The sequence below is a fragment of the Nostoc sp. genome (genome assembly GCF_036917575.1).
GTDB lineage: Bacteria > Cyanobacteriota > Cyanobacteriia > Cyanobacteriales > Nostocaceae > Nostoc.
Map to the genome: position 1 here is coordinate 1 of NZ_JBALDC010000057.1, position 90,773 is coordinate 90,773.

83 protein-coding genes and 6 pseudogenes are annotated in these 90,773 nt (G+C 40.4%); 40 read left to right on the top strand and 49 right to left on the bottom strand.

What is annotated here, in order from left to right; translation table 11 throughout:
- Positions 1-379: 379 nt before the first annotated feature.
- The 4 genes from V7K79_RS17190 to V7K79_RS17205 form a co-directional block, all read right to left on the bottom strand.
- Positions 380-2,644, bottom strand: a complete 2,265-nt coding sequence (locus V7K79_RS17190) for a TolC family protein (RefSeq protein ID WP_335049216.1) — start codon at positions 2,642-2,644, stop codon at positions 380-382.
- Positions 2,645-2,747: 103 nt separating this feature from the next.
- Complete coding sequence (kaiC, locus tag V7K79_RS17195; protein ID WP_335049217.1) at positions 2,748-4,310, bottom strand: circadian clock protein KaiC; 1,563 nt, start codon at positions 4,308-4,310, stop codon at positions 2,748-2,750.
- Positions 4,311-4,386: 76 nt separating this feature from the next.
- Positions 4,387-4,701, bottom strand: coding sequence for a circadian clock protein KaiB (kaiB, locus tag V7K79_RS17200; protein ID WP_335049218.1), 315 nt, complete (start codon positions 4,699-4,701; stop codon positions 4,387-4,389).
- Positions 4,702-4,834: 133 nt separating this feature from the next.
- Positions 4,835-5,416 (bottom strand): KaiA family protein, encoded by a 582-nt coding sequence (locus V7K79_RS17205; RefSeq protein ID WP_335049219.1) that lies wholly within the window; start codon positions 5,414-5,416, stop codon positions 4,835-4,837.
- A gap of 655 nt (positions 5,417-6,071) precedes the next feature.
- On the opposite strand from V7K79_RS17205, the gene V7K79_RS17210 reads away from it, so the two are divergent.
- The gene (locus V7K79_RS17210) at positions 6,072-9,308 is read left to right on the top strand and encodes a hybrid sensor histidine kinase/response regulator (RefSeq protein WP_335049293.1); all 3,237 of its coding nucleotides are present in this window, start codon (positions 6,072-6,074) and stop codon (positions 9,306-9,308) included.
- Positions 9,309-9,367: 59 nt separating this feature from the next.
- Here V7K79_RS17210 and V7K79_RS17215 read toward each other — a convergent pair whose 3' ends face one another.
- Together V7K79_RS17215 and V7K79_RS17220 are read right to left on the bottom strand one after the other, a co-directional pair.
- Positions 9,368-11,281, bottom strand: coding sequence for an ArnT family glycosyltransferase (locus V7K79_RS17215; RefSeq protein ID WP_335049220.1), 1,914 nt, complete (start codon positions 11,279-11,281; stop codon positions 9,368-9,370).
- A 198-nt stretch (positions 11,282-11,479) separates the two neighbouring features.
- Entirely contained in the window at positions 11,480-12,118 is a 639-nt protein-coding gene (locus V7K79_RS17220) for a hypothetical protein (protein WP_335049221.1), read from the bottom strand.
- A gap of 408 nt (positions 12,119-12,526) precedes the next feature.
- Here V7K79_RS17220 and V7K79_RS17225 point away from each other — a divergent pair, with 408 nt between their 5' ends.
- The 3 genes from V7K79_RS17225 to V7K79_RS17235 all read left to right on the top strand — a co-directional run bounded on the left by V7K79_RS17225 (position 12,527) and on the right by V7K79_RS17235 (position 14,252).
- Complete coding sequence (locus tag V7K79_RS17225) at positions 12,527-12,859, top strand: DUF565 domain-containing protein (RefSeq protein WP_335049222.1); 333 nt, start codon at positions 12,527-12,529, stop codon at positions 12,857-12,859.
- Between the two features lie 15 nt (positions 12,860-12,874).
- Positions 12,875-13,918 (top strand): glycerate kinase, encoded by a 1,044-nt coding sequence (locus tag V7K79_RS17230; RefSeq protein WP_335049223.1) that lies wholly within the window; start codon positions 12,875-12,877, stop codon positions 13,916-13,918.
- Positions 13,919-14,111: 193 nt separating this feature from the next.
- Positions 14,112-14,252: a hypothetical protein gene (locus V7K79_RS17235; RefSeq protein ID WP_335049224.1), complete on the top strand. Its 141-nt coding sequence runs from the start codon at positions 14,112-14,114 to the stop codon at positions 14,250-14,252.
- Between the two features lie 163 nt (positions 14,253-14,415).
- Here V7K79_RS17235 and V7K79_RS17240 read toward each other — a convergent pair whose 3' ends face one another.
- The 4 genes from V7K79_RS17240 to V7K79_RS17255 all read right to left on the bottom strand — a co-directional run bounded on the left by V7K79_RS17240 (position 14,416) and on the right by V7K79_RS17255 (position 17,520).
- Positions 14,416-15,051 carry a restriction endonuclease subunit R gene (locus V7K79_RS17240; protein WP_335049225.1) on the bottom strand — a complete coding sequence of 212 codons (636 nt, stop codon included), beginning with the start codon at positions 15,049-15,051 and terminating at the stop codon, positions 14,416-14,418.
- Between the two features lie 52 nt (positions 15,052-15,103).
- A complete protein-coding gene (locus V7K79_RS17245) occupies positions 15,104-15,439 on the bottom strand; it encodes a XisI protein (protein WP_335049226.1) in 336 nt (111 codons plus the stop codon).
- The gene (locus V7K79_RS17250; protein ID WP_335049227.1) at positions 15,427-15,843 is read right to left on the bottom strand and encodes a XisH family protein; all 417 of its coding nucleotides are present in this window, start codon (positions 15,841-15,843) and stop codon (positions 15,427-15,429) included. Before V7K79_RS17250 ends, V7K79_RS17245 begins: the two co-directional genes overlap by 13 nt.
- A 159-nt stretch (positions 15,844-16,002) precedes the next feature.
- Positions 16,003-17,520 (bottom strand): ABC transporter permease subunit, encoded by a 1,518-nt coding sequence (locus V7K79_RS17255; RefSeq protein WP_335049228.1) that lies wholly within the window; start codon positions 17,518-17,520, stop codon positions 16,003-16,005.
- A gap of 87 nt (positions 17,521-17,607) precedes the next feature.
- Between V7K79_RS17255 and V7K79_RS17260 the strand changes: the two genes are divergently transcribed.
- On the top strand, positions 17,608-18,369 hold the full coding sequence (locus V7K79_RS17260) for an amino acid ABC transporter ATP-binding protein (RefSeq protein WP_335049229.1): 762 nt from the start codon (positions 17,608-17,610) through the stop codon (positions 18,367-18,369).
- Between the two features lie 32 nt (positions 18,370-18,401).
- Here the strand turns inward: V7K79_RS17260 and V7K79_RS17265 are convergent, their stop codons facing one another.
- Together V7K79_RS17265 and lipB are read right to left on the bottom strand one after the other, a co-directional pair.
- Positions 18,402-18,602, bottom strand: coding sequence for a hypothetical protein (locus V7K79_RS17265; protein WP_335049230.1), 201 nt, complete (start codon positions 18,600-18,602; stop codon positions 18,402-18,404).
- A 265-nt stretch (positions 18,603-18,867) separates the two neighbouring features.
- Positions 18,868-19,554, bottom strand: coding sequence for a lipoyl(octanoyl) transferase LipB (lipB, locus tag V7K79_RS17270; RefSeq protein WP_335049231.1), 687 nt, complete (start codon positions 19,552-19,554; stop codon positions 18,868-18,870).
- A gap of 548 nt (positions 19,555-20,102) precedes the next feature.
- Here lipB and hpf point away from each other — a divergent pair.
- Complete coding sequence (gene hpf, locus V7K79_RS17275; RefSeq protein ID WP_335049232.1) at positions 20,103-20,750, top strand: ribosome hibernation-promoting factor, HPF/YfiA family; 648 nt, start codon at positions 20,103-20,105, stop codon at positions 20,748-20,750.
- A 112-nt stretch (positions 20,751-20,862) separates the two neighbouring features.
- Here the strand turns inward: hpf and V7K79_RS17280 are convergent.
- A pseudogene (locus tag V7K79_RS17280) lies at positions 20,863-21,080 on the bottom strand (hypothetical protein); the annotation flags it as partial.
- A 334-nt stretch (positions 21,081-21,414) separates the two neighbouring features.
- Here V7K79_RS17280 and V7K79_RS17285 point away from each other — a divergent pair.
- Complete coding sequence (locus tag V7K79_RS17285) at positions 21,415-21,606, top strand: hypothetical protein (protein WP_292860261.1); 192 nt, start codon at positions 21,415-21,417, stop codon at positions 21,604-21,606.
- 41 nt (positions 21,607-21,647) lie between these two features.
- Here the strand turns inward: V7K79_RS17285 and V7K79_RS17290 are convergent, their stop codons facing one another.
- Complete coding sequence (locus V7K79_RS17290) at positions 21,648-22,505, bottom strand: sulfurtransferase (protein ID WP_335049233.1); 858 nt, start codon at positions 22,503-22,505, stop codon at positions 21,648-21,650.
- Positions 22,506-22,731: 226 nt separating this feature from the next.
- A complete protein-coding gene (locus V7K79_RS17295; protein ID WP_335049234.1) occupies positions 22,732-22,887 on the bottom strand; it encodes a biliverdin-producing heme oxygenase in 156 nt (51 codons plus the stop codon).
- Between the two features lie 220 nt (positions 22,888-23,107).
- Between V7K79_RS17295 and V7K79_RS17300 the strand changes: the two genes are divergently transcribed.
- Complete coding sequence (locus V7K79_RS17300) at positions 23,108-23,803, top strand: DUF305 domain-containing protein (RefSeq protein ID WP_335049235.1); 696 nt, start codon at positions 23,108-23,110, stop codon at positions 23,801-23,803.
- A gap of 410 nt (positions 23,804-24,213) precedes the next feature.
- On the opposite strand, the gene V7K79_RS17310 is transcribed toward V7K79_RS17300, so the two are convergent.
- The 7 genes and pseudogenes from V7K79_RS17310 to V7K79_RS17340 form a co-directional block, all read right to left on the bottom strand.
- The gene (locus V7K79_RS17310) at positions 24,214-24,582 is read right to left on the bottom strand and encodes a type II toxin-antitoxin system PemK/MazF family toxin (RefSeq protein ID WP_335049236.1); all 369 of its coding nucleotides are present in this window, start codon (positions 24,580-24,582) and stop codon (positions 24,214-24,216) included.
- On the bottom strand, positions 24,548-24,799 hold the full coding sequence (locus V7K79_RS17315; RefSeq protein WP_335049237.1) for a hypothetical protein: 252 nt from the start codon (positions 24,797-24,799) through the stop codon (positions 24,548-24,550). The genes V7K79_RS17310 and V7K79_RS17315 overlap by 35 nt, the downstream gene beginning before the upstream one ends.
- 76 nt (positions 24,800-24,875) lie before the next feature.
- Positions 24,876-25,784, bottom strand: coding sequence for a reverse transcriptase family protein (locus tag V7K79_RS17320; protein WP_335049238.1), 909 nt, complete (start codon positions 25,782-25,784; stop codon positions 24,876-24,878).
- Entirely contained in the window at positions 25,771-26,079 is a 309-nt protein-coding gene (locus V7K79_RS17325; RefSeq protein WP_335049239.1) for a helix-turn-helix transcriptional regulator, read from the bottom strand. The genes V7K79_RS17320 and V7K79_RS17325 overlap by 14 nt, the downstream gene beginning before the upstream one ends.
- A gap of 56 nt (positions 26,080-26,135) precedes the next feature.
- Entirely contained in the window at positions 26,136-26,300 is a 165-nt protein-coding gene (locus V7K79_RS17330; RefSeq protein WP_335049240.1) for a hypothetical protein, read from the bottom strand.
- 702 nt (positions 26,301-27,002) lie between these two features.
- A pseudogene (locus tag V7K79_RS17335) lies at positions 27,003-27,587 on the bottom strand (Uma2 family endonuclease).
- 115 nt (positions 27,588-27,702) lie between these two features.
- A complete protein-coding gene (locus tag V7K79_RS17340) occupies positions 27,703-28,341 on the bottom strand; it encodes a peroxiredoxin (RefSeq protein WP_334914041.1) in 639 nt (212 codons plus the stop codon).
- Positions 28,342-28,570: 229 nt separating this feature from the next.
- On the opposite strand from V7K79_RS17340, the gene V7K79_RS17345 reads away from it, so the two are divergent.
- Positions 28,571-29,284, top strand: a complete 714-nt coding sequence (locus V7K79_RS17345) for a hypothetical protein (RefSeq protein ID WP_335049241.1) — start codon at positions 28,571-28,573, stop codon at positions 29,282-29,284.
- Positions 29,285-29,286: 2 nt separating this feature from the next.
- Here V7K79_RS17345 and hpsP read toward each other — a convergent pair whose 3' ends face one another.
- The 6 genes from hpsP to glmM all read right to left on the bottom strand — a co-directional run bounded on the left by hpsP (position 29,287) and on the right by glmM (position 37,431).
- A complete protein-coding gene (gene hpsP / locus V7K79_RS17350) occupies positions 29,287-30,459 on the bottom strand; it encodes a hormogonium polysaccharide biosynthesis glycosyltransferase HpsP (protein WP_335049242.1) in 1,173 nt (390 codons plus the stop codon).
- A 42-nt stretch (positions 30,460-30,501) separates the two neighbouring features.
- Entirely contained in the window at positions 30,502-31,677 is a 1,176-nt protein-coding gene (gene hpsO, locus V7K79_RS17355) for a hormogonium polysaccharide biosynthesis glycosyltransferase HpsO (RefSeq protein WP_335049243.1), read from the bottom strand.
- Positions 31,678-31,711: 34 nt separating this feature from the next.
- Entirely contained in the window at positions 31,712-32,692 is a 981-nt protein-coding gene (gene hpsN, locus V7K79_RS17360) for a hormogonium polysaccharide biosynthesis glycosyltransferase HpsN (RefSeq protein ID WP_335049244.1), read from the bottom strand.
- A 271-nt stretch (positions 32,693-32,963) separates the two neighbouring features.
- Positions 32,964-34,619: a hormogonium polysaccharide biosynthesis protein HpsL gene (gene hpsL, locus V7K79_RS17365; RefSeq protein WP_335049245.1), complete on the bottom strand. Its 1,656-nt coding sequence runs from the start codon at positions 34,617-34,619 to the stop codon at positions 32,964-32,966.
- A 164-nt stretch (positions 34,620-34,783) separates the two neighbouring features.
- The gene (locus V7K79_RS17370; RefSeq protein ID WP_335049246.1) at positions 34,784-35,560 is read right to left on the bottom strand and encodes a glycosyltransferase family 2 protein; all 777 of its coding nucleotides are present in this window, start codon (positions 35,558-35,560) and stop codon (positions 34,784-34,786) included.
- A 398-nt stretch (positions 35,561-35,958) separates the two neighbouring features.
- Positions 35,959-37,431, bottom strand: a complete 1,473-nt coding sequence (gene glmM / locus V7K79_RS17375) for a phosphoglucosamine mutase (RefSeq protein WP_335049247.1) — start codon at positions 37,429-37,431, stop codon at positions 35,959-35,961.
- A gap of 561 nt (positions 37,432-37,992) precedes the next feature.
- Between glmM and V7K79_RS17380 the strand changes: the two genes are divergently transcribed.
- Positions 37,993-38,709: a biliverdin-producing heme oxygenase gene (locus tag V7K79_RS17380; RefSeq protein ID WP_335049248.1), complete on the top strand. Its 717-nt coding sequence runs from the start codon at positions 37,993-37,995 to the stop codon at positions 38,707-38,709.
- 275 nt (positions 38,710-38,984) lie between these two features.
- Here V7K79_RS17380 and V7K79_RS17385 read toward each other — a convergent pair whose 3' ends face one another.
- The gene (locus tag V7K79_RS17385; RefSeq protein ID WP_335049249.1) at positions 38,985-41,003 is read right to left on the bottom strand and encodes a LysR family transcriptional regulator; all 2,019 of its coding nucleotides are present in this window, start codon (positions 41,001-41,003) and stop codon (positions 38,985-38,987) included.
- Positions 41,004-41,026: 23 nt separating this feature from the next.
- Positions 41,027-42,076, bottom strand: coding sequence for an LLM class flavin-dependent oxidoreductase (locus V7K79_RS17390; protein ID WP_335049250.1), 1,050 nt, complete (start codon positions 42,074-42,076; stop codon positions 41,027-41,029).
- Positions 42,077-42,648: 572 nt separating this feature from the next.
- On the opposite strand from V7K79_RS17390, the gene sfnG reads away from it, so the two are divergent.
- The 3 genes from sfnG (at position 42,649) to V7K79_RS17405 (ending at position 46,224) form a co-directional block, all read left to right on the top strand.
- Positions 42,649-43,746, top strand: coding sequence for a dimethylsulfone monooxygenase SfnG (sfnG, locus tag V7K79_RS17395; protein WP_335049251.1), 1,098 nt, complete (start codon positions 42,649-42,651; stop codon positions 43,744-43,746).
- A 131-nt stretch (positions 43,747-43,877) separates the two neighbouring features.
- On the top strand, positions 43,878-45,146 hold the full coding sequence (locus V7K79_RS17400; RefSeq protein WP_335049252.1) for an SfnB family sulfur acquisition oxidoreductase: 1,269 nt from the start codon (positions 43,878-43,880) through the stop codon (positions 45,144-45,146).
- Between the two features lie 28 nt (positions 45,147-45,174).
- Complete coding sequence (locus V7K79_RS17405) at positions 45,175-46,224, top strand: hypothetical protein (protein WP_335049253.1); 1,050 nt, start codon at positions 45,175-45,177, stop codon at positions 46,222-46,224.
- 295 nt (positions 46,225-46,519) lie between these two features.
- Here the strand turns inward: V7K79_RS17405 and V7K79_RS17410 are convergent, their stop codons facing one another.
- Positions 46,520-48,205, bottom strand: coding sequence for an iron uptake porin (locus V7K79_RS17410; protein ID WP_335049254.1), 1,686 nt, complete (start codon positions 48,203-48,205; stop codon positions 46,520-46,522).
- 651 nt (positions 48,206-48,856) lie between these two features.
- On the opposite strand from V7K79_RS17410, the gene V7K79_RS17415 reads away from it, so the two are divergent.
- Both V7K79_RS17415 and V7K79_RS17420 read left to right on the top strand, forming a co-directional pair.
- The gene (locus V7K79_RS17415; protein ID WP_335049255.1) at positions 48,857-50,041 is read left to right on the top strand and encodes an acyl-CoA dehydrogenase family protein; all 1,185 of its coding nucleotides are present in this window, start codon (positions 48,857-48,859) and stop codon (positions 50,039-50,041) included.
- A gap of 315 nt (positions 50,042-50,356) precedes the next feature.
- Positions 50,357-50,830, top strand: a complete 474-nt coding sequence (locus tag V7K79_RS17420) for an ABA4-like family protein (protein ID WP_335049256.1) — start codon at positions 50,357-50,359, stop codon at positions 50,828-50,830.
- A 28-nt stretch (positions 50,831-50,858) separates the two neighbouring features.
- Here the strand turns inward: V7K79_RS17420 and V7K79_RS17425 are convergent.
- From V7K79_RS17425 to V7K79_RS17440, 4 genes and pseudogenes are all read right to left on the bottom strand, one after another.
- A pseudogene (locus V7K79_RS17425) lies at positions 50,859-51,128 on the bottom strand (ATP-binding cassette domain-containing protein); the annotation flags it as partial.
- Entirely contained in the window at positions 51,125-52,213 is a 1,089-nt protein-coding gene (locus V7K79_RS17430) for an iron ABC transporter permease (RefSeq protein WP_335049257.1), read from the bottom strand. The pseudogene V7K79_RS17425 and the gene V7K79_RS17430, both read right to left, overlap by 4 nt.
- A 246-nt stretch (positions 52,214-52,459) precedes the next feature.
- Positions 52,460-52,696 (bottom strand): MbtH family protein, encoded by a 237-nt coding sequence (locus V7K79_RS17435; RefSeq protein ID WP_335049258.1) that lies wholly within the window; start codon positions 52,694-52,696, stop codon positions 52,460-52,462.
- A gap of 317 nt (positions 52,697-53,013) precedes the next feature.
- Positions 53,014-53,274 carry an MbtH domain protein gene (locus tag V7K79_RS17440; protein WP_335049259.1) on the bottom strand — a complete coding sequence of 87 codons (261 nt, stop codon included), beginning with the start codon at positions 53,272-53,274 and terminating at the stop codon, positions 53,014-53,016.
- Positions 53,275-54,315: 1,041 nt separating this feature from the next.
- Here V7K79_RS17440 and V7K79_RS17445 point away from each other — a divergent pair.
- Positions 54,316-55,218: a M23 family metallopeptidase gene (locus V7K79_RS17445; RefSeq protein ID WP_335049260.1), complete on the top strand. Its 903-nt coding sequence runs from the start codon at positions 54,316-54,318 to the stop codon at positions 55,216-55,218.
- A 311-nt stretch (positions 55,219-55,529) separates the two neighbouring features.
- Here V7K79_RS17445 and V7K79_RS17450 read toward each other — a convergent pair whose 3' ends face one another.
- The gene (locus V7K79_RS17450; RefSeq protein ID WP_335049261.1) at positions 55,530-56,384 is read right to left on the bottom strand and encodes a cyanophycinase; all 855 of its coding nucleotides are present in this window, start codon (positions 56,382-56,384) and stop codon (positions 55,530-55,532) included.
- Positions 56,385-56,724: 340 nt separating this feature from the next.
- Positions 56,725-56,928 carry a hypothetical protein gene (locus V7K79_RS17455; RefSeq protein ID WP_104906291.1) on the bottom strand — a complete coding sequence of 68 codons (204 nt, stop codon included), beginning with the start codon at positions 56,926-56,928 and terminating at the stop codon, positions 56,725-56,727.
- 330 nt (positions 56,929-57,258) lie between these two features.
- Here V7K79_RS17455 and V7K79_RS17460 point away from each other — a divergent pair, with 330 nt between their 5' ends.
- Together V7K79_RS17460 and V7K79_RS17465 are read left to right on the top strand one after the other, a co-directional pair.
- Complete coding sequence (locus V7K79_RS17460) at positions 57,259-59,169, top strand: ATP-binding protein (protein ID WP_335049262.1); 1,911 nt, start codon at positions 57,259-57,261, stop codon at positions 59,167-59,169.
- Positions 59,170-59,472: 303 nt separating this feature from the next.
- Complete coding sequence (locus V7K79_RS17465; RefSeq protein WP_335049263.1) at positions 59,473-60,063, top strand: thioredoxin family protein; 591 nt, start codon at positions 59,473-59,475, stop codon at positions 60,061-60,063.
- A gap of 31 nt (positions 60,064-60,094) precedes the next feature.
- Here the strand turns inward: V7K79_RS17465 and V7K79_RS17470 are convergent, their stop codons facing one another.
- From V7K79_RS17470 to V7K79_RS17480, 3 genes are all read right to left on the bottom strand, one after another.
- A complete protein-coding gene (locus V7K79_RS17470; RefSeq protein ID WP_335049264.1) occupies positions 60,095-61,306 on the bottom strand; it encodes a sensor domain-containing diguanylate cyclase in 1,212 nt (403 codons plus the stop codon).
- Positions 61,307-61,861: 555 nt separating this feature from the next.
- Complete coding sequence (locus V7K79_RS17475) at positions 61,862-62,092, bottom strand: DUF6737 family protein (RefSeq protein ID WP_335049265.1); 231 nt, start codon at positions 62,090-62,092, stop codon at positions 61,862-61,864.
- Between the two features lie 59 nt (positions 62,093-62,151).
- Complete coding sequence (locus V7K79_RS17480) at positions 62,152-63,771, bottom strand: cyclic peptide export ABC transporter (RefSeq protein ID WP_335049266.1); 1,620 nt, start codon at positions 63,769-63,771, stop codon at positions 62,152-62,154.
- Between the two features lie 336 nt (positions 63,772-64,107).
- Here V7K79_RS17480 and V7K79_RS17485 point away from each other — a divergent pair, with 336 nt between their 5' ends.
- The 14 genes from V7K79_RS17485 to V7K79_RS17550 all read left to right on the top strand — a co-directional run bounded on the left by V7K79_RS17485 (position 64,108) and on the right by V7K79_RS17550 (position 77,238).
- Entirely contained in the window at positions 64,108-65,763 is a 1,656-nt protein-coding gene (locus V7K79_RS17485) for a B12-binding domain-containing radical SAM protein (RefSeq protein ID WP_335049267.1), read from the top strand.
- 139 nt (positions 65,764-65,902) lie between these two features.
- Positions 65,903-66,049, top strand: coding sequence for a hypothetical protein (locus V7K79_RS17490; RefSeq protein WP_335049268.1), 147 nt, complete (start codon positions 65,903-65,905; stop codon positions 66,047-66,049).
- A gap of 171 nt (positions 66,050-66,220) precedes the next feature.
- Positions 66,221-66,538, top strand: a complete 318-nt coding sequence (locus tag V7K79_RS17495) for a hypothetical protein (RefSeq protein ID WP_335049269.1) — start codon at positions 66,221-66,223, stop codon at positions 66,536-66,538.
- 347 nt (positions 66,539-66,885) lie between these two features.
- A complete protein-coding gene (locus tag V7K79_RS17500; protein ID WP_335049294.1) occupies positions 66,886-67,656 on the top strand; it encodes an SDR family NAD(P)-dependent oxidoreductase in 771 nt (256 codons plus the stop codon).
- Positions 67,657-67,769: 113 nt separating this feature from the next.
- A complete protein-coding gene (locus V7K79_RS17505) occupies positions 67,770-67,928 on the top strand; it encodes a hypothetical protein (RefSeq protein ID WP_335049270.1) in 159 nt (52 codons plus the stop codon).
- A gap of 328 nt (positions 67,929-68,256) precedes the next feature.
- Positions 68,257-69,435, top strand: coding sequence for a zinc-dependent alcohol dehydrogenase (locus V7K79_RS17510; RefSeq protein ID WP_335049271.1), 1,179 nt, complete (start codon positions 68,257-68,259; stop codon positions 69,433-69,435).
- 214 nt (positions 69,436-69,649) lie between these two features.
- Positions 69,650-70,255, top strand: a complete 606-nt coding sequence (locus V7K79_RS17515; protein WP_335049272.1) for a CDP-alcohol phosphatidyltransferase family protein — start codon at positions 69,650-69,652, stop codon at positions 70,253-70,255.
- A gap of 364 nt (positions 70,256-70,619) precedes the next feature.
- Positions 70,620-70,922, top strand: coding sequence for a type II toxin-antitoxin system HigB family toxin (locus tag V7K79_RS17520; RefSeq protein WP_335049273.1), 303 nt, complete (start codon positions 70,620-70,622; stop codon positions 70,920-70,922).
- The gene (locus tag V7K79_RS17525) at positions 70,903-71,319 is read left to right on the top strand and encodes a helix-turn-helix domain-containing protein (protein WP_335049274.1); all 417 of its coding nucleotides are present in this window, start codon (positions 70,903-70,905) and stop codon (positions 71,317-71,319) included. The genes V7K79_RS17520 and V7K79_RS17525 overlap by 20 nt, the downstream gene beginning before the upstream one ends.
- 106 nt (positions 71,320-71,425) lie before the next feature.
- Complete coding sequence (locus tag V7K79_RS17530; RefSeq protein WP_335049275.1) at positions 71,426-72,139, top strand: 2OG-Fe(II) oxygenase; 714 nt, start codon at positions 71,426-71,428, stop codon at positions 72,137-72,139.
- 138 nt (positions 72,140-72,277) lie between these two features.
- Positions 72,278-73,033: a phosphocholine cytidylyltransferase family protein gene (locus V7K79_RS17535; protein WP_335049276.1), complete on the top strand. Its 756-nt coding sequence runs from the start codon at positions 72,278-72,280 to the stop codon at positions 73,031-73,033.
- Between the two features lie 42 nt (positions 73,034-73,075).
- The gene (gene aepX / locus V7K79_RS17540) at positions 73,076-74,731 is read left to right on the top strand and encodes a phosphoenolpyruvate mutase (RefSeq protein ID WP_335049277.1); all 1,656 of its coding nucleotides are present in this window, start codon (positions 73,076-73,078) and stop codon (positions 74,729-74,731) included.
- 187 nt (positions 74,732-74,918) lie between these two features.
- Positions 74,919-76,079: a phosphonopyruvate decarboxylase gene (gene aepY, locus V7K79_RS17545; RefSeq protein ID WP_335049278.1), complete on the top strand. Its 1,161-nt coding sequence runs from the start codon at positions 74,919-74,921 to the stop codon at positions 76,077-76,079.
- Between the two features lie 49 nt (positions 76,080-76,128).
- Entirely contained in the window at positions 76,129-77,238 is a 1,110-nt protein-coding gene (locus V7K79_RS17550) for a 2-aminoethylphosphonate aminotransferase (protein ID WP_335049279.1), read from the top strand.
- 30 nt (positions 77,239-77,268) lie between these two features.
- Here V7K79_RS17550 and V7K79_RS17555 read toward each other — a convergent pair whose 3' ends face one another.
- A complete protein-coding gene (locus tag V7K79_RS17555; protein WP_335049295.1) occupies positions 77,269-77,472 on the bottom strand; it encodes a hypothetical protein in 204 nt (67 codons plus the stop codon).
- Positions 77,473-77,487: 15 nt separating this feature from the next.
- On the opposite strand from V7K79_RS17555, the pseudogene V7K79_RS17560 reads away from it, so the two are divergent.
- Positions 77,488-78,927, top strand: a pseudogene (locus tag V7K79_RS17560) (NACHT domain-containing protein); the annotation flags it as partial.
- 366 nt (positions 78,928-79,293) lie between these two features.
- Here the strand turns inward: V7K79_RS17560 and V7K79_RS17565 are convergent.
- Both V7K79_RS17565 and V7K79_RS17570 read right to left on the bottom strand, forming a co-directional pair.
- Positions 79,294-79,749: a cupin domain-containing protein gene (locus V7K79_RS17565; protein WP_335049280.1), complete on the bottom strand. Its 456-nt coding sequence runs from the start codon at positions 79,747-79,749 to the stop codon at positions 79,294-79,296.
- 129 nt (positions 79,750-79,878) lie between these two features.
- On the bottom strand, positions 79,879-80,658 hold the full coding sequence (locus V7K79_RS17570; protein WP_335049281.1) for a cysteine hydrolase family protein: 780 nt from the start codon (positions 80,656-80,658) through the stop codon (positions 79,879-79,881).
- Between the two features lie 95 nt (positions 80,659-80,753).
- Between V7K79_RS17570 and V7K79_RS17575 the strand changes: the two are divergent.
- Together V7K79_RS17575 and V7K79_RS17580 are read left to right on the top strand one after the other, a co-directional pair.
- Positions 80,754-81,097, top strand: a pseudogene (locus tag V7K79_RS17575) (amidohydrolase); the annotation flags it as partial.
- A gap of 90 nt (positions 81,098-81,187) precedes the next feature.
- The gene (locus tag V7K79_RS17580) at positions 81,188-81,322 is read left to right on the top strand and encodes a hypothetical protein (protein ID WP_335049282.1); all 135 of its coding nucleotides are present in this window, start codon (positions 81,188-81,190) and stop codon (positions 81,320-81,322) included.
- Positions 81,323-81,433: 111 nt separating this feature from the next.
- On the opposite strand, the gene V7K79_RS17585 is transcribed toward V7K79_RS17580, so the two are convergent.
- The 4 genes from V7K79_RS17585 to V7K79_RS17600 all read right to left on the bottom strand — a co-directional run bounded on the left by V7K79_RS17585 (position 81,434) and on the right by V7K79_RS17600 (position 83,187).
- On the bottom strand, positions 81,434-82,213 hold the full coding sequence (locus V7K79_RS17585; RefSeq protein WP_335049283.1) for an MBL fold metallo-hydrolase: 780 nt from the start codon (positions 82,211-82,213) through the stop codon (positions 81,434-81,436).
- Between the two features lie 141 nt (positions 82,214-82,354).
- Positions 82,355-82,588 (bottom strand): hypothetical protein, encoded by a 234-nt coding sequence (locus V7K79_RS17590; protein ID WP_335049284.1) that lies wholly within the window; start codon positions 82,586-82,588, stop codon positions 82,355-82,357.
- A gap of 66 nt (positions 82,589-82,654) precedes the next feature.
- The gene (locus V7K79_RS17595; protein WP_335049285.1) at positions 82,655-82,843 is read right to left on the bottom strand and encodes a hypothetical protein; all 189 of its coding nucleotides are present in this window, start codon (positions 82,841-82,843) and stop codon (positions 82,655-82,657) included.
- Between the two features lie 215 nt (positions 82,844-83,058).
- Positions 83,059-83,187 carry a hypothetical protein gene (locus V7K79_RS17600; protein ID WP_335049286.1) on the bottom strand — a complete coding sequence of 43 codons (129 nt, stop codon included), beginning with the start codon at positions 83,185-83,187 and terminating at the stop codon, positions 83,059-83,061.
- A 187-nt stretch (positions 83,188-83,374) separates the two neighbouring features.
- Between V7K79_RS17600 and V7K79_RS17605 the strand changes: the two genes are divergently transcribed.
- Positions 83,375-84,268 (top strand): alpha/beta fold hydrolase, encoded by an 894-nt coding sequence (locus V7K79_RS17605; RefSeq protein WP_335049287.1) that lies wholly within the window; start codon positions 83,375-83,377, stop codon positions 84,266-84,268.
- 383 nt (positions 84,269-84,651) lie between these two features.
- Here the strand turns inward: V7K79_RS17605 and V7K79_RS17615 are convergent, their stop codons facing one another.
- A complete protein-coding gene (locus tag V7K79_RS17615; RefSeq protein WP_335049288.1) occupies positions 84,652-84,945 on the bottom strand; it encodes a hypothetical protein in 294 nt (97 codons plus the stop codon).
- A 182-nt stretch (positions 84,946-85,127) separates the two neighbouring features.
- Here V7K79_RS17615 and uvrA point away from each other — a divergent pair, with 182 nt between their 5' ends.
- The 4 genes from uvrA (at position 85,128) to V7K79_RS17635 (ending at position 90,433) form a co-directional block, all read left to right on the top strand.
- A complete protein-coding gene (gene uvrA, locus V7K79_RS17620; RefSeq protein ID WP_335049289.1) occupies positions 85,128-88,040 on the top strand; it encodes an excinuclease ABC subunit UvrA in 2,913 nt (970 codons plus the stop codon).
- Positions 88,041-88,193: 153 nt separating this feature from the next.
- On the top strand, positions 88,194-89,429 hold the full coding sequence (locus tag V7K79_RS17625) for an RNA-directed DNA polymerase (RefSeq protein ID WP_335049290.1): 1,236 nt from the start codon (positions 88,194-88,196) through the stop codon (positions 89,427-89,429).
- 106 nt (positions 89,430-89,535) lie between these two features.
- On the top strand, positions 89,536-90,072 hold the full coding sequence (locus V7K79_RS17630; protein ID WP_335049291.1) for a hypothetical protein: 537 nt from the start codon (positions 89,536-89,538) through the stop codon (positions 90,070-90,072).
- A gap of 124 nt (positions 90,073-90,196) precedes the next feature.
- Positions 90,197-90,433 (top strand): hypothetical protein, encoded by a 237-nt coding sequence (locus tag V7K79_RS17635; RefSeq protein WP_335049292.1) that lies wholly within the window; start codon positions 90,197-90,199, stop codon positions 90,431-90,433.
- 127 nt (positions 90,434-90,560) lie between these two features.
- Here the strand turns inward: V7K79_RS17635 and V7K79_RS17640 are convergent.
- Positions 90,561-90,650, bottom strand: a pseudogene (locus V7K79_RS17640) (carboxylating nicotinate-nucleotide diphosphorylase); the annotation flags it as partial.
- Positions 90,651-90,773: the final 123 nt, after the last annotated feature.

Here is a 90,773-nt window from a genome sequence, read left to right on the forward strand (position 1 = left end):
GCTGCAATGAATCAATTTAAACCCTCTTATGCTTCTGGATGATTTAGCTCCTAAACTACTTGCTTATTCCGGAAAGTGACAGAAGAGGGTTATAGGCGTAGTCACATAGGTTAGGACATAAGGATGGGGTGAAAGAAGAGAGTTAACAATAGTTTTACCTCCTGCCTCCTGCCTCCTGCCCTCTGTCTCCTGCTATACATACTGTCTTTTGGACTAAAAAGCCTCATCTGTCCAGTAAATACACTGAATAAATGAGGCTTTTAGCTAGCTTTGTTATTAGAAACGCTACTGGACTCTGTGATGCTCTAATAGCAGGTGCAAAATGCATTACAAAATACAACAGCAGTCAAAAATACTGATTCAGTTGAGTTTTAGCTCATTAACGGAATGCTCTGAGGCTAACAGAGCGTTGTAACTGAGCTAAAGCGCGGTTGTAATTTAATATTGCTGTGACTCGATTACCTTCAGCTCTTGTGAGGTCGTTTTCAGAGTTAATTACATCAGTTTGAGTACCTACACCAGCTTGGAATCGCAAACGCGCTAAACGTAGAGCTTCCCTAGCTTGTTCTAAAGCGGTATTAGAGGTTTGAACATTCTCCAAACTAGATTGCTGGGTAGAATAGGCTTGTTCTACCTGAAAGCGAATTTGGTTACGCTGTTCAGCAAATTGAGTTTCTGCGATCGCAATATTAGCTCTCTGCTGAGCTGCTCTTGCTCTTGCTGCTCCTCCATCAAACAAATTTAGGGTTGCTCTAACTCCGAATGAATAACCATCAGTAGCACTGACATTATCACTGAACTGGTCTAGCAGATTGTAGCTCGCAACCAAACTAACTTGAGGACCTAGCTCGGCAAGGGCCTGCCTACGCTGTTGCTCATTGGTATTGCGTTGTGCTAACTGCTGTTGCAGTTCCGGGCGATTTTGATAAGCCAACACAATACTTTGTTCTAAGGTTGGGTTCCAAAGACCAGCTAATTGTACAGGGTCAGCAGCACTGATATTTATCCCCTGCGGCAAACTTATCCGAGTTGCTAATTGACGACGGGAAATTGTCTGCTGGGATCTAGCATTAGTCAAATCTTGTTGGGCATTTGCTAAATTCACCTGCGATCGCAACACATCGAACCGCGTACCAACCCCAGCTCGCTCTAAAGCTTCTGCATCACGTAAACTTGCCTCAGAATTCACTACAGCCGACTGACTAATGCGTACTTGTTCATCCGCTTGTTGCAGATTGTAGTAGTCAGTGGCAACATTCAGACGGATTGTCTCAAACTGAGTTTCTACAGCCAATTCATAGAAACGTACCTGTTCTTCAGCCGCTCTGATGGTAGCTTGCACTCTCCCAGAAGTATAAAGGTTATATGAAAGTTGTGCTTGACCAGTAAAAGCTGTACTGGGTTGATCTTGTTTAGGGGCCAACGGCCCACTTAATTTGTCCGTCAGCTGACCATTAGCAGACTGACTACGAGTCAAATCCGTGGTAATTCCCAGAGTAGGCAATAAAGCAGCTTGCGCCTCACGTAGAGCTGCTTTATTGCGTTCTAGCTCTAATAAAGACACCTGTAAATCCCGATTATTGCGCCGTGCTAGCTCTAGAGCCTGTGCCAAAGTAATTGGTTGATTTTCCTGAAGTCTCACTTCCTCCGGTTTGGTGGGAAATTGTAGGGGATTTGAGTTAGGAATCAGGTTCTCTGGAATTTGTACCCGCCCTGACGGCACAGGAGTTACGGTTGTTGGTACAGTAGCAGGTTGCACCGAACCCCCTGGCGCAGGAGTTATAGTTCCCGGTAAAGTACTAGGTTGCACCGAACCCCCTGGCGCAGGAGTTATAGTTCCCGGTAAAGTACTAGGTTGCACCGAACCCCCTGGCGCAGGAGTTATGGTTGTTGGTTCAGTGAGAGTTGGCGTCGAATCTGCCGGAATCGTGGTATTATTACTCTGAGCCAAGCGACCAATAGCATTTTGTTGTAAGCAAGTGCTTGAGGTTATTAGCGAATCAGCCAAGGAGTCAGTTTTGCTTTTGCTCAACTTTTGTGGACACCTCTGCGCTGACAAAAGTTTTGTTGCTCCTGCACCTGTGGCTGAAGTTTGTAAAAATGTTTGTAACTGAGTAACAGTATTTATCTTTTGAACCACTGGCTGCTGTGTAGAAGACAGGGACAAAATTCCTTTTTGGACAGAAGGGGGTTTTGAAGTGTAGTTGGGAACTACTATCTTCTTTAATTTCTGCCCATAAGCGCTTGAATCACTCTGTTTTTGGTTCTTTTGAGGTTGGGAAGGATTAGAGGTAGGTGTCAAACTGAAAAATCTACCTTTATCTTTCTTAAGTAGTTGTTTTATTGGCACAACAGTATTTTCAGTCGTAAGTACTGGAATACTGTTATTGCTTAAAGGTTTCATACTAAGTTTAGTAAAACCGTCTTCAGGTACTAGGGTTGGAACACTAACATTTGTACTATTAGGCAGTTGCCTATTTATGGTGTCCACAACCAAGCCTTGACTATAAGAAGTCAAAACGCTAGGAGAAGACGCCAGTTGTACCACAGTTAGTTTCGCAGTACCAGCCCAAGCAGGCTGAGTTGTTAAGACCGCTGCCGTTACACCAGGTAAGAAGCTATAAAATAATTGCTGTCCTTTCACCGCATCCCTCACACGAAAATCAATCTAGCGGCAGAAAACCTTTCTTCACCACAGAATATAGCACGATACTAAACTTAGGAAAGAATATACTACGATACTAAATTTAGGGTTCGGAACTCTGTTTGTCTTCAAAACGTCTAACAATGCGAGAAAGTTCCGCCTTTTCATCGATACTAACGCGAGTAGGAGCACCGCTGATAATCCGTTCGTAGTTTCGGAAAGAATCTTTAATTTCTGGCCCATCAGCAGTAATATTATACTCACGAATGCCCTTATCATGCCAAGATCCGCGCATTTTAAATACGTTAATCGCCCGCGACATTTCTCCACGAATTTCTACGTACTGTAACATCAGAATTGTATCGGTAATCGTGGAAATATGAGAGTCAGTAATCGAATGCGCTCCTAAAAATTGCTCGGTTGTGTTGGTGAAGAAACCAGTAATTTCTTCTTGTTTAGCATAACCTGTTACACCAATAACAAACTGCCGAAATGCATTATTTGTAACTCCTCTAGCTAGTGCTGATAGAGAATCAATAGCAATCCGAGTGGGTTTGAAAATAGCAATTTCTGATTTAATAATTTGTAAGTGGTCTTCTAAACCAGTTGATTCTGGATAGGTACAGATTATTTTAAGCAAACCTTGATGTTCTAATTCTTCAAAATCAATTCCCCAAGAATAAGCATTACGAGATAGTTGGGCGCGTGATTCTTCATAAGCAAATAATATTGCCTTTTCTCCATTCAGGCAGCCATCTTGAATAAACTTACTGACTAACAGAGTTTTGCCAGTACCTGTGGCTCCTGTTGCCAAAATAATTGAATCTTTAAAGAAACCACCACCGCACATTTCATCTAAGGTTTTGACACCAGAAGATACCCTGACATTAGAAGAACGTTGAGTCAAGCGCATTGCTCCGAGTGGAAAGATGTTAACTCCTTCATTAGTAATCGTGAAGGGATATTCACCTTTCATGTGAGTTGTACCGCGCAACTTGAGAATTTCAATTGTGCGACGGCGGCGTTCTCCTTCTAAAGCGTTGCGAACAATTACTACATTATCGGAAACAAATTCTTCTACTCCAAAAGAGGCAACAGGCCCATATTCTTCACTACGTTCAGTGGTAATTAAAGTGGTGACACTCAATAACTTGAGACGTGCTAACAGACGAAAAATCTCGCGTCGCACTATTCCCATCGCTTCATACTGCTGAAATACTGCTGTTATTGAGTCGATTGAAACTCGTTTAGCTTTGTATTTGCGGATGGCATATTGCAAGCGCTCAATGAGTGCAGAAAGATCAAAATTTCCCACGATATCTTGACCTTCTGGATCGGGAGATGCGTCAAGAATAAATAACTTGCCTTCTTCAATTAAGCGGGGCAAGTTCCAACCAAAAACATGAGCATTTTTAATAATATCACTAGGTGATTCTTCAAAGGTAACAAATACTCCTGGTTCATCAAAATAAGTAATACCATTATAGAGAAACTGAAGAGAGAATAAAGTTTTGCCTGTGCCGGATGTGCCACTGATTAAGGTAGTTCTATCAGTTGGTAAACCACCATGACTAATATCGTCAAACCCTTCGATCATTGTCCGAATTTTTTCTATACCCGCAATCTTTGGAGGTTGCTTTGGTTCTAGTTGCTCGTTTTCATTCATCGCTTGATAAGAAAAGGGTATTAAAACCTGTTTTTTTATTACTATAGTTTGTATTCAATATTTTATAATTCAATTTTTACCCTTCAAAATCTTCTTCACTCAGCTCTTCATAGAGCAAATCTAATCCAATTAACACTCTTTCTCTATCTGAAAGATCCCCAATAATTTTGCAAACGGGTGGAGGCAAAATTTTAGATAATGTAGGCGTTGCCAATATTTTATCTTCTTCTGCCAGTTGCGGACTTTTCAATACATCAATCACTTTTAAAGCATAAATACCTTTAAACTCTTGCTCTAAAATATCTTTGAGTGTTTTTAATGCCCGGACTGAATTTGGAGTATTTCCTGCTACATAAAGCTTAAAAACGTATGTTTTTCTGGCTTTAATCATATACTTAATAGCTCTCATGAGCATAAAAATAACAAGATGCATTCGCCCTTGGTGTTGGTACAGCTATCGTGCATTGATTAGGAGTAACTAGCAGCAGCTTATTCCAAGTGGAATATACAGCGAGCAACTTAATTTATTTAAAAATCGAACTCCTATATGTTTCGCACAATTGAGCCAGGATATCTATTAAAGTTAGACGGTAATCAAGTAACGTTTCATTGCTCCTTCCTTCTAATTTTAGCTGGTGAGAAAATTCTTCAATTATTTCCATGTGAATTTCGATTATTTGAGGCACAGGAATATTAGCATAAAATATAGTATTGATATATTTATCAATTTTATCTTTGAGTGTTTTCTCTGTAGTAAAATAATTTATAAGAATCAAGCTATAATCTGATTTAAGCTGTCTTAATAATCCTTGTCTTTCTTCTGGAGTCATCCCCTGAAAATGCTTTTGAATTTTTTGCATCTGACTGGCAAATACATAAACGTATTTGCTAGTGTATGCCCAACTTGGATTTAGTTGCGACCAATTTGGTAAATAGTTGATTTTTGCAGATGTGGTTGCAGCAACAGGTAGGTAGCCAAATCGAGTAATAATTGCGTCTATCAATTTCCCTACCCACGTACTTAAACCTTTTAAGTTGGCTAAGTCAACTGGATTATTTAAGCATTTGTTAACATTAAATGGCAGAATCAATATCAGTAATAACATCTATTCTTGAATATATCTCGTTGATCGCTCTGACCAAGAAATGCAGGCTGATAAGTTTGGTTAAGGTTTGTAGGGGAATAGTGAGTGTGAAGTAAACTGGTAATTTCACCTCAAATAACGCTCTATATGAGCAGATAGTGCTACGCACTTAGCCCTGTTGTGGAGCAACCAACTGGTAGAACTTAGTAAATCTTTGATGATCAGGTATTCGTCGGCATAGCAAGACACAATGATTAACTCATGATTTACATATCTATGTATATAAATAGATAGATTTGTTGATTTTGCTCCTTGATAAGATACTTAAACGAACTTAAAGGATTATCGCATTCCAAATCATTATAATTCCTCAAGGTTCTAAAGCGAATCTTTGGGGTCATAATTGTTTTAGCCGTCGCTATCGATGAGGAGTTTAAATACCAGTAAGACGCTGAGGAGGCTGGCTAGTTACTAGAAATTAAAAACGTCGTTGGAAAATGCACACGTTCGCAATTCCTGTGTCCGTTAGAGAAAATCCCGTTGTTTTAATGGCGTTGAAATAACCAGAGTTGCTTATATGAGTCTTCTTAAAGGATATGACTTCAGGCGAAAAGACCATCAACTGGCAGATGGAAATGCCGGAGGGTTCCACAGGAAGAATGACCCCCAAATCCCTATGTTAATGCTAGATTACCCGCTTTATGACTTTCAGGCAACCGTACCAAGCTGCCCCCAAACAAGTTCTCTGGCAGTGGTGTTGGAGATTTTTGAGCAAGAGCAGTGCGATCGCTTGGTAGTAGTAAATCAACAGCAATGCCCTATCGGATTGCTGTATTCTGCCCGTTTAATCCCAAAATTATTAGCCCAAAGTGAAGATAAAAATCTAAATTTACAGCAATCGCTTTCTACCTGGGGTCAAGGTCTAATTGAGCCAATACAGACAATATCAGCTTATGAGCGTGTAGAGCAATTAAGCTTGCGCTGGTACGATTCACAAGTCGAAAAATCCCAAAATTTAGATTGGGCACTGATTGACTTGGATGGTCGATATTTGGGGCTATTGGATAGTTCGCGCCTGTTGCGATCGCTAGCTCAAGAACGTATGGCTGGCTTACAAAGGTCTAGTGAGCATCGTCATGAGTATGATGGTGCGCTAAATGAACCCAAGTCGTTAGGACACCAGCCACTGGTACACTTGTTAGAAAGACTGCCTTGGCCTTTAATGTTGCAAACGGGTACTGGCGAGGTGGTAGCGCGAAATCCTGCCTGGTGGCAGCAATTAGGAACTTTAAAAGATCCAGAAGGAGTTAGGCAACAGGTAGAAGCAATACTTGTTCCAAAACGCTCCGAAATAGCAGAATATGTCACGCAACCAGCAATCAAGGTTCATCCCAATGGTAGGGAAAATGAGTATGGTGGTGAAGAAGAACTGATTGGGCAAGAAGTATCAGGAGATGCTGTATACAGCCGATGCCATTTGGATAGTCAAGTGGGTACTTGTACCTGCGTTGTCGAAGTGCAAAATGGTCAAGAGCAAATTTGGCAGTTTGCCAAAATTCCCCTAGATAGTCCTGAGTTTAAAGTTATCAGTGCTGAAGAGGAGATTGCACTCAGTACTGATTTGTGGTTGATTTTAGCTACTGATGTCACTGAACAGCAGCAACTTTGTAAAGAACTAGCAGCAAAGAATGCCGATTTAATTCAACTAAATCGGTTAAAAGACGAGTTTTTAGCTTGTATTAGTCATGAACTCAAAACTCCCCTAACTGCCGTTTTGGGATTATCGCGCTTGTTAGTGGATCAGCAGTTGGGAGAACTTAACGAGCGTCAAGCCCGTTATGCGGGACTGATTCATCAAAGCGGACGCCACCTGATGAGTGTAGTAAATGACATTTTAGATTTGACCCGGATGGAAACGGGACAAATGGATTTGACACTGACTCAGGTGAAAATCAGTACTGTGTGCGATCGCGCCCTATCGGAAGCCAAAGCTATCCACACTCAAACCACCAAAGCAACATCTACCCCGCCACCTGTAAATGCTCGTTCATCTGCTCCCCAATTCTGTCTTTCCATTGAACTAGGTTTAGATCAGATGGTGGCAGACGAATTGCGCTTACGCCAGATGCTAGTACACCTACTTTCCAACGCCTTTAAATTCACCGAAATATCTGGCGAAATTGGGCTGCGGGTAAGTCGTTGGGAAGGATGGATTGCCTTTACAGTTTGGGATACAGGTATTGGCATTCCTGAACACCAGCAACACTTAATCTTTCAAAAATTCCAACAACTAGAAAATCCCCTCACCCGCCAATTTGAAGGTACTGGTTTAGGGCTAGTATTAACTCGCGCCTTGGCTCGCCTCCACGGAGGAGATGTCAGCTTCTTATCGCGTGAAGGTAAAGGTAGCCATTTTACACTGCTTCTGCCGCCCAGTCCTCCGAAAACAAACTTTTCGGAACCAGATATGGGAATTAGAGAAGACGAGAAGACACAATACCAACCGACACGGGAAAATCTCGCCGCCACTCGTCAGCATCCTAGTACGCCCACACAGCATCATCCTGCTAGTTCGCAACGGTTAGTTTTAGTAGTCGAGGCAGTAGCCCGATATATTGAAGACTTGACCGAACAACTCAAAAGTTTAGGATATCGGGTAGTGATTGCGCGATCAGGGACGGAAGCAGTCGAAAAAGCGCGGCGCTTGCAACCAATAGCGATATTTTTAAATCCGTTGCTACCCCTGCTATCAGGCTGGGATGTACTGACTTTACTAAAATCTGACACCGCAACTCGTCATATATCTGTAATTGTGACAGCGACGGCAGCCGAAAAGGAGCAAGCATTTGCTAACCGAGCGGATGGTTTTTTGAGCTTGCCAGTAGAACATCAGGTCTTAGCACCAGTTCTAGAAAAATTATGTACTGCACAAGCAGTTTTGCCGCAAGGGTCAGACAAGGGTGCAATTACCCCAACTAAAACCCCACTGCGAATTCTCAGGTTGATAAATCCCCAATTAGAATCGGTCAATCCTCACACCTCACTTCGAGAACATCGAGTGATTGAAGTAGATGACCTAGATCAGGCAGAACTTTTGGCGCGGGTATGGCAGTTTGATGTGATTTTGCTAGATGTTGAAAGTACCACCGCCCAAATTTATTTGCAACAATTAATTAGACATCCGCGTTTAGCGGCTATACCACTGGTTACTTGCGATGTTGCAACTACCTTAATTGCTTCTAAAATACCAGAGCTATCGGTATTTCCTTACTTAACACCATTTGCTAAAGATACCAGCAGTCGCACCGAGAAAACAGATGCTTTACTATCAGTACTAGAAATTGCTTCTGGTATTTGCTGCCCTCCTAATATCTTAGTAGTGGATTTAACAATGCTACGGGATTTACCCCAGGTAAGACGTAAGCCAGCTAAGGGTTATCGCACAGAAAAAAATTGCTCAATTAGTAGTGAAACTGCTGAACGGGGATCTGAGTGGTTTCAAGCTTTAATTCAATACCTCCAAACAGCAGGCTTCAAAGCGGCGATGAGTCCTTGTTGGGCAGAAGTGTTGCAACAAATTCGCCACGAAAGCGTTGACTTACTGCTAATTTGTTTAGGAGAAACTTCTATCCACAAAGATGTACTCAAAGCACTGAAAAAATTAGGAGATTCGCCTTTTAAGTTGCCACCAATTTTGGTATTAAATCAGCGATTTAATCGCTCAGAAACCAGTTTACCAGATGGAGTAGCTGCTCAAGAAATTAACCAGCAGAAGAAGAATGGTTTGGAATCGATAGAAACTGTTGTTAATGCGATCGCTACCCAAATATTACCGCGTTCAATATCAATGGAAGACCTCTTAAACCAGATAAATCAAGCTTTAGCTGTCAATGGTTACAATGACAAATGTTAATGAAGTAATTAAGTCATTGGTCATTAGTTATTCTCAAAGGACAAATGACTAATGACAATTTATGATATGTCTATTTTTTGATTTTTCATTTTCTTAAAAGGAACTCGAACCAAGTTATAAGCACCTTTGGTTGATAAATTCTTATAGTCATCTGGCTGTAAGTCCATTTGTAAAAACTTTTTCTGTTCAGCCAACAGCAGTACTGAGGAAGGTTTTAGTCCTTTAGTAGCCTGGTTTTTAATATGCTCTACAGCCTCTCTGGGAAATTTTAAATAATTTACGTGGATGTGGCTGTAAAATACTACACTAGGTTTTTTGAAGCCAAGCATGATCAATTCTTCGTTTGGTTGTTTTGCTTCTAAAATGACCGCAGACAACTCCCTTAAAGGTAATTGACGTTCTCGATCGATAAAGAACGAAGCAGGCGTTAAAACAAAAATTATAAACGCTACAAGCCCGATTAAATTAATACTGATAATGTAGTTCCATCGGCGACTCAATAATAAACCCGCAACCAAAACAGCACAAACTAGCCAAATTATACCCGCGATTACTGGTAAACCAGATTGTTGAATTAGTTCGTGGAAGTTACTGATCGCTGGATCGGTACCCAATATGTGGGTTATATTGAGCAGTGCTGTTGCCAGAACTGATAAAAATACTACATTCATCCAACCACTCATTCGCAGCAAAGACGTAGAGATGGACAAAGTAGAAGAGGGGGAAACAGGAATTGTTTGCTGTGTCTTTGCATCTGAAAAAAGGTCGCTCCACAACAGGGCTACCAGGATTGCTGCTGCTGGCATTAAAGGCAATACATAGCTAGGGAGTTTAGTAACGGCAATGCTAAAAAAGACAAAAACGCTAGCAAACCAGAACCAGGCAAATAAACCAAATTGCTGAAAACGTTCAAGGGATCGCCAATGCGATCGCTGCCAAAACCTTAGTCTGATTATAGAAGCTGGTAAATACACTGAATATGGTGCAAAACCCAGTAGCACAACTATAAAGTAAAAATACCAAGGTGCTGAGTGACCATTAACTACTTCTGTAAAGCGTTCTAGGTTGTGATAACCAAAAAAGGAGTTAATGTAATTCCAGCCATTGCGCCAAATTACTAAAGCATACCAGGGCACTGACAAAGCGAGAATTATCAGTATACCTACGATAAGGTGCATTTCTCGCAACACCTCTCGCACTTTACCCACGTAAAGCAAAAAAGCAGCAACAATTAGCCCCGGCAAAACAATTCCCACTGGACCTTTGGTCAAAATTGCACCAGCAATCAGCACATAAAAAGCTAAGTACCACTTATTAGGGAATAGGGATTGGGGATTAGAGATTGGGGATTGGGAAAGTTTTTCTCCAGATCCCAGTCCCCAGTCCCCAGTCCCTCCCTTCCCTGCATACCCTAGAAAGAAACATAACAAAGCCGATGCCATGCATCCGGTAAGCAGCATATCAGAGACACCCGTTCTCGCCCAAATAATAGTTTCGGGATTAAGTGCCATGAGCGCTGCTGCTGTAAAAGATATTAAGTAGCGGCGAGTCGGACGTGAAACTTGTTCTAATTCGTCTTGTTTAGCCAAATACCACTGGATGGTGTAGAAAGCTAAACAAACTAAGCCGAATGCTGCGATCGCAGAAGGAAGGCGTACTGCCCACTCATTCACGCCAATTATGTGATATGCGATCGCCTGACACCAGTAAATTAAAGCAGGTTTATCGAAACGAGTGTCACCATTGAAAAATGGGGTAATCCAATCACCTGTGACGAACATCTGGCGGGAAGCTTCGGCAAAGAGCGGCTCTGTCTCATCAATCAAGCCAGTGTTACCCAAATTCCACCCAAAAGCCACCCAGGCAACTACCATCAACCACAAAATCGACACAGTTACACTCAGGGCTGGATTTTTTGCTATTTTGTTGAACCACCGATCAACAGTGTGCTTAACACTCAATTTCATTCTCATTTAGTCAATAGCCAACAATCACTAATCAATAGTCGTTAGTTATCTATCTTTTGTTCTTGAAAGTTTTGAATTCAACGATTTTCCTCTATCCATTACTTAACGCTTACCAACTGTCGGGTAAGAATGTAAAAATAAAGCTTTGAGCAAACGCTAAACAACGCCCACCGACAACATTTGCTTGCGTACTTAATGCAATGTTTATTGACTCAGCACAAGTTGCCATTCTCTGTTTTGGGAATTCCACTTAGGTAATTGAGTTTCGCCAATAATATAAGGGCCCCAGTAACGACGGGAACCATCTTGTGCAAAAGCAACCAAAACATCTCCCTTCTCTAGCTTTAAATTATTCTGAGGTAGGGATAGAACCAGTCCCTTCTCACTACCTTCTTCGGGAGCAAAATCCCAATGTGCCGGTACATCGTAGTGAGTTTGTTTTTTACTAGATCCTTTTGCTACTGATTGTCGTGCGAGTAAAACCAGCCGCACAGGCTGATTTGTTTGATTGCTCATTCGCAAAGTCCCTTGATCTTTGGCAATGCTTGCTGATTTATCACGCTCCGCCAAGACAGGATAAGTATTCTCTTTGCTGCTATGTTCTACTTGATTGGTTGGGGTAGGTGCTGGAGTAGATAGATTAGCAGAAATACTTTTTTCAGGTACAACCGAGGTTGTCTGCCACTCTTGAGTTTCTGTTGGCAGTTGTGAAGATGTATCTGGGTTTGTATCTGGATTGGTGGACTCCAAAGATACACTCACTCCAAAACATCCCATCAGAGCAACAAGCAGTCCCAAGCATAAAGCTGTAATACCGACGTTACGATACACTGAGGATTTCATATTGATAGTTATTAGAAATAAATATTTTGTCTAGGCTTGACCAAATAGTAGCCTATTATCCCAAAAAGTAATCTTGGGAGACGCTACGAGTAGCTTACTTCCATACATGAATACAAGTCAGCAAATCCGTATAACGGACTAATTCCTTTAAAAAGGGGAATTTTGAATCATTTTCCCATTTTTTAAGGCTGGAACGTGGGGATCGAACTAAATATTTATAGTTTCCAAACACCTTCTAAAAAACTGTACTTCTGAAGAAGATGATAGAATAGTTAAATTTGAATAAATACTGGAATTCCAGTAGATATCTCTAATATTAACAAACAAGCCGATACTAAAACCAATATCCTCTTTACCCTAGTATAGATATATTTCAAGATATCTTGACTTTTCCCAAAAGTCCCTTTAATGCAAAACACTCGTCTCAATAACTTGTTCGATGCCATTGCTACAGGCTTTGGGCAATGGTTTTTAAATCCTTGGCGACGACTATCGTTGCTGATAATTAGTTTGTTGTTAGGTTTTTTTCTGGGAAACGCAGTTTCTACTACAGCAGGACAAGAAGGTGTATTCGATATTGTGGTAGCTGGTTTTTTGGTACTGTTGACAGAAATTACTAGCAGAATATTTTATAGTCGCAGCTTTTTGGAAAGGCGATCGCTCTTGGTAGACTCACTAAATCTCCTCAAAGTTGGTTTCATCTACAGCCTGTTTCTCGAAGCTTTTAAGCTGGGATCGTAGTCAGATGGAGAATTTATGAATTTGTGGCTGAGTGTTTTGGCAACCAATGAGGTGGGGGAAAATTGGAAGCAGGAAGCTAGAGTTGCTGCGCTGGCAGATCGCTTAAAGGCAAAAACTTTTGGCATCACACCAGAAAATGTTGATGAAACGATCGAAAGGCGATCGCATTTACTAAAATCTGTCTTTCCAGCTTTTAGGGAATTCTGTCAAGCTACTCTCCAAGTACAACCCCAGGAAATGTTACAAGTATTGTGGGACTTGTGGCTGCCTCTGGGGATCAAATTAGCATCGCAGCGCCAACAGTTGGGACGCCCTTTGATTCAAGGAATATTAGGAGGACAAGGCACTGGTAAAACCACAATGTCAAAGGTTCTGATTTTGATTCTCGACCATTTGGGATACAGAACTGTGAGTTTATCTTTGGATGACTTATATAAAACTTACAGCGATCGCTTGCTTTTGACACAGCAAGATCCCCGCTTAATTTGGCGCGGCCCACCAGGAACTCACGACGTAAACTTAGGCTTAAATGTACTAGACCAAATTCGCCAGTTGCAAAGCCCAGTGATGCTTCCCCGCTTTGATAAATCAACTTTTGGAGGTGCTGGCGATCGCACTACTTCCGAAATGGTGACGGATGTAGATATTGTACTATTTGAAGGCTGGTTTGTGGGTGTGCGACCAATCGAACCAGATGTATTTGATACTGCGCCATCACCAATTATCACAGATGAAGATAGAGCATTTGCCCGTGATATGAATGTTCGCCTTTATGATTATTTACCACTGTGGGAGCGATTGGACAGCTTAATTGTGCTTTATCCCACCGATTATCGCTGTTCTTTGGAGTGGCGCAAACAAGCAGAACAGCAGATGATTGCTGCGGGGAAGTCGGGAATGAGTAATACAGAAATAGAGCAATTTGTCAATTATTTTTGGCGATCGCTGCACCCGGAATTATTTATCACGCCGTTGGTAAGAAATGCGACATCGGTTGATTTAGTGATTGAGATTAATCCCGATCATAGCTTTGGTCAAGTGTATTGCGATCGCACTTAGGGCGTTAGTTCTCAAGCAAATTCTATTTCTTGGTTACTTGCTTCCCATTCATTCCAAGGTAGTCTCATACTAATTCGTAATTCGTAATTAAACAAGTTGTAAAAAGCTTTCTAGATAGTTTTAACTACTGGGGAAACCTCCAGCTTAAAAAATCTGTTCTGCGGTTAAATTCAATTCTGGAAAAGTAGGCAAAATGATCCGATATGATCATCGGTTGGTTGGGGCATTTCAACAATCACACCATCATATAATTAGTATCTTCCATTTTCGAGCCGCCAAGCTGCAAAATCTTCAAAGCTTACTAGTAGTTCGCTTTCGTGACTTGGCGGGGTAAAGGGTAAGGGGGAAGGGGGAAAGGTTTTAAATCCCTTACCCTTTTCCCTTTACCCTTTCCCCAGCCCGAAAAAGCACATCTTTGGGTTGGCAGACTACTAGTTTGGGTATGGCTTGAGTCATAAATTGTTGCCTTCGCTTGTATGTTGCCTTAATAATTGCTTTTAAAGCTGACAAATTGCTTTTAAAACTTGTAGCAACTGACTTGAGCGCTCTCTTTCCATTAAGTTTAATTCTGGTAACAGATAATAAATCGGGGGATTTCCTTGTTCAATATAGACAAACTGATAACTTCTACCATTAGTTATTAATCCCCAAACTGATTTTTGATTATCTAAATTTTTAGAAGAGTATGTGAGTAGCTGAGGCAAACCTGTTGATATATCAATCTGACTATTTTTAGATTCAATTAACAATACCCAAAAATATATTTGAGGTTTTGTCTGTTTAACTTTACTAATAGCTAAAATATCAAATCTGCCTTTAATTTTGATATCTTCATCTTCAACTTCAATATCAGCAATATTCTCCTCCAAAACAATCTCGATAGGATAGCGATAAAAACCAGCTAATCTTAATAAAGGGGCAACTGCAAGAAACTTTACCTGACCTTCAGAAACTTTACCTATTGTAAGGTATCTATCAAAGTCATTTCTAATTTGCAGAAGTTCTTGCTGTTCTGCTTCCGTGAGAGGTTCCAGAGATAAGTAGTTAGAAAATGAGTCACTGTACTGTCTTTGAAAGCCAAACAGACGATTAACTTCTTCTAAAGATAAATTACTAGCGTTGAGAATTGTCATATATTTTTGCTTGATTCAAACGAAAAAAATTAAATTGTCAGTAAACCAGATATTAACCCACAGCGAAATCTGTAAACTGTCTTTTATAAGGTGAGTGAAATCCTAAGACAATATCTTGTTTAGGAACACCTAAAGCGACTAATTCATCACCAATGTTAGCTTCTGTCCCATTATGTTGAATCCAAATTTTCTCATTTTTAATATCTAAATGTAATACACAACCATATACACGTCGCTTGTTTTTCCAACCCACATATACTAATTGATAGTGGTCATGTTCGATATCAAAGATAGTCTGTGCTTCCACTTGACTATCTGATTTTTCATATTGACTATATACTATTAATAGCTGCTTAATGTGCTTTCTATATTTCTCTAAGTTAGCCATCTGACAATCACCTCATTTTCGATATCATAAATTAGCAAATATAATTTATTTTGTTGAATTATCATCTGAGGAAATGGCAGCTTAAAAAAAGTTTCGTAGGTATCTGAAGGAACTGCTAAATATAAAATGCGTTCTGGTTGTTCTTGGGAAAGTGCAAACCGATAGTTAATAAATTGTCCAAGTGCAGTGTGAAATTCGGAAATAGTTGATTGTCCAAGAAAACTTTTAACTTCTACAGCTATTTTTTGCCCTTCTCTCTCAGCTGCAATAATCTTTTCTGCTCCTAAATCAATATATAACTCAACTAAACCCCACTCTATACGTAAAGGATCATCTGTAATAGTCCAGCTATCTTTTTGTAAGCCTAATTTTACAATGTTGTGAAATTTATCTTTTGCTGACATAATATAATTTGCTTGCTCTGTTGAGCATTCTATCTATATATTACCTACCTTCTCAAGTCGTGGAACTTGAGATGCCAAATTAGTTAACAAAATAATGCACCAACTTCATCTCATCTGTTAAGGTGTGTTAGCCTACGCATAACAGACCTTACTGAATTATTAGGTGTCGTATTTTCTCTGTCCTTTAACTGGATTCATCCACATTTCTAAGCGACTAAACGCTTGAGAAGAAAGTAGCGTCAGACATAAATAAACCACTGCTACACCCGCGTAAATCTCAAAAGCGCGATAGTTATCAGCAACAATTAACTGTCCTTTACGTAGTAATTCTTCAAACCCAATCACAGAAACTAAGCTAGTATCTTTCAACAAACTGATAAACTCATTACCCAAAGGTGGAATCATCCGCCGGAAAGCTTGAGGAAAAATGACAAAACTCATAGTTTGCACAGAACTCAAACCTAATGATTTTGCTGCTTCTGCTTGTCCTGGTTCAATTGATTGAATTCCAGCACGAACAACTTCGGCAATGTATGCAGCGCTATTCAAACTTAAGGCAATTACCCCAGCACTAAGACGATCAAAAGAAAATGTCAAACCAAATTCTTGTAAAATTGCTGGCAAACCAAAATAAATCATAAAAATTTGCACCAGCAAAGGTGTTCCCCGAAAAAAATCTACATACGCCCTCGCCAACCAACGCACAGGTGCAATATACGAAAGGCGAACAATACCAATTAAGGAACCGCCAATTAAACCAAACACTACAGAAAGTATCGTCAATTTCAACGTTATCAATGCACCCTGTAATAGACTTGGGAAAGCCTGCAAAATTATGCCAATTGAAGTTAAGATTTTAGGCGCACCAGCGTTAGTTTGATTCTCAAATGGTGATTTAGCTAGTAGTGATGGTGGTTCAGCTTTAAACCATTTTTGATAAATTTGGGAATAAGTGCCATTCTTCAACACTCTCTCAAAACCATTATTTATTAATGCCAAATTAGGCGATTTTTTAGCCGTAGCAATGCCGTAAAATTCCTCAGTCAGCAATTGCTGTACTATTTTAATTCCCTGAAGATTACCTGTATTAATAGCATATAAAGTAACAGGTGCATCATTAATTACCGCATCCACATTACTATTGAGTAATTCTTGCAAAGCCAAAGGTGCTGAATCAAAGCTGCGAATTTGTACCCCAGGAATACTTTTAGCCTTTGCAGCCCCAGTTGTACCAATTTGTACAGCAATTTTTTTATTTTTGAGACTGTCAAAACCAGTGATATCTTGATTGTCTGCACGAATGGCGATCGCTAACCCAGCCTTAAAATAAGGACGGGAAAAAGAAATCGTCTTTGCCCTCTCTTGAGTAATTGTGATCGAACTAATGGCCGCATCTACCGTTTTGGCTTGCAAAGCGGGGATAATGCCATCAAAAGGCAGACTTTGAAAATTCACTTTAAAGTTAGCAGAAGAAGCGATCGCATTCATCAAATCAATGGAAAAACCCTGCAACTCGCCACCTTTTCCTTGAAACTCAAAAGGTGGAAACGCCGGTTCTGTCGCAACCCGCAAAGTTTTCCCGGCGCTAGAGTTCACAGCACAGCTAATCAGTAATAGACAGCTAAAACCTACGAAGACACATAAATACAGCCAACGCCCAAAACCAAATTTAACCATATTATTTTTTTCCCTCTCTGCGCTCTCTGCGCCTCTGCGGTTCGTTAAAAACCTTACAATCAACTCTAGAGCAGCTTGACATAAGTAATGAACAATACCATCCCTGCGATTATTTTTGACAATATCGAAAAAAACTTTGGTTCCCTAAAAGTTCTTAAAGGAATTACCGGCGAAATCAACCGGGGGGAAGTCGTTGCAGTTATCGGTTCCTCCGGCTGTGGTAAAAGTACCTTACTACGTTGCTTCAACCGCCTAGAAACCATTGACAAAGGACGTTTAATCATCAACGGAATTAACTTATCCCGACCCACTGTCAACTATAGCCAACTGCGGCAACTACGAACACAAGTAGGCATGGTTTTTCAGCAATTCAACCTGTTTCCCCATCTCAGCGTCTTAGAAAATATGACACTCGCACCGCGTAAAGTCTTGGCTAAAACACCAAAAGAAAGCGCCCAACTAGCGAGATTATATTTAGAAAAAGTCGGTTTATCTGACAAAGCCTCTGCTTATCCCGAACAACTTTCTGGCGGAGAAAAGCAACGAGTAGCGATCGCTCGTAGTTTATGTATGAATCCCCAAATCATGCTATTTGATGAACCCACCAGCGCCCTAGATCCCGAACTCGTTGGCGAAGTTCTGCAAGTGATGCAACAATTAGCCACAGAAGGCATGACAATGGTAGTTGTCACCCATGAAATGCAATTTGCACGGGAAGTAGCCCATCAAGTGATATTTTTAGACAAAGGTATTGTAACAGAACAAGGTCCAGCCTATGAAGTGCTGACCAATCCTCAAAGCGATCGCCTACGTATTTTCCTAAGTCGCCTTCAAATAATTCGTAATTAAAGATTTTCTTTAAACTCGTCACTCAGCACTACTTAAAGGTACTCGCGTAAGAAATCAAAGGGATCATCTTCCCAACAAGGTTCAGGTATTAGCCAAAATAAACTACTATGGATATCAGCTTCGATTTCATCACCGTCGTCTCTATCAAATAGTTCTGTCAAAGCTGTCCAATCACGTTCTCTGAGAGATGTTATCGATGGGGCATATACCTGGAGATCATTTAAGTAATTCACGCGCAAAGTTGTGCTTGACAGCCGTAAAAAGTTAGTATAAAAATTTAAAAATAATCAGATTATAGCTTTGACAACCGCAGTTATAACAATTCACAAAGTCTGATTTCATCTGGCTTTTCGGGTTTATATCGATCGCATTATTTTTTAAAGTTGCATTAATAGTTATTTTGATACTATTAAATATGGACTACTCTCATAAGTGTCTCACAATTTAAATAGGACTGCTATAGTATTTATTACGTATTACAAGCTAAATTTACTCAAGCTAGAAAAATCTTTGAGGCTGAGATTCTACTAATTCCACGCCAAAGACTTCCGCAAAAGATTGTGCTACGTTAAAACGCACTTCTTGGCAAGTGATACTTGGAATCCATTCGGCTAAACTCCCTACAGGTTTGTCAGAAATGCCGCAGGGTACAATGCGCTCAAAGCCTGTCATGTCTGGACAAACATTTAACGCAAAGCCGTGCATAGTTATCCAACGGCTGACTTTAATACCAATAGCTGCAACTTTTCGCCCTTGCAACCAAACGCCAGTAAAAGCCGGAATTCTTTCTCCTTGCAATCCATAAATTGCCAATACGCGAATTATTACTTCTTCGATTTGCCGTAAGTACCAATGGAGGTCTTTACGATAACGTTGCAGATTTAAAATTGGATACCCCACCAGTTGGCCGGGACAATGGTAAGTAACTTCGCCGCCTCGTTCAACTCGATGCACATCGTATTCACCTTTGTCAATCTCAAATTTGAGAAAGTCTAAGTTGCTTCCTTGTCCCAGAGTGTAGACAGGTGGATGTTCTAGCAAAATTAATACGTCATCTAGACTGGGGTCGTGGATGCGCTCAGTCAAAAGCGATCGCTGCCATCCATGAGCTTCCAAGTAAGGCATTAATCCTTGGTTATATAGCAAACAATTGTTTTTATGTGGTTCATTATTACTATGGATCATGCCAAAATTCAACCGTATAAAGAACTAAATATATTTCAAGTTACAGGACTAGAATCAACAATTGTCAAGCTTTGCAAAGGATTTTAAAGGAAAGTCAAGGGAAGATGCATTAGAAAATACAAAGTGCTAGCTTGAATAGATAACCTCAATAGGTTTTAGGAGGAATTCTCTGCAATAAGCATTATGCCAAGACAATAAGGAAAATGTTGAATGTGCTGGCTGATGACTAATCGAACACAGAAGGAGCAAATATCAACAGTTCTGTAAGCATTCCTTTAAAAGAAAAGGTAGTCATAGGAGCTACAATTAGATTTCCTCAACTCTTGAGTGCTAATTGGATATACAATTAGACATCAGCGCAGAGATGAGGAGGTAAATCAAGGGTATACTTGACAACTCCTCAGATGCAGTAAGCTGAGAGACAGCTTAACAGCAGTAGATACAATATAGTTCACAATTTGTTTTGGCGGGAGTAATAAACCTTACCGCAATTTCTTTTCATACAAAGCAAATTCACACATCCAAAATATTCAGTGGGAGAGTATTACATGAAGCTTGTCATCCACGGCAAAAATATTGAAATCACCGATGCGATTCGTGAATATGTACATCAAAAAATTGAAAAAGCAGTTAGTCACTTTCAAAGCATTACAAATGAAGTGGATGTGCATCTTAGTGTCGCTCGGAATCCCCGAATTAATCCAAGACAAGCGGCTGAAGTAACTATTTATGCTAATGGTAGCGTGATTCGGGCCGAGGAAAGCAGCGAAAGTCTATATGCCAGCATTGACTTAGTTGCAGATAAAATTGCCCGTCAACTGCGAAAATATAAAGAACGGCGTCAAGACCACAAAACTCATCCTCAACCAACAGAAGTAGTTATTCCAGAGTCGATAGTAACAGATTTAATTGGCGATCGCACCGCCGAATTACCTAACGAAGTCGTCCGTACCAAATATTTTTCCATGCCGCCGATGACCGTTGCAGAAGCCCTAGAACAACTGCAACTCGTGGGACACGACTTTTTTATGTTCCACAATTCTGAAACTGGAGAGATTAATGTAATTTACGAACGTAACCACGGCGGTTATGGTGTTATCCATCCCCGCAATGGTAATGGACATACTAACGGCAAAAATGGCAAGGCAAGCCACACTAATATAGTCATGCCGGAAAAGTCGCATTCGAGTAAATAGGGAGATGAGAGGAGCAGGGGAGAAGTTGCAGTAAGTCTTTCCCCTCTCCACCTCTGCTTTTTCCAATCCCCATTACCTCTGTCTCCAGAAATTAGCTAATACGCGAACGTTGAAGTAATGTGAAAATTCGCAGTTCGGCTGCTAAATCGCCGTGGTATTCAAATAGTTGATATTGTCGCCCAGTAATCACAGCAAATTCATCCATAACTTTCTGGGTGATGTCTGCACAAGCAAGCCAGAGAGTAAAAGATTGACAGTTTCTCTAGCTTGGAAGTAAACATCAGAGTTTTGTGTTGTACCGCGCAAAATAGGTTTATCGGGGGATACAGAGGGCTTGTGCGGCTAGTATAGCCGTAGTCACACAAGTTAGGACATAAGGATGGGATGAATGCTAAAGTTAGCAATAGTTTTACCTCCTGCCTCCTGCCTCCTGCCTCCTGCCCTCTGCCTCCTGCTATATTTGCCAACGCTTCAGCAAGTTGAGGGAAAGTTAGTGGACAGCAATAGATTTCACTTTTGATAGCTGCAATGCCATCATCACTACGCAACTGATTACTGTAATCAATTGCGATCGCCTCCAGTAAAATATAGCCCATTGCATTTTTAAGAATAAGTGGGTTTTGTCAACAACATATAGTCAGATGACATTAAGGAGGTAATTATCATGCAAAAAGAATATATGGAAATTTTAGAATCATTAATTAATCAATTGACATTATCTGCAATATTGGAAATGTTAGAGCGAATATGTCATAAAAAAGCGGAAAATCTAAGAACTCATTGGCAAGATGAGACTTCAGCAAAGCTATGGGATAAAGCTGCTAGACAGATAGAACAGATAAATGTTGATGTTTGAATCTACTATTATTCTTAATCCAAGCGTATTGCTTTATCCGCTCATTGCATGAATCTGCTATCAATTGGTAGCGCAAAATCACGAGACCATTCATTCCAAGAGCCAAAATAATTTTTAGCAGAAATTCCCGCCTCTTCAAGAGCTATTAATGTATTCGCAGCCCTTGAACCTTTAAAGCAGTAAATATATACAAGAGACTCAGAAGTAATACCTACTGACTGACAAATTTCTCGGATTTCATCCGGCGATCGGAACATGGGAATTTCCGATTCAGAATTCATTAGATGATGCCATTCTAACCATACTGCATTAGGGATTCTACCTTTGCGAGGACAAAAATCAGGATGGTAAGGAGAAGAACTCAACCCAAGCCATTCGTTGCGATCGCGCACATCTAATTTAATAATTGCTGGATTGTCAATTGCTTGCAACATCTCGGTGGTAGTCACCATCATGTCAGCGTTGGGATGCAATCTAAATATGCTGCTTTCACGCTGCGGTACTTTATCAGTAGTAAGTAATCCTGCCTTGAGCCATGCTCTATATCCTCCGTGTAAAATAGATACCTGAGCGCAACCCAAATATTTTAGTAAAAAAGCTGCTCGACAAGATTGACCATAACCTTTATTTAAAGCATCTTCATAAACAATTAATTGTTCTGTACCAGATATTCCTACCCTGCTCATGATTTCTGCAAAATACTCTTGCAATTTCTTTAATCCTGCTGGAGAGGAATTTTCTAAAAGATAGGTAAAAAAATCTCTAATATTTATGGATTCAGAAATATGAGAAATAGCATAATCTTCTTGACTTCGCGTATCGATAATTACAGTTCTTGATGAGTTTTCTGCTAACAGTAACGTGACTTCTTGAGGAGAAATGAGGAGTTTTTTATTCACGCTTTCATGCTTCTGTTATTGTACTATTAGGCATTATCACCTTTGGGAGATTTGCTTTTTGAAATGCAAGTTACAGAAAAATAAACGTTAAATGTTATAAAATAACTTTTATGGCTGTGTTATTTTAAGTAAAAATTTATAATTTTAAATAAATTACTTTCGCTAAAGTTGATTAACAACACTTCCATCTACCTCAATTAGTTTAAGGTTTTTGACACTAACTGAACTATATTGGCATTTGCAGAAGATGCAAAAATACAGAGATATAATGAAGCGGCCAGGCGAAGAATCTCTCAATCTGCGATCGCCAGTTTTCATCGTAATAGAAAGCTAAATCTTTCTCAAAATTTTTCTGGCGATGCAGTTCAGGAAAGTGCATCATTTCAGTGACAGAGTAATATTTAGTGTATCAATAATTACAATTATTTATATAAAATTTAGGTATTGTGTAGATAGATGATACCGATGTAAGTATTGGTGACAACATAGAAATGAGAAACAAGATCCTTTACTTCGTAAAAGTTGTTGGGAATTTTTAGATTTGATCCTAATTTCATTAGATCATTAGATCGTTAAAATTAGAAAACTGTTAGGTAAGATTTATGCAACTGCTATTTTTAAGGAATGGCTTTTTGGCGTTAACTTTTAGTGCGATCGCTTCAGGCGGTGGGTTAATTACAGGCTGTAGTACTGCTTCCCAGAATCAAAGCCAAGCGCCACAGGAAACCGCCACTAATGCAAGTGACAAGCAGATGATGAATCACGGTGGTGGCATGATGAATCACAGCATGGGAATGGATTTAGGCCCAGCCGATGCTAATTTTGATTTACGATTTATCGACGCTATGATACCGCACCATCAAGGGGCTGTGGAAATGGCGAATGTTGCGCAGGTGAAATCAAAACGTCCTGAAATCAAAAAACTAGCAGACAATATTATCAAATCGCAAAACCAAGAAATTACTCAGATGAAGCAGTGGCGACAAGCTTGGTATCCCAAGGCGGGAGATAAACCAATAGCTTATAACAGTCAAATGGGTCATACGATGGAAATGTCGTCTGACCAAATGCAAACTATGATGATGAGTCAAGACTTAGGTGCAGCCGATGCTGAATTTGATTTGCGCTTTATCAATGCGATGATTCCTCACCACGAAGGGGCTGTAACAATGGCAAAAGATGCCTCAACTAAGTCTAAGCGCCCTGAAATCAAGAAATTAGCCCAAGAAATTGTTAAAGCCCAAGATGTAGAGATTAAACAAATGCAACAGTGGCGAAAAGCCTGGTACAACAAATAATTTGTAATTCGTAATATGGTTTGACAAGTAACAGAGAAGACAGTGTATTGGGCGGGTTCCCTGACTTGTAGTAACTGACGTGACACAGAGAAATGAGAGGTTGAGAGATATTTTGCGTAAGTTCTAATACAAATTAGGTGATTTCCAGAATAAAATTACCATATAACATAATTCCAGCGTTAGGGAGAACGGCTGTTCGCCCTCTTAATCGGTAAAATTATTTTGAGAAATCACCTTAATTGTTTGCGGATAAATTATATGAGAATACTGCTAGTCAAAGATGAGCCGGATTTTGGTTCAGCAATTAAGCGTACCTTGAATCTGGAAAAGTATGTATTTGACTGGGTTTTAGATGGTAATGAGGGATAAGATTATTTAGAAAATCAGTGGTTATGCTGCATTATTTCTCACTACAATCCAAGTGTATCTTTCAATGCTTGGTCAATATTTGCTGTTGTTAGTGACCCAATTACTTGATAAATTGCGAAGAGTGTAATTGTTGCCAAATTATCAGTCATCACTACTGAATCTGTTAACAGCCCTGATTGTTGTCCTTCTGGAGAACTTAGCAGTATAGTGACACGGCTAGGATGTCCTGCTCGAAACATCTGGCTAGTAATCATAGCAACGATAACTTGGGGTAAACCTGTCTGCAAATTATCTGCTTGCACAATCAGAGCAGGTCGTGTTTTGGCAGTAGTTAGGTTAGAATTTGGAAATAGTATCAGAACAACATCACCTCGCTTAAAGGTTTGTTTTGGCTGCGTCATAGTTGTCATAAATACTCATTTCCGGGCTATCCCAATCCTCTACAAAGGTTGCTAGATGCGAACGCAAAATTTCAGCCTGCGCTTTGTTAATTCCCTGAGAAGCTAGGTCAATCTCATTCGACCTCATAAAAGTCACAATTACTCGCGTTCCTTCATCTATATCAGTGGGTTGTTCAGTGAATTCCACTCGACCATTACGATATGTTCCTTCAACACTAGCCAACATTTTTAACCTCGCTCCTTGTGAATAGTCAAATAGTGCGGCTTATAACAACAATTTCCTTCTGATTAAAAATATTTAGTTATGTTTCTATAGAATCGTTATTTGCTTTTATGATTTGTTGCTTTTGTGCTTCTAAACCTTTTAACCTTTTTAAGATATCTTTTCCTCTTTCATATTTAATACCTAATTTAAGCAATTGACGACATCGATACATCTTTAAATGCTGTCGGTTAGGAATTTTTAACTCACCTTCCTTTGTAGCAATAATTCCAGTAACTTCGTACGACTTTTTACCAATATAATGCTTTTCCTTTTTCTTATTACTACGTAATCCGTAACGATGAAATTGCTTTTTGACCTGCAAAATCAACTCATCTGGAACATGATCACCTGAGATTGTGACATCATCTATGTAGACAGTCAAAGTACAATTTGCCAAATCAACAATTTCGTTGATTGCTTCCCACATATCTATATGTGCAAAGTAGGAAAGTATAGGACTTGATGGGCTTCCAGTTGGCAGATGATTTTTGAAAGTTGAGAGCTTGGTTAAAATGTCAGCGACATCTGAAGAGCATTTCATCTGTTTACGGAAGAACCAGTTAATACGCTTGGCTGGTGTACAAGGAAAATATTTTTCAATGTCAAGGCTCCTTACTTCTGTAGCATTAACATGAGCTTTAGCATTACTGATATAGGAACGCCCTTTTGCAGGAGCATGTATGTAGTTTGGAACCTTAATTCGCTTCAGAAGCTCTTCAATCCGCGTTTGTACACGTTTTAGGTCTTGTCTTGGCTTTTCAAAACGACGGCTTTTTCGCCTCTCTGGAGAGAAGATGTCCCACTCTACATACAAATGCTCTGTATTACTAAGCAATTTAAGCTTAATTTGACTAACATGCAAGAGCTTTGCAAGTTTTGCTTTAGATTTCAAGCAGTAAAAAGGCGACTGGTCTAATTCGTATCTTGCATATTTACTCTTTTGCATAAGAATGACCAGACCTTTCAGCAATGAACTTAAGGATGGCAAGAATCTTAGAGGACACGAATGTCCTTAACTTCTCTGTTTTAATATCCTTATTTAAGCTTTCCGAAAAAAACATGATTGAGGATACTGGTATATCAAAAAACTCTGAGTATCGGTTCAGCAACTCAAGTGTTGGAGTTTTTTTTCCTGACTCAATTTCCGAGATATATGACTTGGATATACCTAGTTTCTCTGCAAGCTCTTTCTGTGTTAGGTCATGGAATACTCTTATTAGTCTTAGAGCTTCACTTAGCATGTCTAACCTCCTTTGGCTAGAGGTTTTTTAAGGGGTTCTATAGAAGATTTAGCAGTCTAGTTCTGCAAAAGCTCAATCAGCCATTTCAATAACTTGAAGATGACTGGACCGAGTTGAAATAGCAGACGGAGCGTTTGAGGTTTGCGGAGCCATTTTAGCCACTGCTTATGTTTACGCTTTTTAGACTGCTTCTGCCGTTTGTCAGATTCTGGGTTCTCCATCGGAGACATCTCCTTGTAATAGGGTGTTTGCACTTACTCACAGTGACGTGAATAAGTGTTGCCACAAACAAACCCGGAGAACGGCAGTTTTAATCCTCCCCTATAATTGCCACAGCTAAATAACTTAGACTGCGCTTGTGTGCTGGATTACATCAGTGGTGTTTCTTCTTTAGTTGTTTACCTACATGGGCTTATATAGATAGATACTTACAATTACTTGTTTTATCGTATGCTTTCTAAAGTGTTTTTCCACTGTTTTTATCATCAAACACGGTAGAAGATGTTTTATGATCTCCCTCGGATCGAAATAACGATCCAATGAATAGCAACTGTCTCCTTTAACCTGACTAAACCCAGTGTAGCACAGTTTTATAAAATTTTGTTCGCTGATAGCGAACTTAATAAAATTAGTATGCGCTTTGCAATATAGGATACAGGTATTGGTATTCCACCAGGAATTGACTCGGATTTTTGATCGCTTTTACTGAGTAAATAGCGATCACTGTTGTAAAACTGGTGGTTTTGGATTATGATTAGTGATCGCTAAGGCAATTATTCAGGCATACTAAAGTAGTTTAAATGTGCAGAGTCAATTAGGCAAAGGTAGCAGTTTTACTATTCAATTACCCTTTAATGTTAAGTCAATTTCCCAATTTAAACTGCTGTATCGTCGTCGCCAAGCTAAATTTAAATAAAATTTTCTTACCAAACTTTACTCATATTCAAAATAAACCCAGGCAATATCAACTCGCCGCTAACACTAGTAGGATTATCCAAACATTCCTCTGGCAATCCAGGACGATAAATATAAACTTTACGCTGCTTACGGTCAATCAACCAGCCTAACTGTATTCCTGGCTCATTCATATATTCCTCCATTTTTTCTTTCAAAGTTTGGAGGTTGTCGCTAGCAGATTTGAGTTCGACTACAAAATCTGGACAAATGGGAGCAAACTTTCGCTGCTGTTTTGGAGACAGAGAGTTTCACCATTCTAATTTAATCCAGGAAGCATCTGGAGAGCGTTCTGCACCTGTTGATAATTTAAATCCGGTACTAGAGCTAAAAGTTATACCTGTACCATCTTGTTCTGACCACACCCATAACTGCCCAAATATATTAACTTCTCGATTTCCTGTCTCTGAAACAGTAGGAGGCATTATTACCAATTCTCCACTCTTTTTTCGCTCAATGCGTAAATCACGATTTACCTGACAGAATTCAAAAAATTGTTCATCTGTCATTTGCATTGATGACGGAATTTGCAAAACCAAAGGGGATGAAAACATCTGGATTTTCTCTAGGTTCGGATGCTAGCCTACTGACTATATTCTCACCCAAAAAACAAAGACGCTAAGTTATATCTTGGCGTCTTTGCTTTTTTATCCAAAATCATTTTCAGATTTACTTGTTAGGCTGAGGAGTTACCCGCAGATAGGGTTTGACTTCCTCATAACCTTTGGGAAATTTCTGTTTGAGTACTTCTGGATCTTTGAGTGAGGGGACAATTACAACATCCTCTCCATCTTTCCAGTCAGCTGGTGTCGCCACGCTGTAATTATCAGTCAATTGCAGAGAATCAATCACCCGCAAAAGTTCATCAAAGTTGCGTCCTGTGCTGGGAGGATAGGTGAAAGAGAGACGGAGTTTTTTATTAGGGTCAATCACGAAGACCGATCGCACTGTCACAGCTGCATTAGCATTGGGGTGGATCATATCGTAAAGGTCAGCAACCTTGCGATCTGCATCTGCCAAAATTGGGTAGTTAAGAGTGGTGCTTTGAGTTTCTTCAATGTCTCCCACCCAGCCTTTATGGGATTCTACATCATCAACGCTGAGTGCGATCGCTTTGACATTGCGCTTGTCAAATTCTGGTTTGAGCTTGGCAACTGTGCCGAGTTCTGTTGTACAAACAGGTGTAAAATCAGCAGGGTGAGAGAACAGCACAACCCAGCTGTCACCTGCCCATTGGTAAAAATCGATGTCGCCGTGTGTTGAGGCTTGCGTAAAGTTGGGTACTGTGTCACCTAGACGGAGAGCCATAAGAGATTCCCTGTAGTTAGAAAGGCATATATATTCTAGTATGCCATCATGACATAAAACCCCCATTCCCCAATCGGGCTTTAGCAGTTTGAAACAAAATTTTAGGTTGTCAACACTCTCGGATATAAGGATAAGGCAGGTAAAAATTAATAAAAAAGACTAAAGATTGGGTATTAGAAATCGCATATTTAGATATTTTTCCTTCCCTACTCCCCAACTCTTTTTAGTAATGATGATAGTAATCTTTTTAGTTATTGGTGTTATCCTCAGCACAACTGCAAGTTTTGTTTTTAGAGTTCCCTGGTTGATGCCGATTTTAGGTGCTGCTATTCCCTATCCCATTTTCTTTTCACAAGTGCGTCGTCAACAATATAAAAGTGCTTTTTGGTGGATGTTATTGTGGGGAGTTTTGCAGAGTATTGCTGTAATTATAGCAACAGCGATATTACCAGAAACAGCAGCAAAAGTCATCCTCCGTGGACAGTCATACACTACAGAGATGTTGCACTGGATTCGCACGGGAGAAGGTTCAGAAGGAACACTGAGTTCATTTTTACCAGGTCATTTATTGTATTACGGGATTTTTTGTATTCTCTGCGTTGTTACCTTAAGTAGCGTGGCATTGATATTTGGCACTTGGATGCTGAACTACATGAATTTCTATGTTACGGAATTAGTGAAAATTAGCACTAAACCTTGGTTAGCAGCTATTTTAGGATGGTATCCTTGGTCAATTTTGCGGATAATCGGGTTTATTGCCACTGGGGTAGCTTTAGCAGCTTTAGGATTAAATTTAGTAATGCGCATCAGAGGCAAAGTTCCGAAGTCTCCCTTTCCAAAAACTTATATGTTGATTGGTGTTGGTTTTGTGATTGCGGATATCGTTGTCAAAGCAGTTTTAGCGCCTATTTGGGAAAAACTGCTATTGTCTGCGTTGGGTTAAATTCATTTGTTTGTCAAAATTTTTTGGTAAGCTTGGATTGTTTGCCTTGCGATCGCATCCCAGCTAAAATTTTCCAATGCATATTTTTGGGCGTTTAATCCCCTGCGTTGGCGTTCTGCGGGATTTTGCAAAGCTTCTTGTAGTAACTCTACCAGTGCTTGGACATCTGTTGTACCTACCCAACCCGACTCACTATCACGTATCTGTTGACAAATATGCACTTGGTCAGAAATGACTACGGGTACACCTGCAACCATCGCTTCAGCTACAGCAATCCCAAAGTTTTCGTAGTAGGAAGGCAAGACAAATAAATCAGCAGCTTGTAGTAAACTAACTTTGAGTTCACCAGTGACAAAGCCTGTAATTGTAGCGTGCGATCGCAATGGTGAATTTTGAATTTGGGATATTATCTTTTGTTCATAATCTGGTTCTTGGGGATTAGTACCAGCTAAGACAAAATGAAACTTATAACCAACCGCTAACAGCTTCTCTAGCGCTGGAATCAACAAATTCAACCCCTTTTTCGGGTCAATTCGTGACATAAACAGAACCAATGGTATATCTTTTGGTATTTCTAACTGACTACATACATTTTTAATAGAAGATTGACGGGGAATCACACCCAAAGGAATCACCAAATCTGGCGTAGATACTCCAAAACGTTCTGATATTTTAGCTTCTTGGTCGCTGGTAAAATGAATTGCTGCCGCACTAGCTAAATTTTGACGTTCTATAATTGCGGCATAAAGCTGTTTTAATTGCTTTTTTTTCTGTAAATCAGCCGGATCGAGAGTACCTAAAGGACGGAAAATATAAGGTAGCTTTTGCTGACGACAGACAATAGCAGCAGCACTAATTATTGGCGAGAATAAAGCATGAATATGTGCTATGTCAAACTCATGAGCGTGACGTTTTAGCCAGTTTAATAAATCTAAAGAAAATTTGTAGCGACGAAACGGCGCGCAACGAAAGTAAATTATTTCATAGCCATCTTGTTTAATTGGGCGATTTAAAGGAACATCTAGAGGTGTTTGACCATTATCACCATTACTATCAGTTGTGAGAATTGTAACTTCTACTCCCTCTTTTACTAGCGCTGGAGCTAATCCCAGTACCATTTGACTAGGCCCACCGTAAATTAGAGAAATTGAGGGGACAATTTGTAATATTTTCATTTTTTTGTCATTTATCCTTTGTTATTCACTAATGACCAATGACTAATGACCAATGACTAACTCTTGATAAAACTTTAATTGCTGTTTAGCCAAAGCTTTATTTGTATATTGAATCATTGCTTTTTGATAACCTATTTCACTTAAATTATGAGCAAAATCTGGTTTATCTATTAATTGAATTAAGCAATTAGCAAGAGCTTGAACATCACCTTCAGGAAATACTAAACCAGCGTCACCAATTACATAGGGAATTTCCCCAGAATCAGAACCAATAACAGGAACTTGGCAAGCCATCGCTTCAATTAGCACATGACCAAATTGCTCTTTCCAGCCAGCAGAAGTTAAGGTTTTAAACTTGTAAGTTGTTTCTGAAGGTAATACTAAAGTACTCATTAAATTGATATAACTTGCAACCTCATCATGGGGAACACTTTCTATCAAAATTAATCGTTCTTTAATATTGTTTTCTGCTGCAATTCTCATTAATTCACTTTGTAACTCTCCTCGTCCCAATAATAGTAATTTCCAAGGTTTATTTTTCAAAGTAGCTAAAGCTTGCAAAAGCGTTAATAAACCCTTTTCTTGGACAAATCGCCCTACAAAACCTACTACGAAATCCTCTTTTGCAATGCCCAACTTAGCTGCTAAATCTGGTTGAGCTTTGGGAGTAAATAAACTTTCATCTACACCCAGTTGTGGCATGACTTTAATTGCACCTGTATATCCCCGTTGTCGCAAAACTTCTGCTCCATCTTGATTGCCAGAAATAATACCGTGGCTGTGGTTAAGGTTATATTTTTCTAATAAAGAAATTGGTAATTTCAATTCATAAGGAAGATTCCACCAGGTAAAAAATACATTTTTTGCCTTGAGTCCTAATAGCTGATTTAAGGCAATCATTTGAGTATAAGCTAAGGCTCTAGACCCTTGTTCTACTTGGATGATTTGCGGGCGAAATTGTTTGAATAAAGATATCAAATCAGCGCCAAAGGTAAGGAGTCCCTGATGATTTTGACTAAAATTAGAAACTGGAACTATTTTAAATCTACCTTCATCACGGTATTCAGTTTCAATAATTTTGTTTTGTACACCGCCTGGTTTCCAGCGTTTTGGGACTACAACTGTAACTTCAATGTCAGGTTCTAATTGAGATAAAGCACGTAGTTTTTCACAGTTGAGGTCTACGATATAAGTGTGACTAGCAACTAAGATTTTCATTGTTATTTGTCATTTGTCCTTCACTAACTCCTAACTAAACTTGTTCATCTAATCGACTGTAAATTTGACCATCATTCCAGAGTGATTGGATGATAGTACCCAAGGCTTTGAAAAAACCCAAAGTGTAGAAAATAGCGCGAGTGGCAATTTTAATGGGGGAACCGCTTTTATGACAAGGTGGGCGTCCGAGAACGTGACAGTCAAATAAACGACCATATAAGCGCAAAGCTTGAGTCACAGTCAGGTTTTTCAGCCCCAGTAAAAAATGGTTGTGGTAGAAAGTGAGTTGATATTTTAGCGATCGCATACTAATATCATGACAACCCCCTGTTTCTTCGCCTAAATGCACCAGATGGGCTTCTGGGTCGTACCAAATTTTATACCCAGTTTGTCGCAACCGCAAACAAAAATCTGACTCTTCACGTACTGCACTCCCAGCAAATCTCTCATCAAACCTCAATCCATACTTAGTAAAAATTTCACGGCGAAATGACATATTGCAACCCCTTGCTGTCAGTACTTGTTGGGGTTTTATGGTATGTACTAAATCAATATGATACCAAGCAATTCCTGGGTCCATAGCTTCGGGAGGCAGATATTCAATCTCTAAATCTCCTCTAGAATCACCTAATTTCATTCTGTCAAAAACCCGACCGGCTACAGCCCCTACCTCTGGGTTTTGCACATAATTTTTCGCATGGGCTGCTAACAATCCAGGAGTTAACTGAACATCATCATCAATAAACAATATTATTTCACCAGATGACCGCCGGACGGCGTAATTCCGCGCCCCTGGTAAACTTGCCCAATCTAAGCGCAACCATTTAATTTTGCCTGCCTTTGCCATCTCTTCTAGGTAGGCTTGAATTTCTGGTTGGTGTTTTGCAGTTTGGTCTACAATTAAAACTTCAAAATTTGGATAGTCTTGTTTTAAGACATCCACAATGCTATCACGTAGCGCTTCTTCTCGTCCGTAGGTTGCGATTACTACAGTAACTAATGGCCAATTATTCATAGAATTTATTAAGTAATTTTATTACTCCTATAATAGCCTTGTAAAAATTAATTTTCATGAAATTCAGTAAGTGACTATTACTTTAATTTACATACTGTATTTTCACGTATTCTGGAAAACCTCACTTTTATTTTTTTCCCTGACTACGAAATTGCTTATCCATTAATAAGTATCATCAACAAGTAAGTGTATAGTGATAATTTCGAGCAAGGTTTGAAATACTGAGGTATTTTTGACCTCCAATCATAATCTTTGGCCATTTTTATTTCATTTAAATTGTTTTTAGACGTTTTTTCTTGTTTTTCTGCTGAGGGTTGGCATCTTCCTTATCTTGTTTCTCCAATTCTGGTAATTTAAAAAGAACTCCCGCAAAAAACCAATAATAGGCAGCAACAGGGTCGACATCCAGAGGATAGTAGTAAGTGTTGTAACTAATAAACAATATAAACACCCACAAAGCTGCTCCGGAACTGCGGAAATTACGGTTTTTTATCGAGCGATAGGTTTTAAAGCCAAGAACTGTTAAAGTTGATACCAAACCCAAAAACGCTAATAATCCAAAAATTCCCACTTCATAAAGTACTTTCGGGTAGTAGGTTTCTACAAGCTTAGTTTCACCCATCACACGGGCAGAGTTTGTTGCTCGTCCTAAGCCGCTTCCCAATGGCCCGTCTACATTTTTCCAATTTTCTTCAAATTGCTGGATGATAAAATCTTGAGGTGGTGAAGCGTTCCAACGACTGGTAAAACTCTCGGTTCTCTCTTGTACGACAGCAGGGTTAGCCACCATCGCAATTCCCAGAATGAAGGCAAGTCCCACGCCTATGGGGATAAATCGTTTTAGGTTGCCAAGTTGTCCGGTGAGCAACAGCAAAATCCCGAAGCAGATTGGTACTAAAGCTAAGGCGATTCTTTGTCCAGAAATTACAGCATCAATAAAGACTCCCACCAAAGAAGCTAAACCGATTATCCGCCATATTGGGGAGGGATCGTTGAAGCCGGTGGCAAAGGTAAAAAAGGTGCTAGAAATTAAGAACCATGCCCACTGCCAAGGAGCGACAAATGTCCCTGGTAGGCGAATAATCCCTTCTTCGGGACTATATACTAACGCTCCACCAAAATAACATCGGGCTTCGAGTGTTGCTCTAAATAAGGCATCTCCTTCCAGACCTCTAGTGCCTTGACATACACCAGTTAGTAATAAGAAATATTGAATAAATCCCAGCGCGCAGCAAATCAATGTGAGGACAATCTGGAGGCGCAATAAAAATAGAAAATCCCGCTTATCACGAATTAGATAGTAGGCACAACCAATCAAGGGGACATAGCCTAAAAATACTTTTAGTCCCAGAATTCCCATACCTAATGGTATTTCTTGGCGTGCTTTTTCTAATAGTCCTGCACTAGGCGGGTTAAATTGCTGTCCACCATTGACAAACAACAGTGTTAGCACACTGCAAGCTAAAACAATATAAAGTGGGATTTTAATACCTTTAGGAATAATTAAGGGTAGCCCCTGTCTACGGCAAGTCTGCCAAAGTCCAATTAGCGCTGGAACGTAAAAGGCATCTTTAGCTAATTGCAGTATGGGACTATTGCCCAAGTAGTAGGTGACAGTACCTCCCACAGGTATGTAAATGATGAAGGCATATAAAGCTTGGCGCGGATATTTGTAGGAAAGGGACATGACTATTATCCCCAACACGCCAGGGACTGCTGCTTTAATTCCAGCTACGAAAAAAAGTACAATGCCAACGAAGACACCACCAAAAGTGGCGGTGGTGAGTAAGCTAATGACTTCTTTACGTACTTGGGCAGATTTGCGCTTTTGGGCTAACTGTTCTTTGAGGCTAAGGGTAGAAGTTTCCTTTTTAGCCTGCTTTTTCGATTTTTTAGATTGCTGAGATTTTGATTTGAATTTTGCCATAGTGGCACTGTAGCCTATCAGCCTCGCAAAGTACTCCATTATATAGGACTAACGTTTGCTTTAGGGTGTGTTAGCACCGAAACTATGGTATAATTCCAAGCTTTGGGTGTGTTACGCTTTACTAATACACCCTACAAGACTACTTAGACTTTTTCAAAAACAATTTACAATTCTGATAGTTGATAAATTTCTTTGGATTGCTGTAATTTGTATAATCCGAATTCATCTCTCAATGATTGATTTAACAATTTACGATTAAAAATGTTAAATCTTAATCTTTTTGAATTGTTAAAAAGATTTTCTCCTGTTGCCAAAATATAAACCGCACCTGGAAATGGTAATGATTTAATTGATTTTCCTTTGTTCTTTAAAATATCTCTAACTTCAGCGTGGTCTATATAATATTTATAGTATCCGTAGCCTCGATTATATTCTGCGGTTTCTGGCAAATTATTCAAATCATATCGAAGAATATTACAAGTACCGCACATTTTATAAAAATTGTTTCTCTTGATATATATGTAATTACTGCCTTCCTGATATTTATAACCTTTATTTATAAACCATCCATTAGAATCAGGATGTTGTTGAACAAATTCGGCTAACTTTTCACTCACACAATCATCAGCATCAACTGTCATAGTATGAGTAGGAGAAAATTGACGTGCATAAGTCAATCCTTTTAAGATTTTACGCCCTTTATCTGTGTCTCCTTTGGCTTCAAGGGTAGGCTCGTTCGGAGGGGAAAAATCAACTGAAATGTATGTAATTTGAGGATGAGTGAATTTTATTCTGGGCTTTTCGTGACAAACAACAATAACGTGAAAGTTAGGTGAGGTTTGATTGCAAACTGATTTAATGCATCTTTCAAATAATTGTGTAACACGCTCCCAGGAATTGGAAACTTGTGCGCTTTTTAGTGGGATAATAAAAACAAGCACTGTATTTTATGAGAATAAATAGTTAGGAATCTCGAAGTAAATAATACCACGTTCCGATTGACGCTAAGACTGAATTCATATCATGTTCGGATAATTTAGTTATGATTCCCACAGTCATTGTACCCCACACGCCAAGGAAGAAGACCCTTACGGGTTCAGCATTTTGCTATCGACGGAAACCGCCAAGACGGCAAGTGCTTCACCGCGCTGGCTCCTCTTAATCCTCTCTCGGCAAACGGTGAAGGGAGATAAAGCATAGCTTTGGCTCTTTGGGATTCTTTGGGTTTAATGAATAATCAAAATGTCACAACTTCTACACATAATCAAGGGTAGTTAATTCGTAGAAGCTGTGATTAAACCTGGCGTTTTTTTGAAGCACAGATGAGATATTAACTAATTTAGTCCATCAGATGCTGCTGAACTTGCGAAACTAATTCATTTGTCCAGTAGTTAGCGAGTTCGGCATTGGCGGCTTCCACCATTACTCTGATGACTGGTTCTGTGCCAGAGGCGCGAACCAAAATTCTGCCAGAATCACCCATTGCAGTTTCAGCAAGAGCGATCGCTTGTTGCACAGGTTGGCAATCTTGCCATCCCAAACGGCGATCGCGATCGACAACTCGCACGTTCCGCAACAATTGCGGATAAGTTTGGAAGCTTTGATCTACTAATTCGCTCAAGGGAACACCCGCCTCTTTTACCAAAGATGCTATGTGCAATGCTGTTAACAAGCCATCTCCAGTCACGGCATAATGACAGCAAAGAATATGACCTGATTGTTCGCCACCTAACATTGCTCCAGTACGCTGCATTTCGGCTTGCACGTATTGGTCGCCAACTGCGGTACGAATTAAGTTACCACCAATTTGCTGCCAAGCTTTCTCAAAGCCTAAGTTGGCCATGACTGTAGATACAATCAGGTTGTCTGGCAATTGTTGGTTTTGTTGTAAGTGCCGTCCCCACAGGTAAAGAATGTAATCGCCGTTAACTTGCCTGCCTGTATTGTCTACTGCTAAGACGCGATCGGCATCGCCATCGAAGCCAAAGCCGATATCGGCGTTGTGTTCTTGTACCGTTGCTGCCAGAATGTCTAGGTGGGTGGAACCGCAGTTAACATTAATGCGATCGCCATCTGCTTCGTTATGCAAGCAGATTACCTCCGCCCCCATTTGTGTAAATATTGATGGTGCTAATCCAACTGCTGCTCCCCACGCCAAGTCTAAAACAATTTTCATTCCCTGAAGATTTAAGGCACTGTTCAAGGGTTTTTTCAACGCCGAACTATAATCTTCCACTAACTCGAAACGTGAGTAATGCCGTCCGTAATTACTGACTCTAGTTATTGGTGATATTTTGCCACGCAGTCCCGCTTCAATTTCTGCCTGCAATATTTGCGGTAACTTCCCACCATTGCCACCAAAAATCTTAATCCCATTGTCTTCTGGGGGATTGTGGCTAGCAGAAATCATCACTCCGCCGATGGCATTAGTGACGCTAGTGAGATAGGCAACCCCAGGAGTGGGGCATAATCCCAAATACCAGACTTCTAACCCTGCTGCTGTTAACCCTGCACTCAAAGCCATTGCCAGCATATCGCTAGAGTTTCTAGAGTCCTGTCCAAGAATGACTGGCCCTACTTGAGTCGCATGGTTACGTAAAACAATCCCCGTCCAAAAACCAACTTGCAATGCTAGAGGCGCACTCAGCAATTCTCCCACTCGCCCGCGAATCCCATCTGTGCCAAATAAAGGATTTGCTGGTAATGAGATTGAATTCAGTCCAAAACTGCTCTCAATCCCTTTGCCCAATCCCTCAACTTCAGAAGTAGAACCCCCAGAAATGCCCGATGTCCGAGTTATAGATGAAACCATATTTTTAAACACTCCACACAATCACACTGAAAAATAAATAGCACTTAAGACTTTATTCAGCAATTTTGACATGCTTTTTCTCTTTAAGAAATTCATTTTAGATCAAGCTATATTTACGTAATAATACTGAATTTCTCACTTTTATGTTGTAAATCTTTGATAAAGTTAGTATTGGTTTTTACGTTATTAATAAAGTCTCCACATCTTAGCCAATTATTCCCTTTATGCCTGCAATTTTCAATCTGTATTAGTTCACGCATTACAATGCTACCAACTAGGAAGTGTGTAATAAACATTACTCTGGTTTTATCACAAAAATTTTCACCAAAGCTGAGGATAATAGCAAGATTCAGCTAAGAATACAAAAAATCAAAATATTGAAATCTAAAATTCTGTTCTCTTAGCCTCGTTGCTGTGTAAAAAACTACAAAATCATCACAGCTTAAAAAATTTTAATATAAATTCTCATCAAATAGTTTTAAGGTAACGTTTTAATGGCCTTTTTAGCCGTTAGTGAATTAAAACTCCGGCAGTTAACTTTTTAAAGTTGAGAAATTTAGCATGAGCAGCAATTTAGCAACCAAATTACGTGTAGGCACTAAGAAAGCCCACACGATGGCAGAAAATGTAGGTTTTGTCAAGTGCTTTTTAAAAGGAGTAGTGGAAAAAAACTCTTACCGGAAACTTGTTGCTAACTTCTACTTCGTCTACTCAGCGATGGAAGAAGAGATGGAAAAGCACCGCCAGCACCCAATAGTTTCTAAAATTAATTTTCCTCAGTTAAATCGCAAGCATAGCCTAGAGGAAGACTTAAGTTATTACTTTGGTGCAAACTGGAAAGAGCAAATCAAACTATCTCCGGCGGGTGAAGCTTATGTACAGCGCATCCGAGAAATATCTGCTACAGAACCGGAATTGTTAATCGCCCATTCATACACTCGTTACTTAGGTGACTTATCTGGGGGACAAATTCTCAAAAATATTGCTGTAACAGCGATGAATTTGTCTGATGGACAAGGAACAGCTTTTTATGAATTTCCAGAAATTACTGATGAGAAGGCATTTAAAGCCAAATATCGGCAAATTTTGGATGAATTACCCCTTGACGAGGCGGCAAGCGATCGCATCGTTGATGAAGCTAACGCCGCCTTTGGCACGAACATGAAGCTATTCCAAGAATTGGAAGGTAATTTAATTAAGGCGATCGGTGTAATGCTGTATAATACCCTCACACGGCGTCGTACACGCGGTAGTACTGAACTCATCACTGCTGAGTAATTGTGTTGAGATTGCGGAGTATGGTGTGTGGAGTCATAAGTTCAGATAGCCGGATCGAGGATAATTCATAAGTGTTTGTGGGGAAAGAGCGATCGCCGCTCAAAATATTTAGGGGCAATAGCCTTGTGACTGCTTTTGATTCGTGAAAGTAAGCATGGGGAGATTGCCCCTCAATTATGATTAAAGCAGTTAGTGCCAATTTAAAAAAAGAATATGATAGATAAAATTTAGTTTTCTGAATTTTTAATTAGTATAACTACCTCTAACTTAAAGCATTACAGAACTTTTATATGTCGGCTAAACTGTTCTTCAACAAAATAGCTGCTAGAAAATTCACTTGCAAAAGAAACTTGATGAAAGTGATAATCTAGATTCAGCAAGTTATAGACAAGTCTTAAAAAATAATCATCTATCCAGAAATCTACATCAAATAGCGAAATACCATATTTTCCTTCCAACCTGCGATTTAAAGTTTTTAGCAACCAAGACCATTGAGGTTTAAGAGTTGGATCGATGCGGTTCCCAAATACAGGATTAAAAAACTGATTTACTTGAGTTGTTCTTACATCAATCATTTTAGTTAATAAATCTGCTGCTTTGATTGGAGATGAATTAAACCAATAGTTAGCAACCACTAAATCATGTAAATAAGCAACTACAATTTTCGGGTTTTCTTTAATGAACTGCGAACGACAAACAATTCCTCTGATTGATGGAATTCTTAAATTAATTGTTTGAGATAGAGGCAGCTTTCTGACAAAAGCATAAGCTTCTAAAATTGAGGCAAAAGTCTGACAACATACGTAAGCATCGATAGTTTTATTTGCCAAACTCTTACTTGCTCTACGAGGATCTTCATTCACTAATCTGCAATCTTTACTGACATCCATATCATAGAGGTCAAAAAGAGTAATGATGAACCTATGGGCATTTGAACCAAATAAAGTAGAAATTCGTTTACCTTTTAGATCCTGGATAGTGTTTATAAAAGAATCTTTATGCAAAACAATATTTATATCTTGACCCAAAAGATTATATGAAGCAATCCCAATTAATTTAGAACCAAAACTTAAATCATCAAAGAATTGGCTACCATTATTCAACAGAGAAATATCATCTAAAATACAAATATCTACTTCTCCCCGTTTCATCTGTCGGTTCATTTGTTCCCCAGAAGCAAACGGCAGAATTTGTAGCTCGAAATCTCGATTAATTTCAATATTTTTGAAAATAGTCTGTTCAAGTGATGATGCTCTCTGTAAATCAGAAATATATTTAGTTCCATATCCAGCAATCAACTGTCCTATAGAATCTCTCTGAATACCTATCCTCAAAACATTTTCTTCTTTGGGAGAACAGCTACCTAAAAATAAATTTACGTTGGGCAAACTTCCTAAGTTATCTGCATCTAGTCTAAAACTTCTTACCAAGCTCTCTGCGGATATTAACAATTCACTAAAGCGAGGAACATGAAGATAAATTCCATATTCATTGATATCTTGAATCGGAAAAGTTAAAACTTGGTATTGAGATATTATATCAGCTTGGCAAAAGTCAGGTAAGATAGTTAGCTTTTTATTTTTTTCAGCGTAGTTTAGTACATCTTGATAACTGTGTAGCACCTGTACACCGCTTAATTTGTTCATCAAAAATTCATTTTTAGATAGTTCTTGATGAACCTCTTCTAAAAGTACAACATCAGCCAGATTGATATCATTTATCTTAACTGGGCTATGCTCATTGAGATATTTACTTGCCCCAAAAGATACCAACAGCATTTTATGAGTTTTTAATCTAGTGCAGTGGTGTTCTTCTTTGTATCCAGCGCAACTGTTGAGCAAAAGATCCATTTCTAGAAGTTGAGAATTGGAAAAAAATCTACTATTTTTAATCGCAATCTCTTTAATATTTCTACCTGGGAAACAAAGCTGAAATCGCTGCAAATATTGTTTGAGCCAGACTTCTAAAATTAAACTAGTAGCTCCCAATATCAAATCTTCGCCCTCAGCGCTAAATGTTGCCTGAAATTCTTCTTGGAGATTTTCTACAGTTTCTACAACATTAAGTGTCTGGGAAATCAATTTCCTGCCTTTATTAGTCAAACATATAGAGCCAGGAGAGCGATTTAGGAGAACTACTCCAAAGTAATCCTCTATTTGTTTGACTTTTTTACTAATTAATGCTTGACTATAACCTAGTTTTTGTGCTGCTTTAGAGAAGCTACCACAGTCATCTACTGCTTTTAAAATTTTGAGGTGATTTAGGGTAATGTCTTCGAGTTTAATCTTATTCATGCTAAGTAAGGCAAGATTTTTAATTACAAGGTAATTAAGCTACTCTGCTGTCTATATTCGGAAATAACTAGTTTGTGGAAGCGAATAGTGTCTTCCAACATAGATTCAAATTTCAGTACTATTAAGTCAACGCCAACGGCTTCGTATTCTTTCAGGCGGTTAATAATAGTATAGCGATCGCCAACCAGTTGAGCAGATAAACCGAGATTGGCTTCAATGGTTTGACTGATATCTAGTTTGTTATGGGCAACTACGTTAGGATCGATTTGCTCTTGGAAGTACTCGATTTGCTGCCAATCAGCAGAACGATAAATCGCTTCTAATCTGGCTTGGGCTTGAGCTGTATCTTCACAAACGATCGCAAACGCACTCATTGCTACTTTTATCTGACGACCGTAGCGATCGCTAGCCAATCTTTTCACTTTCTGCACCAATGCTGCCGTTTTTTCTGGATCATCAGCATTGATAAATAAATAATCTCCTAGACGAGCCGCTAGGTTAATCGCCCTGTCTGATTCCCCAGCAATGAAAATGGGTGGTATTGGTGTCGGCTGATCTGCAAGAATACCACCCTTAATGGTGTAGTATTTGCCAACATAATTAAACCCTTCAACTGTCCACAGACCCTTGATTACATCAATGTACTCTGATAGTCGTGCGTAGCGATCGCTATGAGGTAGCCAGATATCTCCATAGCTTTCTACTTCTAATTTCCACCAACCTGCAATACCACTGAGAGCAAATCTGCCGTTACTAAACTGATTTTGAATGTTTGCACTCAAATTGGCAACTACCGCAGGCAGTTTAAAACCAGGTTGTACAGCCGCAACAATCTTGATATTCTTGGTGTTCAAACTTGCTAAAGCTGCCGTAATCCAAGCGTCAGCGACATTATAGTTAGGCCCGTGAACTGCATTTAAGTAATGTTCGGGAATGTAATAGAAGTCATAACCTAACTCGTCTGCCTGAACTGCCAGCTTTACCAAATCTTGTGTAGACAAATTAGCTTCATGGTTGACAACTCGCAACCATCCACCACAGACCGGCGACCAAATTCCAAACTGAAGTGGCATAAATGTTTTTCCTATGCTTTTTTTTACGAGACATTCAGTAAACTACGGTAGCTAGATATTTCTACCGTAATTTAGTAGTTCACACTACCACATTTATTTCTGCTGTGTATAGTTGCAGATACTAGATGAGAAGCATTTACTTATCACGATCTGGAATAGTATCGATACTCTGTCGATGTCCCGATTCCTGATTACTCTGACTGAATCAGGATGGTAGCCAGTAGGTATAAAAAATCATTAAATACTCAGAAAAATTGGGCAGTATTCCAAAATGGAATATGAAAATGGAATTTAAGTATATTGAGTCACGCCGTTAGAAAAATTGTTGTGATAAAGTCTGATTCATTAAAAACTACGGTAGCACAGTCGAGTTATGGTATATTATTGCCATCAAAGAATTGTCTACTTGTAAACTCAAAGTAGTTTGCAACCACTCTCAAGCTTTCAATTTTGACTAAAATTTTCTCCGATCGAGTTTTAGCTAATTTGTTAGTGATCACAAATTAGATTTTGTTGCTTGACTTGCAAACTTAGACAAATAACCAAGCAATTTCAACTACAAACGCCCAATTATGGTAGATATTAAATTCGCGTACTGGATTCCCAACGTTAGCGGTGGGTTAGTTGTTAGTAAAATTCCCCAACGCACAGATTGGACTTACGAATATAATGCTCAACTAGCTCAGACAGCTGAAGAAGTTGGATTTGAATATGCTCTAGCACAAGCCAGATTTATCGCTAGCTATGGCGCTGAGTACCAACTAGAGGCACTTACAACTGTGTCGGCTCTAGCTCCTGTCACCAAGAAATTGAAATTGATTGCAGCAGTTCACCCTGGATTGTGGCATCCGGGAGTAGTTGCCAAAATGGGTGCCAGCATTGATTTTCTCTCTAACGGACGGTTTGCTTTGAATGTAGTTAGCGGTTGGTTCAAAGATGAATTCACTATATATGGTGAACATTGGTTAGACCATGACGAACGCTATCGTCGTTCAGAAGAATTTATCCGCGTTCTCAAAGGTTTGTGGACTGAAGATGAGTTTCACTTCAAAGGCGACTTTTATCGTATTAACGGCGGTTGGGTGAAGCCTAGACCAATTAATCAGAATCCCCACCCGGAGATATTCCAAGGTGGTAACTCCAAAGCTGCACGGCGGATGGCTGGCCGCGTCTCTGATTGGTATTTCATGAATGGCAACACCATAGAAGGGGTGAAAGAGCAGATTGCAGAAGTATCTGAATTAGCTCGTCAAGCAGGACGCAAAATTAAGTTTGGTTTGAATTCCTTTATCATCGTGCGAGATACGGAAGCAGAAGCGCATGAAGTATTGCGCGATATTATTGCCCAAGCTGATGTGGAAGCGGTGAAAGGATTTGGCGAAGCGGTGAAACAGGCGGGAGCTTCGACTCGTGAACGTCAGGGAATGTGGGCGAATTCCAATTTTGAAGATTTGGTGCAGTATAACGATGGCTTCCGATCGGGCTTGATTGGCACGGCTGAACAAGTTGCTGAAAAGATTCGCCAGTTCCATGAAGTAGGAGTCGATCTAATTCTTAGTGGCTTCTTACACTACACAGATGATTTACCAGCATTTGGTAAGACAGTAATCCCAATTGTGCGCGAACTGAAAGCTAATCCTCGGACAGCTGATGAGTTGGTTGGAGTGTAGATTAACAAGCAACATACTCTGTAGGAGCGGGTTTTGTGGATTAAAGCTAAATGGCATCAAGAAAAACCCAAAGGCTGTCTTCATAGTAGTGGAGATTATGAGTGACTTAATCACAATCAAGGAGTTTTACTATGACATCAGTAATTGATACTGACCAGAAGGCGCATATTATTCGGGATGATAAAGAAGCGATCGCGATCGCTCACGAACTAGCAGCTGAGTTTGCCAAGGGAGACTCAGAGCGCGATCAAAATCGGCGTTTACCTGCTGAGGAGGTAGAAAAGTTTTCCCAGAGTGGATTGTGGGGAATTACAGTCCCGAAAGAGTATGGCGGTGCTTTTGTATCAAGTGCCACTTTAGCAGAAGTAGTTAAAATCATCTCCGAAGCTGATTCTAGCCTCGGTCAAATTCCCCAAAACCACCTCTACATGGTGGAAGCAGTCCGGTTGGATGGTACAGATGAGCAGAAGAAATTCTTCTTTGATTTGGTTCTACAAGGTAAGCGCTTTGGTAACGCCTTCTCAGAAATTGGCACTAAGTCTGTCAACGATGTGCAGACAAAATTAACACCAGATGGCTCTGACTTCGCACTCAACGGACGCAAATACTACTCTGCTGGGGCACTATTGGCACATTGGGTTCCAGTGATTGCCAGTAATCCAGATGGTAAGACAGTGGTGGCATTTGTCGAAAGAGATGCTGAAGGATTAACCCTACTTGATGATTGGACAAGCTTCGGACAGCGTACCACTGCTAGCGGCACTACGATTATTGAAAATGTGAAAGTTAAGGCAGAACACGTGATTCCGCACTACTTAGCCTTTGAGAGGGCTACACCAATGGGTGCGATCGCCCAAATCATCCAAGCCGCCGTAGACGTGGGAATTGCTAAAGCCGCAGTCCGTGACACCATCCACTTCGTTCGTAAGCATACCCGCCCTTGGGTTGACAGCAATTTAGAAAAAGGTTACGAAGATCCGCTAACGCTCTATAACTTAGGCAATGTCCAAATTCAGGTTCACGCTTCTGAAGCATTGCTACGTCGTGCAGGCGAATTTCTTGACATCGCCAACGAGTCAGGCTTAGAAGAACCCAAGGTAGTTGAAGCATCCATTGCAGTTGCTGAAGCCAAAGCCTTAGCCACCGAAGCAGCATTACTAGCTACCAACAAATTATTTGAACTAGCAGGTACTAAGTCCACATTAGAGGAATTCAACTACAATCGCCACTGGCGAAATGCCCGCGCTCACACACTCCACGATCCCGTGCGTTGGAAGTACTACGCTGTTGGTAACTACTTCCTCAATGGTGTTTACGCGCCATCCTTGGTTGTAATTGCAGCATTCTTTACTGGGGTGAAGCTTTCAGAATTAACATTTGCCAGAATGCTTTACCCCTGATAAATCCAACATTATTTAAGTTGATACTATGAGCGTTGCGAACCCAACCGAAAGGCGAAGCATTTGGAAAAGCCAGCCATTTAAGGGACTGCTTTTCATTGCCGTAATTGCTGTTATTAGCTATATTTTTGAACTCATTTTTGGTCAAGTTCTTCAGTTGAATGTGGGAACAAAGTTGACTTACATCACTATATGCTTCGTCTGGTGGTGGCATATAGGTTTTTCCCTCAACGGCTATCCAGGTTCTCGCTTTTCTCCTACCCGATTTGGACGAGGAACAGTGAATTTAGTAGTGCTGTTAGCGCTAGTTTACATAACTGGAGAAATTTGGAAAACCATCTCTGCAAAAGCAATTCTCACTGATACACCTGTTGGCTTGTGGGGACAAACAGCAATCATTGCCGCCGCCGCCAGTTTGTTCTTCTTTGACAATACTATTGTCACCACTAACGAAGTACGCAACTGGCATCCAGTTAGCGGCTTTCTCAATATCTTTTTTGCCATCTTCTTTATTGCCCCTGCTTTCACCTTTTTGCCGCAAATGTGGGGACTTCAATCGTTTTACATTCCTTGGTATTGGTTTCCTTGTTCGACAGTATTCGGCAGTTTTTTTGAACGTTGGCCTTTGAACAAATTGGAACTAGGAATGCCACGTTTGGGGTTACTTCATACAGGTATTATTTTGTTACTCACTCTGATTACAAAATTATTCCTCAAACAGCTAGGACTGGATTTATTTACAACAACGACAGGCCCAACCTTTGCAGCAATTTGGACAACTGTTGGTTTAGGATTTGTTTGGCAATTCAATATGTGGCCTTTCACAGAGTTGTCACAGCCCATAAAAGGCATAGTTGCATCTGTTGCTAGTTTAATAATTTCGGTCTTGTTGTACCTGCTGACAGTATATTTGGTAGGCCAGGAAAATATTATCCAAGGGCTTTATTGGTGGTTTAATATTCTTTGGGTACAAGTATTCTTAATGGCTCCAGGACTATACGACGGAATTAGCCTTTGGCAGGATGCACCGTTATTAGTTGAAGAACAACCCCTGAGCTTAAATCGTGAAAGAGGTTAGAATAATTCGTAATTCGTAGTTAAGAATTAAATTACCAATTAAGCATTAGTTAATAGCTGTGAAGTAGGTGAGAGGACGAGCTAAATAAACGAAAAAATTCTCAACTTTTAATCTTTGCATCTACAGAGTCTCTGCATCAGGACTTACGCACAGGTCACGGAAAATCAAACCACAGAGAACGCAGAGAACACAGAGGAATTAAAGTTAGAGAGTTTTTTTGTGTAAGTCCTATGCATGAAGAAAATTGATATTACTCAATCAGCAACGCCAAAAATTTTAACGTTGCTGAAATGATTTAAAACGTGAAGGTTGTCCTGAGAGTGCCAATTACCGCATCTTGATTGTCATTGTTTTGAGCAGGAGCCGTTATCCAAATTACGCCAGGGGTGATAGCAATGTTATCTGTAAGCTGATACTTGTAAAAGCCTTCAATATGTAAGGATAAATCGTTTGCAGGTTCAGGATTACCACCTCGATAAGGTTCTGCACCTACAAGAACGCCACCAAGGTTGCCTTGTTTACCTAAATCTGGGAATGCCAATCCTAAAGCATAGTACCAAATATCTGCACTACCACTACCTGCTAGATTCTTGGCGTTAGTGTAGCCAAAAAACCCATTGACTGCAAATCGGGGATTAAATTTATAGAAAGCTTCTACTCCGTAGGAGTTGGTAATCGTCCGCTCAAATGGAGTATTGGCTTGAGCTGTTCCGACGAGTGTAAAACCACTACCAAGGTCAAATATTCCTCCCCGATTTTGGTAAGCATTTACATAAGTCAAACCAATACCAGAGTTCTTGTTGGGGTTCCATGCTATTTGTCCAAATGCACTATATTGACCATTAAAAAAACCGCTATCAAGCTGAGGATTGGCATGATCTCCTGCTAAGTAAGCCAAGCTCAATACTAATCGGTCAGTTAATCGATAATTGAATCCCCCACCTGCACCACCACCAATACGATAGATAGGACTAGAGGAAGCAAATTCTGTCAAAGCGCGACGGCCGCCTGTGGCACTATCCAAATAGGGACTCAGAGTTGGAACAAAATCAAAATATACTCCGTTCACGGCTCCTATATAAGCATCAATTTTGCTACCAACTGGGAAATAGTAAGAAAGCCAATCTACGGCCAGGTTGTTGTTACTAGGAGCAAGATTGAAGGTTTGCAAACCTTCGGCTGAACCACCAGGAAGCTGCAAAATATTAGTGTTTCCAGTACTTAGACGAGTATATAGAGAGTCTTTACCTGTAAAGCTAGTTTTGAATACGAGGCGAACTCTATCTTGAAAAACTGTGTTATCACCATTAACTGAGCCTTGGAAAGCATTCGTAATTACAAAAATGGCTTCCGTAGTAAGCTTTGTAGTTGTGGAAAACTGATTTGCTTCTAGTTCCGCAGTTCTAGGTTCTAAATTATCAACGCGACCCCGTAGAGTTGCTAGTTCAGTACTAAATTCTTTTTGCAGTCTTTGTAGGGTAGTTAAGTCTTGTTTGGTAACTAAGTCAGATGTAGCTGTTGTAATTAGCTCGTTGATCCGAGATAAACAAGCATTTAAGCCTGCTGCAAATTCGTAACGAGTGATGGCGCGGTTTCCCCGATAAGTACTATTTGAATACCCTGCAATACATCCATAACGCTCAACTAAAGACTGGAGTGCAATAAACGCCCAATCATTTGGTTGTATATCTGAAAACTGAGATACAGATGTTACCTGAGACATACTATTTGTCTGTTGGAAATTTGCATCAGTATTGATTGCAGGAATTTTGGGCGTTTGGGCGATGGTTGTTACCGAAAAATTGTTTCCAAAATTGGTGATGCTTGCGGCAGGCTGCGCGATCGCAATTGGTATATTTGTTTGAGTCTCAGTCCTAGCCACTAAATTACTGTCTTCAGCATGGGCTGATGTACTGGCTAGCAAAGTAGCCCCCAAAACCATCGATTCTATGAATAAATTATGAAATGAACGATTGAACATTTCTACCACTCCTTATATTTTTAGTTTGAAAAATCTAGTGAAAGCCATCACACATTTCAGTGACTTGTCAAGCTAAAAAATCATGACTAGTCCTGATAATGTTGAATTAATTTAACACTCGAAATTTTTAACTAAGATTGCTACACTTCGAGATATAACCAGATGTATCAGTTAATTTCTGGTATTTTTATCTGCATATTTCAGTGTAAAAAAAACTTGTTTTCACACAAACAGATTTCTTGCACAAGATCATCTATTTGTCAAGATAATACCTATCTGTAAAATCATAATTTTTTTACAGAATAATCAGATTATATCGGCAATTAACCATAAAATACTATATAAATATCAAGTTTAAGTAGATTTTGCCTTTGAATTAATAATATTGCATATATATTCTCTAAAGACAAGTAGAGTCGAAAAAAAATTTAAAATTATGATTCAGCTTTTGTTTCGATAAAATATTTTTTATGTTGCATTAAAAACTTAGAAAACTTTGCAAATTTTATTTTTTTAGCTTGCTTTGTTATTTAGGATATGCAATACTGGTTTTGTAATAAAGTAGTTTTGTAAAACTATTTTAAATTAAAAGTTTCCAGTCAAATTTATAGTTACTTCTCACAATAAGGTTAGTAGGAGAAGTGGTAAAGTATGCAATTAATCAAAGCGAAAGAGTCTCAAAGTTATCTCGATCTAGCTAAGTCTTTAGCAGAGGAATTTGCCCAGACTGCTGTAGAGCGGGATGCTAAAGGGGGAACGCCAAAGCACGAACGCGATCGCTTGCGCCAAAGTAACTTACTGAAACTGATCGTACCCACAGAATACGGTGGTTTAGGGCAAAGCTGGATTACCGTTCTGCGAATTACCCGCGAGTTTGCTAAGGTTGATAGTTCCATTGCTCACATCTTTTCTTACCATCATTTAGGCGTAGTAATTCCACATATCTTTGGATCGGCAGCGCAAAAACAGCGATATTACTCAGAAACTATTCACAATAATTGGTTTTGGTGCAATGCCCTCAATCCTTTAGATAAAAGAGCGACTCTGACACCGGAAAATGATTATTTTCGTCTCAACGGAATTAAAAGCTTTTGCTCTGGCTCTGTTGACTCCGATATATTACCGATTACTGCCATTCATCAAAAAACTAGTGAATTGAATATTTTAGTAATTCCTACCCAACGGCAAGGCGTTACTGTTCACCATGATTGGGATAATATCGGGCAACGCCAAACAGATAGTGGTAGTGTTACTTTTGAGAATGTGTTAGTGTACCCTGACGAAATTCTCGGTAGTATAGACAAACTTAGTCAACACTTCAACACTATTCGTGCCTGCTTAACTCAATTGAATCTTGCTAATATCTACTTGGGAATTGCCCAAGGAGCATTTGAGGCTGCTAAAACATATACCGCAACTAATGCAAAACCTTGGCTGACATCAGGTGTAGAGAGTGCAACCCAAGATCCTTACATCCTCCAGCACTATGGCCAAATATGGGTTGAACTCCAAGCAGCTAAGAGCTTGACTGAGCAAGCAGGAGAATTACTACAAGCGGCTTGGGAAGAAGAATGGTCACTCACCGCCAAACAACGTGGGGAATGTGCGCTTTGCGTCGCTACTGCAAAAGTTGCAGCGACTAGAGTCGGTTTAGACATTACTAACCGCATTTTTGAAGTTATGGGCGCACGCGCTACTAATGCAAAGTACGGCTTTGATCGCTATTGGCGTAATCTCCGCACGTTCACTCTCCACGATCCGGTAGATTACAAAATTCAAGAGATCGGAAATTGGGCGTTAAATGATGAACTGCCACAACCTAACTTTTATTCATAGTTATAGGGTTATTGGTGTAGATAATCAGACGTGATTTGAAGTCTTCAGAAATTAAATCACAGCTTATAGCTTTATAATTATATCGAGATACCCTACTTATTTCCAAAGTTGGGGATATATAGGACTCATATTTGATTGCGTGAAAAAACTCAGTACACCTTTATTCCTTTTTCCCAGTCCCCAGCCCCCAGTCCCTAGTCCCCAGTCTCTACGAGTAATTCTCCGAATCAAATCGGATTGCTATATCTGCTAAAGTTAATTCAAAACAAAAAACAACAATAACTTCAAATTCTTAACTCTTTACTTTATACAAATATGACGATTTCTCAACTATTTAACGTTGCCAATCTTTTCGTATTGCCATTTTGGGCGTTGATGATTTTATTGCCTAACTGGAAAGTCACACGGTGGATAATGTCATCATATATACCCTTTGTGCTGTTAGCAGGAATATATTTATATTTGTTTATTAACAGTATTACCCCAGAAAATGCTCAAGCTTTATCGAATCCTCAATTAGCTGATATTGCGCGTTTTTTTGCAGATGAAACAGCTGCGGCAACAGGTTGGATTCATTTTTTAGTGATGGATTTATTTGTTGGTCGCTGGATTTATTGGGAAGGACAAAAAACAGGTGTTTGGACAATTCACTCTCTGGCTTTATCTTTGTTTGCTGGGCCTTTGGGATTACTGTCTCACATTTTAACTGACTGGATTACTAAGAAGTTTTTCCCAAAATTTCAGCAGAATGAAAAGGCAATATTAACAGAACAAAAAGTAATCAATTAGCACATATATTAGGACTAGTGTTTGATTTAAGTACCAAACTCAGACGTTTGCGTAAGTTCTGTGGTTGTAAATGATAAATGTTTTCGCCTAAAAGTCGTACTTCACCATTGATTGGGGATTGCATTCTACCGAGCGATCGCAGTAATGTAGATTTACCTGCACCATTAGGGGCAAGTAAACACACCAACTCTCCCGATTGCAGAGATACAGAAATATCCCATACAACACACGGTACATTTTCTCTGGGTGTCTTGTAACCAATAGTCAGGTTGTGAGTTATTAAAATCACATCATTCATGATGAGAAAGATTTTTGTGAATTACGCCGCAGAATTACCCAAGTGACAACAGGAGTTCCTATCAAAGCGGTAACAGCATTTAAAGGTAAAACCATCTGACTTACCGCAAGTTGGGAAAAAAAATCTGCAATTAATGCTAAAATTGCACCCATGATTATTACGCTAGGGATTAATATCCGATGGTCGGAAGTATTGAACAGACTACGACACAGATGGGGAATTGCCACACCTAAAAATGCAATAGGACCGCAAAAAGCAGTAATTGCTCCAGCTAATATAGATGCACTAGTAATAATATAAAATCTGCTTTTTTGCACTGTTAAACCTAAACTACGTGCATAAGATTCACCCAGTAAAAGAGCATTCAGAGATTTTGATTGCAACAATGCTCCCAACAAACTCAAAAGTATCACTGGAATTAAGACAACTAACTGTTTCCAAGTCACCCCACCAAAACTACCAAAAGTCCACATAATATAACTTTGAATGCGTTCTTTCGAGCTAAACTGCAACAAAATACTAACAATTGCACTAGTAGCATAACCAAACAATAAACCTAAAATTAGTAGCGTCATTGTGTCTTGCACTCGGCGAGAAACAACTAACATCATCCCTAGAACTGATGCTGCACCAAAACTTGCTGCTATTACTAAACCAAAATCACTAATGATTCCTAAATCTGCTAATAATGTTGGTGTCGTAGCACTTACTGTCAGCACAACTAACGCTACACCTAAACTTGCACCAGAACTAATTCCCAATACAAAAGGCCCAGCTAAGGGATTTTTAAATAGGGTTTGCATTTGTAAACCACTCACACCTAAAGCTGCACCCGCTAAAGTTGCAGTCAAGGCTTTAGGTAAGCGAAATTTCAGAATAATATTAGCCCATGTTGCTTTTTGTGGTTCTTGTCCGAGCAAAATTTTGACTACTTCATTAATTGGAATCTCTACTGAACCTAAAGCTAAGTCAAATAAAAACGCAAATAGTAAACCTATCAGTAAACTTGAAAAAATAATACTTTTTATAACTGATAATTTTTGGCTTGATAGAGAGCTTTGAAGTTTATATTTTTTGCTTAACATTATTTAATATTTTTGGGGAAGCAAGCTACGCACAGTAGCGACCATAAAAGAAGACTGTCACAAGTCATTTATTCTTTTTCTAACAAGACGCTTGAAGAAGAATTTAGAATCCAGGAATCAGAATGAAGATGCTTTCTTCAAGGCGCTATTGCTAGCAAGAGATCACTATAAGAGTACGTTGCTTTGGTCAAGAGTCCAGAGTTTTTTTATCTTTGACTCTTGACCTTGGACAACCTTTACGAAAAATTAAATGCGTTCTAATTTATTCCCAGTAACTTCTTCCATTTTCTTGCGAAGACTAAGTGGTCTCATATCAGTCCAAACTTTTTTGATGTAATCTAGACATTCTTGTTTCAAACCATTTTTGCCAGCATCTTTCCAGCCAAGTGCGTTTTCTCGGTCAGCAGGCCAAATCGAATACTGTTCTTCATGATTGACTACAACTTTGTAAATTGTTGTGTCCTCTTTGTCGTCTTGGTACATAATTTGTCTCCTTCTATTTAATTGGCTATGCTTTCTAAAATTTGATAATCCAGTACTTCACTACAATAAGTTAGTAGTCGGTTGCTCTAGCCATCGTTTAAACAATAAAGTGCTTACTACTAACTCGTTTAACCTGTCATAATTACACTTGGCAGACTACTAGTACTAACTGCCTCTAATTCCTAATACTCGCATCAAGGCGAGAAGGAAACTACGTAATTAAGTATAGACAATGGTTTCAGGCATTTTAAATGAGTGGTTTATTTACCCAGATGTCTATTATTCTAAGTCCCGTTAATAATTTGCACAGGGAAATCTCACGATTCTACTGGTTCAAGGTGTCCCTTACCTTCTAAACTTGCGAGTTCAATATCTGCAATACATCGAACTTTCACGTAATTCAGTGTCAAGTTTCCAACTAGATGAACCCTCCCTGTTTGATGTTCAAAGTCAGCTTCTTGCAAATTAGATGCTTTGGAGTTGAGTCTGACACCTAAATCAGTACCTCTGCTAGTATTTGTGAATTTAATATGTACGTACCCTCGGTTAATACTTTCTTTCAGTGCTATAGCTGTCATTAGTGGTTGCGATGGCGCGAAGCATCCGTAATAGTAGATTCTAAGCTGTTTTTAAAGAATTAAACTCCTCATCTCAAGTAAAAGGCTGGTAAGACCTTTGGAAAACTTTTTGATCCACTGAATTTGCTTAATAATAAAGATTATCATTAATTTGGTAACAGTTCAAGCTACTCACTTTACATTTTTTTTCATCCTTCTCTCTTTTGAACGTGATAAGTAATCCTACAGAAATATTTACACACTAGATTTTAACTGGATTTTAGGCTGGATAAGGGTTTCAAGTCAAAAGAAAAGCTCTGTTATCACTGGGAAAAAGTTTTTTAAAATTTGGTGGTGGGTAATAAGCAACCACCATAATTTTTCGATTTGGCACATAACCCTCTTTTATCAGTTTGGGAGAACCCAATTGCTGAAAGCTTTTCACAGCTTAAGTTTCCACTTTTAACCTTAGTTTTGTTGATGGTCTTGGTATCTTGAGAGTGCAAACCATTATTTCTGAGGTCGGTTTATATCTTAGCTGATTCCCAACTGTTAAACAGTTTACTTCTTGGCTTGATCTTTGCCCTTGCGATCGCTTCACTGGTGGTAAAATCAAAAGTTCTAAAACTCGCCTTGTTGCTGCAATAGCTTTTTTTCCTCTTGTCTTAGCTCCACCTTGTAAGTTTTTTGCCGATCAGTCATAGTACTGAATGGTTGAAAGATGTTTGTAGGACTTGCCATACACTTGAAAATTTTCCCTTGTCAATTCGCTACCAACTTATGCAAAGCTGTACTAAGTGGTTGACTGATACCAATTTGCAATTATATGTAGTATTTCTCCCCCTGCCTCCCTTGCTTCCTCTACTCCCCGTGCCTGCCAAAACTAATATTTTTGAACGCAACTCGGTATAAGCCTGATATAAAACCTCGTTGGTGAATTTAAAATCTAAAAAGCTAGAAAGCTACAAACTCACTAAAGATTTCCTGATATTTTCCGAGTAAGCTTGAAACAACAAATAATCAGAAAGTATCTGAATTGTTGTTCTAATAGACTTACAACTTATGAAAAAAGCTCGATACCGTACTTATGGACTAATTGGGTTAATATCTTTAACCACTGTATTAAGTACAGCTACATCTGCATTAACACAATTAACAGGCAATTCCCCAATTGGGCAAACTTCTATCCCTACTTCTAACTTAATTTGGCCAACTAAAGGGTTTATTTCTCAAGGCTTCCGCAAATATCAACATGAAGGAATTGATATTGCAGGGGCATCTGGAACTCCTGTTGTGGCTGCGGCATCCGGTACGGTTGTTAAGGCAGGTTGGGATAATTGGGGATTAGGAAATGCCATAACTATTAAACATCTCGATGGCAGCATTACTGTTTATGGCCACAATCGCCGTTTGTTGGTAAGCAAGGGTCAACAGGTCATTCAAGGTCAAATTATTGCCGAGATGGGATCTACAGGTAATAGTACAGCACCTCATCTGCACTTTGAAGTTCATCCAAATGGTCGAGTAGCAGTTGACCCCCTTCGTTTGTTGACATCCGTAACTGCAAGTGTTGGCTCTGGTTCTAAAGTTCAGCAAATAGATAACCCGAACCGCCCAGTCTCACTACCCCCAACCGCAAATCAAATTTCACCTTCACAGCCAATTCCAATAGGTTTTGCAGTAAGCACTGAGACTAAATGCAATGGAATTAGTCTTATTGAAGGTGAGACTGTAAGTTCTCGTATAAAAGTCTGCGAAGAAAATGGTCAGTTATTTTATATTGGGCAATTGAAGCAAGACCCAAGCAAGCCTATAAAGATAATAGCTTTGAGTATTGGTAAAGGCAGATATCGAGCAGATAATGGTAGTTTTTATTATTTAGTCACTCCACAAAGAGTTGAAGTTTGGCGAAATGGTACTCAGATTCGTTCTGACAGTTTTTATAGTTTAACGAAATCACCTTGATATTTTGTCTACCTTACTTTGTGAAAATGGTTATTTAAAATATCAATTTTTTCTATACTATATTGTTAAAAACTTATACTAATTCAATTAATGATTGCAACATACTTTTGTGTAAAGATGTGGTAAATCGCGTCTCGACAAATGGTCTATTTGTCGCATTCTTTTTTCAAATTGGTATTAACTACTGCGCAGATTTTATTGCGCTTAAACTCAAGTTTGGAACCGTTTGATAACCCCTGCCTACCAAAGGTTAAGGCAGGGGTATAAAAGCGATTAGATAAAACTTTCAGTTTAAATACACTTGCTAAAACTTAAGTGTTAACTGAAGCAAGTGTTTGAGAGCCATTTGGTACAGAGCCATTATTTAGGATAGGCTGGCGAGTTTTCAGGTCAAATTTGAAGCCATGTGGCAAAATATGAAGTTTTGCTCCACAAATCGCCAAAGACTCATCTTTCAAAATTTCGCCCATATTGTTATATGTAGCTTCTGATTCATCAACAATCGTAACTGCACCTGCACCAATTACTTCAATTTGGTTATCTATCACTACCATAGCGGTATTTTCGTCAATCCCAAATCCCAAGACAGCAGGCTGTAGTATCAAAGCTGAAATCAAGCGTCCCAAGCGTCCCCGTTGGGAAAAATGCTGGTCAATTACTACCCCTGGTAAAAATCCCATACCTGGGCCCATTTCGACACTTTCAATCCGAGGATGTGTTTCTGAGTCACCTTCTACAATCATTACGTCTGGCATCACAGCAGCTCCAGCACTTGTGCCTGCAATCACTACACCTTCAGAGAACCGTTTGTGAATCGCCGTATCGATTTCAGTATCCTTAAGGATATTGGTAATACGAGCTTGGTCTCCCCCTGTAAAAAATACCCCAGTTGCTTTATTAATAGCTTCCAATGCCGTAGATGAAGATGCATCTTCACGGGTTTCTGTATCGATAATGCGAACATTCTGCGCTCCCAGGCGCTCAAACACTCTGATGTAATTTTCTCCTACTTCTCTTGGTAGTTCTGTGGCTGCTGTGAGAATTACAATATATGCCTTTGTACCCCCAGCGCGTCGTACAAAGTCCCGCAAAATTACGGAATCTCCCTCTTTATCTTCAGCTCCCCCAATAATTACTAACTGCTTTTTGATATTACTTTCCACCATGATGCCCCCTGGATTTGAGTTAATAAATATCACTAAAACATGACAATTCAATGTATCAAATCATCCCTTTGATAGATTACTTGGTAAAAGTCAGGTTGACATTTGCGTAGACGCTTCCTTGGTTTGTCGTTATAAATCGCAATTAGAGCCAAAATACTTTTCTGAAAAATTAACTAATTTTCCAGCCACTAAATAAAATTCACAACGTCAACTGCCTCTAGAAAATACTCCTAGAGGCATTGTCAGCTATATTGCTAATTGTCGATTAGAGATTTCTTAGGCGATGTGAGTATTTGGTATTGATCCTGGCTAAATACAAATAGATATCTGCTGCCAAGTCCTAATCAACCCGACTTTTGTTAAGCAAGTTAGTTAAGAAAAAACGTGCTTGTTCTAGTGGGAGATGTCTGGGTTTGCCTTGGTAGACAATTTGATACTCATTCATGTCTGCCCCATCTCCATGTCCAGAGATCAGTTTTTGGTGAAAAGCTTCGTCAGCAAGTTCCCGAATTTCGTCTCTAAGAGCAGCTTGTGTGCTATTCATAACTTTGCTGTTTTTTTATGCTGTCTTTTTAATGCCTTATATCTATTTATACAATTCCTGGATGAGTGTTGCACCTTTCAAAGGTTATATCTTTAGATTATTTATGAGGATGAACTGACTGTTCTTGATTACTGGCAGAAGAATGGGGATTAAATTATGCCTTAAGATAGTTAAAAATGCTTAGTAATAGAGTTAGCTTGGGTTCTGATTAGCTCAGTGGCAAAGCCATTACTCTCCAAAATCAACGTGAGTCAATCTACAATTAGTAAGTCTGAGTAACTACAACTCAGCATTAAAATCTTAGGGTGTTTAGCTGAAGGTTTGTAATCAATGGTTCTACAAAAAAGCAGTGAATTAGTCCGTATTAATGCTAGAAGGACGGATGTATTCGATATTTTCAACTTTAAGCATTACTTTGGGCCCAACCCTTATTTAGATGTAGGGGCACTAGTATTTGATTTTGCTCTAATTGACTCTAGAGAGCCTTTGCCCATCGAAGATTATATTGCCAGCATTGGCGATCGCTATCCAAATCTTCGCGATCAGACCTACGAATCTTATGCCCATCTCTTTGCCCAAGTTGTATCTGAAGCCGGAAAATTGGACATGGATTTACACCTCAACCGTTGGAGTGTTAAGCCATATCCAAATCTGACGCGGATTAGCGTCCAATCACTACACGAACGCACAACTAGAGAGGTAATCTACTTTGTTTGGGATTGGTTTGAAGCCATTACCCAAGACGAAAACTTTGCCTTTGATGAGCGGCTGGTGAGGTTGCAAGATAAATTTCGCTCATCTGTCTATGGTGGGCCCACAGTTTACGCCCTATTGCGAACAGCTTATGAGAAAAGTATTCCCGCCTTTTATTTGTGGGAAGAAGGATTGATGCAATACGGCTTAGGAAAAAAACATGTCCGGGGGGTAGCAACAACATTTGATTGTGATAGCCATCTAGATTCGGAGTTTACTACCCGCAAAGATGATTGTAAGGCATTTTTGAAAACCTTGGGTTTCCCAGTACCTGAAGGTAATATTGTTTTTACCGAAAAAGAAGCCTTGGCAGCAGCAAGAGAAGTTGGCTACCCAGTGGCAGTCAAGCCAGTGGTAGGTCACAAAGGAATTGGCGTTACGGCTGATGTGCAAGACTCAAAAGAACTGGTATCTGCTTTTAATCGTTCACTGGCAGCGATTCCCGAAAATCAGCAAACCCGAATAATTGTTGAGAAAAGCATCACAGGATCGGATTTTCGTATGCTGTGTGTCAATGGTCGATTTGTCGCCGCCACAGAACGCCGTCCAGCATCAGTTGTGGGTGATGGGCATTTAACGCTTGCAGAGTTAATTCGCCAAGAGAACCGCAAACCGGCACGTTTAGACACGCCAACTTCGCCGATGAGTAAAATTCAGATCGATGAAGCGATGGAACTCTACTTAGAGGAACAGCGCTTATCATTAGACAGTGTGATTGAGAAAGGACGCACTGTTTTCCTGCGTAAAGTTGCTAATCTTTCAGCCGGAGGTATGAGCATCGATGCAACCTCGACAGTTCATGATGACAATATTATCTTGGCGCAAGATATTGCTCAACATTTTCAGCTAACTTGCCTGGGAATTGATGTGATCACCAAAAGTCTTGCAGAATCTTGGAAGTCCAGTAACTTTGCCATCCTGGAAATCAATGCTGCACCAGGCGTTTTAATGCATCTTAAACCTTCTGTTGGTGAAAGTGTTGATGTGCCTTCTCATATTTTGGAAACCTTTTTTGAATCGGGTACAGATGCCAAGATACCAATTATTACTTTTAACAAAATCTCAGTTGAAGAACTACAAGCGACGATTGACCACATCCTTTTGCAAAATTCTAACTTGATAATAGGTGCTGTTTGTCGTGATGCCGTTTTTGTGAATCGTTCAAAAAAAGTATTAAGCAAAGATTACAACAGTAATGTCCAAACTTTGCTGCGTCATCCCAAACTTGATTTGCTAATTGCCGAGTATCCTGAAGACATCCTCGAAGAACAAGGCATATTTTACCAGAATAGTAATATCGTAGTTTTGGATAATCCCACTGAAACTGAGACGCTTTTGGCGCGAGATGTTTTTGATGGTTCGACTGTAGTGATTAGAAAAGGCAACGATATTTCTATTCGTCGCAAAGGGTTGATTGAAGATTATACTTTGGGTGAAGATGAACCATTTACGCGGGTTTATTTGAAGGAAACTGGAGCAATTTTGTAAGTGTAAGTAAACAGGTGCTTCGGGATTAGGGATTGGGGAGCAAGGGAGACACAGTGACAAGAGGTGAGAACTTGCAACAAGTTTTTCCTCCGTCCCTTGCGCCTCTTCCTTAGGAGAAATTCTGATGCCTACGGTGGGCTGCGCCAACGCTGGAAGTCAGCGTTCATACTTCTCAAGAGTCCCCTTGTCCTCTTCCCTATGCCCAATTTCCAGTTCAAGCTTCCAAAGGTAGAGAAATTAAAGAATGGCTGGAGTCAGCTAAACTAAAGAGGAAATTGCCTAATAAGTTTTAATAATGCTGTTATGAGTAGTGATTCACCTATTAATTCTCCCGAAAAACTTGAATCCACATTCGGGAAGCGTCTGAGAAACTTCTTAATTGTAATGGTAGCGATCGCTCTTAGCGTTTCCCTCTTCTTAGGATTGCGAACTGAAACAACTTCAGCAACTCTAGCCAAGTTAAGCGAGACTTCCACACCGTTAGAAGTAGCCGTTAGCAACGGCAAACCATCTTTAGTAGAGTTTTATGCTGATTGGTGTACTGTCTGCCAAAAAATGGCACCAGATATTACTCAATTAGAAACACAGTATGCTGACAAGATGAATTTTGTCATGCTGAATGTAGATAATACCAAGTGGTTGCCGGAAATGCTGAAATATCGGGTAGATGGGATTCCTCATTTTGTATTTTTGAGTCAGCAAGGGGAAACCATTGCTCAAGCGATTGGCGATCAACCCCGGACGATTATGGCTAATAACTTAGAAGCTTTGATTACTGGTTCCTCTCTTCCTTACGCTCAAGCTAGCGGCAAAGTTTCCAAATTTTCAGCCCCAGCCGCACCAACGGCGAATCAAAATGACCCCCGCAGTCATGGAAGCCAGGTAGTAAATTAGGCTTTGCAGAGAAAGCAGGAGAAGCGATGATTCATGTAAGAGATTGTCGCTTAAGACGTTTATGAGCATACATTAATTTGTCAGACTTAGCGACTAATTGTTCTAGTGACATATTACTCTCTGGTGAGTAACGCTCTATGCCGATACTCATCGAAAGTTTATAGCTACAGTTTTGCTGTTGATTAAAATTGGCGATATTTGTTTGTAGACGCGCTTGGATACTATCAGCGTCCTTAAAGTAGTTAGAGATGAAAACAATGAACTCATCCCCACCCAAACGGGCAATAATATCTGAGTTCCGAAAACTTTGCTTAAGTAATCTACCAGCATCAATAATTAAAGCATCTCCCATGTCATGACCAAGGGTATCATTAATTTGTTTTAGTCCATCTAAATCAATGAATATAACCCAGCAAAACACTTTCATGTGGTGAGCAATTTTCAACTGCTGTGCAGCCATTAGGAAGAAACCACGTCGGTTATACAAACCTGTTAGTTCATCAGTCAGCAATAACTGTTTTCCTTCAATCTCTGCTTGTTTGCAGTTACGAACTTCCTGAATGAGTTCCATTTGAGCGATCGCCTGACGACTTAGGCGGCGCAGTGCATCCAACTGCTGGTAACTTAGGTGATGAGGAATGGTATCTATAACACACAATGTCCCAATTGCAAGACCATCAGGCGTAATTAGAGGGACACCAGCATAAAAACGAATTTTGGGATTACCTTTGACTAAGGGATTGTTATTAAAGCGATCATCTTTAATGGCGTTGGGAACCACTAATATATCCTTTGGTTGAAGAATGGCATGGGAACAAAAAGACCAATCTCTGGGTGTTTCGCTACTTTTTAGTCCAACCTTAGATTTAAACCATTGGCGATCGCTATCAACTAAGCTAATTAAAGCTATTGGGGTCTTACAAATGTAGGCAGCAATAGCAGTTAGATCATCAAACACTTGTTCGGGTGGGGTATCTAAAATATTATAGTCTGCCAGCGCTTTGAGCCTTTCTGCTTCATTGTCAGGTGGAGGAACAGCTTTGATTTTCACAGATGAGTATCTAAGTCTTGGCCAGGAAAGTTTGGGACGCTGGAAATTTTGGAACAACCGCAGCATTACTTTTCCAGCAACAAGGCTGCGTGACAGAAATATCTCTGCAACGAAAATCAACATTCGGCTGAATATACAGAAATATTTTATTACATGATGTTCTTCATGCGTTTGGTTTGCTCTGTTGTTCATGTCACCCTAACTTTCCCTGTGCAAATTCCCTAACTATCTAGATACTTACAAGGTCTTTTGCCCAAAGGCAGCTTAAAAAACATCAATTTTAGCCAAAACCGATCAAAACTTATTATATTGTTAGAGTTCTTCATTATGGATTAATATTTTTGATATTACTAATTTGTTTATACATATACAAGTAAGTTCCAAGGGTTAGAAACTGGTTCGGAGGATTATTCTCACAATTAAGTTAAGCGATCGCTTGACTTTGCAGCACAGTGTTGCTCATCTCTGCATAAACGTGCAGAGATGATACGATGTCCGGTTGAAGTCTGATCGTTACAGCAGAATTCATGTATTTGAACCACACCTGTCATAGGGGCGCAAAGCTTTGCACCCCTACTGCGTAGTCTATTTACTTAAAAATAGCTGTAAGACGGTAGAGGTAAGATGAAAGAGATTTTTGAGATTATTGCATAGATTCGATAATTATAACTAATTAGCTGGACACGATCTTAGATGCTGAATCTCTGAATACAGTGGACTAATTTCTAGCATTACATCAAGCTCAAACTACTCTTTATACGACTCCAAAATTCCACTGCGAATCATTAGTTGTGGCCAAAACAACACAAAAAATGCCATCCATGTTCCTATAGGGATGGAAACAAGAATTGTTAGCCAGATAGTTTTAAATAGTAACCAGCTACCACCAATCAGTGTTACACCTGTGAGAATTATAGACCAAGGTTGACACCACCAAGGTTTGTAGTTCCAAGGATTTATAGGCTTTTGTTCAGACATTGATTTTATTTAGTCAAACTCCAAATATTCTTTGAACAATTATGAATTGTTTTGACAGATTAAGTTTTATCGTACTCTATTTTTCCATAGTCAAGTTTGATAATACGGTCTGCTAAATGAAAATAGCGATCGTCATGGCTAATCACCAGCACTGTTTTACCCCGCGATCGCAGTTCTGGGAGAAGTTCAGTGTAGAATATTTTCTTGAATACTGGATCTTGATCGGCTGCCCACTCATCAAATAGATAAATTGGTCGATCTTCCAAATAAGCTGTGAGTAAAGCTAGCCGTTTTCGTTGTCCTTGAGAAAGAGCAGTTGTAGAAATTTGTCCATTTTCAATTTTCACCTTATGGTCTAGTTGCAGTTGTTGTAAATATTTTCTGGCTTGAAAATCTAAGTTAGAATTTTTTAAACCTAAAAGTTCTTCAAATAAATAAAAGTCGGAAAATACCACGGAAAAATGCTGGCGATACCATTCTTGATTTTCTTCGATAATTAACCGATCATCAAACCAAACTTCGCCGGTTTCTGGGATATAAAGCCCAGTAATTAGTTTAGCTAATGTAGATTTACCGCTACCATTACCGCCGACAATGAAGACTAATTCTTGAGGATAGAGTGTCAAGTCGATGGGGCCAAAAATAAAGCTATTGTCTTCTTGCTCTGTGTAGTAAGTATGGGTGACACTTTTAAATTTTAAGCTGTGCCAGTCAGATTTCAAAGCAGGTAGAACAGTTGATATTTCAGTTCGACTAGCTAGAGATAAACCCAGTGATTCGATTTTTTGTAAAGCAATGCTGGCTTTGCTTAACAGAGGAAGTTTACTAATGATGTTATCCATTGGTAACACCAAGTAAGTGAAGGTCAAAATGTAGCCAGAGAGAGTTTCGGGATTGATATTAAGTAGATTAGGCAGTACAAACAAAACAAAACCAAGGGCAAAAAAGAATATGAGTTGACCCCAGCTTGAAGTGATGGCAAAAAGGGTTAGACCGTTAACGTTGTGATCGCGGAACTCATTAGCAGTTGATTGTAGCTTTTCTTCTAAAAAGTCTTCACGCCGCCTGTAGTTTAGTTTGAGTTCCTTGACTCCTTCGGTAATGGTGCGAAAATGTTTAAACAGATGATCTTCATCTTCACGAGCTAGGGTTAGTAATTGCCTGCCTCTGTTAAGTAGCCACTGACAACTAGCGATCGCAATTACTGAAATCCCACAAACCATCAGCAGTACTAACCAAGAGAGCCAGGTTATATATGTTATACAACCCAGGACGATCGCTAAATTAATAAAAATGAAGGGCATCTGATAAACAGCATTAGCCACCGCCTGAATGTCTTCTGTTAAAGTTGCTAATAATCGAGGATTTCCTAAGCGTTCTAGATGACTCAATTCAGAAGCGAGAATCTGGCGACTTAAACGCATCCGTAATTGCAAGACTGCATTCTGAGAAAGACGAATCAGCATCACTTGAGAAATGATACTGGTAATTAATGCAACTATTGCTAGCCCTGCAAAACCCGAAATTATCGATGTGAGGCGGGAAGAACCACTGCTACTTGCAGCATGGCTAATTAAGGCAATCAAACCAGCACTACTACCGCCACTCAAAAATCCAGTTGCGATCGCGATCGCTACCATCCCCCACGAAGAACGCAAAAGAAAGTAAATCAGATTCATTACAGATGCCTATACCCAGTTAGACACAACAAAAAATGAAAATCTCTCTTTTTATGTCTCATGCGCGATTTCCATAATAGTTGTTTGCCAACCATTTAAATTTGCATTGCTAGGGTAGATTTTATATTTTACCAGTTAAACACCCCTTCTATGACGATTAATCAGGCAGAAGGCAAGATGGGGCGATTTATAATCTTTAGGACTTTGTTTTGAGCAAAAATACATTTATAATCCCTTCTGCCTTCTACCTTTCTTTGGTAAGCTAGTTGCAATTACAGCTAATTATGTCAATAAACTGTCAAATTACCTGCTTCGTTTTCCAGGGTGAAATTTGCGATGACTGTAAACTTAAAGTCTTTAGAGAACCAAATTAATCTAGCGGACGATTCCAAAACCGCTGCTGTGACTCAAGGAACCCGCTACGTTCCTTTGCATCATCGACGCATTTTATGTATTTTTCCCAAATACAGCCGTTCCTTTGGTACTTTTCATCATGCTTACCCACTTATGGGTAATGTCCGGGCTTTTATGCCACCCCAAGGTATTTTAATTGTGGCTGCCTACTTACCTAAAGAATGGGAAGTCCGGTTTATTGATGAAAATGTCAAATCAGCAACGAGGGCTGATTACCAATGGGCTGATGTGGTGATTGTCAGTGGAATGCACATCCAGAAACCACAGATTAATCAAATTAATGAACTCGCCCATCGAGCCGGCAAAATTACCGTTGTCGGTGGCCCCTCGGTATCTGGATGTCCAGAATATTATCCTGAGTTTGACATTTTAAATTTGGGTGAATTGGGAGATGGAAGCGATCGCATGATCGAATATCTAGACCAAAACTCTCAACGTCCCCAAGCGCAAATTCGCTTTGAAAGCAAGGAACGTCTTCCTTTAACAGAGTTTCCCACCCCAGCTTATCATTTGCTGAATATCAATGATTATTTCTTGGCAAATGTGCAGTTTTCTAGTGGTTGCCCTTATCGCTGCGAGTTTTGCGATATTCCCGAGCTCTATGGCAACAATCCCCGGATGAAAACACCAGAGCAAGTAGTCGCTGAGTTAGATGCAATGCGACAATCTGGCAATTTGGGGGCAGTGTATTTTGTCGATGATAACTTTGTTGGCGATCGCCGCGCCGCCATGAAGTTACTTCCTCACCTAATTGACTGGCAAAAACGCAATGGCTACCCCATCCAGTTTGCTTGTGAAGCAACGCTAAATCTAGCTCAAAGCCCAAAGCTGCTGCAAATGATGCGCGAAGCTTATTTTTGCACAATCTTTTGCGGCATCGAAACACCAGAACCAAATGCTCTCCACGCGATTTCTAAAGACCAAAATCTGAGTATGCCAATTTTAAAAGCGATTCAGGTTTTAAATAGCTATGGTATGGAAGTAGTATCAGGAATCATCATCGGATTAGATACAGACACACCAGAAACAGCAGACCGAATTCTCGAATTTATTCGGGCATCACAAATTCCCATGTTGACAATTAACCTACTTCATGCATTACCAAGAACTCCATTATGGCGGAGATTAGAAGCAGAAGGGCGACTTATTTTTGATGAAAGCCGCGAATCAAATGTTGAGTTTTTGATGCCCTACGAGCAAGTTATTGAGATGTGGCGGCGCTGCATTACAACTGCTTATGAACCGGAATTTTTATATCAACGGTTTGCCTACAACATGGAACACACCTATCCAAACCGGATCGAAGTTCCTAATAGCCCAGCTCGCACTTCTGGGGCTAATATTCGCAAAGGTTTAACTTATTTATCTAATATTTTGCTGCGGATAGGCGTGTTTAGTAACTATCGTCAAACTTTCTGGAAAATGGCCAAGCCAGCACTCAAAGCAGGTGATATTGAAAACTTGGTTCACGTTGGACTTGTGGGACACCATTTAATTAAGTTTGCCCAAGATTGCGCCAAAAATGAAGAATCAGCTTCGTTTTATTCCCAAAAAATCCTTACCAAAGTTCGTAGCTAACTGTTAGAGAAGAGGCACAGAGGCAGAGACAGCGGGAAATGAGGAAGATAAGGGAGCAGCGGCAAAAAAAGACCTACTCCTAGTGTATTGATCTAAATGCAACTTTCTGCATTAGACTTATTGCAAAAGTTAGTGTAGAGTGCCATCCCGAATTTTCTACATATTTGTTGGACTTGCACCATTAATTTTGTTGATCACTGGCTTTGTGACGTGGCGATATCCTTATCAAGCAAAAACTACCAATAGCGATGCCTATGGCAACCCGAAGCAGAAACGCCTAATATAATTGTCACAGTCACGCCCTAATTAACTGACAAATATTATTGCGTACATCAAAGCGGTTGGTAAGGCATCGCCCAATAGAAATGTCACAGTCACACCTGACCCCTTTTATGCCGTTGATACAAGCATCGGCACCTTTAACTTCTATCGGGGCGCGATTGAGTTGTCTAGACTGTTGAATAACTTCAGGACACTTTTATATTGCCTCAATGTCGCCTACCAGGATAGAAATACTTTCATTGAGGGGAGTGGTGATCGAAACTTCTATATTGCACCTGTCATCAGCCTGATGCTGGGTGAACGAACTCGTCTGACCTTAGAAGGCGATTACCAAGACCTAAGTTCTAATTTTCCTAGCGGTCTGCCAACAGACGGAACGCTGTTTCCCGACCCCAACGGATGCGTTCCACCTGATCGTAATCTTAGTAAAGGCACTGAGAAACTTACTCAGGACAGATTTGGATATCGGTTAGAGCATCGGTTTAACGATTAGTTGTCGCTACAAAATCAACTCTAGGATTAATTTCTAATGTCCAGAACGATGATCTTATTATCGACAGTGGCCTTAACCCAGACAATCGAACTGTTAATCGTGGACTTAAAGTATACCCTGGCAACCTACGGAACTCAAGAAAAGTAACCTTGAAGGCACACTCGCGATACTTCCTTGGAAAGACGCAATCAGACTCCTACCTGCTTAACATTGTAAGGGTTGAAAGCCCACAGTCCACGCAGAAGTATTTGGTAGCTAAAAAGCAAGCCATCGCAAAGGAGTGTGGAGCGGCTACATAGGAGTTTTGCATGGTTACGAACAGATCGTTGACCCGACCCTTGGCTGTTGTGACAGGTGCCTCCAACGGCATCGGTTACGAGCTCGCCAAACAGTTTGCTCAAAACGGCTTTGATCTTCTAGTCACAGCCACCGGATCGAGCATTAATGAAGCTGCTCAAGCCTTCGAGGGGCTGGGTGCTAAAGTTGAGACGGTACAGGCCGATCTCGCTAGCTATGACGGAGTTGAAACGCTCTACAACCAGATTAAAGCAACTGGGCGACCAGTGGATGCGATCGCTATCAACGCAGGTGTTGGTGTTGGCGGTGACTTTGCCCGTGAAACCGACTTGAAAGACGAACTTAATCTGATCGATCTAAATGTCGTATCCTCTGTACATCTTGCCAAACGAGTAGTAAAGGATATGGTTGAACGTGGCAAAGGTCGAATCCTTTTCACGTCATCAATCGCCGCTTTGATGCCCGGCCCGTTCGAGACAGTCTACGCCGCCTCCAAGGCTTTTGTCCACTCCTTTTCAGAGGGGCTACGCAACGAGTTGAAGGACACGGGCGTTACCGTCACCGCGCTGATGCCAGGGCCCACCGATACTAACTTCTTCCAACGTGCGGGTATGGACGACACAAAAGTGGGCGCGGATCAAAAGGACGATCCCGCTGAAGTTGCCAAGCAAGGTTTTGAAGCCTTGATGGCAGGTAAGGATCAGATTATCGCCGGTTCGCTGAAAACGAAGCTTCTAGGCACTGTGAGTCAGGTTTTACCTGATACCGTAAATGCTGAACTGCACCGCAAGCTCAGTGAGCCGGGATCAGCGAATAAGTAATTTCATTTAATTGAGCGAATATGCTCAGTTGGCACTTTTATTTAAATTAGAGTGCGATCGCAATCAGGACGTGCGTCTCTTTTGTAGTCACGATCCAGTGGAGTTCAGAGTGTTTGCTGACCAATCTAGCGGCTCTCAAAACTAGATACACTCTCGGTGACCGCAGATGGCTATCTTTACGTTACGGCAAATTAGTTGCATCGTCAGGCGAAATACCAAAAAGGAAAAGATTTGTGGCAGAAGCCTTATACGCTATTTTGCATCTGCATTGACGCTCAATCAGTTCTGCTGCGGTGAATCCAGTTTGACGAAAGGTAATTGACAAAATTCCTGGTAGATGCATTTTTCTTTTAACAACAGGACTTACGCAAAAATTGCCATAAACCTTAATTTATCGAACCGCCAAGACAAGGCAGTGCGTTGGGCGGCTCTGCCGACTTGTACCCCTCTGGGGAAGCAAGCTAGCAAGAGCGTCTCCCCTTCTCCCAAAGGGAGAGGCTAGCGCCAAGGGAAAAGCAACTGCCGTGCCCAGAACGCCAAGAATTCGTAGAGGGTGCGTAAGTCCTAAACAAATAACTTAACTTGAGGAAATTTCAACAAATGAAAGCAGTTTGCTGGCAAGGAACCAATAAAATAGAAGTCGAAACCGTACCCGATCCCAAAATTATTAATCCGCGTGATGCTATTGTTAAAATCACCTCAACGGCGATTTGTGGTTCTGATTTACATCTTTATAATGGCTACAACCCGACGATGCAAAAGGGCGACATCCTGGGTCATGAATTCATGGGAGAAGTCGTTGAGTTGGGGAAAGCTGTCAAAAATGTAAATATAGGCGATCGCGTTGTCGTCCCCTTTACCATTGCCTGCGGCTCGTGTTTCTTCTGCAATCGAGATTTATGGTCGCTATGCGATAACTCCAATCCCAACGCTTGGATGGCAGAAAAAATGCTGGGTCATTCCCCATCGGCTCTTTTCGGCTACTCCCATCTCACAGGCGGGTACGCAGGAGGTCAAGCCGAATATGCCCGTGTTCCCTTTGCCGATGTTGGTTTGTTCAAGATTCCAGATGGACTAACAGACGAACAGGTTTTGTTTTTGACCGATATCTACCCCACCGGATACATGGCTGCGGAAAACTGTGACATCCAGCCCGGAGATACTGTGGCAATCTGGGGTTGCGGGCCAGTTGGGCAATTTGGGATTAGAAGCGCCTTTCTTCTTGGTGCTGAACGAGTCATTGCAATCGATCGCGTTCCCGAACGCCTGCAGATGGCAAAAGCTGGCGGGGCAGAAATCCTCAACTATGAAGAAGTTGAGGTGGGTGAAGCCCTAAAAGAAATGACGGGTGGACGCGGCCCCGACTCGGTTATGGATGCGGTGGGTATGGAAGCTCACGGTTTGGGTTTGGAAGGCTTCTATGACAAGGCCAAGCAAGCAGTGCGTCTAGAGACTGATCGCCCCAATGTGCTACGTCAAGCGATCGTTGCCTGTCGCAAAGGCGGCACCGTGTCCGTTCCCGGTGTTTACACGGGTTTTGTAGATAAAATACCGATGGGGGCTTTTGTGAATAAAGGCTTGACCATGAAAACGGGACAAACACACGTTCATCGGTACTTGCGTCCGTTGCTCGATCACGTTCAGAAAGGCGATATCGATCCATCATTTATAATTACTCATCGTCTACCGCTAGAACAAGCACCGCACGGCTACCAAATTTTCAATGACAAGCAGGACAACTGTATCAAGATCGTACTCAAGCCAGGTCAGTCCACTTAAAACCTTTTGATGCGCCCACGGCTTAATGCCGTGGGATTCATGTGTAGAACAACCCCTAGTTTTGTGCTTACTTTTAATTGTTGTAATCTTAGTGTCAAGCTACATGGACATCTTGAAACCGCTAGTTATTAAATAAAAATCTATATCTATAAGTAGATGTGATAATTTACAGTGTTATGGACATTAAAAGACCATATTAAATTCAAGTTCATCTATGACCACAAAGCCTTGGGATGCTCAACTTGCTCACTGGCTAGTTAGACCTCTAAAAGACAGTTGGATAAGCCCCAATTATCTCACCACTGTCCGACTTGTAACTGGGTTGGCGGCTGCCGTAGCGATTGCAGTTGGTGATACTATTTGGGTTAACGTTGGAGCATGGCTATTTGCTTTATCTAACTTTCTCGATCACACAGACGGTGAATTAGCTCGTTTGAGTGGGAAAAGCAGCAAATGGGGACATCAGTATGACCTTGTTAGTGATGCCATCATCCACATTCTTTTGTTTGTGTGTATTGGATATGGTCTGAGAGAGGAAAAATTTGGTTGGTGGGCGTTGGTGATGGGGATATTATCTGGCGTGTCTGTTGCTTGCATCTTTCATTTGCGAAACCAAATGGAACAGCGTTTAGGTAAAGACGCCAGCCGTCAACCAAATTTCGCCGGGTTTGACATTGAAGACGTGCTGTATTTGTTTCCCATAGTTACCTTACTGAATGGATTAGAGCCGTTACTAATGGCAGCGACAATTGGTGCGCCAACCTTTGCTTTATGGGTAATTTGGCAATTTCGGGCACTCCCGCAGCCTGAATCAAACTAATATAACGGGGCATTGGGTAGAAAGCTAATAAAATAGGCTTTTTAGGTTATTGAATGCATAATCAAATTTTGCGATCGCCTACAGTGAGTACGCCATCGTACTTTCTAAACTTGGTAACAAATATCTTTTTACCGAAAGTCTAACGTTATTGGGGTAAAGCGAGAAACCCTAATCATTAAACTACTTGACACTGACTTAGCGTATTGCTAAGTTAATCCTAGGTTAAACAAGTTGCAATCTATGCGTCAACTTAGCAATACGCTAAATTGATACATAGATGTTGTAAAACCTAAATTTGAAGAGATGCACAGAAGACACCACATGGAGCTATACATGATCTTTACCATAAGAAAACTCATTTATTATGCACATTATTTCTACGACAACGCTGAAACTTTTTTATCAAAAGTATCCTGATGCTGAGTCTAGTTTACGTGGTTGGAACAAAGTGGCAAAATCAGCTAAGTGGCAGAATATTGTTGAAGTTCGCCAAGCTTTTAACTCTGCCGATCCAGTAGGTGAATTTACAGTTTTTAATATTCAAGGAAATAAGTATCGCCTTATTACTTATATTGATTATCAAAGCAAAAAAATATTTATTCGTAATATAATAACCCATACAGAGTACGATACCGAAAAATGGAAAAATGACCCTTGGTTTAAATAAACGTCCTACATACATTGAGCTACTACAAGCATTTCCTCCTCGTCCGATCAAAACTGAGGAGGAGTTATTTGCAACCCAAAAAATTATTGATTCTCTGATAGATAGTGCCCCGTTAACATCAGATGAAAAAGATTATCTTAATATTTTAGGCACTCTAGTTTACGAATATGAACAAACACAGCAGCCTGTACCTGATATTTATGGAGTAGATTTACTTCAGGTTTTGATAGAAGAAAATGGGCTACTCCAAAAAGATTTAGTACCCATTTTCAAAACAGAATCTATTATATCGGCCATCTTGAAAAAGCGCCGTAAATTAACAACTAGACACATTGAAGAACTAGCAGAGTTTTTTCATATTTCACCTGCTGCGTTCTTCCCAAACTATCTTGAATAACTCGTGATTAGTTAAGTGTGGAAGTACAATAGTTTAAATAGTTCTACAATTACTAGAGTGAATGATATGTTTATTTTTGCAATCCTCTATTAGTATCAAATTACCAATGGAGCTTCAGACTGAAATTGATAAAGCTATCGCAGTTGTTGATTACCAGAAACTTCAAGCTGAGTTTCAAGTTCAAAATGAATTGTTGGTAGTGGAGAACTTTCTTCCTAACTCCATCATCGAGCAGTTATTGGCGCTGTTACCATCTTTGCAACCTGCTATCAACCGCAACTATATTCCTAATCATAAAAAGGGCGGTAGTATCAGCCGTTATAGCTTAGATAGCATTGCTCCGATTTTTGGAGAGTTTTATCAACTCAGTGCCTTTTTTGACTTCCTCAACAAAATTACCGCAGAAAAACTCCTTCCCTGTCCTGATACCGATCCCCATACTTACGCGCTGTACTATTACACTGAGCCTGGAGATCATATTCAATATCATTACGATACCTCTTATTATCACGGCAAACGCTATACAGTGTTACTTGGTTTGGTTGATAATTCATCTAGTAAGTTGGAATATCAACTCTACAAAGATATTCCAGAACGAGAAACGCAAACGCGATCGCTCTCCATAACCCCTGGTACTCTAGTATTATTTAATGGTGACAAACTTTACCACAGAGTTACTCCTTTGGGTGAAAATGAACGGCGCATTGTCTTAACTTTGGAGTATGTCACCGACACCCGCATGGGTATGCTAAAACGTTTTGTCTCGAATATGAAAGATGCGATCGCCTATTTTGGTTTTCGCCAAGTGTTTCGCTCTTAACACCACCAGATTGCATCCCTCTTGCTCCATGTTAAGAATTAATTAACAAATATTGTCTTGAGCAAAAAACAGTCATTATAAAATACTGGGAAATTTCCAGATTTCCTGGTTATCTGAGCTACTGGTGGTGACTTGACGATGAAGGCAATTATCTTAGCTGCCGGCGTTGGACGACGCTTAGGTAAAGATGGGCAAAATCAACCCAAATGCTTACTGAAATTTAACGGCAAATCTTTATTAGAGCGCCATTTGAACAATCTCCGTGATTACCAAATTGATGAAGTAGTGATTGCTGTGGGTTATCAAGCAGAAAAAATTCAGGATGAAATCAAAGCATTAGGAGCCGAAAATTGGGTCAGTACAATTTATAATCCTGACTACACTAAAGGCAGTACAATCAGCCTTTGGACTGTACGTCAGCATTTAATTGTTGGCGATGACATATTATTAATGGATGCAGATGTGTTGTGCGATCGCCGCATCATCAAACGACTTGTAAAGACAAATATCCCCAACAGCTTTTTACTAGATCGGGATTTTGAACCGGGAGATGAACCCGTGAAGCTTTGTGTTAGAGATAATTATCTAGTGGAGTTTCGCAAACAAGTAGCTCCTGGTTTTGCTTATGATTTTGTCGGTGAGTCGGTGGGATTCTTTCGCTTTGGAAGTTCTGTTGCTCACCGTCTTGCTACTCGTACACAAAAGTATGTTGCAGACGGACTGGATAATGAACCTTATGAAGAAGCCATTCGGGATCTGCTCTTAGAAACTCCAGAAACATTTGGCTACGAAGACATCACTGGATTACCTTGGCTTGAAATTGATTTTCCCCAGGATATTCAACGTGCCCAAAACGAGATTTTACCTCAGATAGAACTCGCAGAAAATGTCTGAAAATATTTTCATTTATTATATAGGTTGAAAAAAGCAGAATAAATGCATCAAATATTTGCACCCATTAACACCTCTGCAAAATTAAATAAAAGTGCCCAATTACGGTTATTACTAGAATCGCCTCAACTGGACTTCATTATGGAAGCTCACAATGGGATTAGCGCCCGAATTGTGGAAGAGGCTGGATTTAAAGGAATTTGGGCGAGTGGATTAGCCCTTTCGGCTCAATATGGCGTTCGAGATAATAATGAAGCCAGTTGGACTCAAGTTGTAGAAATGCTGGAGTTCATGTCTGATGTTACCAGTATCCCGATTTTATTAGATGGAGATACCGGTTATGGCAACTTTAATAATATGCGCCGCCTGGTGAAAAAGTTAGAACAGCGAGGTATTGCTGGAGTCTGTATTGAAGATAAGCTTTTTCCCAAAACCAACAGCTTCATCAACGGTAGTCGCCAAGCTTTAGCTGATATTGATGAATTCTGCGGCAAAATTAAGGCGGGTAAAGATAGTCAGACAGACCCAGATTTTTGCATCGTCGCCCGACTCGAAGCTTTGATAGCCGGGTGGGATCTCTCTGAAGCACTGCGCCGAGCTGAAGCTTACCACGCCGCCGGAGCAAACGCCATTCTGGTTCACAGTAAATCATCGCGTCCTGACCAAGTGTTAGCCTTTGCTAAAGAGTGGGCGGGTCGTTCTCCGTTAGTGATTATACCGACCAAATATTACAGCACGCCTACTGATGTTTTTCGCAAAGCTGAAGTTAATTTGGTCATTTGGGCAAACCATCTGATTCGAGCTGCTGTTGCTAGTATGCAAGCGATCGCCCGTGAAGTGAAAGCTAGCGAAACTTTAATCAACATTGAAGATGATATTGCTTCCGTAAAAGAAATTTTCCGGCTACAGGGGGCGGATGAACTCCAAGAAGCTGAAAAACGCTATTTTAACAATGGACGACAAAATACCCAAGCGATCGTTCTGGCTGCCAGCAGAGGCCAAGAATTAGCAGGATTGACGCAAGATAAACCAAAAGTCATGTTACCCCTTGGAGGTAAACCCCTACTCAGGTTGTTGGTGGACAAATTCAAGAAACTTGCCATCAATGATATTACCGTTGTCGCCGGTTACAAAGCAGAAACTATTAATGTTCCGGGGACTAAAGTCATCCGTAACCCAGATTATGAAACAACGGGAGAATTAGCATCCTTAGCCGTAGCTCAAGCTAGTTTTGGCGATGAGATGCTGGTGCTTTATGGGGATTTATTATTTAGAAGCTACATCCTACGAGATTTATTAGAATGTCCTGGAGAAATTGTGGCTGTAGTTGATTCTGTGGTCAACAGCCAGTCTGTTAGCGGTTCACCTGACTACGCTTATTGCTCAATTCCAGACGATCTTTCTCTGTTTGGACAGGATGTTAACCTGTTGAACGTTTCTAAAACAACACAAACACAATTCGGAAAGTCTAGCGGACGCTGGATTGGGATGTTGCGCCTACGAAGTCAAGGTAGAGAGTGGGTGAGTGAAGCACTTAATGAATTGCAAAAACGGCCAGAATTCAATAGTCTGGGTTTGCCAGAATTATGCAATTATTTAATCGAGCAAGGCAAACCGATTAAGGTGCTTTATATTCGCGGTAACTGGTTAGATGTTAATTCTTTGGATGATCTTGACCTTGCTTTTCAATTGAAACAATAGAGAATGGGGACTGGGGACTGGGGATTGGGGAATAGTAAGTTATAAGCTTGAGGCTTTGAGTTCAAAGGGTGAAGTTTCGAGTTCAGAGGTCGAAGTTCCCAGTTCAGAGGTCGAATTAATAATCTTTCCTCTCTAGTCCCTAATCCCCAGTCCCCAGTCCCCAATTTCCAATCCCTATCTTTTAATTATGATTCAGGCAGAAGAATTTGTAGAAGCTGCGCGTAATCTTGGCTTTGGCTGGTACACTGGCGTACCCTGTTCTTTTCTCACGCCTTTTATTAACTACGTCATCAATGACGTTCAACTTAGATATATCTCCGCAGCCAATGAGGGAGATGCTGTAGCGATCGCCGCCGGAGCCGCAATTGCTGGTAAACCAGCTGTAGTGATGATGCAAAACTCTGGTTTGGGAAATGCAGTTAACCCGTTAACCTCGCTCACTTATATCTTTCGGATTCCACTGCTGCTGATTTGTACTTTAAGAGGCGATCGCTTGTTGCAAGATGAACCGCAACATCAATTAATGGGGCAAATCACAGATAAATTGCTGCAAACAATGACTATACCTTGGGAATTTTTTCCCACAGATGCAGCAGAAATAGAACCCGTTCTACAAAGAGCCACAGCCTATATGCAACAAGAACGCTGTCCTTATGCTTTAATTATGCGTAAAGGAGCGATTGCCCCCCATGCACTCACCCGTTCTTCTATCCCCGAACGAGAAAATAGTAATAGCGCTCATATTCAGCAAAGCTTTTTTCGCGATCGCAAAGAACAACGCATTTCTCGCAGCGAAGCATTGGCTCGGATTGTGGAACTCATTGATGCAGAAAACACTGTAGTAATTGCCACCACCGGATATACGGGACGCGAACTCTTCGCTAGTAAAGACAGCGCCAATCATCTTTACATGGTCGGCTCGATGGGTTGCGCTTCCTCAATGGCATTGGGACTATCCTTAGCACGTCCAGACCTGAAGGTAGTAGTGATTGATGGCGATGGGGCAGCATTAATGCGAATGGGTAATTTTGCTACCATCGGCACTTATGGCGGTGCTAACTTAATTCATATTCTCTTAGATAATGAAGTCCACGATTCCACAGGCGCACAAGCCACCGTTTCTGCGGGTATCTCCTTTGCTAAAATTGCCGAAGCGTGCGGTTACGGCGTTACATTAGCCGGAGACGACCCAGCAATTTTGGATGCTTTATTTACCGCAGATAGTGACACTAGACCTAAATTCGCTCATTTAAAAATCCGTCCCGGAACTTTAGAAAAGCTACCCAGACCAAACCTCACCCCAGAAGAAGTTTTGCAACGCTTTATGAAACACATTGGTAATTCGTAATTAATAAATTAAAAGTACAAACTCTTAATTTATTAATGACAAATGACAAATGACTAATGACAAAATGATTTTACTAAATCCCGGCCCTGTCAATTTGAGCGATCGCGTCAGAAATGCCCTGTTGCGTCCCGATTTGTGTCACCGTGAGGTGGAATTTTCCCAACTTCAAAGCAGAATCCGCGAACAATTACTTCAAGTTTATGGTCTTGGAAGCGTAGGCGAAGCCCGCCGTAGGCATCGCTGGGCAGCAGTTCTCCTCACTGGTTCTGGAACCGCAGCAATGGAAGCAATGATTAGCAGTTTAGTACCCACAGACGGGAAATTACTAGTAGTTGAAAACGGTGTGTATGGCGAACGACTTTCCAAAATCGCCAAAATCCACGGCATTAATTACATCACACTTTCCCATGCCTGGAATGCCGAAATCGATATCAACGGTTTAGTCAAACTCCTGGATGAAAACACCGATATCACCCACCTTGCTGTCGTCCATCACGAAACTACTACTGGCCGCTTAAATAATTTGGCAGAACTTGCGCCAATTTGCCAAGAACGCGGTATCAAACTATTAGTAGATGCAGTCAGCAGCTTTGGTGCTGAGGAATTAAATTTTGCAGATTGGGAAATCACCGCTTGCGCTGCGACAGCGAATAAATGTCTGCATGGTGTCCCCGGAACGTCTTTTGTCATCCTGCGACGGGATGCACTGCCTTCAGTAGACACAATCCCCCGCACCTTATATTTAGATTTAGCAACCTATTGCCAGCAACAAGACCGAGGCGGCACACCTTTTACGCAATCAGTACAGACATTTTATGCCTTAACAGAAGCTTTGCAAGAAATGTCAGAAGCAGGAGGTTGGCGTACCAGACACAGCCATTACAACCAACTTGCCAATTTAGTCAGAGACGGATTAGCCTCAATCGGAATTAAACCCCTACTTCCTCTTGGCAGTTCATCGGTTGTCTTGAATGCCTACTATTTGCCAGACGGTTTCAGCTATGAAGAGTTTCACGACCAACTGAAAGCACGAGATTATATTATTTATTCTGGACAGGGAAATTTAGCCAAATCTATTTTCCGAGTCTCGACAATGGGAGCTATTACCCACGCTGACATGGAACGCTTTGTTGCTGTTGTTAAGGAAATTATTCGCTAAACTGACTTGAAGCGTAAGTTTTACCCCTCCCTAACCCTCCCCTTGTAAAGGGGAGGGAACTAGATTTTCTGGTTTCCCCCCTTTCCAAGGGGGGATTAAGGGGGGTAATTCAAGTTGTGGTACAACCAGAGAGGTTATTTTACCTACTCTCCATTCCTTAAATACTGTGCGTAGGCGTAGCCCGTCGTAGACATCGCATTTACCAGTGGGAATCATAACAAACAGATTCACCACAGTAAATAACCAATTGCGGTGCAGTCAGTAATTAATAATCTGGAATATTGGCAGTGGTTTTTCAAAGCCAGAAACATTATCATCATTCACATTGCCTTTTGGCTTCCCCTGATCTTTGCCTACCCCAAATTCCCCCAAGTCCAAGCCATCTTCTTCTGGAACCCTTGGGTACGCCGGATTCTCGGCGTCGGCTATGTCGGCTTTCTCCTCACCTGGTTTCCCCCCTTCCGCCGCAAATTATTTGAACCATTCAAACCTTCCCTATTAGCCGATGCCGGCTTAGATAATTTTCATGAGCAATCATACTTCCCAGAATCTCAAGTCAAAGTTCCCGCTTCAGGAGACATCTTGCCAATTACCGCAGCCTTACCCAGTATTCAAGGACAAATTATTTTAGAAGGTGATTCCGGCTTAGGCAAGTCGATGTTTCTCCGCCATCTGTTGAAAAACTCCCAGCGCATAGTCGTTTATCTCCCCGCCCAGAAATGTTATAAAGGCGTAATTGAAGCCATCCAAGACAAGCTACACGGCCAAGCCCAAGATGCCGACTTCTTGAAAAACCTGATTTACAGTGGCGCGATAGATATCTGCATCGACGGACTCAATGAAGTCACCGCCGAAACACGCGCTAAAATCTGCCAGTTTGTCGAAAGCTATTTCCGGGGCAACATTATCATGACTACCCAGCCCCTAGAGTGGACACCACCCTCAACAGCCAAGATATATAAATTGCAGCCCCTTGAGCAACAACAAATTCAAGAGTTTTTGATTTCTCGTCAGCCGCGACTACCCCAAGATGCCAAAATTCAAGGTGCTGATTACGCCAAAGCCTGCACCAATTATTTAACAGAAGTCCTCAATAACCAGCAAGTCAAAGAAGAGTTAAACGCTGTCCGCCGAACTCTTTCCAATCCAATGGATCTAACAGTGGTAGCGCTGATGTTATCACAAGGCAAACACCCTAACTTATTTCACCTGCAACAACAGCAATACAATTTAATGGCGGCAGAATACCTCAAAGAATGGAATCAAGAATTTCCCTTAAAGAAATTCTCAGCCGCCGTCTACCAAATGCGACTCGAAGACAAACAAGCCTTACCCGCAGACGAATTTTTCCAAGTTGCTATGTCTTTGTCAGACGAGAAATACAAAATGGTAGTCAGCCGTCAGTGGCAAGATAAAAAAGGCGAAGCCCAGAAAGAATGGTGCTTCCGCCACGATAAAATCATGGATTTCTTTTTAGTGCAAAACTTTCTCGGCGAAACTGATGCCGCCGAAGGACTATTAGTTGATAGAATGGGCGATCCGCGTTTTCGTGGTGTTTATTTCTTGCTAGCAACCTTACTTGAGATAGATGCAGCCAAAAAACTGCGAGAAGAATTGATTCAATACGCCGCCGACACCAAAGACAATACGGTGAGTAATACTTTCGTGCAGTTATTACGGACTAGATAGTGCAATACAGTTGAGTTAAGGAAATTTATCTGTTAAGGCAGGCTATTCTTGAGCGGCAAAGGCAGGGGCTACGGTGTATACAAAAGTCTGAAATAGTATTACTCACCTGGTTTTTCGCGTCAGTTTTACCCCACCCTAACCCTCCCCTTGGAAAGGGGAGGGAACAAGATTTCTTATTTCCCCCCTTTATAAGGGGGGACTAAGGGGGGTAATTTGACTTGTGTGTACACCGTAGGGAGGCAGGGGACGCAGGATAAAAGCGCAATGTGAGATTTCATTTATTAATAAAGATATAGCTACGGCGAAACTTGTGTGTACACCGTAGCCTTGTAAAAAAGAGAAATAGAAGTGAGGTTTCAAATATCTTTAACAGGGCATCAAAGCATCAAATCTCCCTAGTACTGCCATATCTTCTTCATCTAACTCTGTCGGAATCCCACTGCGAATTAATTCCGAAAAGTCTTCATTGGGAACCATAACAGTCAACGTGTACAAGCGAGTAGAACCAGTATTTTTAATCAAATGAGTACCAGTGGGAGGTACTAATAAACTATCTCCAGCTTTGATCGTGGTAATCTTGCCGTCACACATGGCGATCGCTTCCCCTTTAAGAACAAAAAACATTTCCACCGCCCACTGATGCCGATTTGGCGGTGTTTGTCCACCAACATCAAAAATTTCTACGCAGCAAGTCAAGGAAGTATTAGCATTTGTGGAATCGAAGACAATTGCTAATCGATTAGAGTCGTTGGGACTAATGCGATATACTTGGTAATCTTTGGGAGATTTGATAACTGGAATTACACAACGAGTAGCGTACATTTATTTATCCCCTCTGAGTTATCAATGGATATGAAAATTCCTGAAATCCGTATCCTGAATATTCAGTTGTTAATTGTATGATCTAAATCACTTTCATCACCTGTACAGACGCGATTAATCGCGTCTCTCCTACTCCTCACTCTTTTGCAATGCTGTTAAAATCGCTTGCGAGTCAGTAACAAAACCGAAGCATTGTTTGACGTTATACAATGTCGCCTGCCAACAATATTCAGGAGAAGTTGTCGCAGTGCAGTCTTTAAGCAATACGCAGTCATATCCTAAGAAGTTGGCATCGCATAACGTGGTTAGCACACATTGATCGGCATTAACACCAGCAAAGAATAGTGTTGTCCTTCCTAAATTCCGCAAGATACTATCTAAAGGCGTATCCCAAAACCCACTCATACGGTATTTATCCACACGAATATCTTCGGGAATTTGTTCTAGTTCGTCTACTACTGCCGCAGCCCAACTACCTGCCATGAGTACTCTAGCACCATTGCTTGGTAGTGGGTCGCCCAATCCCACACCTTCCCCTGTGGGATTATAGACATGGCGTGAACTAGCACTAATATTGAGCAAGTCGGGACGATTACCCCAATTTACCCAAATGACTGGAACACCAACCTCACGCAGCTCGGGAAGTAAGTTGTTCAAAGGTTCAATAGGCTGACGCGCCGGAGTTACGTCCACGCCGATATGCGCTAACCAGCCATCAGGGTGACAGAAGTCGTTTTGCATATCAATGACGAGGATAGCAGTTTTTGCTAAGTCTAGGCGCAGGGTTTTAGTTTCTGTTGATAAGCTAACAGGTTGTGGGGTTTTTTGAAGACGAGTGATATCTGCGATCGCATCATTCACTGTCCACGCATTTGGTGCAACTCCCAATGTCCGAAAAGGCAGATTCATAAAATTGCAATACCCAACACCATTTTCTATTTTGTAACTTGAAATTCAGTTCAAAATACAATTGCTTAATCAAGGTTAAATATGCTAGATTTCACCTTGATCCCAAACAGATTTATTTGAGCGCTTTGGGTACTGCGGTGGAAACCTTACTTTCCGGCGGGACGAGTGTAGTAAATCATCTGCTGTTAATTCCCGGACTTGAGTTAGAAACGATTGCCATTGCAACTCGCGCTTACAGAGAAGTGAGTCTTTAATTCAAGATGAATCGCTCACCCCAGGTATACCATCCGGGGAATCAGCCCAAACCCATGAACCTTATTTTCGCTCAACTGCGGCAACACTGGAAATTATCGAAGAAGCGGTAAGGCAATTCCATCGCCCAGATGAGGGTGTAAATATTTTAGTTGCACCAACGGGGATACAATTATGTACTGATGCTTGATTTGCAGAGTGTATTGAGTTAAGCGATCGCTAATCTTCTCACTAAATCTAGGTTTGATCATTTAGCCTCAATTTTTATTTCCTCAGAGTGACAAAAGCGTTAGAGGAAAGCGATCGCATTCCTAATGAATGTAAAGAAACAGAAATGGTAAGAATTCAGCACTCAGGAGTCAGAAGTCAGAATTTAAAAGGAATGCAGTACGATTGGAAAATTTATGTATGAAGTATTATTCTGATTCTTTAACTATTCAGACGAATGTATTCTGCCTCCTGAATTCTTACCAGAAATGTTTCTTAGAAGAGGAATAAGGTCAGATGTAATAAGTGAGCTAACTTAGATTGCTAATGCTCGCTTTTCTAATGGTAGTTCAAAGCGATCGCCTGGTTTTGGCTCAAGTACCCGTGTCAAAAGATTGTTTTTCTCAAGTAACGAGCGAAATTCCTCGGCAGTTCCTTTAGTTTGAATGAATTTCATCAGGAATCCTTCAAACGCCACATCACCACCAGCTGCTGTAGGTATTATTACTTGAGGTTGTAATGATTTTACGACTTCTAAAGCACTATTTTGTCCTTTAATAATCGATCCAAGCAAAGGTAGCGTCATATCAATAAATGGTGTAATCACTACATCGATAGGTGTAGCTTGCTGAAGTTCTGGAGAATGATACCCGTGAGGCTCGTAGTATACAGTTAAACCACTCTCTAATTCTTTGAGGAGATAACTATTTTCTACCAGAGTTGGGCCAATTGGAGAGCCGGGGAAAGCCTTGATTTCAATTTGATTATTTAAAGTGAAAGCTTCACCATGAGCTAATACTGTTACTTGGGTGTAGCCTAACTGCTGCACTACCTTAGCTGCATTGGGAGAAGCTACAACCTTGATGCTGTGGTCAAGTAATTTGAGCGTTGGTGGGTGAGCGTGGTCTTCTAAACCCTGAGATAGCAGGATCAAATCAATATTATCTGGGATTGGGCGATTTTGCGATCGCGAACCTTTAAAAAACCAATCCAAATTGCTGAAAATTAACGAACCAACCAGCCAAGGGTCAATTAGTATTCGTTGTCCATTAATTTCCAGCAGCCAAGAGTTGCTGTCTAACCAAGTAAAAAACATAAACTTATGTGAAGATAACGCCTACCTTTATTATCTAATGATGTCAGCTTTATTGCAGGCATTGAGGTTACTACTGCGTTCTCACCACAGAGCGATCGTAATTTCGATTATAGTAATTTTTACCTATCATTATAAAGACAGTCACCCCAGAGCCAACGATAAAATAAGTAACACCTCTTCCACTGATAAACTAAGAGTGCTGGCAATCTGTTCTATACTCAACCCTAATTCCAATAATCTAGGTATTGCATCCTGTCGCGCTTGTTCTGCTTGTTGTCGCGCTTGTTCTGCTTCTTTATGACTTAACAATTTTTTGCCAGTTTGGGGGTTAAAAAACCGCAGTTCTCCGTCAATCAATCTGAGGTCTAAACCCAATACTTCACTGTGAAAAGACGAGACACCATCGGGTAAAAAGTTGGATATAATCGGTTGATATTTGCCCTAAAATAAATAGGAACCCTTTAGTTGTGGGTTGAGGTGATCTCCGGTTGGGTCATACTGAAAATACTCTTGCACACCTAAAAGTGAATATTTCTTGGGTTTATCCTTACCCCCTTCTTCCCAAACCTTGTAGCTGACGCGCTTTTTCTTGTCTACCTCAAATACCACAAAGACATCAGGAGCAATCACAGCGCTAGGAATGCCCTTTTTATAGTAAACAAATAGATTCCCTGATACCTAAACATCATTTCGATCTTGGAAATAAATGTCTAAGAGGATGTTTGAAAAGGGTCGGCTTGAGCCTCAAGTGCGACTCAGAGGTGCGATCTCAAATCCCAGAACTCCGATTTTCTCGTAGCAGTTTCTCGGTAGCCAGGGTAGTGAAACACACGCTCTTAAACTTTTCAAACATCCTCTAAGGCTTCTACAGCAGAAATTAGATAATCCCGTGCTGGATCGCTCTCTGCCATTGGTTTACCATCAGAACTGGGGTAGATAATTTCGCTCTTAAGTTGGTTAGCAAAAAGGGTCATGGTCGCTTCTCTGTGAGACGCTGCGCGTAGCAAGATCCCCAAAGGGGTACGCTCCAATTCAAAATAGGTTAATAGGGCAAAGACTTTAACTCAACTGGGACTGATTTCAAAATAGCATTTTGTTGAAACTTCATTTTAGGTCAGAGAACATTAGTATATTTGAAGAAAGACTTTATTAATCTTAATAATGACTGTAACTACACAACAGCTTACAACCCAAGACGCCTTTGAAAAATTCTTTTGGACTTGGCAGGGCTACAAAATTCAGTACACTGTCATGGGTACAGGACGGCCTTTGGTACTAGTTCACGGCTTTGGTGCTTCCATTGGACACTGGCGCAAAAATATCCCAGTCTTAGCTAATGCTGGCTACCAGGTATTTGCTATAGACCTTTTAGGTTTTGGTGGTTCCGATAAAGCGCTGATTGATTACAGCGTAGAAGTTTGGGTGGAACTGCTGAAAGATTTTTGCACAGCACATATACACGAACCTGCTATATTTATTGGCAACTCCATTGGCGCACTTCTGAGCTTGATTGTACTGGTAGAACATCCAGAAATTGCTGCTGGCGGTATTTTAATAAACTCTGCGGGTGGTTTGAGTCATCGTCCCCACGAATTGAACCCGCCACTACGGATGGTGATGGCAACTTTTAATCGATTTGTGCGATCGCCAATTACAGGTAAATTAGTCTTTAATCGCATCCGCCAAAAAGCCCAAATTCGCCGGACTCTTTACCAAGTTTACCGAAATCGTGAAGCCGTCACCGATGAATTAGTTGATTTACTTTATACTCCCTCTTGCGACCCAGGAGCGCAACAAGTCTTCGCCTCCATTCTCACAGCCCCTCCTGGCCCTAGCCCAGAGGAACTTTTGCCGAAAGTAGAATGTCCTTTATTAGTAATTTGGGGTGCTGACGATCCCTGGACACCAATTACTGGGGCCAAGATTTACGAAAAGGCGCGGGAGAATGGCAAAGATATTAAAATTGTTCCCATTCCCAATGCCGGTCATTGTCCTCACGATGAGGTTCCAGATGTTGTCAATGCCCAGATTGTCGATTGGCTAGCGCAAAGGTAATAATTTCGCCTTTGTGCCGATATATATTAGCCCAAGCAAGGTAAAAATGGGGCTAACAATCTGGGTGAGTCGATCTTAATCTTTAAATTGCGCCTTGACATAATCAAACTCGTATGGTAGTACAAATGGAGCTTGATGTGCGTAATGGAGATATAGCCGTAGTCACATAGGTTAGGACATTTTAAAAGAGTGAAAGCTAGGAATAGTAATAGTTTTACCTCCAGCATAGCTGCCTCCTGCATCCTGCCTCCTGCTATAAAAGGGTAATTCCCTTAAATCACCATCCAGATTTTTCAGAACTTGGCTATCAAGTCATCAGTGAACTAGGACGCAACCGAGAAGGGGGAGGCATTACTTACTTGGCTAATGATCCTCAGTTCTAATCAATCGGTGGTGATTAAAGAGTTTTGTTTTGCTAGTGCAGGTGCTGATTTATCAGGCGTTTCTCTGACAGAAGCATCAGATTTATATATAACAATTGTGTTGTGTCCCTCTACCGGATACCAAAATAAATCCCCAGCGACAAAAACATTTGGATCGTCAGCAAATAACCACTCTATATTCTGCTTAATTTCTACAATCCAGCCAAACTGTATGGTATTATTAGCTACTGTTTGTCCGTCACTATCTGGGTAGATGACCTCTGGCTGGGTCGGCGGTTGGATTTGCGATACCATAGCTTCGCCCTCAGAAGGATATTTAATCGGGATGCTTCCAAATTAGCAGACTCTTAAGGATATCTGCGCCATGAATCTGGAATGATAACTAACTAAAACAGTACGATTGTTCTACTATAAACTGATTAAAGATAGTATTATTAAGGACTGTTTCATAGGAAACTCCTTCTTCGCCGCCCAATATGTCAGACCAACAGCTAGCAGCATCTTTGAATGGACATCTTCCGTACCCCAGCCACAACAGCCAGAATACGATTCGGATTCGGGGTGCTCGGCAGCATAATCTGAAAAATATTGACTTGGAATTGCCACGCGATCGCCTAATCGTATTTACTGGCGTTTCTGGTTCTGGTAAGTCTTCCCTGGCATTTGATACCATTTTCGCTGAAGGGCAACGCCGTTATGTGGAATCCCTCAGCGCCTACGCAAGGCAATTTCTTGGACAATTGGATAAGCCGGATGTAGAAGCCATTGAAGGCTTAAGTCCAGCAATTTCTATTGACCAAAAGTCAACCTCTCATAATCCCCGTTCCAGTGTTGGTACGGTGACAGAGATTTACGACTATTTGCGACTGTTGTTTGGTCGAGCTGGCGAACCCCATTGTCCGATATGCGATCGCTGTATTGCACCCCAGACAATCGATGAGATGTGCGATCGCATTATGGAATTACCAGAGCGCACCCGCTTCCAAATTCTTGCACCTGTTGTCCGGGGAAAAAAAGGCACACACCGAAAGCTTTTGTCAAGTCTGGCTTCCCTTGGTTTTGTTCGCGTGCGGATCGATGGCGAGATCCGCGATCTGTCAGATTCCATTGAATTGGATAAAAATTTTACCCACACCATTGAAGTGGTAATTGACCGCTTGGTGAAAAAGGCTGATATTCAAGAGCGTTTGGTTGATTCCCTGTCTACGTGTCTCAAACAATCAGGTGGGATTGCCAGTATTGTCATTAGTCATTCGTCATCTATCATTAGTGATAACCAAGATCAAACAACAAATGACAAAGAAGAAGAATTAGTATTTTCAGAAAACTTTGCCTGTCCAGAACATGGCGCGGTAATGGAAGAATTATCGCCGCGATTGTTCTCTTTTAACTCACCTTATGGTGCTTGTCCGCACTGTCATGGTATCGGGACTTTAAGAAGATTTGCACCAGACTTGATCGTACCTGACTGGGAAGCGCCAGTTTATGCTGCGATCGCGCCTTGGTCAGAAAAAGATAATTCATATTATCTGGAATTACTCTATAGTGTGGGACAGATTTACGGGTTTGAGTTACAGACCAATTGGAGCAAGCTGACAGAAGAACAACAGCAAATTGTTCTCTATGGAGAGAAAAATGATCGAGCCGCAGAAGCACACAGTAAGCAGAGTTTCAAAGGTACTATTCCAATTTTGCAACGACAATATGAGGGTGGTTCGGAATTAGTTAAGCAAAAATTAGAGCAGTATTTAATCGATCAACCGTGTGAAGTTTGTCAGGGAAAACGGTTAAAACCAGAAGCCTTAGCGGTGAAGTTGGGACAATATGGAATTTTAGAATTAACTGGTGTATCGATTCGGGATTGTCGAGAGAGAATTGAGCAATTGAAGTTGAGCGATCGCCAATTGCAAATTGCTGATTTAGTTCTCCGAGAAATCAAAGCAAGATTGCAATTTTTATTAGATGTAGGTTTAGATTACCTCACCCTTGACCGTCCCGCCATGACCCTTTCTGGTGGCGAAGCCCAACGAATTCGTCTAGCAACGCAAATTGGTTCTGGTTTAACAGGAGTTCTCTACGTTTTAGATGAACCAAGTATTGGTTTGCATCAACGAGATAATAGCAGGTTGCTTAAAACTTTAACTAAGTTGCGCGATTTGGGTAATACATTAATTGTTGTTGAGCATGATGAAGAAACAATTCGTGCAGCCAACTATATAGTTGATATTGGTCCTGGTGCAGGAATTCACGGCGGAAATATTATCGCCCAAGGTGATTTTCAGGCATTATTAGCAGCAGAAAATTCCTTGACAGGTGCATATTTATCAGGAAGACGAGTAATTACCACACCAGCAGAACGCCGAGAAGGAAATGGGCGCAGTTTGGGAATTAAAAATGCTCATCGCAACAATTTAAGAAATATAGATGTAGAAATTCCATTAGGAAAGCTCGTCTCCATCACTGGTGTGTCTGGTTCTGGCAAATCTACCCTGATTAACGAATTACTGTACCCATCTCTGCAACACCATTTAACTAAGAAAGTTCCCTTACCGAAACATTTAGATAAAATTCAGGGATTAAACGCCATTGATAAAGCGATCGTTATCGATCAATCCCCTATTGGACGCACACCACGTTCTAACCCTGCAACTTACACAGGAATTTTCGATGCGATTCGGGATGTATTTTCTCAAACAGTAGAAGCCAAAGCTAGGGGTTACAAACCCGGACAATTTTCTTTCAACGTTAAAGGTGGACGTTGCGAAGCTTGTAGCGGGCAGGGTGTGAATGTTATTGAAATGAACTTTCTCCCAGATGTTTACGTGCAATGCGAAATCTGTAAAGGTGCAAGATATAATCGCGAAACGTTACAGGTGAAGTACAAAGATAAGTCAATCTCTGATATTCTGAGAATGACAGTTGAAGAAAGTTTAGACTTTTTCCAGAATATTCCCAAAGCGATCGCACGTTTGCAAACTTTATTTGATGTCGGGTTAGGTTATGTTCAACTAGGACAACCTGCGACTACTTTATCTGGTGGAGAAGCACAACGGGTAAAATTAGCAACGGAACTATCTCGACGCGCCACAGGTAAGACACTTTATTTAATCGATGAACCGACAACAGGGTTATCTTTTTATGATGTCCATAAATTGTTAGATGTATTGCAAAGGTTGGTAGATAAAGGTAACTCAATTTTAGTAATTGAACACAACTTAGATGTAATTCGTTGTTCTGACTGGGTGATAGATTTGGGGCCAGAAGGTGGCGACAAAGGCGGAGAATTGATTGCTGTGGGTACACCAGAGGAAGTAGCAAAAAATCCCAAGTCTTATACTGGGCAATATTTAAAGCAAGTTTTGAAACAGTATCCAGCGATGAAAAAGTAGTAGGACAGTGAGGTGTGTTATTGAAAATTAACGCATCTCATATAGATCATTGAAAACTTTACTTTGGGCTTCACTTTCAGAAATATGTAATTCATTGTATTGTAAATGTAGTGTAATATAATTGAAACTGCCTACAAGTAATTATTGTTACAAATGAACACTACTACTTCAATATATGATAGCTTTATCAGCCTTGATAATCTCAAACTTGCTTGGGAGCGTGTTCGCTACTTTGACCGCTCTGATTCACGAGACTGGATTGGCCTAAAAGTATTTGCTGCCAATCGTGACCACAACCTTGAACTACTCAGACAAACTTTGATGGGAAGAACTTTTGAAGCTTCATATCCAGAAATTAAGTACCTCCCCAAAGCATCTCAAACTTTGCGTCCAATGGCAATACTGACAGTTAGTGATCGTGTTGTCTATCAGGCTATAGCTAATGTTGTGGCTGAAAAGGCTAGACCAATTTTGTCTACAGCAGCTAATCGACAGTCTTTTGCCAATGTTTTATCTAATCCAGTACAGAAACCAATGTTTATACCCTGGAAAATACAGTATCGTCTTTTCCAAAAAAAATTTCAAACTCTATATGAAGAAGGTAATGTCTGGCTAGCAGAAACAGACATGGCCGCTTTTTACGAGACAATAGACCAAACCATGTTGATCAAGTATCTGCGTGAACAACAGCTAGTTGATGACCTAACAGCTGAACATCTCCGCACATATTTACTTATCTGGGCTTCAGTTAAGAAAGAAGAAACAATCAATCGTGGACTCCCACAAGGGTGCTTGGCATCAGATTTCTTTGCAAATCTTTTCCTGTATGGATTTGACAGAGAACTTTCTGTCCAAGAGTACCACTATATTCGATATGTAGATGACATTAGGTTACTTGCCAGGACTAGAGAAGCAGTTCAGCAAGGACTTATCCGAATTGACAGAACTTTAAAAACTTTAGGACTCCTTATACAAACTACTAAAACCACAGTGCGTCAAATTAGTAATTTTGCCGAAGAAGCGGATCGAATGGCATCTAAACTATCAGAAGTAGATCGCAGATTTCGTGAGCTAAATGAGATACCAGACACAACATTACCTGATTCTCTAGCAGAACCATCATTACATGACGTTGCTCTTTTAGGTGAGGATTGTGACATAGGCAATCGCAGCTTAGATTTATTAATAGCTACTTCAGGATTACAAAAAGATTTACTTGAGTTATTTTCGTCATCAAAAAAATCCATTGATACTAATGGAAATGATCCGTTTGCTGAACGTCATTTAAAGTTCTGTCTGTATCGTTTAGATCCGAATTCTGAGATTGTAACTGCAATACTACCATACTTACTCGATAGACCTTGGCTCACCGAGCCGTTACATCAATGATTTAAGAAAATGCGAACTTGACAAAGATGCTCTTGAGTTTCTTGATAAGAATATTATTGCTAAACATAGTGTATATGACAGCACTGTAACATTTGCAATTGAAACCTTGATACGCCAAAATTTTTCACTTCGTCATCATCATGGTTTATTTAGAAAATGGCTAACTGATAATAAGCGGGACTGGCCCTTACTTTGTGCTGCTGTGATGGCGTTAGGAGATAACCAAGAGAACATGAGTGTTTTGCTCAACGTAATTTCATCTTATTCATATAGTCCATCAATAAGGCGTACAGCAATCATTCAAGCTTTACGACTGGCAATTGATGAGCATGAAGCTTTATGCATCCTCAAACAGAGCATTTGTGATAAGTCACCAATTGTGATTGATACTTTGCTATACCAGCTATACGTTGAACATGGTCTAACAATAAAGAAATTGGGTATTGATGAAACCCAGCAACTCAGTGAATACTTGGGAAACTCTGCCAGAGGGTATGATAATTCGTTGCCTCATCTTCAACCATGCTACATACGGTACATTTTCACAAAATTTTACAGAGTCAACTTTTCTCAGCCAGTAGACTTTCATGCTTTACTAGGTTCGGCATATCAACGTGCAACTGATTTGTCTATGGCAATCTGATAAATCATACCTTTCTAACGCTTCGAGATATGCGTCTCAGTTAGATTTGTTCCATGAAGAATTACTTTATCCCATACTTGTAGAGAAACTAAACTTGAAACCCAGTAGGGAAGATGTTGCAAAAATGCCTTTCCCAAGCAGAATGCAACACATTCATAGTCAAGAACAAAAACTTAGGATATTTGCTAGTGGGTTACTCAAGTGTCATGATTTGAGATCATCAAGTACAGAAGCTCATACTCGGTTAGATAAAATTTTAGATCCAACAAACCCAGTTAGCTGGCATGAGCGCGATGCTCTCAAAAAGCAACTATGTGGTGCTTATCAAGAATTAGTAGACTGGCTGTTACAAAATAAGTAATGATATTTGTATGATATGTCAATTATCTACAATGCCGCTAGTTTAATATCTTTTCAGCAGGAAGATGCATCTGATTCCCGCAATAAGGGAGGAACGTACTCTATTTAAGCTGTGCTGTACTACAAAAGCGATCGCCGCGGCCAATATCCTCCACCAACCAGCTATGCAAGAGTGGATCTAAAACCAGCCAGGGCGGCAAAACAGCAGAATAGCTCACAAATTTAACGCTTTTTTAGTGACTTTCGGGAATACTATAGCTCAAAACCCTGATGTTGCATGGATTTGAAGAGGATAGAAAAACGCTCCCAAAATATTTTGGGAAAAATAGTTGACACAATGA

Coding starts and splice junctions, on each gene's coding strand:
- V7K79_RS17315 (WP_335049237.1), bottom strand. CDS start 24,799: ATGTTGGCTAGTGTTGAAGGAACATATCGTAATGGTCGAGTGGAATTC.
- kaiC (WP_335049217.1), bottom strand. CDS start 4,310: ATGAATGAAAACGAGCAACTAGAACCAAAGCAACCTCCAAAGATTGCG.
- V7K79_RS17380 (WP_335049248.1), top strand. CDS start 37,993: ATGAGCAGCAATTTAGCAACCAAATTACGTGTAGGCACTAAGAAAGCC.
- V7K79_RS17530 (WP_335049275.1), top strand. CDS start 71,426: ATGGAGCTTCAGACTGAAATTGATAAAGCTATCGCAGTTGTTGATTAC.
- V7K79_RS17215 (WP_335049220.1), bottom strand. CDS start 11,281: ATGAGAATGAAATTGAGTGTTAAGCACACTGTTGATCGGTGGTTCAAC.
- V7K79_RS17220 (WP_335049221.1), bottom strand. CDS start 12,118: ATGAAATCCTCAGTGTATCGTAACGTCGGTATTACAGCTTTATGCTTG.
- V7K79_RS17235 (WP_335049224.1), top strand. CDS start 14,112: ATGATCCGATATGATCATCGGTTGGTTGGGGCATTTCAACAATCACAC.
- V7K79_RS17570 (WP_335049281.1), bottom strand. CDS start 80,658: ATGAATCTGCCTTTTCGGACATTGGGAGTTGCACCAAATGCGTGGACA.
- V7K79_RS17310 (WP_335049236.1), bottom strand. CDS start 24,582: ATGACAACTATGACGCAGCCAAAACAAACCTTTAAGCGAGGTGATGTT.
- V7K79_RS17410 (WP_335049254.1), bottom strand. CDS start 48,205: ATGTTCAATCGTTCATTTCATAATTTATTCATAGAATCGATGGTTTTG.
- V7K79_RS17625 (WP_335049290.1), top strand. CDS start 88,194: ATGAACACTACTACTTCAATATATGATAGCTTTATCAGCCTTGATAAT.
- sfnG (WP_335049251.1), top strand. CDS start 42,649: ATGGTAGATATTAAATTCGCGTACTGGATTCCCAACGTTAGCGGTGGG.
- V7K79_RS17260 (WP_335049229.1), top strand. CDS start 17,608: ATGAACAATACCATCCCTGCGATTATTTTTGACAATATCGAAAAAAAC.
- aepY (WP_335049278.1), top strand. CDS start 74,919: ATGATTCAGGCAGAAGAATTTGTAGAAGCTGCGCGTAATCTTGGCTTT.
- V7K79_RS17345 (WP_335049241.1), top strand. CDS start 28,571: ATGATGATAGTAATCTTTTTAGTTATTGGTGTTATCCTCAGCACAACT.
- V7K79_RS17465 (WP_335049263.1), top strand. CDS start 59,473: ATGAGTAGTGATTCACCTATTAATTCTCCCGAAAAACTTGAATCCACA.
- V7K79_RS17470 (WP_335049264.1), bottom strand. CDS start 61,306: ATGAACAACAGAGCAAACCAAACGCATGAAGAACATCATGTAATAAAA.
- V7K79_RS17405 (WP_335049253.1), top strand. CDS start 45,175: ATGAGCGTTGCGAACCCAACCGAAAGGCGAAGCATTTGGAAAAGCCAG.
- V7K79_RS17435 (WP_335049258.1), bottom strand. CDS start 52,696: ATGTACCAAGACGACAAAGAGGACACAACAATTTACAAAGTTGTAGTC.
- V7K79_RS17585 (WP_335049283.1), bottom strand. CDS start 82,213: ATGTTTTTTACTTGGTTAGACAGCAACTCTTGGCTGCTGGAAATTAAT.
- V7K79_RS17415 (WP_335049255.1), top strand. CDS start 48,857: ATGCAATTAATCAAAGCGAAAGAGTCTCAAAGTTATCTCGATCTAGCT.
- V7K79_RS17510 (WP_335049271.1), top strand. CDS start 68,257: ATGAAAGCAGTTTGCTGGCAAGGAACCAATAAAATAGAAGTCGAAACC.
- kaiB (WP_335049218.1), bottom strand. CDS start 4,701: ATGATTAAAGCCAGAAAAACATACGTTTTTAAGCTTTATGTAGCAGGA.
- V7K79_RS17535 (WP_335049276.1), top strand. CDS start 72,278: ATGAAGGCAATTATCTTAGCTGCCGGCGTTGGACGACGCTTAGGTAAA.
- aepX (WP_335049277.1), top strand. CDS start 73,076: ATGCATCAAATATTTGCACCCATTAACACCTCTGCAAAATTAAATAAA.
- V7K79_RS17225 (WP_335049222.1), top strand. CDS start 12,527: ATGCAAAACACTCGTCTCAATAACTTGTTCGATGCCATTGCTACAGGC.
- V7K79_RS17480 (WP_335049266.1), bottom strand. CDS start 63,771: ATGAATCTGATTTACTTTCTTTTGCGTTCTTCGTGGGGGATGGTAGCG.
- V7K79_RS17385 (WP_335049249.1), bottom strand. CDS start 41,003: ATGAATAAGATTAAACTCGAAGACATTACCCTAAATCACCTCAAAATT.
- hpf (WP_335049232.1), top strand. CDS start 20,103: ATGAAGCTTGTCATCCACGGCAAAAATATTGAAATCACCGATGCGATT.
- V7K79_RS17245 (WP_335049226.1), bottom strand. CDS start 15,439: ATGGCTAACTTAGAGAAATATAGAAAGCACATTAAGCAGCTATTAATA.
- V7K79_RS17340 (WP_334914041.1), bottom strand. CDS start 28,341: ATGGCTCTCCGTCTAGGTGACACAGTACCCAACTTTACGCAAGCCTCA.
- V7K79_RS17565 (WP_335049280.1), bottom strand. CDS start 79,749: ATGTACGCTACTCGTTGTGTAATTCCAGTTATCAAATCTCCCAAAGAT.
- V7K79_RS17445 (WP_335049260.1), top strand. CDS start 54,316: ATGAAAAAAGCTCGATACCGTACTTATGGACTAATTGGGTTAATATCT.
- V7K79_RS17420 (WP_335049256.1), top strand. CDS start 50,357: ATGACGATTTCTCAACTATTTAACGTTGCCAATCTTTTCGTATTGCCA.
- V7K79_RS17390 (WP_335049250.1), bottom strand. CDS start 42,076: ATGCCACTTCAGTTTGGAATTTGGTCGCCGGTCTGTGGTGGATGGTTG.
- V7K79_RS17295 (WP_335049234.1), bottom strand. CDS start 22,887: ATGATGCACTTTCCTGAACTGCATCGCCAGAAAAATTTTGAGAAAGAT.
- V7K79_RS17250 (WP_335049227.1), bottom strand. CDS start 15,843: ATGTCAGCAAAAGATAAATTTCACAACATTGTAAAATTAGGCTTACAA.
- hpsL (WP_335049245.1), bottom strand. CDS start 34,619: ATGGCAAAATTCAAATCAAAATCTCAGCAATCTAAAAAATCGAAAAAG.
- V7K79_RS17485 (WP_335049267.1), top strand. CDS start 64,108: ATGACTGTAAACTTAAAGTCTTTAGAGAACCAAATTAATCTAGCGGAC.
- V7K79_RS17325 (WP_335049239.1), bottom strand. CDS start 26,079: ATGCTAAGTGAAGCTCTAAGACTAATAAGAGTATTCCATGACCTAACA.
- V7K79_RS17240 (WP_335049225.1), bottom strand. CDS start 15,051: ATGACAATTCTCAACGCTAGTAATTTATCTTTAGAAGAAGTTAATCGT.
- hpsO (WP_335049243.1), bottom strand. CDS start 31,677: ATGAAAATCTTAGTTGCTAGTCACACTTATATCGTAGACCTCAACTGT.
- V7K79_RS17400 (WP_335049252.1), top strand. CDS start 43,878: ATGACATCAGTAATTGATACTGACCAGAAGGCGCATATTATTCGGGAT.
- V7K79_RS17515 (WP_335049272.1), top strand. CDS start 69,650: ATGACCACAAAGCCTTGGGATGCTCAACTTGCTCACTGGCTAGTTAGA.
- glmM (WP_335049247.1), bottom strand. CDS start 37,431: ATGGTTTCATCTATAACTCGGACATCGGGCATTTCTGGGGGTTCTACT.
- V7K79_RS17455 (WP_104906291.1), bottom strand. CDS start 56,928: ATGAATAGCACACAAGCTGCTCTTAGAGACGAAATTCGGGAACTTGCT.
- V7K79_RS17615 (WP_335049288.1), bottom strand. CDS start 84,945: ATGGTATCGCAAATCCAACCGCCGACCCAGCCAGAGGTCATCTACCCA.
- V7K79_RS17255 (WP_335049228.1), bottom strand. CDS start 17,520: ATGGTTAAATTTGGTTTTGGGCGTTGGCTGTATTTATGTGTCTTCGTA.
- hpsP (WP_335049242.1), bottom strand. CDS start 30,459: ATGAAAATATTACAAATTGTCCCCTCAATTTCTCTAATTTACGGTGGG.
- V7K79_RS17600 (WP_335049286.1), bottom strand. CDS start 83,187: ATGACCCTTTTTGCTAACCAACTTAAGAGCGAAATTATCTACCCCAGT.
- V7K79_RS17205 (WP_335049219.1), bottom strand. CDS start 5,416: ATGTTATTACTGATATTGATTCTGCCATTTAATGTTAACAAATGCTTA.
- V7K79_RS17475 (WP_335049265.1), bottom strand. CDS start 62,092: ATGTCTGAACAAAAGCCTATAAATCCTTGGAACTACAAACCTTGGTGG.
- V7K79_RS17525 (WP_335049274.1), top strand. CDS start 70,903: ATGACCCTTGGTTTAAATAAACGTCCTACATACATTGAGCTACTACAA.
- V7K79_RS17550 (WP_335049279.1), top strand. CDS start 76,129: ATGACTAATGACAAAATGATTTTACTAAATCCCGGCCCTGTCAATTTG.
- V7K79_RS17450 (WP_335049261.1), bottom strand. CDS start 56,384: ATGGTGGAAAGTAATATCAAAAAGCAGTTAGTAATTATTGGGGGAGCT.
- V7K79_RS17300 (WP_335049235.1), top strand. CDS start 23,108: ATGCAACTGCTATTTTTAAGGAATGGCTTTTTGGCGTTAACTTTTAGT.
- V7K79_RS17430 (WP_335049257.1), bottom strand. CDS start 52,213: ATGTTAAGCAAAAAATATAAACTTCAAAGCTCTCTATCAAGCCAAAAA.
- V7K79_RS17440 (WP_335049259.1), bottom strand. CDS start 53,274: ATGACAGCTATAGCACTGAAAGAAAGTATTAACCGAGGGTACGTACAT.
- V7K79_RS17460 (WP_335049262.1), top strand. CDS start 57,259: ATGGTTCTACAAAAAAGCAGTGAATTAGTCCGTATTAATGCTAGAAGG.
- lipB (WP_335049231.1), bottom strand. CDS start 19,554: ATGATCCATAGTAATAATGAACCACATAAAAACAATTGTTTGCTATAT.
- V7K79_RS17285 (WP_292860261.1), top strand. CDS start 21,415: ATGCAAAAAGAATATATGGAAATTTTAGAATCATTAATTAATCAATTG.
- V7K79_RS17230 (WP_335049223.1), top strand. CDS start 12,875: ATGAATTTGTGGCTGAGTGTTTTGGCAACCAATGAGGTGGGGGAAAAT.
- V7K79_RS17520 (WP_335049273.1), top strand. CDS start 70,620: ATGCACATTATTTCTACGACAACGCTGAAACTTTTTTATCAAAAGTAT.
- V7K79_RS17210 (WP_335049293.1), top strand. CDS start 6,072: ATGTTAATGCTAGATTACCCGCTTTATGACTTTCAGGCAACCGTACCA.
- V7K79_RS17320 (WP_335049238.1), bottom strand. CDS start 25,784: ATGCAAAAGAGTAAATATGCAAGATACGAATTAGACCAGTCGCCTTTT.
- V7K79_RS17635 (WP_335049292.1), top strand. CDS start 90,197: ATGCCTTTCCCAAGCAGAATGCAACACATTCATAGTCAAGAACAAAAA.
- uvrA (WP_335049289.1), top strand. CDS start 85,128: ATGTCAGACCAACAGCTAGCAGCATCTTTGAATGGACATCTTCCGTAC.
- V7K79_RS17330 (WP_335049240.1), bottom strand. CDS start 26,300: ATGGAGAACCCAGAATCTGACAAACGGCAGAAGCAGTCTAAAAAGCGT.
- V7K79_RS17605 (WP_335049287.1), top strand. CDS start 83,375: ATGACTGTAACTACACAACAGCTTACAACCCAAGACGCCTTTGAAAAA.
- hpsN (WP_335049244.1), bottom strand. CDS start 32,692: ATGAATAATTGGCCATTAGTTACTGTAGTAATCGCAACCTACGGACGA.